The sequence below is a fragment of the Ruegeria sp. CDSB136 genome (genome assembly GCF_059610965.1).
In genome coordinates this window covers 1-110516 of the sequence record NZ_JBXWOP010000021.1, presented here as the reverse complement: position 1 = coordinate 110516, position 110516 = coordinate 1, and the positions used below count along the sequence as shown (strand labels likewise).

Below are 110516 nucleotides of genomic sequence, written 5' to 3'. Positions count from 1 at the left end.
TGGTACTTGGGCTTAAGCCCCGGGAGAGTAGGTCACCGCCAAACCTAGCAAAATCCCCCTTCTCTCTGACGATGAAAAAACACTACCCGGTCTCAAGTAGCCGAATAGGCGGTAGGCCAACACAAGACCTCAAGTAGCGTAAGCGCTAGGTCATCAAAAGTGTCGCGGGATGGAGCAGCCCGGTAGCTCGTCAGGCTCATAACCTGAAGGTCGCAGGTTCAAATCCTGCTCCCGCAACCAACGATATTTGCGAAACCGCCTCAGCCATGTCGACTTGGGCGGTTTTAGCTTTTTTATCAGTTGCTAAGGCGAGAATGCCGGCAAGATCTCCATGCAGATCAATGTCATATCCATCTTCAGACGGTGTCAGCACCACCTTGTCGATCAGAGTGAACGCGCGAGACGATTGGGACGTGGTTCGGTTCTGAAGTAGGTGCTCATTAAGGTAAAAGCGAACGCTGCCCCGTTGCCAGACATGTCGGCACTTAAGGATCGAGGAAGCCAGTGATTTATTCGGAATTCGCTACGCAGTCTGCAAGGGCATCGGTCGCATGGTGTTCCCTTCAGAACCTTTCCAAACAGATTCAGGCTATTGGAGGTCTTCTTCGTTCAGCTCTCGAACCTCGTCATCGGAGCGTTCCGCGCCGAGCCACCAAAGAATCAACTCGAGACACAGTGCAAGAATGACAGGACCGAGGAATACCCCAACGACTCCCCAAAAAAGTAGCCCGCCGATAGCGCCAAGAAAAACCAGAATTGCCGGCAAGTCCGCTCCGCGCGATACAACAAGTGCTTTTACGAGGTTGTCGGAAAGCCCAACCGCGACAAGCCCCCAGAGAACCATAAAGGTCGCCATGACCGACTGATCATTCATCCAAAGCCAGATCGAAAGTGGTGCCCAAATCAGGATCGGGCCGACTTGCAGAAGGCCAAGCATAAAGGTTGCGAACGCCAGGAGTGGCCAATGTGGCGCGCCGACGAGCCAGTATGCGAAAGCAGCTACACAGGCCTGTACAGCCGCTGATCCAAGAACACCAAGCACGGTATAGCGGATCGTTAGGATCGAGCGAGCACCAAGGTCGGCGACCCGCGTTCCTCCAAGTTTTAGTGCCGCCTTGCCTGCGAGCAGGCTGAGATACTGCGAGTTATGTAGAATTACTCCCGCAAGGATCAGGCCCAGCAAAAACTCTAAAACAAAATAACCGATTAACCGACCTTCGAACACAATTGTCGAGAGAAGCAAACGCAGATCGTCGCCAATCAAAGTGCGCAACGCCTCCAAGTCATCTCGTATTCCTATCCAAAGATCGCGCCAAGTTGCGGAGATACCGGCGGGAAGATCAACGCCAATCCATTCAAGGCTGTCTCTGTTTGCGGCGGCAATCGCTAATTCTGGCAAAATCCCTACAACGGAGCGAAAAAGTAACAACATCGGGACAAGTACGATGAGTATCAACCCGACGACAGTAAGGCCAGTCGCCAGTACACGTCTTTGTCCAAGTTGGTTTGTAAGCTGCGCATGAAAGGGCAAAATGGCGACCGAAATAAAAAGGGCCCATAACAATGCAGGAAGGAATGGGCTGAGCGTCAGCACCCCTAACAGGAATATTAGCGCAAGCCCCCCAAGTGGGAGAGCCTTTTGAACTATATCTCGCATGTCTGCGAGCATTTCGACCTCACTACGACCAATGAAACGCGCAGTACACTATGGCCATCATTTGGCTAGTGGCCACTATTTTTTTGAAGGAAGTAACTTGCGTGAAGATGCTATCAGAGTCTCAGAATTTGCGAAAGCGCAGAGCGGAGACAAAGGCATCATTGTCATTTCCCGCATGGCAGCCGTTCTTCAGATCTGATCGAATGATTGCGTCGAGCCCAAATCGGAGGTCCATCTTCAACTCTGGCTCTTCGGAGAAGCGCAGAACCGCGAGTATCCCAAGGAACAGGTTAGTTATCCGAGCAGTGCCCTGCCTGCCCTTCAGTATGCATTCTTCAGTTACAAACCGATTGACCTGCATACATTCCAAGCCCAGCGCCGGCTGCCGTAGCCAAGGCATTGCCTGTCCCGCCGCCGAAGCGATTTCCAACTATTCCACCAATAGCAGCACCACCTAAAACACCTCCGGCGCAACGAGCATCATGTTGGACTTGTGCCTGAGTTGGCGTTGCCGGTACTCCGCATGCGGTCAAGAAAATTGAGCTTCCGAGCAAGCTGGCTATCAGTGCCTTCTTCATCAGGATTTCCTCGTGATTTACCAAGTCTATTAGCTTTTTAGGTGGTCCGTGGCTGGCTATTACACAAGGCATAAACCGCTGTATGGACAAACGTTAACCTAATCTCAATAAAGGCTGCTAAAGACAAAGCTTCTGACGACCTGTGATAAAACTCAATTCGTTTATTCGCTTTGGCTTGTCAAATTGTAGCATTTTGTTTCGCTTTACCCTGCGCAAATGCCTTGCACTGCCCAAGCATAGTTATTCTGTCTGTGAACACTGCGGTGTTCAATGCAAAGGGCTGGTTTGTCCGCAGAGCGGTCGCTCGCGACATTTCGGCGATTGAACGCGCCGAGCCCTTTTCAGACTTTGGGTCAGGCGCAGCATCCGTTTCGAAGGGGGGTAGCAGCTTTTCGCTTCATCTGAATAAGCAATACTCTTACCGGCTTTCACTTCGCTAAAATAAAGTAATCGGCTTCACTGATGCGCCATAATACGGATGCTAAAATCCTGCGCAGAGAATGTTGGTTCATGCGAGGTGCGCGTTTTTTTGCGCACGGTGAAGGATTTGAAACATGGAGCTTCTGGCGTTGAAACCACTGACCTTGGCCGTCTTGGCGGCAGGGGGGTATGGCGTTGCAACCATCGGAATGAAACTGGCCTCAGCCGAATGGACGGCGGTGGCGCTCGCTCTGATTATTCTGGGTTTACTTGCCGCCACCCAGTCCGAGGTGGTGCTGATGCGTACAGTTCCACTTTCCGAGCTGTATCTAATAATAATTGCGCTTGAGACACTGATCGTACTGACCTACGCCTACAGTATCGGCGAAGGGCTAGAGCCGCGCGATTGGACAGGCGGCGCGCTCATATTCGCGGGGCTCGCGATCGTCTCGCACTGATCGGACATGGGGTGGCCGGCGCGATACGCTACGCTCGGGCCAACGATGACTTGTTTGCCCAATGGGGGCGGGAGCAATCTCTAAGTGTTCTGACGGCAACGGCGGGTATGTCCGCACAGCAGACCTTGAGCGTTCTTCGCCAAATGTCCGCTATGCGGACAAAGTGGACATTGCCATCTAGTAGACCCGGACGGAAGTCGAATGGTTCTTCGGGTCACATAAAACCTCTTCAGTGACTTTCACGGTTCGTTGTACCGGAGCGTGCATCTATAGGTTGCGCGCGCTTCGTTTTATTTGCAGACACGCTCGATGCCTCCCAAGATGTCTGCCTTATGCCAACAACCAGTCTTTAAGTTAAGCTGACCCAAGCCGCATTCCTTGAAGAGCTTTGCACGCATGCAGCTACAAACTTTACACCATTGAGTCCATCATGGACCGTTGGATAAACAACCGAAGTGTCAGGTGAAATCCCGTTTCGGAAAGCTTGGATCACCTCAGCAGCCTCTCCATATATATTGGCGAAACCTTCAAGATATCCCTCGGGATGTCCAGGTGGAACTCTACTTAGCCGGTTGGCAGCATCACCGGCCCCAGCTCCATTTCGGGTGATCAGCCGCTTTGGTTCGTTGTAAGGTGTAAACCACAGGTAGTTAGGATCTTCCTGAGTCCACTCCAGCCCACCTTTTTCGCCATAGACCCGCAATCGGAGTGCGTTTTCGTTGCCGGGAGCGACCTGAGAAGACCACAGCATACCACGCGCTCCGCCTTCGAAGCGAAGCAAGACGTGCGCGTTGTCATCGACTTTGCGTCCGGGCACAAAGGCCTGCAAGTCCGCCGCCAGGCTTTCCGCCTTCAGCCCGGTTACAAAGCAAGCGAGGTTGTAAGCGTGGGTTCCGATGTCGCCGGTTGATCCACCAGCGCCAGAGCGTTCAGGATCGGTTCGCCATTCCGCCTGTTTGAAATCCTGGTGCTCGGTAAGCCAGTCCTGTGGGTATTCAACCTGAACCACGCGGATCTTGCCGATATCTCCGTTAGCGACCATTTCACGCGCCTGCCGAACCATCGGATAGCCCGTGTAATTGTGGGTCAAAATGAATAGGGCATTCGCGCTTTCTGCTGCTTTGACCAGTTTTTTTGCATCGGCGAGAGTCGAGGTGAGTGGCTTGTCACAAATGACATGAATACCGCGTTTCAGGAACTCACGTGCGGCTGCATAGTGAACGTGATTTGGCGTGACAATTGAGACCGCCTCGATTCCAGATTTCAACCGAGCTTCCCTGATCGCCATTTGTTTGAAGTCTTCATAGACCCGTTCGAGCCCCAATGCCTGACCACTTTCAAGAGATTTCTCTGGCGTCGAAGACAAAGCACCGGCAACCAGCTCGAACTTGTCGTCCAGTCGTGCAGCTATGCGATGAACACCCCCTATGAAGGCGTCGTTTCCGCCGCCAACCATGCCAAGGCGAATGCGACCTGAAGCTTCCTCACTGCGTCCTGTGACCATCACTCAATCCCCAGCATTTTACGATTGGCCGCTTCGTCCGCGCCACCGTCAGCGAAATCATCAAAGGCTTTCTCGGTTACACGGATGATATGATCGGACACGAACTGAGCGCCTTCACGCGCTCCGTCCTCGGGGTGTTTGAGGCAGCATTCCCATTCGACCACAGCCCAGCCATCAAAGTCATTCGCGGCCATTTTTGAGAAGACCGCGCTGAAATCCACTTGGCCATCACCAAGCGACCGGAACCGCCCGGCACGATCGACCCAGCTTTGATATCCTGAGTAAACACCTTGCCGCCCAGTTGGGTTGAACTCGGCATCTTTCACATGGAACATGCGGATTCTATCTTTGTAGATGTCGATATTGTCCAGGTAATCGAGGCATTGCAGCACGTAGTGCGACGGGTCGTATAGCATGCAGGCCCGTGGGTGATTTCCCGTCCGATCCAGAAACATCTCATACGTCACACCATCGTGGAGGTCCTCTCCGGGGTGAATTTCGTAGCAGACATCGACACCGCAGTCTTCGGCGTGATTCAGGATCGGCACCCAACGGCGCGCCAGCTCATCAAACGCCGTTTCAATCAAGCCGGCAGGGCGTTGCGGCCAAGGATAGACATAGGGCCATGCCAGCGCGCCAGAGAATGTTGCATGTTCGGAAATGCCCAAGTTCTTTGATGCTGACAGTGCCTTTTTGACCTGGTCTACTGCCCATTCTTGTCGGGCTTTCGGGTTCCCCCGAACACTTGCGGCTGCAAAGCCATCAAACGCGCTGTCATAGGCTGGGTGAACGGCCACAAGCTGGCCCTGAAGATGCGTAGAAAGTTCGGTGACTTCGACGCCGTTTTCTTGGGCTTTTCCTTTGAAGTCATCGCAATAACCGGTGCTGGACGCGGCCTGTTCGAGGTCGAATAACCGGCCATCCCAACTGGGAACTTGAACTCCCTTGTATCCACAATCCGCCGCCCATTTGGTGATCGCATCCCACGAATTGAACGGTGCTTCGTCTCCCGCAAATTGTGCCAGAAACAACGCTGGACCTTTGATCGTCTTCATAAAATTTCCTCCCCAAACCCTAAGCCTCTATGGCGGTAAATTTTCCTTCAGATAGATGTCGATACGGATGCGTTCCTGCGCTTTGTTGAATGGAACCTTGTCCTTAGTAGCGCGCAATAGACGGACGGCAGACCGAACAATATGCCCGGTGTCTTGCGAGATTAAGGCGTCAAATGTGCCAAGCCTAAGCGCCTCACGACTGAGTGGAGTAAGCTCATGTGCTATGATCACCAGATCTTTGCTGAACCTGTTCTCTGAAAGAAATTGTATCAGGCCCGCATTGCCCGCTGCTGACGAGTATATTCCGACCAGATCTGGATAGGTTTCAAAGATTTCGGGCATCATCCTGTAAATCAGATCCGGGTCATCCCGACCCTCGACAGACGCTACGACTTGGAGGTGCGGAAATTCCTCGGCCACAACAATATCAAAGCCTTGACGACGCTCGAGGTGGTCACGCGCCAAACGAGAGCCTGTAAGAACCAAGACCTTGCCGTCGCGATGCACAAATCGTCCCATCAGCTGAGCGGCGGTTCGTCCTGCCGAAACGTTATCGATTCCCACAAAGTGGTCTCGCTCAGAACTGGGCAAGTCAGACACCAAGGCGACCACTGGAACGCCTTTGTCCCTGAGCCTTTTTACAGCATCCCGGACAGAAGGCGTTTCGGGCCCAAAAACTGCGACTCCGTCTACATCCAAACTGTCGACAGCATCCAGAATGTTGACGATATCTTGCGGCTCAAACGGAGCGACCTTCCTTATCGCAATGCGGGTCCGCTCGATAAATTGGTCAGGGGATTGTTCTGCGATCTGACTGCTGATTGCCTCCACAAACTCGTTGTCAGTATCCGGCAGAACAAAGAGGAAGTTGTAGACTCGGTTTCTCGCAAGGTTGGCCGCAGCGGTGTCGCGCACATAGCCCAGCTCATCAATTGCCCTTTGTACTTTCTGTACAGTTACGGCCCGCACGCCGGGGCGTCTGTTCAAGACTCGGTCAACAGTTGCGAGACTGACACCCGCGACGCGCGCCAGGTCGTTTACGGTTGGCTTTTTCACCAATTCTAGTTTTTGTTTTTGGTCTTCCACGTGTTCTTCAGCCCTCAATCTCCCGCGCCAAGCCTTCAAACAATAAAGCAACAGCCTCAGCGCCGGGATCGTTATGTCCAACTAGGTTTTCTTCGGGAACATAGGCTGCCCGGCCCGCCTTCGCACGACGAATATTCGCGGTGTTGTTCGCGCCTTCGCGGGCAGCCTCGGCCGCATGCGTCAGACCAGATGGCAGTGCGGCAAGCGCCGGCGCCAGGGCGTCAATCATTGTCCTGTCACCGACCTTGGCACCCCCAACCTGGCTGACGCGATTCAAACCTTCGACCAGAGACTTCGGTACCGAAGCCCCGCTCGCACAGGCATCTCCAGCTGCATTGAAGAAGATTGCGAGTATCACACCAGAAGAACCACCCATTGTCTGGCTTAACTCATTGCCCAACGCTGGAAACAATTGCGTCAGATCAGCAAGCGGCATGCGATCAAGGCTACCTTGCAATGCTCTTGCGGCAGTCGCCAATGTGCTTCCTGTATCGCCATCTCCGGATTTCGCGTCCAGCTCGTTCAGGGTTTTCTCGGCGTTGATCAGCGACTCAGACAGCCGGGTGATCGTTTCCTTTGTTGCGGGATTGTTCGAAGGAATTGGATCGATTGGGGTCAGGCCATCAGGCAATGGTACAACTTTTATCGGGTCGACGGAATTGACGCCGGGCCAAGCCGCCAGGTCAACAGGAGCTTCAAGCGCAGATAAATCGTCTTGATCTACAGGCAGAATAGAAACAGAAAACCCGTGCATATCCAGCGATGTCATCATTGGTGCCGGGCCAATTATATGATGGGCAATACCAGTCTCGGACAACGCATGCGTGAGGACAGCCATTTCCAGCGGAGTTGTAGATCCGAGGTTGTTGACCAACGCTACACAATCCCCAGACTCAACCCTTAGCTTCAGCTTCTCCACCACCGTGGACATGGCCGAAACAGCATTTGAGAATTCGACTTGCTGTACGCCGGGCTCGCCGTGGATGCCCAAGCCGAGCTCCGCTTTGCCGGGTGCGATCCGGTCTTCTTTCGGAGACCCGGGAACGGTGCAGGTGTCCAAGCTCATACCAATGCTGACGACCTTTGCTATGGTGCGTCTTGCTGCGGCGGTGACCGTGTCTAGATCAGCACCGCTTTCAGCAAGCGCTCCGGCTATTTTGTGAACGAACAACGTACCCGCCACGCCACGTGGTTGCGGAAGGTCGGGCAGGGCGATGTCATCGTCGACGACGACCATTTCAACCTTGCGGCCCAATGCACGGGCCCGTTCCGCTGCCAGTCCAAAGTTCAACCGATCTCCGGTGTAATTCTTGACGATCAGCAGGCATCCAACCTCACCCGTGACAGCAAGAATGCCCGCCAGAACCGCCTCCACCGATGGCGAGGCGAACACTTCACCGCAAACCGCAGCTGTCAGCATACCAGCGCCAACAAAACCTGCATGGGCGGGTTCGTGACCAGACCCTCCGCCAGAAACCAAGGCGACTTTCGACTTGTCCCAGTCCGATCTGTAAACAACCTTGATGTGCGGGTAGCCGTCCAACCGAGTAAGTCGTCCCCCGGAGGAGGCCAAAAGGCCGTCTATGGCCTCTGTCACCAAGGTTTCTTTAGTATTGAGGAACTGGGCCATGCTTTTGCTCCTTAATTCACTCGCGCGCCGGACGCGTCAAAATACAATGGGTTGTGTGGGCGGATTTTTATGATTTTTCCTGAGGGATAGTCCTGATGGACATCAATCAAAGTCACAACAGGGTGACCATTCAAGTCCAGGTGCAGCCGCGTTTGATCCCCCAGATGCTCAGCACGTATCACACGCGCTTCACGGCCTTCGCCTTCAATTATGTTTTCCGGGCGAAGACCAATCTGTGGGCCTTTGTGATCGCCTCCGAACAACTCGGACGGCAGGATGTTTATCCGTGGCAGGCCCAACCTGCTGGCTACGTAAACACTGCCCGGATTTTCATAAATGTCGCGAGGGGTACCGTACTGGACTAGCCTACCGTTTTCCAAAACGCCGATATGCGTCGCCATTGTCATGGCTTCGACCTGATCATGGGTCACGTAGAGTAAGGTTGATCCCAGATCTGCCTGAATTCTCTTCAGCTCTACCCGCAAATCCGCCCGAAGCTTGGCGTCCAAAGAGCTGAGGGGTTCATCCATCAGGAATATCTGGGGGTCGCGCACAAGCGCCCGTCCAATTGAAACGCGCTGCATTTCGCCGCCAGACAGTTCAGTGGCTTTGTTGTCCAGTTTGTGCGGGATCTGGAGGATCTCCGAGACTTCGTTAACCTTCCTGGCGATCTCATCCTCTGGTGTCTTCAGGATCGGCGAACGCAAAGGGAAAGACAGGTTTTCACGCACTGTCATATGCGGGTACAGCGAGTATTGCTGGAAGACCATGGCTATATCGCGCTGGGCTGGCGTTTCTATTCCAACATCTCGCCCGGCTATACGCACCGTTCCTGAATCCAGTTTCTCAAGTCCGGATATCAATCTCAGCGTCGTTGTTTTTCCCGCACCAGTTGGACCCAACAACACCACAAAGGCACCGTTGGGGATCGTCATTGAAATATCATCCACCGCTTTAAGATTGCCGAATGACTTCGAGATATTCTCCAAAACGACTTCAGCCATTGCTTAGTACCTCGTCGTTCAGAGCGGATCTCAAAGCGCGCCCGGTAGATTTTTCAAATAGGGTTACTGCGGGAGAGCGGAACTCCAATCCTACTGTTTCACCGGGACTGACGACTTCGCGTGCATCAATCCGGGCTTTCAGTTCTCCGTTCGGGCTTTGCAGCGTCACGATCTGAGTGGTTCCCAGATATTCCGCTGCCAGAACCTTGGCCCGGTAGGCGCTCGCATCCGACAGAAAAACATGTTCGGGACGGACACCAAAAACCAATTCACCTTCGGCCCCTTCCATCAGCTTGGGCACGGCTTCGTCATGGCCATTCAGTCGGACCATTTCCGAGCCGGGTTCGACCTTTCCCTGAAACGGCAGGAAGTTCATCGAAGGAGACCCAATAAAATCCGCCACGAACATCGTAGCCGGCTTGTCGTAGATTTCCTGAGGTGTGCCGAATTGCTCGATCACAGCGTTGTTCATCACTACGATCTTGTCCCCCATTTGCATGGCTTCCAACTGATCGTGTGTAACGTAAACGGTGGTTGCGCCCATGCGATCATGAAGCGCGCGCAGTTCTTCGGCCATGTGCTCACGAAATTCGGCATCCAGGGCACCAAGAGGTTCGTCCATCATGAACGCCTTGGGTTCGCGAACAATCGCGCGTCCAAGCGCTACACGCTGCCTGTCGCCGCCTGAAAGCCCACCTACTGGGCTATCCAGTATGTCGTTTATCCCTAAAATTCCGGCGACTTCCTCGACTTTGGCTTTTACGGCGGGGCGCGGCATACCCTGCGATATTAGCGGGTAGCTGATGTTCTTGCGCACGTTCATGTGAGGATACAGCGCGAACATCTGGAACACGAAGGCAATGTCTCGCTCCGACGGTGGCCGCTGGCTGATTTCTTCTCCGTCCAGATAGATTTCACCCGATGTTGGAAGTTCCAATCCCGCGATCATCCGTAGAGTCGTCGTCTTTCCGCAACCGGATGGCCCCAGCAGCATGAAAAACTCACCGTCTTCAATCGTGAACGAGCTTTCGCGGACAGCCGTGAAATTGCCGAACATCTTTTTTACGTTTTGGACTACGATCTGGGCCATTTCTACTCCGGGAAATGGCTGACGATGATAAACATGACGGTTCCGATCAACGTGACGATGAAAGAATAGGTGAAGGCCCACAGGACAAAGGGCTGCATCAGCATGAAGACACCCAGTGCGATAAGGATAGTTGCGACCATCTCCCATGGGCCGCGGCGGAGCCGCATCAATCCGGTTAGAAAATCACTCATTTGCGCACGGCTCCGAATGTGATCCCACGCAGCAAATGTTTGCGCATCAGGATGGTGAAAATCATGACCGGGATTAGGAATATGGTGGCGCCAGCCGCCACGGCAGGCCAGTCCAGGCCACCGATACCGATAATGGTCGGGATGAAGGGCGGTGCAGTCTGAGCATTCGCAGATGTCAGCAGCACAGCAAACGCATACTCATTCCAGGCGAAGATCAGGCAAAAGATAGCTGTCGAAGCGATGCCCGTTGCGGCTTGTGGCAGCACGACTTTGTAGAAAGCCTGAAAGCGTGTGTAGCCATCTATTAGAGCCGCTTCTTCGTACTCTCTTGGGATTTCGTCGATGAACCCTTTTAGCAACCAGACCGCCAAGGAAATATTCACGCCCGTATACAACAGGATCATTCCCAGATGCGTATCGCTCAATCCAAGGTTTCTGAACATCAGGAAAATTGGGATGGCAACGGCGACCGGGGGCATCATCCTCGTACTGAGGATGAAGAACAGTAGATCGTCCTTAAGCGGGACTTTAAACCTGCTGAACGCATAGGCGGCCAGTGTGCCAAGGAAGATACTCAAGAAAGTTGAACCAAATCCGATGATAACCGAATTCATAAAACGCTCACCGAACTTTGATGGCCCAACAATCACCATGTCGTATTGGCGCACGATCTCATCGGCCCAGTTCTGCGGTGGGTTGGCTTCTAGAAATTCATGCGTCTGCCGCGTGCGAGTGGTGAAGAGATTGACGTAGCCTTCAAGCGTTGGGTCAAAGACAACCTTTGGCGGGTAGCTAATCGCATCGGCCGGGGACTTGAAGCCGGTCAGCAAGATCCACACCAGCGGGATCATCGTGATCAGCGCATAGGTGATGACCAGAAAACCGGCGATCCACTTGGAACGGTTCGAGGGTTCGGTGACGGAAAAACTGCTCATCTCTGTTTCACCTTGTTCAGGGCTTTGACGTAGATCGACGCAAGGCCGAACACGGTGACGAAAAGGATGATCGCATAGGCTGACGCATAGCCCGTACGCCATTTCTCAAAGGCTTCGCGTTTCAGGTTGATCGAAGTGAGTTCCGTTACAGAACCGGGTCCTCCGCCGGTTAGCTGAACCACGAGGTCGAACATCTTGAAGTTCTCGATGCCTCGAAACAGCACAGCAAGCATCAGGAACGGCAAGACCATCGGGATGGTAATCGTGAAGAACTGTCGCAGCTTGCTGGCCCTGTCGATCTCAGCCGCCTCGTAGATGTAGTCGGGAATACTACGCAGCCCGGCCAGACAGATCAGCATCACGAATGGGGTCCACATCCAAGTGTCGACAATCACAATCGCCCATGGGGCCAACGTGACTGATCCCAGCATTTCAAAGCTCGACGGATCCTTGCCGGTGAACCAGGACACGATGTAATTGAACAAGCCGATTTGAGGTTGATACAGGAACTTCCAGAAGTTACCGACAACGGCCGGGGACAACATCATTGGCAACACGATAATCGTGGTCCAAAGATCGTTGCCCTTGAATTTCTTGTTGATCAACCACGCCAGAGTAAACCCGATCAGGACCTGGAAAAAGATCGTCCAGAACAGGAAATGCGCGGTGGCCTGCATGTTCAGCCAGGTGTCCGAGTCTGTCAGGATACGCTCGTAATTCCTGAAACCGACATCTTTGACTTCACGCCCGATCCGGTTGGCCTTGTAGTTGGTAAAGCTCAGTTGGATAGTCCAGATCAACGGAAAGATGTTGATCGCCAGCAATAGAAAGATCGTCGGCGAGATGAATATCCAGGCGATCGCACGGTCGGACAATCCTCGGATTTTTCGCGCAACTCGCTCTGGCGTTGCCCGCGCAACGCGATCTACGGTCCTGTCAGACATCTCTTTGCCAGTTCTTCTTGTTGGTTTAGGACTCACGGGTGAAGGTGGAGCGGGATTGCGCCCGCTCCTGCCTGTGTCCGGATTACAGCTTGCCTTCGTCTTCGAAGACTTCCGTCCAATCTTCGATCAGAAGATCCAACGCTTCCTGAGCTGTACCTTGGTCAGCTACAACGTAGTCGTGGATGCGTTTCTGCATTGCCAGCAGAAGTTCCGCATAGGCAGGCTCTTGCCAGAAATCCTGCACACCGCCCATTGCTTCCAGGAAGTCACCGGCGAAAGGCTGGCTGTCTACGAAACCGGGATCTTCCAGCACCGAGTTATGTGCGGAGTAGCCGCCCAGCTCCCACCATTTGGCCTGCACTTCTGGCTGCGCGAACCACTTAATGTACTCAAGAGCGGCGTCCTGTTTGTCAGAGTAGCTGACAACCGAGATACCTTGTCCGCCCAGCGTCGAACCTGCCTGATTTTGGGGTGGGTTCACGAAGAAGTCGATTTTGTCACCGCCGGTATTGGGGTCGGCATAAAGACCTGGGAAGAACGCGAACCAGTTCATTGCCATGGCGACCTGACCGGATTTAAAGGCGTCCAAGCTCTCACCCATGTAAGAGTTTGTATACCCCGGAGGCGTCGCCGTTTCGTAGAATTCCTTGTAGAACTCCAGAGCTTCAACCGCTTGGGGTGAGTTTACCGCGCCTTCCATGTCATATGAGCCCGGGGTGTTTTCGTATTTGAAGCCCCAGGGATAAAGCGCTCCGGTCACACCCATGGTGATCCCTTCAGAGCCACGCTCGGTAAAGATCGCTGCCCCGTACACCGTCTTGCCGTCGATCTCACGTCCTTGGAAGAACTGTGCGATCTGCAATAGTTCTTTCTGAGATTGAGGTTCGCGCAAATCTTGTCCAGTCGCCTCTTTGTATGCGGCTTGGATTTCAGGGTTTTCGAACCAGTCCTTACGATAGAACCAACCATTCGCATCGCCCATCGCAGGCAGGGCATAGTAGTTTGGTGTGCCCTTGGGCCAAGTTGAATAAGCGTAGACAGTGGCTGGCGCAAAATCGTCCATGCTGATGCCTTCAGCATCGAAGAATTCGTTTAGTTGAACATAGTGACCGTTTTCAGCGCCACCGCCGATCCATTGGCTATCACCAATCAGCAGGTCGCAGAGCTTACCCCCAGAGTTCAACTCATTCAGCATCCGGTCCGCAAAATTTGGCCAGGGAACAAATTCGAAGTTCATCGAGTGGCCGGATTCTGCTTCGAATTCCTTAGATAGCTCGACAAGCGCGTTGGCCGGGTCCCATGCAGCCCAACAGAGCGTCAGATCTTCAGCATTTGCCTTGGTAGAAAGAGTAGTAGCGGCAAGGACTATTGCGCTGGCAGAGGCCAGTTTTGTGTAAGTCATCCATTCCTCCCTTTTTGCGCCGTCAATCGAGGATGTGCGAATCGCGGCATACCTCCAAGGCTATTTGAGGTACGCACCTCAAGTCCAGAATTTTTTGAGGTTCGTACCTCAGGTAGCCTAGTAAGGTTGTTAACGCCGCTTTTTAGTCATTGATTTTATTTAGTTTACTTATTTGCGTTGATGCGCATGTATATTTGGCAGTTAGGATTTATGAGGCCCTATTGACCAAAATTGGTTCAGCCCGCAATCGCGGCAATAATGTGTCCAGCAGGTTTAGCGAACACGCTTTTGAAGCACTCACAGATTATTTGGTCGATACCTTGGAGAATTGGAGATAGCGTCAAACAGCACGGGCCACGCAGGATCGTGTATAACTCGTTTGGTCAGGTGCAGACGTATGAACACGCTCTCTATCGTCAGATTGAACCGGTACCCAATAAAAGGCTTGAGTGCTGAGCCCATGCAAAGCGTGACGCTACGAGCGGGAGAGGGGATTCCTGGTGATCGCCTGTTCGGATTCGCGCGCTACAACTCCGGTTTCGACGCGCAAAACCCTCAGCCACTGCCGAAAGATCGCTTTGTTGTTTTGTTGAATGAAGCTGCGCTTGCAGGCGTTAAGGCAAATTTTGATATTGAGACCCAATATCTTGAGATCAAAGCGAGCGGCAAAACACAAAGCTTTAATATGCAAGCACCAGAAGATCGGATGAATGCGGTAAGTTTCCTGTCTTCAGAGATCGACCTAAAAGACCTCGAACCACCAAATTTCGTTTCGTCTGCTCCGCATCGGTTTACAGATGTATCTGTCGTGTCACCTAAAATGATGAACGCGATATCCGTTCTAAATCTGGCGTCTGTGGAAAAGTTAGGTGAAAAACTGAACGCGGAAGTCCACCCAGCGCGCTTCCGGGCGAATATCGAGATGGACGGTATGCCCCCATTTTCTGAGTTGGATGAAGCTGGATCAGTTTTTAGATTTGGCGATGTTGAGTTAAATATACTCTCACGTACGAAAAGGTTTGCAGCCACTGAAGTGAACCCGGAAACGGCTAAGCGGGACCTGAAGATACCCTATCTAATTCGGAAGTTGATGGGTCATACGGACATGGGTGTCTATGTTGAGGTTGCTAAAGGCGGAGCGTTGAGAGTCGGCCAAATTGGGGAGATGTTGAATTGAGTTTTACTCACCCCGCCAGAGTGGCAGTCACAGGCGGTTTGTCCCGCGTTCTCTCAAATAATTTGTGTCTACGCTTTCGCCAGTCGTTTTCTTGCTCGCCCAGCCTAGTGAATGTGACTCCCTGAAAAAACGATGCTCCAGATGAAGCATGTAATTGACCGAACCTGGAAAGTTTACCAAGATCGTTTTTTGCGGATTTCTCTGACCTCTTCCCAGGCTTGGGAGGAAAGATGGGCTTCGACCGGCTACCGATTGCGCTAATTGCAGCCATCGAATTCGTCGGTACCATCGTTATTGCTCTTTTGGGCATACGCACTGGGCGCAACTATCTTGCCTTTGCCTTCGCAATCATCGGCGCAACCCTCCTAATTGACATGCCGTCGCTACTGGCAGCAGATGGACCTGATCTCATTTCTGATCTTCGTAGCCTGTTCTGGGCGTTGCTGAACGGCTCGCTTTTCGTTCTCTACATCATCTTCGGCCACACGATTTCCGTAGGTGGCGCGCCGGGCGGTGTGGAGCGCCTTGGCGCTGTCATGACAGCGGCCTTGATATTCGTGATGCCCATCGGTTTCCCGCAAGCCCTCGACGATTTTGGTGCGCCTTCGCTTGTACTGGCCGGGATCGGCGTCGGCATCTGTTCCTCGTTCATCTCCTATGTCTGCGATCAGCTCGCGATGGCCCGCTTGCCACGTGCCAGCTTCGCGTTACTTCTAGCTCATCTGCCAGCGACCGCCACGATCATAGTCGCGACGGTCCTGCGTCAGGTTCCGAGCGCTGTGGATGTCCTCGGCGTGCTCCTCGTCATGATTGGCGTAGCCGTTCACAAATCCGCGTCGATGCGGTCTGCAGGTGTCGACGGCGACTAGAATCTGCCATTCGCTGCAACCTGACGAACGAGCAGGTTGCGCTCAGCGCAGTTGTTGGCGGCAACGTGTCAGAATGGCGGTTTCGGACCGTCGTACAAGGGAGAGTGGTGCTGGGGAATGGATTTTTGCCGCGGATCTGGAGGTATTAGGCAACGCAAGGACCGTGCCAACGGATCGAATACAAATGTTCTAATAGCACGACATGCTTCACGCCTGTCCTAAGCGGCGCTAGTCTCCCGTCATAGCAACGCTGAAAGGAGCCGCCCAATGTCCCTCTTCTCTAAACTCTTCGGTGGTGGCGAAAAATCGGAGCCGGAGCCGGTCTATTACAGAGGGTTCGAAATCTTTCCGGACCTGATGCACGAAGGTGGCAAATACCGTCTTTTGGCCCGTATAGAAAAGACCATCGATGGAGATCGCAAGACCCATACAGTGATCCGGGCGGATGTCTTTGAAACCCGGGATCAGGGCGAAAGCTTCAGTATCGCAAAGGCGAAACAGGTGATTGACGAGCAGGGCGAACGCATTTTCGATTAAGTAAACAGATAGCCCAATGTAAGCGATGCAATCGACGGATGTACCGCAAAGTAGACATCTCCCTGATTTGGCGAACGAACGCTAAGCAGGCCAAGCAGTCATTAGAAGTCTTAGTTACCCGATCCATGCTGCTGCAATCTGGGTTCCAATTTCGATTTTTTTTACAGCCTGTGCTACTCTGTTGCATTTATTGTATGCAATTTGGGGCTGAAGATATGTGGAACATGGAACAGTTTGTAGCGGACTGCCGAACCGCAGTGGATCAGGACGCGTCTCACAAATCGGTGGCTGAGGTGGTGGACCGGGCGATGCGCGATCCCTCGGGCGTGACGCAAGCCTTGGGAGAGCCGACCGACAGCGGTATCTTTCCCATTTACAAATCAAGTGATCTGACAATCGTCAACGTCGTCTGGAAGCCGGGAATGACCATAATGCCCCATAATCACGAAATGTGGGCCGTGATCGGTATTTATGGTGGTAGAGAAGATAACATTTTTTGGCGGCGCGTAGCAGATGACCCTAACGGACGCATCGAAGCGGCGGGGGCTCGAGTATTGTCGACTGGTGAATATGCTCCGCTTGGTAAGGACCTCATTCACTCGTTTACAAACCCTATCCCCAAGTTGACTTGAGCAATCCACGTATACGGCGGGGACTTTTTTGAAGCTGAGCGAAGCGAATGGGATCCTGAAAACCTGACGGAACATGCGTATGACATGTCGAAGGTTCGCGCATTATTCGAGGACTAGTTTGCGTTTTGACAATCTGCGCTGACAATGTCTGAGGCATGTTCGGTAAACGGCAGGCTTCGCTGATTGCCGGTTACTATCACGTTGAATTGACAAGGTGTGATGATCTAGGATTATGGACAGATGAGCAAATCACAACGCCCCCCAAAGCCTCGGCCGCGCCCATTTCTTCCCAATCCGGACCGCTACGAGCAAATGGTCTATCGCCGTTGCGGTCAGTCCGGCATAAAGCTATCCGCGATAAGCCTTGGGCTGTGGCACAATTTCGGTGGGGATACGCCGCAACTGACAAAGCGCGAGCTTTGCCGGACTGCCTTTGATTTGGGTATTACACACTTTGATTTGGCAAATAATTATGGCCCGCCGCCGGGATCGGCGGAAGAAGCATTCGGTGAAATTTTGAAAACTGATTTCGCAGGCTATCGGGATGAACTCATCATATCAACCAAGGCTGGCTATGACATGTGGCCAGGTCCTTATGGGGAGTGGGGATCACGGAAATATCTCGTGGCCTCATGTGATCAGTCGCTCAAGCGGATGGGGCTCGACTACGCAGATATTTTTTATTCCCACCGGTTTGATCCGGATACCCCACTGGAAGAGACTATGGGCGCTCTGGACTATATCGTGCGCTCCGGGCGCGCACTCTATGTGGGGATTTCAAGCTACAACTCGCAAAGAACGCGCGAAGCGCTTGCCATCTTGAAAGACCTTGGAACACCGTGCCTGATCCATCAGCCTTCCTACAACCTGCTTAACCGATGGGTTGAACACGACGGGCTATTGGACACGCTTGACGAAATGGGCGTCGGATCGATTGCGTTCACGCCTCTTGCACAGGGCATTTTGACATCGAAGTATCTGAACGAAATTCCTGCGGATAGTCGGGCGACCCAAGGCAAGTCGCTCTTGGACGGTATGATCAATGAACGTTCACTGACGAGTGTCAAGGCTCTAAACGACATAGCGGCGTCACGCGGTCAATCATTAGCTCAGATGGCGCTTGCTTGGGTGCTGAGAGGTGACCGGATTACGACAGCCCTTATTGGCGCTTCGCGACCCGAGCAGATCGTGGATTGCGCCGGTGCGGTCGAAAATATGGATTTTACCGAAGCGGAACTCTTCAGGATTGATGAGGTCAGTGCGGAAGAGGACATCAATTTATGGGCGCTATCCTCGGAAACTGCGTAGGATTACTGACAACTGTTTTTTTGGTGCGATTAGGTTTTTCTGCGTACTCACTTGGCGTTTCTGCCTTGGGCTAGAAGCGGTCATCTGACTGTTTCTGTCGGATGTCCGTTTGCCAGCGCGAAGCGGACGATAGAGCATAAGTGCAATAGCCTCGACACATGTCACGCGACTCAGAAGAACCTGAACGAGTATGTGAATTGCGCCTATGCGGTACTAAAGAGCAGAGACTGCAAACATCGTTGGTATCCTGCTCCCGCAACCACCATGGTCGAACAGAGTCTCGAACACGCCGCCTCAGGGCGGCTTTGTTCATTCTGGGTCAACCCTATCAGCGCCGCTAGTGCACCCTCCAACTCAATCTGCACGCTTTCCCGTTCATGTTGGACCGTGACACGTTCGATAAGGCCTGCGCCATATCTGCGACCTTGGAGTGATAGAGTTCCGACAGATTCTTGGCGTCTATCAGGTCAGCAAAGGCACGTGTCGCCGACCGTGCCTCAAGACCGGAATACATGTTGATGGTGTGGCTGACCTCCGAATGCCCGAGCAACCGGCGCGCAACCTCGTAGCCGCCGGGATTGGCGTCGAGCCAGTTCATCACCGCGAAATGTCGAAACAGGTGGGCGTTCATCTCCAACCCCGTTTCCTTCCGGATCCGTTTGGAGATGCGCGCAGCCAGAGCGCCGGGATCAACCGAATGCTGACCATCCCTGCGGGGAAACAGCCAAGGCGTTCCAGCGGGGCAGAGTTCCGGACAGCGAGATTTGAGATGAACGTCGATCATGCGCAATACATCCCGCGGGATCTCGAACTCGACAGGCCGTTCATTTTTGGTCTCGCCGTCTTCCAGAACCAGGTAGGTTCGGCCATCACCGGGACAGTGCAGGTGGCGTTCCAGGTGGATGTCAGCCAGGTTCGCCAAATACAGCCCAGGCAGTAGCTAGGGTGAACACCGGATAGGTCATGTAAAGCACACCCACTGTCGATGTGGGCAACTTCTCCAGCGCCGCTACATATCCGATCCAACCAAGCCCCACTACCGCTCCGGCTGAAAGGCCCCAAGTGATCTCTCGCCATTCTTTTCGGTGCAAGATGAGAACTGGGAGCAAAAGAACGGCCGCAACAATGTAGCGATAGAATGCGACCGCATAGGGTGCGACGCCTTGCTCGGTCAGGCTGCGGCTGAAATAGGGAACCAGTCCGAAACAGATTGAAGCAAAAAGGACACCAACAACCGCAAATGCGTAAGGTATGGGCGGTCGATTTCGCGCAGATGTCGTTGCCATAATCTGGAGCTACCACGCATTTGCATTTTCGTCCTTAAAGAATCTTCGAACGACAGCTTTGCCCACATAAATGCAGTAGAAAAGCGCATTGTGCCCAACGCACCCGTCAGGTCGTTTGCAACAGTTGCTATCGCAGTAAAAAAAGTTGGAACACGAAACGCCGAACTTAGAGATGGCGATCACTTCCAAAAGGTGTTGTCTACTTTGTCGTGCTACCCAGAGTGTGCTACTTAGGTTATTTAGCGCGGCTGACCCCAAGGTGTGACTCTTGCCCTTAGAAGTGAGTAGAGAAGAGGTCCTGGAAGAGCTGGAACGTATTGTTGGTTCGAGTGACTTCGCGGTCAGCGAACGCAACAGATTTTTTTTTGAACACCTCGTCAGAAGTGAAATCGACGGCAGGGGTAAAGAACTTCATGGCACTGCGTTGGCAATGGATGTGTTTGGACGAGGCGCAGACTTTGATCCCAACACTGATCCCGTTGTGCGAACTGAAGCGGTAAAACTGCGAAAGGCATTAAATTTTTATTATTTGACCTCTGGTCGAAAAAACAGGGTAGAAATATCGGTTCCAAAAGGTCGGTATCGACCCACCTTTCGCATTCGAGAATTTCAGGCAAATAACGCGAGTTTGACTGATGAGCAAACGCCATGGTTGCCCACGCTAGGCATTAGATCGTTCTCAGGGTCAGAGACTGCGCGTGCAATTTTTTTCCGCGATGGTTTGCCAGAAGAGATTGCATTGGAACTCGCCCGTTTCGGTTATGTCCGGGTACTTACAGGTTTTAGGGCCGAAAACTCTAAATCACAAACCCAGGAAGAACATAACTCGCTTGAGCGCTGCGATTATGTTCTGGGAGGAACGGTTCGCGAAGATGGCGAGTGTTTGCGCATAGTTGTTCAATTGAAACGTAGAGACACCGGTGACCTAGTTTGGTCGGAGCGCAAAGACATCTTTTTGAGCAACGCCAATATTTTCGAAGCTCAAGAAGACGTCGCACAGCGCTGCGCCGTCTGCATTGCGGATGCATATGGGTTTGTTGCAACCGACGCTGCGAGAAACGCTCAAACGCGACCAGCTTCGGACTCAAACGTGTATGAAGCTCTGTTGGCGTTCCACACCCACCTTCGCGCAAATAAAGTCAGCAGCTTGGCGCGAATGTTGGAACTGTCGCAAGCCGCTGTCAGGGAGAACCCAACCAGTGGCTTGGCGCATGCACTTTTGGCGTTTGGATATGTTGAACAGGTAGGTGTCGGACAAAAACGACTGAAGTCCGTTGTCGAAGATGGCCGAACTCACGCAGATAAAGCACTGGCTTTTGAGCCAAATTGCCAGGAGGCTCTGATCGCAGCAGCCGTCTATGCCCAATTGGATGGAGATAAACCTAGTTTTCTGCAATTAATTGATGCCGCAATTCGCGCCAATCCGAATGGCAATCTTCTGCTCGCTGTGGCTGGAGGATGGATTGCATTTGTCGGCGACCCCAATAAAGGCGCAGAATTGGTACGACAAGCGACGGATGCGAATCCCATGTTGCCAACTTGGACCCAGATTACACTTTGCTTGGAAGACGTTGAGAAAGGAGACTTCAAGGCCGCTGTCGAAAAAGTACGCCAAATAGATGTGCGAGACTATTTAATTGATCGTTTGATTATTTCCGCGGTGCATAGCCTCGCCGGTGAAACAGGGCTGGCCAGAGCACAATTGCCTCAAGTAAACGGCGATTTCACAATTGACGAATACATAAACGATCTACCCTTCGCGCGCGGCCTGGTTGAAATGATCCGTGCAGGGTTGGAGCGCCTTTGAATCGGTAGATTCTGGCAAGTGATGGAAGGAGACAAAACTGCTGTTTTGATTTTCGCAAAGTCGCAGGCAAATGAAAAATTCGTTGTTCTTACTCGTACACAGCACGATTTTCGAAGGTTCAACCGTTTTTTTCTTCCTGAATCGTCCAACAATCTGCAGCCAATCGTGATATTTTTGGCGTCTCTTGCGTCCGGTTGAAGACCAGTCTCGTGTTACCTGGTAGAACCTTCGCAATCCTTTGAATCACCGCCGAAAAGAGTCCGGTTGGGTCCCAGTGAGTCTTTGAACACGCAGTACATAGGCTTGCTGCTCAGCTGCATCTGAGTAAAAGAAAAACTCATGGTGCACGCAAGCAAACCGACCGTTGACCAGAAACTCTTCATAAATTTTTTGGTGTAGATCACTTAGGTCGTCAGTCTTTTGGTAGAACTTCAATATGTCTTTGGGCGTTATCGAAAGAACTATGTCCCAAGCTTGTGAATCAAGGTCTTTCATTTTCTTCTCCATTCAATGTGTTTACTGTCGCTACCCTAAAACACCGGGTGCCTCTTCTTGCGGCGACCCAGTTAAAGTCGAAAGCGGCTCACTGTTGTTTGCTCGTCCGGTTCGATGGGTTCTCGCGCCCGATGCCAATCATTATGGATTGTTCTCTTTTGACCTGGTCGACAGCGTCAGTAAGCAGGGACTTTTCTGCGCTGCTTGCTGCAATCAAGTAATCTGTGACTTCGGGCAGGACGTTATTCCACGTTGGACATGCCAATGCGAACTGAGCGAAGAAGTTTGCTGTGAATTTGAACAGCCGCTCTGCGCTTGTCGCATTGGATTCTCGGGCAGCCCAAAGTAAGGTTTCCCAAAGGCCGTTTTCGAAGGCGATCAGCGCCCGAGGAGTCTTGTCAACGTAAATCTGAACTTTGTGCTTTCTGGCAACTGAAAGCTCAGACGTACGTAAGACCAAATTGTGTGCCGCAGCCGTAGTCGCCGGGTATTGGTTTCGCAGCGTCGGTAGCAAATCAAATTGTGACATCTTTTCTCTCCACCTTTCCAGTTTGTGCAAAACGAAAATGTGAAGAGTTCACCGTTCTTTGGAGGTGTCCTACAGTAGTGCAACTGTTGTTGGATGGACGTCCGACTTCGTTGCGCGTTGCCTGACAGAAAAAAAGGATTTCGCACAAAACGTGGACTTGCGCATTTTGGGCTCGAAGTAGACGCTCGAAAAATTTGACTGAACAGTTGCTGACCTATCTTTGAGGAACAAAGGAGTTGCGTATGAAAAAATGGGCGTGTTTCGGGTTTGCGGTGTTGGCTTCGGCTTGCGCCACTACTACCCAGGCTCCTTTGGTCACCAATGCAATTGGTCAAACCGCTATTCAAATCAACACAAATGGGCTGACTTGCTACAACTCTGCCTGCTTGGAAATCACAAGAAGCAGTGTTCGAGTAGTCGGACACAAACGAGCGCGGATTCCCAAGGGCATTGATGTCAGCGATGGAACCGTCACACCTGACGAGTTCCAGCGAATGCGCCAAGCCGCAATGCTGGCAGGCGGACCTGGTTCTGGCAATCGGTAAGCAGAGAACAGGTTGAAGTGTGTTCAACGCTGAGTTCCAGGCATGATGCCCAGAACGCGGATCGACAGATATAGCTATCCTGGCTGAGAGGCCAGATGCAACGCTTGTGGTTCCCCGGATTTCTTAGCCATAACGGCAGACCATTTCAATCGAGGAGGATCTCCAAAGCGGTTTCCATAGGAAACTGCGCGGTCCGATTGGTGAGTAAGTTTCCCTGCTTAGATATTCAGCGCTTTGGCCAAGACAGCGCATTAGATCGGCGATGCACAAGTTCGCGACAGCGGGCCCTCCCGTCCTCAAGACGAGAGGCCGACGTCATGGGGAAGCGATAGCGCATGCGCCAGATGAGCAACCCTGGAACTATAGAGTTCGGACAGTTTGGCATTGATCTGTGGCATCGTGGTGCGCCTCCTTTTGGTTAGAGGCGTTCCGACCCATTTACAGAAGCACAGAAAATGGGTTCAGGGTCTCTACTTGCCAAGCTGAAGTGTGCTCTGAGGTCGCCAGGACAAATTTCCATCGTCTCCACGAAAGCAACGCAGCAACCGTTCTTCTTTTTGAGGAGCTGTAGAAGTTACGGTGTTGGTACCGACCAATAGTATGAAGGCGTTCTCAGAATACACGAGACCCTGATAGTAGCAGAACCGTTTTTCCGCACCATCAGGAATGGGCGACGCGGTCGTCAATTGCGATTGCGCCGCCAGTTCGCCTGCGAGAAATGACATTGATATGCTCAGTAAAAACTTCTTCATTTAGACGCTCCTAAGTCATCGTTGGGATAAAGTGAGTTGGGTCTTCATGTCGCTCGCCCAGATCCAATTGGTCGAACAAAAGCCAAAGTCCGAGAACGGTATCGAATAGGTGATTGAGTTGTACCAAAATGGCAGAATCTCAAAAGATTATTCATCTGACGCAGCCCCTAAAACACGACGACCGATCTCAGAAACCACAACCAGTACTTCGGTTCGTGCGAATTGCGTACTCAGTTTCGCGTTCAATGAAGCAGATAAATTGTCAGCCTGCTTCCCTGAGATCGTGTCTCGCGGGTTCACAAACACAATGACCGAGTAGGTTCGGCCCGCTTTCAAAACAACAACGTCAACCAACGCGATATCTTCTGAGGCGAAGTGTTCTTCAGCAATTGCACGCGCATTTTCGACGATCTCTGCTCCGGCCGAGGCACCCACAAGTTCACCCAAACTGCTTTTGAAGTCGGACCAGTATGTGCCCGATGCGATGAGGCACAAACCGATAACAATGATTGAGTCCCCGACCGGTGCAATGAACGCCAATGGGCCAGATTGAAAAAGATAAACAAGCCCGAAGCCCAAGCCAGCAGTCCCGGTGATAACACCGTCAAAGGCCGCTGCCCGGGCTTCGAGCTTCAGTATGTCGCTATTTTTTCCTGTTTTTTTCCAACAGCGTAGGTGATTTAGCCAAAGCCCGACGCAGATCAGACAAATGGCAACCGTGTAAACACCAACGACCTCGTACTTCACCGGCGCAGGTACAGTACCACCGATATATGCCGCAATTTTGGCAACAGCATTAATGAGAGCGAATGCGACGAGGCCCAGAAGGGACAAGGACCTGAACGTGGTAAAAACTGCTTCATCGGCAGCATAGCCAAGCGGTCTTGCATCATCGGGTTGCGCAAATGACTGTTTACCTACGCGAACAGCTATAATAGCAGCAAAAAAGCCAACAAGAGAGAAAAGCCCATCAACAAGAAGCGCTTGTGAGTTCGACAGAACTGAAGCTACGACACCAGCGAAACCCATTGCAAGGTTGCCCACCATGCCAACTCGCAGGGCGGAGCTTTCGAAACTCATTGCCGTAGCCGACATTCTAGTTGCTTCCACTGGCTTGACTTGCTTTTTCCATCTTTGAATGAGCCAAGCCTTTATGTCCAGTTTCTGAAGGTCTGGCGAGATACCCCTCAGCAGCACGTAGTCCTGTGATACAGGTTGAGAATTTTGGCGGATAGACAGGTGCTTTTTTGTTGCCAGTTCCAACGAAGTTTAGAAGATCTGTTCCGATAGGTAACTTGTCCGATTCAGCCGATGGACTCAAAACTACATTCTGATGTAACTCAGAAATTGCACTAGGGTGGGCTTTAGCAGGGGCGTCTGAAACCGCCGATGTGAGTTTTGGTAAACTTGTCATACATTGGTCCTGATGCACGAAACGCAGAAAACCCTCCGCAGCGAGCTCAATTTAGCAAGAGAAAAGCGATGAGGCGTTTTGCAAAAAACGGGCATTAACTATCAGTCGCCACTTGGCTCTGGCGCATTGCCGCGCCACCATTCTTTTTGAAGGGATCCCTAGGCCTTTTCGGGCAATGCGCACCGCTGATCGCCAGAACCAGACTGTTCTTACGGTTCTCCGGAGATGCGCGGGTGAATATAGTCCGGTTCGATCCCGTCTTTTTTCATCGCAATGCCGGTTAGAAACTGAAACATGGTTCGCCGAACAAGCCGCGCGGTTTGTTGGCCGCGGTTATCGTAGAAGGGGTTGAACTCAACGAAATCAACGCCGACGATGGTTTTTGTTGCCGCAAATTGGCGCAACATGGGGAAAAGGTCTTCGGGATGCGAACCGATGGGCGATGAGGAGCCTGTTCCGGGTGCATAGCTCATGTCAAAGGTGTCAATGTCGAAGGAAACGTAAACAAGATCTATGTCTTCTAAGTCTTTGTATATTTTTTTAAAAGTCTCTTCGACGCCGTCTCTCCTGATCTCGTGGATGTGATAAACCTTCCCGCCTTCAGAGGCCACCTGATCCCACTCCTCTGGACCAAAGACCGGCGTAGACATGCCATACTGAATGACATGGCGCCCTTCGACCATACCTTCCTGAACAGCGCGATTCATAAAACTGCCTGAATGGTAATAGGCACCAAACTTGCCCATGCCAGCGTCTCGGTCGAGATGGACATCAAAATGCACGAAAGCAACGTTGTTCTTTCCGTAGACATCAACGATACCGCGGAAAGTGCCGTTGGGAACCGAGTGGTCCCCACCAACGATGAAGGGAATTGCGCCGACGGAAGCAATCTCCCGTGTCATACGACGTATTTCCTCTAAAGTCGCAGCTTGATTGTACGCATTTAGTCCGGCATCGCCGTAGTCAACCGCATTTAAGATTGTGAATGGAGCGAGAAGGGTCTCGTATTCAACCCAGCTTAAAGGGAATTTGGGGTCACCGTAGCCGCCATAGTCGCGTGTAGTCCGCACCTCGGCCGGCGCCCACATATTGCCTGCGGAGTGCGGAAGCGCTCCAGTTGGTGCGCCGAATATCGCAACATCGATTTCGCCGGCCTGTAAGTCTTCGGGTGTAAGAGCAACGGGCAGCTTAAAGAACGTTTGGATACCCACAGGTTCCATTTGCAGCTGGTATCGTTGTACGTCCATTGGTCCTGCAGGACGTCCGGATGGTTCACGTTCTGCTCGCCAGATGTCCGTAGACTTGTCCTGTTTGATATTCATCTTTGTCGGGTCGTCAGGGACCTGGTGAGGCATCGGACCGATGTTTTCATTTGGCGAAGCTGCAGCAATGTCCTTGAGCATTTGCGCTGAAGTTTCAAAAGGAATGGCTCCAAGTACCGCGGTGAACACAGCTGTGGACAACAACTTGCAGTAATGCATCGTCTTTCCTTTCAAATTCAAAGCAGTCCGGTTCTGTCATTGGATTGCGTGTGATTTTGGCGGACAGGTAGCAAGGGTGCTACGTAATTAGTGCATTTGGAATCCATCTTTGCGGAATTAATCCTTGCCGAACACAGTGCCGCGCGTACAGATTAACTGCATGGGTATACAGCGTATTCTTCTGCATGAAGCCGAAGATATTTCGGAGTTTCTGTTCCAAGCCACTGGGATGATGCCTGGCTATACTCAATTCTCGGCAGGCCCTGCAAAACTTGAATACAAGGTTGTGGATCTAAACGGCGTCACTCTGCTTTGGGCTTCAGGGATTGCTCATTGCAGGTGGCAAGACCAAATGTCTGATGATGGTCGAGTGCATTTTGGGATAGTGCTGAACGCAAAAGACGGCGTCAGATCGCTTGGTCACGAACTTGGTCCTAAAGACGCGATGCTGTTTCGCCCCGGCAAGGAAATGGACTATGTGTTTCTGGGGCCGGTTGAAACATTGGAAATAGGTGTATCCAAAGAAATTGCGGACAGTCTTGGCTGGACTTTTTCAGGAGCACCTTTGGCACGCATCCGTGGAACGCGATTGCAACAACTCGAGGCTGTGTGTCGCCAAGCAAGAAAGATCACTGTGTCCAACGGTGAATACTTGAGGCCTGAACTAACGGCAGAATTGCGTGGGATGGTTTTGGATGCTCTGGAGCTGGCGTTGTGCCCTTGGTTACCTAAAGGTACCAATTCGAACTCGGAACTTAATGAATGCACGAAGCGATATTCGGTATTGAAGAACTTTGATCGCCTTCTTTTAGAGTTAGGCGATGGGTTGCCAGGCTTAAGCTCCATTTCAAGGGAATTGGGCGTTGGGAGGCGCACGTTGTTCTATTCGCTACGTCAGTCGTTAGGTATTACGCCAAGGCGGTACATAGAAATACGACGCCTCGCAGAATTGCGAACCCGGTTGAAAAATACCGGCCCTGAAGAAAATACAGTTACTGAACTGGCAACCGAACTTGGGTTTGGGGATCTTGGGCGCATGGCCGGAAAGTATCGTCGACAGTTTGGAGAGAGCCCGAGCCAGACGTTGCGCTCCTAGTTTAACCAGCTCTGCCTAGGTCGCTTAAGCGTTTCGCTTGGAAGTTCTCCGAACAATGACCGGTATTTGCCTGCCATACGCCCCAATTCTGAAAAGCCATGATCGTTCGCCAGGTGGGTCACAGACGAGTTGTCCGGCTCGCTACGATACAAGCTTGCGCGAAGACCGTTCAAACGTACGACTTCTCGGAATCTCCTCGGTCCAATCCCATAAGCTTTTTGGAAAGCTTGAAAAATACTGCGCTTGGACACGCCAATTTCTTCAGCCAAAGCGTCAACACTGACACATAGGTTGTTGTCTTTGTCCTGCAGTAGTCTACGGGCATCGCGGAGCAAATCAGCCCGTGCTCCACGCGACAGAACATCACTGTCATGGTGTTTGGGCGACGCCCAAGGTTGAAGGGCAACTTCTAAAGCATCGATGAGTTTAGACCGAGTGTCCGCGAGAGAGCTAAAACACCAATCTCCAGAGTCGTCATTGAGAGCCGCAGAAAAGCCTTCCTGCGCAATCGACGCCAGGCTTCTTGCGACGTCTTCAGGCACATCAGTAATTTGACCACCACGGCAATTCCACCCGAGCTTTTTGGGAAGTTCTTCCGTGAACGTAATCTCCAGAGTTTTGTATCTGCCGTTTGTGAACAACTCCGCCGTTTCACCTGGCCTCAGTAGATGGGCGGTGGTGTTAGAAATGCCAGACTGGCCTATCCGAGGGCTGCCATTTGCTGAAACCATGATCGCAAATCGCCACTCACGCGCCAACATAGTGTCGGTCCAGAGATGTTTGCCTTCCCCTGATACTTGCAGGAGCCTGATGTCGCCAAAATCGATGCTACGGGCGCTCAGGATCGCGGGGCCAGAAGTGAATTGCATAAAGCGGGTGTCTGTATTGGTTTGCTCAAGATAGAAGTTTTCCAGTGTATCCTCATCTGCGAGATCAATTGAAAAACGATCGAATGCCAAAGCAGTTACCCCTCTATCAACAAACCCAAAGTCTCGGGGATGGGTATACAGGTCGAATGCCAATACCCGATCACGTAACTCATGCCGGGCGATTGCAAAGATGTGTGCTACTTGCACTTTTTGCACAGTCATCAATAGCCTGAGAAAATATCCTCTCCGTAGTCAAGTTAAATTTGGTCTTAAAATGAGAGGATTAGAAAGTGGCGCGTCGCTTACCAGTATTGTTCAAATGGTCCGCTCTGCTCGCAGCAACACTAGCTGGAGTGGGATACGCACAAGACAATCCCGCACCAGATTTTTCCGCTGATCCTTTAGTTGATGGGTTCCCATCTTCGATGCAGCCGTGGAGAGATCCAAGCAATCCAAATGTTCAAATCCTCGATCCTGGCTGGAACAAATACTATCTGCGCAAGGATATGGTAGGTGATAACCCTCCGCGGGAACCCGGTCCAATTGATTTACAGCGCTACTACGTCGTGCCGACAAAGCACGCATTTCCCACGTATTTCGGTTTGCCGATCGCTTTGACAACTGAAGATCTGATTGCCGGAGAGGTCGACGTGGCTATTGTTGGGGCGCCGAGCCAGTTTAATCCCGCTGACGGCAACGGCTGGGCGGCAAATTATATGCGCGTAAACCACAACTATGATTTTGCCCAGTCGGGGCATGATATGTGGTTCAACAACCAGTACTTCGATATCCTGAACGTTGTGGACTATGGAAACGCCAACGCCCACCCATCTTTAATGATGCAGAACTTTGCGGATCAGGCTGGTGTGTTTAAGGAAATCCTCGATGGCGGTGCGATACCCTTCGTAATAGGTGGAGACCATGGCACCCAGGTCGCGTCACTAATGGCGCTGATTGATCACTACGGTCCGCAGAGTTTCACAACAGTCCATTTTGACGCCCATACCGACCTTGCACCGCCTGATGGGCGACTTGGAATGTTCACCCATGGGGGTGCAGCCCTCCGTTTCGCGCACGAGCAAGGGTGGACCACCGGAGATCAGATTTTCCACATCGGCCTTCGCGGTGCATACGAGAGCGTCGAGAGAATGGACTGGATGTTCAACAATCAGACCAACTACTACTTCATGCCGAAGTTTGAAAAAAATGGATTTGATGCAACTGTCGACGAACTGATCTCAGAACTCGAAGGACGCCGGCTGTATATCTCAATCGATATGGATGTTCTGGACGGCTCGTTGGCGCCGGGTGTATCAAACCCTGAAATAGGTGGCTTTACCACGCTACAATTCATGCAGATTCTTCGAAAGCTGGCTCTTCAAAACGAGATACTGTTGATCGATTGGGTCGAGTATTCTCCGCTTTTGGACGACCGCCGTCGCTCCACGGGCAACGTTATAAGCCGTTTGCAGCGACATACCCTGGCCGCGATGGCCGCTCGCAAAGAGGGTATCACTGATCCAAACTATGTTCATCCTGCAATGCTCGAGGATAACAGCAAGTAAGGTAATGAACTGGGCGAATGATGCGTTGCATTCCAAAGAGTTGCCTTTTTCGGAAAAGGCGCCTTGAATTGAGGCGTCTTTTTTCGGTGCGGTAACATAGGTTCAGAAATGTCCATCAGTACTTCAGACCGTCCCTCGGGAAGACCTGCCGGTAACGACAGTGGTACGCCGCACTCATTTCTCTTTCATCTCGTCAGAGAGCCGTTGTTTCAGTTTCTCGTCCTCGCAGCACTTTTGTTCATCGCGCAGGCGCTTTTTGCAAAGGACGATCGAGATCTGATCGTGGTGGATGCAGTGACGCAGGAATACCTTTTCGACCAAGAGTCGGAATTGCTTTTGCGCCCGCTAAGTGAAGCAGAAAAACAGGACCTAGTCAGAAACTTCGTTGAGGAAGAGATCTTGGTCCGAGAGGCAGTGAAGCGAGGTTTTTCTGACGGATCCCGTATTCGTGCATTACTTCTTCAAAACAAGCGGTTTTTCATTGCCGGAGACTTGGCAGAGCCGACAGAAGCGGAACTCAAAGAATACTTTGACAGCAACCAAGAGAAATTTCTGAGCCCTCCCAGTTATGACCTTGAACATGTGATGTTTAATTCGATCAGCGAAGTTCCACCTAACCTTCTGGAAGAGTTGAACGAAGGCGCAGATCCCACATCCCTCGGTGACGTCGACATCACCTTTGGAAATACACTGAGATACATGGACCAGAAACGCCTTGTGCAGGCGTTCGGCGGCGAAACGGCAAAAGAGGTTTTGGCGGCCATTGACAAGAACGACGATTGGCAAGGACCGTTCCCATCCCAGACTGGGACGATTCACTTCCTCAGGGTTCTCAAGGAAAACCCCGCTCAGTTGCCTGAGTTTGGGCAGGCTCAAGATTGGGTTGCCACCCGGTGGATGACGGACAAATCCCGTGAGATGATGGAGAAAGAACTGGAATCTGTAGAAGGCGACTACAAGATCGAGATAGCGCCGCTGCAAAAGGCCAAAGACGATGATTAGGTTATTCCTCATCTCTGCGTGGGCTGCGACGCTAATAGCGCTACAAGGGATCGGTTCTCATGCGCATACACTCGGCTTGGATCGCGCGGAACTGATTGAAACGGCTCCCGGCGAATACAGACTAGTCTCAAAAGTACCTAGTAGATTGTCAGCTGCGATATTGTCACCTGATTTGCCTGAGCAGTGTGAGTTTGGGGGGAGCCCGAATGGTGAAAGGGGATCTTATTCGGTCACATTTACCTTCACCTGTGCCACCCCCATGACATCCGAAGATCGCCTGGTGCTTCCGTGGAACCGCGAAGGGGCTCTGTTGACGGTTCGTTGGTTCGGTCAGGAACCCGTCACGCGTTTGGTTAAACGAGAGGGGACGACTATCGAAGTCAACCTGGACGAATGGCTGGCTGGTTCGGGATCTGCTTCACGCGCGGCTAAGCGCTATACCGTTCTGGGAATTGAACACATTTTGGAGGGTTTGGATCACTTGCTGTTCGTGCTGGCTTTGCTGTTTCTTGTAGAAGGCTGGTGGATGCTGATCAAAACAATAACTGCGTTTACAGTAGCTCATTCGATAACACTGGGTTTGGCCACGCTGGGAATTGTTTCGCTACCGTCTGCGCCTGTAGAGGCGGCAATCGCTCTTTCGATCGTTTTCCTGGCGTCCGAGATCGTCTGGAAGTCCCGCGGCCGTTCTTCTTTGGCGGCAAGAGCGCCTTGGGTTGTGGCATTTGCGTTTGGACTATTGCATGGGCTCGGATTCGCTGGTGCCTTGGCCGAAATCGGACTGCCGCCATCAGAGATTCCGATTGCGCTTCTTTTCTTCAACGTTGGCGTCGAGCTTGGTCAGTTAATCTTTGTTGCTGCAGCATTGGTCGTAGGATGGGCGTTCTTGCAAATACCAGCTGCACAACGATGGGAGACAAGCGCTCAATTGATCCTCGTCTATGGCATTGGAACAATCGCAACATACTGGATGATAGAGCGGACTTACTCAATTTTTGTTTAGGCAGTTTGAAGGCGTCTACTTGGCTTAAAAAACTCACGGAGGGCCCGGTATTACTTCTTCCTCTTGTAATACGCGTAGTATTCCGATGATTGTTGCGGTGCTGGTGTCAATTGATCCTCTTAGGAAAGCGCCCAGTCCACCATCTCCTATTTCACGTGGTCCGCCGGTTTCATAAACTGGGTTCAAAGGTTCAAATTCTTCAGGAAATGCAGGGCAAAACGGCCGTTCGCTCAAAAAGCGTCCAGCGACTTCCAGCAGGATGGAACGCAGCGCTTCGACATCTTCAACGAACCCCTCAATATCCCGCAAATGCTCAAGGGGTTGAACGGCTGCGTCTACTATTTCGTAGGTTACGCACTTTTCGCTAAACCGGGCCGTAGCTGAAGCTGAAAAGTCGAAAATCCATCTGTCCATCGGTTTGCCGCGGACAAAGACGTTTTCGTTTGTCTTGGTGCATTCAAAGAACTGAGTATCCAGTTTTCCACTGAGAGAGACAATTTCACCTTGTGCCTCAACAACAAACTCACTGAGATCGGTACGGGTTCCACATGTGTCTGAAATTGGTTCGTCAGCAAGCAGGTCGGGTAAACGAGCCTGCAAATCACTAAAGTCAAGCACGGCTTCAATGCCAACTCGTGTTGGCGAAACCGCAGTCATAATGACATTGAGACCGTAATCAATTTCCGTTGTGCCGACGACCAGAGTGTCCTCTATGTCGAATTCGGCAACTTGTGCCGTTGAAGGGGATGCGAGACCGATGCCGCCGATCAGAAACATCGTAAAATACACGTGCCTCATTGTTGCCCCTCGATAATGTCGCTCAATTCCATCACGTTGAGCAGTTTGACAAGTGTCGTCGCGTCTGTATCGATCAATCCCTGAATTTCAGCGCCGATGCCGCCTTCGCCAATTTCGAGCGCTTTGACGAGTGTGACCTGCGGTGATACCGGCTCCAATTCCTTCGGGACTGTTAGGCAGATTGGGTTGCCGTCAAAATAGATCTCTGCCCGTTTGATGATTTCGGCGCGTGCAGTCTCAATGACACCGAATAATCTTGCGACAACCCCAGTAATCCCACGCGGGTCGAGTTCAAGCTCAACTACGGAAAATCTTACACATTGGTCTTCGACGAAGGCTTCCACTTTTGCTTTTGCATCAATTTCTTGTGTCAACCAAGGATTGCCCCGCTCTTGGCCCGGGGAGTTCTGATCGCAGGAAAAGAATCGTACAAACAGAGTTCCACGCAATTCGACGTGATCTTCAATCGCCTCTGTTTCTAAAATATTAACTAATACTTCTCGTGAGCAGCTATCGTCATAAACCCCCGATGCTAACTCTGGGAATCGTGCTTGGATCGCCCTCAAGTCCGCCACGACGTTCGCCCGCAATCGGGTTTCTGTCGCCGGGCTCAAACCTGCGAAAAACACAATATCAAACGATTCCTCGCCTATGGGCACCTTGCTAGATAGAAGGAGTTCGATGTCGCCTTTGTATTTGGTGGGATCAATTCCTTTACGATTTTCGGCGGCTGCAAGCAGTGCTTGAGGGGTCAATTCACTTGTTGGTTTTGGTCGGTCGCGCTCGCATGCGGCAAGAATGCCAAACAGCAGAGATATGGACAAAACTATCCGAAGGGAGCGCTTCGCTCTGGCAAACATGAGCAAATATGACAATCGAAGACGTCCGATATTGTATGCAAAAATCTGATATTAGAAAAATAGTGTAAATCCTATACGCAGTCGAGGAATTTCGAAGCTTTAGCAAATACTTGGGTCTGAAAAACAAAGGCTATCAGAGCGACTTCATAGACCAGGTGACAGCGTGGCATGCCAACTTAAAAGCAAAAAACTGTTCAGAATAGGATGCCTGTAAAGATCACGGAACCCAGGCTTATTGCCCGGCACACTGCCGGTGCGGCGATTGACAAGCCGATTTCTTAGCTTATCCTTAATCAGTTGATTAGCTTAAAGAACCTAGGGTGCTGGACTTAGAGTTCAGTTACGTTCGAAGAATGGCATATTCAAATTGGACGGGCGACGGGATCAGCTTTTGCCGAACCGGAGCGCCAGTGAGGACCATTGAAAAGCTTATTTTGGTATGTGGTTTTCTTCTGTTCATTAACGGCTGCACCCACGTGCCATTTGATTCTCCTAAGGAAAGCTCACGGGCTATCTCCGCCGATGGGGCTCGTGCCGGACGTGTAGTGTCTGACCTTACAGGCCACGATGGCCAACTATTGGCAATGTTGCCCTTGTTCGACGGCAATGACGCGCTCGCGGCGCGACTGAGAATGATCGAAACGGCGGACAGTTCAATTGACATACAGACGTTTCTGATCAAACCGGACTTGGCCGGTTCGCTGATGTGGCTCGCCCTGTATTCCGCAGCGGAGCGAGGCGTGAAAATCAGGCTGTTGTTCGACGACGTTTTTACGACGGCACGTGATGATCAGATCGCGACATTGAATGCCCACCCGAACGTGGAAATTCGCGTTTTCAACCCGCTATCCCGAAATAGCACTGTAGCTGTCAATTTCCTGTTGGATTTTTCCCGAGTGAATCGCCGCATGCACAACAAAGTCACGATCACAGACGGCAGCTATGCAATTTTAGGCGGCAGAAACATTGCTGATGAATACTTTAGTATTGGAACAAATTACGACTTTGCCGACTTCGATCTCTTTGTGGCCGGAATGCCTGTTCATGTCTTGTCAAACACCTTTGATGCGTATTGGAATGATGCTTGGTCCCTGCCTTTTGACGCCATAGACGATGGCGACATTGTTCCTTTGAGCGAGGCGTATGAACAGTTTCGGAAGCGCGCTCTCGACGAGGAAGTCGCGATTTACGACCGGGCCCTGGCATCTGACTACATAAGATGGCTCGAGGGTGGTCAAGTTCCTGTTTACTATGGCCGCGCAAATATCGTGGTGGATGACATTGAGAAGCTTCGCACTCCTGCTGGCACCGGACCATTTGCTGTAGGAAACGCATTTTATAGTAGTCTCGGACGCGCTAAAAAAAGCGTAATTGTTGTTACGCCGTACTTTATTCCAGAAGACTACGGCGCGGCGTATTTTGAGCAACTGGTCAAAAAAGGAATTGACGTTTCGGTCGTGACCAACTCTCTTGCCTCGACCAATCATCCGTACACTCACGGTCACTATGCGCGCTATCGTAAGCGACTGTTGCGCGCCGGAGTTAACTTTTTTGAAGTACGCGCCAGCGTACCGCCTTCGAAGGAAGGCGTCGAAACGCCTTTGACCCTACACACCAAAATTGCCTTGATTGATGACGCTTTTGTTTTTGTGGGTTCTGCAAATGTCGACCCTAGGTCCATCCGACAGAACTCTGAAATCGCAATGTTGGTGCGTAGCTCTAGTCTGGCGAAGCAGATCAAAGCGCAATTGGATGCGGCATTACCACTATACTCTTATTCGGTAACGCTCAACGACTCAGGAAAACTCCAATGGGTATATGGGAACACTGAAACGAACGCGCCGATATCGAAAGAGCCATCAGCTGGGTTTTGGCGCAAACTGATCGCCAAGATTTCCGGTTGGCTGCCAATTGAACGCCAGTTGTGAAGTGGGTTTTCACAGACCTTCAGCGCTAAGAAACCTCAAGACTTCGCGATGCAAGACGTAGCACCACTAACATCTTTTGGTTGGATAAAGCGTGGTTATCGGTGCCATGAGACTATGACAATTGCCAGCGGGCACAGACCCAGCCAAAAAGGCCTATAACAACACCAAAATAAGTCCCTTTGTGTCGTAAATTACTGTCCGTAACTCGCATTTGGTAGCAAATCATATCGGCAAAGAGGCTCTAGTCGCTTCATCGCTTCCAACGGTTTCAAGGTGTCATGTGTGCCTCATATTTCGTAGGTGCGCCCCTTAACCTAAACCCATTGTGCTTGAAGCAGATAATACCGCTCCAAGCACGTTGATCATCAACGTGACGCTTGCAATGGGATTTCGGGTATTAGGGTTCGAGCGAGCCATTTTCTCTTCGATCAAACAAAACTCAAGCATCGCCACGGCTTGTAATTACTGACATGAATCGTGCTAGCCGAGGGCAACAACAACTCCTGAGCCATTTTAAATTCCGCTTTACGCAAGGTTTGTCTGATCAGATTGCTTTTGCCAACTTTGGCAACTGGTTTGACGGGGCACTTTCAATATTTCAGTTGTTCGGTAAAGGCCAAATCCTGCTTTGGCAACCAGCGTTAGAAAATCCAAAGCAGCCCGTTCAGACTGCAATTGATCCCCAGGATCAATCGCTCAACGTCGTCACCTCGTCAGGCTCATACCTGAAGGTCAGAGGTTCAATCCTACGCCCCAAAGCAGCGTCACAAAACCGCCCGTAGCAACAACGCTGCGGGCGTTCTACTTTGTACCAAGGGCCAAAAGAATCGCCAACTGCCCAAAGAGTTCTATGATACCAGACCGTTTGATAGATAATCTCACCTCGTCGGTATCTTAACCTGAAAGTCAGAGGTTTTGCGGCTAGCACCAATTGATTGTCCTGAACCTATCACGGCGATACAGCGGAAGACGGCTGCCTCCGCTTAGCCAGCATTCGTTTCATGCTTTGGCTTTTGACCGCCCGCTTTGATCCAATAACGGTCATCCACTTACGGTTTGATAGTGTTCTATGACGCTTCAACTCTCGCCAGCGGTCCGGGTTCTTCCCGTATTGGAAGATGAATGAGCCCTGCTAGCAACCCAAGCGCGACTGCCGACCACCACATTGGCGTGTAGTCCTGGTTGAGGTCATAAATGCGGCCACCGAGCCACGCCCCCACGAAGCTGCCGGTCTGGTGGCTCAGGAAAACAAGACCAGCCAACGTTGACAAAAATTTCAACCCTTGTGTTTGTGCGACCAGCCCCATGGTCAGCGGAACTGTAGACAACCAGAGCAGGCCCATCAGCGCAGAAAAGACCAGAACGCTTGTCTCGCTAATTGGAAACAGAACGAAAAGGGTGATGACCAGGGATCGCGCAAAATAAATACCGCTGAGGACCTTCTTCTTTGAATATACTTGGCCAGACCAGCCCGAGAGAAACGACCCGGCGATATTGAACAATCCAATAAGTGCCAGCGACCACGCACCAACCCAAGACGCAAGGCCGAGATCCACGACATAGGCTGGCAAGTGCGTTTGAATAAAAGCCACGTGAAATCCGCAAACAAAGAACCCGAAAAAAAGACAAATATAACTGCGGTCGGAAAAGGCCATTGATATGGCGGTTCCAAAATCGCCTGCACTGCTGCCGGCGGCGCTGGGAACGGAGACGCGAGAAATGAAAACGAGAAATGGCAGGATCAGTGCAAAGCTGAAAGCGATCAAAATCAGCGCGGTTTGCCATCCGACCCCGCCAATCATGGCGGTGGCTGATGGCGCGGCCACGAACATCCCCAGAGAGGCAGCGGCGGTGCCCAGACCAAGAATGAAGCTTCGCCGCTCTGGTGTTACGACTTTTCCCAGTGCCCCGATGACAATCGGAAAGGATGCCGCGCCCGTTCCAATCCCGACAAGGACACCCGTAAGGATAAACGGAATCGGATCAGTAACGAGGCCCCTCAAAAGGAAACCGATCCCAGCGAAAACAGCTCCGAAACCAATTACGCGCGCTGTTCCATAGCGATCTGCAAAAGCGCCTGCGACAGGTTGAGCGATCCCCCACATCAAAGCCTGAACAGCAACCGACAACGAAAAAACTTCGCGACCCCACCCAAGTTCGGAAGACATAGGTGCCAAGAACACACCAAATGTCGCGGAGAACCCGAAGCCAAGAAAGGCAACCATGCATCCTGCAAAAACTGCGGCGTTCAACTGGCTTTTTGTAGGGGAAGTGCTTTCCACGTCGGCTCCTGGCGAGCAGTAAGAGATCTCAACTGCGAAGCTGGCACGATCCGTGCTCGCAATCAATTGCGAGCCGTCAACGTGAACAGAGTTTTCGGATCTCTAAAGCTGTCGACGCGCGGCGAAAGACGGCTTTGTGCGCAGGGATTACACTGCACCTACGAGTTGCTAAACTCCGCGTTACGGACAAAGTTGTTACTTAGTCGAAACTCGCTAAATGGAACTAAAGTTACAAAGCCGCTTTTTTTCCACGTTTCGATATTTTAAGTCGCCCAAACAGAGCCGGAGTCAGAGTAACGCCTCTGCCCGTTCGACCACCCAAACCATCGCGACCAGACTTGCACATGCCGCGACGGCGGCGCGGGAGCCAACCCAGATCCGCCCCGGCTGTTTGCGCAGAAACAGCACCAGCGGCCAGACCAATAGAACGATCATAACTTGCCCGGCCTCCACACCAACATTGAAGGCCAGCAAGCTGTGCCAAACGTTCGGTGCGTCGACGCGCAGGATCTGGTGCAGCATGAAGGAAAACCCAAATCCGTGCAACAAACCGATCCCTGTCGTGATTGCAAAGGCCTTCAGGTCACCGTGTCCCTTTTCCGGTGGCCAGACCGCCATCATGGCAGCGTAAATTATGGAAAGCGCAATCGCCAATTCAACAGTTGGGATGAACCATGCGCCACTGGGTGCGAAACCAAAAAAGCCAAGGATCAGCGTTACTGTATGGCCGAGGGTAAACCCCGTGACGCGCGCCAGCAGGCTATGAAGATTCAGAGCCCCGATGATCATGCAAAGCACGAATAGCACGTGATCGGGCCCTTCCAGAATGTGCCGAATACCTTCGACAAAGAAAGTCGAAGCCGCTGAGGTCGCTGATCCCGATATCTCGACCGGGTTATGCATCAGGCCCCTGGCACGGTAAGTCCGAACCTCCTGCCTGTTGTAGTCGAGGATCAGGTTCGCGGTGTCCTTCTGTCCCTCAAGTCCCGGATCAGAGGCATAGGACAGACTGTAGGTTCCCACTTGTCCTGTATTGAAGCGCAGATGCACGTCCACCATCACGGCACCCACATACGTCTCGTCGGTCGTGGGGAAAACATCGCCGGGTGCAAGTGCAGCCCGGGCTTCATCCAGCGTAGCAAATCCGGGCTCCTGCCCCAGCGGGTGCAACCTGATAGAAACGACATTTGCCTTTTGTTGCTGACCTTCGATTGACAACAACAGGCTGTCGGCAGCGATACGGGCCAAACCGCTTGAGTCACGACGCAAGGCGACCTGATCCACGTAATGCATCAGCACGCCGTCTTCGATCTGATTGTATGTATAAGGTGCCGGAGCGGGCAGCCCATCGGCGCCTGTCGGTCCGACGAGTTCCGCGACCAGATATGGCATCGGCAAGCGCACGTAGACATCAAGACCATCTTCCGAGTGGGCAACATGATGAATACGGACATTCTGGTTCAGATTGAAATGCGCCTTGGCGCTTTCTGCACACAATGAGATCAAGGCTGACAGCAACGCAAAAATGAACAGCCGCACAGGTTTCACTATGTTAACCCCCTGCCTTTGCACTGATTATTGTCAACCCATCAAGCATCCATTGGTTGCCATGCCGCGAGACGTCGAGCACTCCGCGATAAAGGACCGCCTGCCTGTGAAAATGCCCCCAATGGCCGCCGCTGACACGGGCTGTCCAATTGGCGAGCGCCTGGTGTCGGTTCCTTGCATCACCGACCGCAAAGCTTTCGACGTTCAAATCAACAATTTCCTCTACGCGCGCCAGTGCGCCGGATGGTAACGTAACCGACAAACCTCGCTTCATCTCGGCTTGTACGTCATCGCGATTGCCCGCCTCAACGAATGGCTCAAGCGCTGCCGCAGTCTTGTCACTTTGCGTCTCAAGCATCGCAGTGCCAATGTTGCTCAGCAGTCCTTCCACAACCTGATGCGTGGCGATCTCATCCGGTTCCGTCGTCATCGCGAAGGGCATCGGGCTTTTTACGGGGTAGGCGACAATTGCGGCGGCCCCGAATGCACCGGTCAGGCTGATCAAAATTAAGCGCTGGCCCCCGGTACGTTTAGACGAAACCCAAGCACAAATGATACCCAGCAGCCCCAGGCCAATGGCAAACAACGGCACCTGTGTCAGGCTCGCAGTTTTGACAACTACAGCGCTCGTTTTCGGGTCTGCCCAGGTCGTCAGGTGGTTATTCCAACTAACAACAGGATCGGACGCGTAAATCTGTGATGGTACCGCCCCGGCCGGATCGGTGAGGGTGATTGGTATGACGTCCAGATTGTCCGGGAACAATTCCCACGCCACATCAACACGATTGGGTAATGTCATGACCGGGTAGGACAGCACAACGCCCAGCAGCATCGTATTTCGGTTGGCTTCCGCCTCATCCGGAAGGACGCGCAAACCTTCGGCCCCAATCTGGATACGTGAGACCTGCACAGTATCAGGGTTTACTTGCTTGCCATCGATGGCGATCGGGTTTCTGTTCGCAAAAAACTGCGAAACCTCAGACTTAATGCCCGCCACCTGATCCGCCGTCAGTCGTTCTGTGTTTCCAAGGTTCAGATCTGCCCAACCTTCGAAGTCTTTCAAACGCAAGATGATCTCGTGCCGGACGACCCGCGGTTCCATGGCCAGAAACGACATCATCGGGGATTTGTGGTGACGGGTCAGATTGGGGTTTTCAAATGTGGTGAACCACGGGTCACTCCAATCCGGGATCATCGTCTCGGGCTGCGAAAGATAGCGATAGTCTGTAACCGGAACGCCCATATGTTCGGCCACCACGCCAATAGAAGCCAAAGGAATACCGTCAGCACTCAGCGGAGGGACAAACCTGATCCGTTCGGGCTTACCATTAAACGGATACTCCATATCCACGTAGATGACGTTGTCACTGCGCGGTCGCGGTCGATATTGCGCGCTGGCGGCTTTTTGCCGGGGTGTCCTGGGTCGCACATCGATCGTATTTGTTGAGCTGGTCAGTTCTTCTCCGTCCGCCCAAACCTGAAGGTTTTGCCCCGTCCGCTCGGCCAAAGACAAACCCGAGCCGTCATCTGGGACGACAAAGACCGGATAGTCACTCAGATCTATCTCGAGGATGACCCGCACATGGTCGGGCTCTACCGAAAGCTCGACAAAGTTTGGCGCGGTTTCGCCGCCGTAGGGTGAAACAAGATCAGCAACCGACTGGTTTGCGCTGAACATAAGGCCCGCGAGCATCGAGCTCAAAAAGACCCCAATGTTGCAAGCAGCGCCAGACTTAGAAATGAAACGCGACGGCAGCATAAATGCCATTCTGATCCACGTCATAGGCAAACTCCCCACCCGAACGGTTTGTGGAATAGTCAATTCCGTAGAATTGATAGCCAAACCGCAGGGACGTGTTCTCCCAACCTTTCCAGTCGAAGCCTGCAAGAAGCAGGTATTGCAGGTCATCACCATTCACACCAAATCCGCTTAGTTCGGCGCGGCTGGCAAAGCTCCATTTGTCGTTGATTTCCACCGCATAGCGCAGCGCGATCATTGGCTCGAACCAGTCTTCGGTTCCGCCCAGCGTCATGCCCGGGCCAAGGCCGGAAATGTCGATCTCTTGCTTTAACCGGTTCCACTGAACACCGATTGCGGCGTCTGCCGCGTAGCGCCTGCCAGAGGCATTGACCCCGTTCGCAAATCGGTAAGCACCCTGAACATTGGCGAAGGTTTGCCGGACATCAACATCGACACCCACCCTTCCGCCGGGCAGGGTACCGTCGCCGCCAAGCCTCACATAGTAGACCTCGGAGATGATCCCGAAATCTCCGTTCCAGCCTTCATAGCGCACCGAAGCGGCCCCTTGCAGCACATCCAGAACCTCACTCAGGCTCAAGTCCAGATCGACGCTTGTACCATCAATGGTCGAGGTGCCCGTGGTGCTGAGCGGGAGGAACAGATAAGGCGTGATCGAGTGCCGCCAACCACCTTCATCATTCTCTGATCTGGCAAGGGACTGAGCGCTTGCGGTTTCCACAAAACCTACGATCAGCGCGACAGTCAAGATCAGTTTATTCGTGATATTTCGCATCGCAACGCCCCTTGCATTATTCAAAAAAACCGGCACGTGCTGCTCAGCACGTACCGGTCAAATTTGATTTTAGTTGTCGCCGGGATACGGGAACTCCTGCCCCAAGGCTTCCGAAGCTTCTTCGTAGATTGGTCTCAAGACGTCGTCGACATCATCAAAACCACCCTTTGTGAAATCGGAAAATTCCATAACCTCCGGGGCCAATCCCACCTGCTCGGCGTAAGCTGTTTTGTCTGCCGGGTCCGGCGCGATCGCTGGAGCGGCAAGGGGCGGCGACCATGTGCGTTCTTCAGTGGCCGCCATTCGAACGGTGATGTCGTCTTTAGTCACATTCCAGACCATGAAATCATCCGCCATGCTCAAGGGGCCGTCGTACGTGGATCGAATTCTCTCATACACGCCATTAGCCGTGTCGAAGTCGTTAAAGAAATGGTACGCGACAGCCATGCGAGGCTGGATATCGCTCATCACTTTGCCGAATGCCTCGGGCGCGGTGTGAACTTGTGTCCCGACCAACAAAGCCGACTCGGGCGTAAACTTCATCTTGGCGACGAGTTCTGGCACCGCAATGAAACACTCGTGGATCGCTAGATCGGCATTCTTTGCGTATTCCTTGAACCATGTGTTGGGATAGGTGTCCGAGCTGAATACGAATTTCAGGCCGTTCCATTCGAGCGCGTAACTGACTGCACCGTCGATCGAGTGAATGGCCGGGAACGTGCGTATCTGGACTCCATTCTCGTCGTAGATAACCTCGTTTACCAGTTGGTAGTCGAATTCGTTAACTTCCATCGAATACCCACGAAAATCAATGTTACCAGCGCGACCGGCCAAATCCCAGGTCAGCATCTTCTGCATATGATCCAACGCATAGGCGGTGCCAAGTTCCTCGGCTGGCCCGCTCGGACCCCAGACGCGCAACGGCACATTTCGCCCCATCAATGCGCCGCCGATGAACAGGTCATGCAGCGCACCAAAGTGGTCGGTGTGCAGATGTCCGATAAACACTTTGTTGAGGTAGTTGTAGGGGATTTGCAGCGACGAAATCCGCTCGGCCGACCCCGAACCGATATCGAACAGGAACTTGTCTCCGTTTCCCAGTTCCACAAGGAAACACGCGGCAGCCTGCGCTGCCCGTGTTGTGGGCATTCCGGTCCCGCACGCAATAACCCGCATCTCATCTTCGGCCAGGTCTTCGGTGTTTGGGTAGTACACATCCCTCGGACGATCACGCACCATCGTCGGAGAAACGTCTTCCGTTTCCTGCGCATATGCTGCCGATGGTGTAACAGCATCCATTACGGCATCTGTAAACGCTTGCGGAGAAACGGCCCAGGCGCCGAAAAGCAAACCAATTGCGAAATGCTTACTCAATCTTCTGTAGTTCGAATGATAGGCCATATACCGTCCTCCAATCGCTTAGCAGCGAGGTAGGCGGGCGTAGCGCAATGGCGCACATCATCCCGCTGTTATGCTTATCAAACTGACACTTAGTGACTACGAATGTAAGTGACTCACGGTGAGTATTGGCGTGACTCACGCTCTGATAGCTGCATAAATAAGAATATGGTAAGACGTTCCGAAGACATCCCGGATAATGACAAGCGTGCCGCCCTAAGCAGATTGCTTGCGGACGCGCACATGGATGGGTCCGAAAGACTTCAGGCCTTTTTGACCTACATTGTTGACGAAGAGCTCACCGGACGAGGCGAAAAAATTCGTGGGAAAACAATAGCGCAAGACGTCTATGGCCGCGACACCTCAGAAGGGACCGATCCGGAAAACGTTGTTCGCGTGGACGCCAGACGGCTTCGTCAATTTTTGGAACTGCATTACGAGGGCATTGGAAAAGAAGACCCGGTACGCCTGCATATCGACAGCGGCGGGTACAGACCACGTTTCGAAGCGGCCACCAGAGTGAGTTCGGCATCACCTTCGACTGACGCCAAACGTTTTGGCCTTCCCATCGGCGCGTTCGCTTTTGGGGCTGTTGTTGGCGCATTGATCGCAGTCAGTCTTGTTCCGGACAGAAACGACTCGGCTTCGGCAGACTTAAGCAACCCACCTGTGACGGACACGAACGCGTATTTACAGCGCGCCGCAATTTACGAAAAATCCCCGGCCGCATTGCAAGCCTTCAATCTGGCGCAACAAGCACGGACAATGATTTTTCCGATCTTCGACCGGCAGCGCCAGTTACTGGTTCTTTCTGTGTTTGAAGGCGTGTTTGAGATGGACCCTGATTACTTCGGTGGCTACGCGGGTGCAGCACAGGCATTAGCGTCGCTTTCAGTGATTTCTCCTCCATCAGACGCAAAAGCGGAATATGCCGATGCAGCCATGAAATTGGCAAACCAGGCCGTTAGCCTTGCGCCAGACCAAGCCTGGAGCCAGTCCGCCAAAAGCTGGGCCTATTTCGCCAATCGCGATTACGATGCTGCGTTACAGCTCGGCAGGCGCGCTTCACAACTTGACCCGAATGATGGCGCAGTCCTCGACTTTTCTGGGGCTGTCGCTTTGTTTTCGGGCGAGTTTAAGGAAGCAATCGCGACAGCTGACCGGCTTTCCCTTATGAATTCCAGCAACCAAAGGTTTGCCTATCGCAACATTTCAGGCGCGACCTACTTTCATCTGGGTGAGTATGAAAAAACGGTTCAGCGCTTTGAAGAGGCAAAGCAACTTGGGGATCCGCTGAGCGCACCTTCGCTGGCTTATGTCACGGCTGCCTTGTCTGCGATGGGACGCGATCAAGCTGCTCAGGCAAAGTTGGCAGAGCTTGAGCGCGCCTGGCCAAGCGCACCAATTGGTGCGATGCTGAAAAGTATTCATAGAGACGACAAAAACGCCGAAGCCGTGTTGCATGAACTGCGAAAGCAGGGCTGGGTCAGTCCCGCCGGACAGGAAGATGTTCAGCAATGAGTTGTCTCATTGCGCGTGTGGCAGACTATACTAGCGCAAGCCTTCTGAGCAAAAGTCAGTCATCATATTGTTCGGTGCGGACGGCAGGCTGGAAGTGATCAATTAACAGACAGTCAAAGGAGGGTCTGTCGCGTTTACCGTTCGAATTTGAAAGGGTGTGTTGAATGTTCAGTTTTAGTAGCCCGCGCGCCTTTCAGGACCGCTTTGCGCGTTCCATTGGCATCCCCCTATTGGTCGTTGCTGTATTGATTGCCACTGTATCTCAACCCCGCCTTACAAGCGCATGCACGGTGTGCATAACACTGCCGGACGCATCACTTGCTGATCATCTGATTTCGGCCGAAATCATTGTTCTGGCCGGACCTGCACAGGACAACCCATTCAGATTTGCTCCGAAAAAGCTGATCAAAGGCACATCTGAGGATCTTGCAGGATTGCCTGAGATTCCGTTTCTCGTCGACAGCGCCACCCGGGCAACATTTCGCAATTACCCGGACAAGAGCATTCTCTTTACCTATGGAGCGGTGGACAAGGACGCGGCCGGGCGCGGTTTCTCGCGCAGTTGGAAAAGGATATTCACTCTGAACCCGGACCGGGAACAGTTTCTGGCAAGTCTCGAGGACGCGGCAAAACACTGGTCTTTCGGCAGCAAAAACGTTGCGGAGCGTGTTGAGTTCTTCGGCGGGTATCTAAACTCTGCGGATCCCGTCCTGCGTGACACGGCGTTGATCGAACTGGATCGCGCGCCGTATCCAGCGGTTCAAGCCCTACGCCCAAAGGTTCAAACCAGCCAGTTGATGGAGGAGCTTCGTAACATCAACCGCATAAGCTTTGTTCCGATTGCTATTCGTCTCTTAGGTTTGCAAAAGGACGATGCGGAGGCGGTCGGGATCGTACGGGCACGTTACCCGCGCGCCGTAAGCAGCCGCAGCGGTTACCTTTACGATTGGGCTCTGGCCGGTTTGGAGGTGGACGGATCGGTTGCGGTGCAAACCATCGACAATGCGCTTCAAAAGTCAGGACGGAAATTGCAAGACAGGCAGAGCCTGGTACGCGCGTTGACTGACGCTGGCACGGCGTCTCCGAACCTCAGAGATCCGATCATCGACGTTTTTTCCAGAGCCCTGACCGACGACAGCGCGTTGGCATTGAACATCGCGATTGCGGCGCGTGACTGGCAGGAAAACCGTTTGGATCGCCAACTTAAGGCAGTATTGGAAAATGAAGAACCTGATCCCCTGACGCGGTTCGTCATTCAAACCAAGATTGCACCAACCGAGTGAAAATAGACGTCTTCAGTATCCAAACGAAGACGGCGTGCATGATGTCTCGGCAAAACTCATCCCTTCAAGTTTCACTTTGGTGCTTCACCAAAGTAGCCTCCAAAGAATGCAACCATTGCAAGCAATACGCCGACCAGTATTGCGATTACCCAAGGTGCTCCGCTGCCCTTGGCAAAATATCCCATCGAAAGCAGGCCAACTACGAATATTCCCACCAAGAAATACAGTATGGTATTGTCCACCTTATCCTCCCAAACGCTAAATCAATCTCGCAAATATCTATCTCGCTCGGAAGAAACTGATCCGACTGCGGTTCGAAAGGCCATGTCAAACGGCCCGCGGTGATTGTCGGATACCATTCAGCGTGGCGAACAAAACCGGGACGAGGATCATTGTGAGCATCGTGCCCACCGTCAATCCGCCCATGATCGTGACAGCAAGACCCACCCAAAACACGTCCGGCAGCTGCGGTATGACACCCAGAACCGTGGTTGCCGCGGCCAATACGACGGGGCGCAGTCTTGAGGCGCCGGCATTCAAACCTCGGTTCGGTGAAAGTAAGTCAGACGAGGGCAACACTGCTTCAGGCATGTTAAGTTCGCGCTGGCCTTGAGGTGGCGCTAAGACGGCTTAATACAATATGACGGTATGCTTCTATAATTGCGCTTTGGCTTTTTCGCAAATGCAGAAAATGACATTTTTCTGAAGGTTTTTCGCTGCGGGCAGAGGTACAAGTTTGCCGTTGGGCGCCGATGGCGGCCTGCGTTGACAAACTTCGTAAGGAGGAAACCGCGGGGTTCAGGATCAGGTCATGAGGATAGAGTGCGGACCTTAGGCAATTGGTGAGCGCAGAGTTTGCTGTCAGTCCAACTTCGTTTTCATACCTCTGTGCTCATCGACTGACCTTCTCTGCCTTATACGGGTCTAGGCTTTCCCTAAACTGTTCGATGAATTCCAAAGTCACCAGTGACGGTTGCTTTAAAATCGGGCGCACCAGCGAAAGGGTGTGCGGCAACAGTGGTTTGAATGGCCGATAGCTTAAGCCCCGAGATGTGTATTGGACGGCGTCAAGTTCACTTACGACAGATACGCCAACGCCTTTGACGGCCAACTCGCAGGCCGCCGTGAACTGCCTGACTTCAATATGGGAACTCAATTCGACATTGGCATTTTGAAACGCTTTCGAAAGCCGACCGAAAAAGTCGCTGTCGCGTCGCGTGTGGATGATTTTGCTATCTTCAAGGTCCGCAGGCGTAACTTCGGAGAGGTTTTCCAGGTCATGTCCGGTCGGGAATACGCAAACTGTCCGGACGTCGATATTTGTGCTTTCGACCGCCGGGTGACCATTAAAGCTGTCTGTGATTCCGAAATCATACTGCTCGCCGATCATCCATTCGAGAATGCGTTCTGGTCTGTCTGGTTCGATTGTCAGGGTGACACCAGGCCGATTTTCCAGAAATCTGGAGACGACATCGGGTAGGTGGCTGGTGGCAAATCCGGGCAGGCAAGCGACTCGGATGTGCCCTGCTTTGCGTTTTGTGATGTCCTGACTGACATCCGAGATTTGCCTCATAAGCTCGAGAACACGTTCGACGCTGGGCAAGAGGTAACGAACCTCCTGTGTTGGCACCAATCTACCTTCCCGGCGATCAAAAAGCTGGAACCCAAGTGACTTTTCAAGATCCGACAGCAATCTGCTGACAGCAGGCTGGCTTACCCCTAAATCGTTTGCGGCCGCTGTGACAGAGCCATTGGTGGTCACTGCCATAAGGGCTTCCATTTGCCGGACTCTCAGAATTTGACTCATTTCCGATCCTAGTCTGCTGTCCTTGTGCATAACATTATGTTATTTTTTTATCCAGCAGTTAAAGCTTGAATTATATTTCTGTAACGCTAACGTCGTGAAATCGTCATGTGTGCCGTTTACGCGTAGCGGTCGGTATTCAACGAAGCATCGAACCTGATGCATGGGAGGAATCATGAATAAGAATCTGCTAGGCGCTCTTGCCTTAACAACTGCCTTGTCCCCGGTGGCGGCAATGGCGCAAACCGAAGTTCAGTTCTGGCATGCCTTCACCGGTCGACTGGGTGAACTTGTGAAAGCGCAGGTCGAGGAGTTCAACGCCAGCCAGGATGAGTTTGTCGTGGTCGAAAGCCACAAGGGCAACTACTCGGAAACCTTGAATGCGGGGATCGCCGCATTCCGTGCCGGTGAACAGCCGCATATCCTGATGGTGTTTGAAGTGGGCACGGCAACGATGATGTCGGCCGAAGGTGCAATCAAACCTGTCTATGAAGTTATGGCTGAAAGCGGTGCTTCCTTCGATCCCGACGCATATATTGGCGCGGTCAAAGGATATTACACGACAACTGACGGTGACATGCTGTCGTTGCCCTTCAACTCTTCCACGCCGGTTCTGTGGGTCAATCGCGACGCCATGGAAGCGGCCGGTGTCGACCCGGATACGGATCTGTCGACCTGGGAAAAAGTTGGCGACGTTCTCGAGCAGCTCAAGGCTGGTGGTGAAGACTGCCCGCTGGTGACAGCATGGCAAAGCTGGATCCATCTCGAGAATCTGTCGGCTTATCACGACGTTCCGTTCGCCTCGAGGGACAACGGTTTTGCCGGCCTGGATACCGAGCTGATGCTGAACGGTCCGGCGCAGGTCGCACACCTGGCGGCGATGGGTGACTGGGCCAAGGATGGCAAGTTCATCTACACCGGGCGCAGGAACGAAGGTGGGGCAAACTTCCGGGCTGGCGAATGCGCGTTGTTCACGGAAAGCTCGGCCGGTTACGCTGGCATAAAGGCAGAGGCTGAATTCGATTTCGATGTGCGCCCGCTGCCCTATTGGGAAGCCGTCACAAGCGAGCCGCAGAACACCATTATCGGCGGCGCATCGCTTTGGGTGATGGAAGGTCATGACCCTGAAGAATACAAAGGCGTCGGCGAATTCCTGAGCTTCTTGTCGTCGTCCGACGTGCAGGCCGCCTGGCACCAGAACACCGGCTATCTTCCGATCACAGCTGAAGCTGGCGAAGCCACCCGCGCTGCGGGTTTCTATGATGAAAACCCGGGGACCGACATCGCGGTGATCCAGATGACTGCGAAGGAGCCGACCGCAAATTCGAAAGGTCTGCGTCTGGGGTCGTTCGACCAGATCCGCGGCATCATCGACGAAGAGCTTGAGGCCGTCTGGTCCGGTGAAAAGACCGCTCAGGAAGCGATGGATAGTGCAAAAGAACGCGGTGACGCGCTACTGCGCCGGTTCGAATCCGCCAATCAATAAACAACAACCCGATGCGGGCTCTACAGAGCCCGCATTCTTTTTCTTCGGTGGACCATCAGGATGGAAAAACGCGTCACCTTTCGCGGCTGGCTGTTGCCATTGGCGCTGATCGCCCCTCAGGTCATCATTTCCGCTGTATTCTTTTTCTACCCTGCCGGTCAGGCCGTTTGGCAATCTCTGTTCATACCTGATCCGTTTGGGCTGTCGTCCCAGTTCGTGGGGCTCGGCAATTTTGAATTCCTGCTGAGCGATAAGTTCTACCGCGCCTCTTTCGTGACAACAGCAGTGTTTTCGACGCTTGTCACGCTGTGTTCGATGATCCCGGCCTTGTTTCTGGCGGTCATCGCGGACCGCCTTATCAAGGGATCGGGTGTCTATCGGACGCTGCTGATCTGGCCCTATGCGGTCGCGCCTGCGGTGGCAGGTGTACTGTGGCTGTTTATGTTCAACACGCGCGTAGGTGTCGTATCGTGGTACCTCGGCCAGCTTGGTTATGACTGGAACCACGTTCTGAATGGCACCGAGGCTATGGGGCTTGTGGTTGTCGCCTCGGCCTGGGGGCGCATTAGCTACAACTTCCTGTTCTTTTTCGCGGCACTGCAGTCGGTCCCAAGGTCGGTGATCGAGGCTGCGGCAATTGACGGTGCGCGCTTCTGGCGCCGGTTTTTCACCATTGTTCTGCCGTTGCTTTCGCCGACGGCGTTCTTCCTGCTGGTCGTGAATGTCGTCTATGCCTTCTTTGAAACATTCGGCGTCATTCACACAATCACTGGCGGCGGGCCACAGCAGTCGACGACTATTCTGGTCTACAAAGTCTTCTCAGACGGGTTCGTCGGACAGGATCTTGGTTCGTCTTCGGCACAATCTGTCATTCTGCTGATCGTCGTTGGCCTGCTGACCGTCATCCAGTTCAAATACGTGGAAAAAAGGGTGCACTACTGATGGCAACCCAACAACACGGAATGGTCGAAAATCGCGGCATGGGGATCTGGTTGACTCATGCCATGATGATCCTTGGCGTCTTGATCATCTTCTTCCCGATCTGGCTGGCATTTGTCGCCTCTACTGTCACCCAGCCTGAGATCGTGTCACCGCCCATGCCGTTGGTGCCGGGTGATCAGTTCTGGGAGAACTACAAAGCCGCGCTGTTTTCCGGCGTGAATGTCCCGGTTGCGACGATGCTGTTCAACAGCCTCGTGATGGCCATTGGGATCGCAGTGGGCAAAATCGTGATTTCACTGCTCTCTGCATTTGCGATTGTATATTTCCGCTTTCCCGGACGGACGACTTTCTTTTGGCTGATTTTCCTGACGCTTATGCTTCCGGTCGAAGTCCGTATTGTTCCGACGTTTGAAGTTGTCGCCGGGTTCGGCATGCTCAACAGCTACTATGGGTTGATCTTCCCCCTGATCGCCTCGGCGACAGCAACCTTCCTGTTCCGCCAGTTCTTTCTGACGATTCCAGATGAACTTGCCGAAGCAGCCCGCGTAGATGGGGCCCGCCCGATGCGGTTCTTCATTGATATCGTTGTTCCGATGAGCCGGACCAACATCGCGGCGCTGTTCGTGATCCTGTTTATCTATGGCTGGAACCAATACCTGTGGCCGCTGCTGATCACGACTGATCCAGAGATGAATACCATCGTGATGGGCATCAAGCAGATGTTCCCGTCCGGCGATGATGTGGCCGAATGGCCGGTCATCATGGCGACGTCCATTCTGGCGATGATCCCGCCGGTCATCGTGGTGGTGTCGATGCAAAAGCTCTTTGTCCGCGGCCTTGTCGATAGCGAGAAGTAAGAAATGGCAACATTATCCCTAGAGAATGTCAAAAAGAGCTTTGGCCCGACGGATGTGATTCACGGTATTGATGTCGATATCGCCGATGGTGAGTTCATTGTGATCGTCGGCCCCTCTGGCTGTGGTAAATCCACACTGTTGCGGATGGTGGCGGGGCTGGAAACTGTCACGTCAGGAGAAATCCGGATCGGTGATGAACGGGCCAACGAAAAAGAGCCTATGGACCGGGACATTGCCATGGTGTTCCAGAACTATGCGCTCTATCCGCATATGTCGGTGCGTCAGAACATGGGTTATGGCCTGAAAATTGCCGGGTTGCCCAAAGATCAGATCGATCAAAAAGTGACTGACGCCGCAAAGCTGCTGCAGTTGGAACCCTTGCTGGACCGTAAGCCCAGACAGTTGTCAGGCGGACAGCGTCAGAGGGTGGCGATGGGGCGGGCCATCGTCCGCGAGCCAGCGGTTTTCCTGTTTGATGAGCCGCTCTCGAACCTTGACGCCAAGCTTCGCGTTCAGATGCGTCTTGAAATCCGCGAACTTCAGGAAAAACTCGGTATTACCTCACTTTACGTTACACATGACCAGGTCGAAGCCATGACAATGGCGGACAGAATGATCGTAATGAATGGAGGCATCGCCGAGCAAATTGGAACGCCGCTGGAGGTCTACGAGACCCCTAAGACGCTGTTCGCGGCGCAATTCATCGGCAGCCCGGCGATGAATATTTTTGAAGCGCGGCGCGAAAACGGGACAATCCGAATCGGCGACATCGCGGTTGGCCCGTCTGCAGGTTCAGATGCCGCCATTAAGCTGGGCATAAGGCCAGAGCACCTGCTGCTGGACGAAAGCGGTCCGCTGGAAGCTGCGATTCAGATGGCGGAACCGCTTGGAGCAAATACGCTGTTGCACGGCCACCTTACGGGTTCTGGCGACACGATCACGATCAGCCTTCCGGGTGTTCACCCGATCGAGGGTCGTCATCCGAATATGCGGTTCTCGGTTGCACCAGAGAATATGCATTTGTTTGACCACGCAACGGGCAAAAGACTGGAAAACTAATGGTGTTCCCTCAGGTCGAAGCATTTCGCGGCGGCAAGGATTTGATCCGGGTCGTAGGTCATCGGGGTGCGCGGGGCGTTTTGCCTGAAAACAGCATGATCGGTTTTGACTTCACACTTTCCATTGGCGTCCCGCTTCTTGAGTTTGATGTCGTTCTTACGGCTGACTATGTCCCCGTCATCACACATAACCACCGGCTTCACGCGCCGACTTTTAGGGACGTCAGTGGCCGTTTCTTGGTAGGAGAAGAGCCAAAGGTTTCTTCGCTGACTGTCGAGCAGATCCAGCAATTCGACGTCGGACGGTTGAACGGGCAATCGGCTTATGGTCGTCGGTTCCCTGATCAGGCCCAACTGGACGGCATTCGCGTTCCCACGCTTTCGGACTTGCTGAAACTTGTTGGTGAACCGAGATACGGTGATGCCAATCTTATGCTGGAACTGAAATCTGACCCGGATTTGGCCCACGATTCATCTTACCGGCGGAAATTCGTAAAACGTGTGCTGCAGGAGCTTCGTACCATAGGCTTGGCATCGCGGGCTGTTTTGCACAGTTTCGATTGGAACTTGTTGGAAGAATGTCAGCGTCAGGCGCCTGATCTGCCGTCTTCCTACCTGACTCAGCTCCCGGAAAATGCCGACGATGTCGGTGAGGATTCCTCGAAAGCTGTTTGCCCGGATTTTCGGGGCCGTCGGGATGAAATTCCAAAACTGGTCAAACAGGCCGGGGGTGCGCTTTGGTGCCCCTATTTTGCGGATGTGACCGCAGAAAATGTGTCACTTGCGAAAGAACTGGGCCTTTGTGTTGCTGTGTGGACAGTCAATGACCCTGAAGAAATAAGCAGAATGATCGATCTGCAGGTGGACGCAATTGTGTCTGATTATCCGGGCCGGGTTCAAAGGCATCTTTCGGATTTAGGCATGAGATGGCATGACGATACACCGGCACAACTTCACCGGACACAGGCGCCATAGACACCTGGCAATTCTTGGATTCCAGAGAAACATGATCTGAATGGATTGGTTAGATCACCAGTTAAAGTCGCCTTAGGGGCGAAACCCATATTGGCTGGGCAAACGAAACGAGCCTCAGCTTTGACCGTGCAACTTTTTTGTGAAGGCCTCGAAGTCCCCCTCACCGCGTCTCGTGCTACGGAGCGCTGGATCATACCCTGGGCTTGCCCATCATTGGGTGGAAAAGGGGCATCTTTCTCGCATTTTCAGATGATTAAGATGGACCCAAAGCAGAAAACCCTGCCGGAAAAAGACGTAAATACAGCGCTCTAGATCAGCCTCTGAATGCGACATTCCGCCGCGCCCTTTGATTCAAGCAGGTTTATCTATGGTAGTAACATTGCCGTGAGCATTTTCATCTTAGGCGAGCGAGATAGATATGACAGATCAATCCATCAGCAGCTCGAAAGACGCAGCCAAGCGTGAATGGCTGTCCTTCTTGTTTATTACGTTGGTGTTTCTGCCCGGAATTACAGTCCTTGGGGTCGGGGCTTACGGTTTCACCGTATGGATACTCCAAATCATCTACGGCCCGCCAGCTGGATCTCTCTAAACCCAGAAAATGAACCGAGGAGCACGTTCTTATGTCTCTGAAGTCTACATTGTCATCCTTCTGGAATACGGTATCCCGACCTGCCACAACGATCAGTCTGGGCGTGATCAGTCTGGGTGGCTTTATTACCGGGATAATTTTCTGGGGCGGCTTCAATACCGCGATGGAGTTTACCAACACGGAAAAGTTCTGCGTTTCCTGCCACGAGATGCGTGACAATGTCTACGTAGAGCTTCAGTCCACGGTCCATTGGGAAAACCGAACCGGGGTCCGTGCCACATGTCCGGATTGTCATGTACCGCATGAGTGGACCAACAAGGTTGCCAGAAAAATGCAAGCGTCGAAGGAAGTCTGGGCGGCTGTATTCGGCACCATAAACACCCGCGAAAAGTTCGAGGCACGCCGCGCGGACTTGGCAAGACACGAATGGGCCCGGCTGGAGGCAAACAACTCGCTCGAATGTCGGAACTGTCATGATTACGACAGCATGGATTGGGACGCGATGTCAGCCGAAGCGCGGTTCTATATGAAACCGGCGGCCGCGCTGAATACAGGCTGCATCGAGTGTCACAAGGGCATAGCTCATCACCTGCCTGACAATGTGGCCGTGGGCAGCCCGGCCATGGCCAAGCTTGAAAACAAAGCCAATTCAGGCAGCGTCTCGGTCGGCGAAGACTACTTCGCCATTCGTGACATCCCTGTTTATGACAGCGCCGAGGGTTCGGAGCCGGTGGGTAACCTGACACTCGGTGCTGCCGTCGAAGTTTTGGATGAAAGTGGGGACCGTGTTCAAGTCGCACTTAAGGCGTGGCGCAAGGATAAAGGGTTTGGGCGCGTCATATTTGATGAATTCGGGCACAATATTCGGGTTGCCGTTTTGTCGAAGGACACGGCTCAGAACGCCGAACTGGTCGAAGCTTCCGCACCTCAGACGGATGATGCGACGGGGCTCGATTGGGCGCCTGTCACGGTAACGCTTTGGTCGGACAAACAGGGATATGTGGATGAGATTGACGAGCTTTGGACGGTGGCTGAGGAAAGCTACACCGCCAACTGCTCCACTTGCCACGCACAGCCGGACCCGGATCACTTCGGGACCAACTCCTGGCCTGCGCAGTTTAACGGTATGGTCGGGTTTACCAACATGGACGAAGCCCAGGCCAATTTGGTGCTGACCTACCTGCAAAAACATTCCGCTGACTATGGCGGCTCTCACTGAGGAGAAAACCATGTCAACGCGTCGTGATTTTCTGAAAGGCACAGGAGCAACAGGGTTGTCCGCACTATTGGGGCCCAGCCTGCTTCAACCTGCGACCGCTCGTGCCGAGCAACTGACATCTGCCGGTATCTGGAAAACATCAGGCTCACACTGGGGTGCGATCGAGGCCCTTGTCAAAGGTGGTCAGGTGACAGAGGTTCGCCCGCTTGCCGACGATCCGCACCCGACCGATATGGTGAACGGCATCCAGGGCCTGATTTATTCACCGTCGCGCGTCCGCTACCCGATGGCCCGTGCAGAATGGCTGGATAACCGAAAAGACGCGGACCGGACCACACGGGGCGACAATCGCTTTGTTCGTCTGACCTGGGATGAGGCTTTGGACCTGTTCTTCGAGGAAATGGAGCGTGTTCAAACTACGCACGGACCTTCGGGGCTTTACGCTGGGGCGACGGGCTGGCGGCAGACCGGCCAGTTCCATTCCTGCATCAATCACATGAACCGTGCCGTTTCGATGTACGGCGGCTATGTGAAAAAGGCGGGCGACTATTCAACTGGCGCAGGCCAAACCATCCTTCCTTACGTGCTTGGGTCCACCGAAGTTTATTCGCAGGGAACCAGTTGGCCACTGATCCTGGATAACGCCAAGACCATCGTTTTCTGGGCGAATGACCCGCTGAAAAACCTGCAAGTCGGCTGGACCTGCGAAACACACGAACCATTTGAGTATTTTGACCAGTTGCGGGACAAAATCGCGGCAGGCGACATCCGGGCCATCAGCGTGGACCCGGTGCGAACCAAAACCCAAAAGCACATTGGGGCCGAGCAACTCTACATCAACCCGATGACAGATGTGGCTTTCATGCTGGCATTGGCGCACACGCTCTATACCGAAGGTTTGCACGACGAAGAGTTTCTGAATGTCTACACGCTCGGGTTCGAGCCTTTCATGGCCTACGTCATGGGCGAGGCTGAAGATGGTGTCGAAAAGACGCCCGATTGGGCAGCGCCGATTTGCGGTGTCCCGGTCGATACGATCAAAGAATTTGCCCGATTGCTTGCATCGGACCGAACGCAGCTCGTCTTCGGTTGGTCCGTGCAGCGGCAACAGCATGGCGAACAGCCGTATTGGATGGGTGCGATCATCGCGGCCATGTTGGGCCAAATCGGACTGCCCGGGGGCGGCATCAGCTACTCTCATCACTATAGCGGTATTGGCGTGGCGCCATCGGGCGCCAGCATGCCCGGGGCTTTTCCTCTGAATTTGGATATTGGCGTTGATCCTGTGCGGTCCGACGACAATTTCCTGGGTGCCAGCAGTACAATTCCTGTCGCCAGATGGATCGACTGCCTGATGAACCCTGGTGGAACAGTCGAACACAACGGGCACACAGTTACGTATCCGGACATCCGAATGGCAGTTTTCACCGGATGCAATCCATTCCACCATCATCAAGACCACAACAAGATGCGCGTGGCCATCCAAAAGCTGGAGACCATTGTTGCGATTGACTATGCGTGGACTGCTACGTGCAGACACGCCGACTTGGTCCTGCCAGCCTGCACCCAATTTGAGCGGAACGATATAGACAGTTACGGCTCATATTCTCGTTCCGGCGTAATCGCCATGAAGAAGCTGGTCGATCCGCTGTTCCATTCCAAAACCGACTTTGAGATTTTTTCGCTGTTCTGCCAACGCTTCGGTCGCGAGCAAGAATACACCCGCGGCTGGGACGAAATGGAGTGGGTTGAGAGCCTTTATGAGACGACCCGTAGCGCAAACGAGGGTAGCTATGAGATGCCACCTTTCGAAGAGTTCTGGGAAAAGGGCATGGTTCGGTTTGAACGGGGCGAACCTTGGGTCAGGCACGCCGATTTCCGCGAAGACCCTGAAATAAATGCGCTCGGAACGCCTTCAGGATTTATCGAAATCTCCAGCCGGACGATCGGCAACTATGGCTATGACGATTGCGGAGAACACCCCAAGTGGATGGAAAAAGTCGAACGGTCTCATGGTGGGCCGGGGTCCGACAAGTTTCCGCTATGGCTGCAATCCTGTCACCCGGATCAGCGCCTTCATTCGCAAATGTGCGAGAGCGACCCGTACCGCGCGACATATGCGGTAAAGGATCGCGAGCCTGTGTACGTAAACCCCGAAGACGCGGCCGATCGAGGAATTGAAGACGGCGATATCGTGCGGGTTTTCAATGATCGCGGTCAATTGTTGGCCGGCGCGGTTCTGAGCGATGACTATCCAAGAGGCGTAATCCGCATTCATGAAGGTGCCTGGTATGGGCCGGTCGATGCCGCGCCCAACGCTCTCGACACGTATGGCGACCCAAACACGGTCACTTTGGATGTGGGCGCCTCGAAACTGTCACAGGCGACATCCGCAAATACCTGCATCGTCGAGATGGAGAAGTTTGAAGGAGAAGTTCCACCGGTAACAGCCTTTGGCGGACCCATCACCGTATGAAGGAAGTTTCTCCGGATCTGATGCGCTTTCTGTCGACGGGCTTCGCGCGCGAACTTGACGTGGCAACCATCAAAGCATGCCATGGCGGGGTCGCTGACGAGCTTTTGAGTGATGTCGCTGGATCAGATCAACTGATCCGGGAAATGAAAAAGTGGTCTGACCCGCAGACCACCCAAAAAGAACTCGCAATCAGTTACGGAAGCGTATTTCTGGCCGGTGGCAGGGAAGCCGCCCCACTATATGCCTCTGCTTGGCAAGGGTCGGGGAACCTCATGTCTGCCCCACATTGCAGAATGCAATCATTGCTAAAGCAAGCCGGAACAGAAGTGGCCAATGGCTTCTCTGAACCGGCCGATCACCTGGCCATAATGCTCGAATATCTGGCGATGTGTTTGGAAGGACGCCCCGGCGCAATAGACGCCGCGCGATTTGCTGCTGAAGACATACTGCCCTGGTACAATGGCTTCGCGACAAGGGTCCAAGGGCATCATTTGTCGGCACCGTTTTACGTGTCGCTCGTTAGCCTCACCGAAGCGGTGGTTGAGGACTGCGCTTCATAGTCCATCCAGTAATTCGACGGACTGCGTAGACCTCAAGGGCTTGGTCCAGGGGGCCACTTCCGTGAGGGCAGCAGAGTTGAAAAACCAAGAATTGGAATTTGAATATACATTATATTGTAGTATCCTTCTCCTCAATGGGCAAATATTGATGGGCGCCACGGGAGGGGATGGTGAAGTATTTTAAGTCGATGCTCGCAACGACGCTAACTGCAATGCTGTTGGTATGTCCTAACCTGAGTGTTGCAAATCAAGTCTCGAAACAGATTGAAGCGTTGCTGGTGTCAAGCGACAACGCTGGTAGCGCACTTTCCAACAGCAAAAGCCTGAATGCGAAAATCCTGGTGCCGCGTTTTTACGAAGAACGGGGCTTTGCACCGGTATGGACACGCAATGAACTGGTTGACGAACTTTTTGAAGAGTTGGATGGGGCCATTGATCAGGGGTTCAGACCCGATGACTTCAAACTAGAGGAACTTCTAGCCGCTTTGAAAGCCTCACAGGGTAGGGATGCTTCGGATCAAGCTTACTTCGACATTCTGGCGACCGATGCCGCCGTGAAGCTTGTGCACCATCTGGTGTTTGGGAAAGTTGACCCAAACGCACTGGACGACGATTGGAACTTCTCAAAGCCGGTTATTCAACAAGATCCAGCCAAGGTGTTGAACCAGTTTCTTCAAGGGGAAGGCTTTAGCGCATTAATTGAACGCATCGACATCGACAACGCCCAATATGCGATGCTTGTCGAAGCACTGAGCAAATACAGAGCCATCGCATCGCAAGGGGGCTGGAACAAAGTTCCCGAAGACACTGTTCTGAAGCCGGAAATGGTGGATCCGGCCGTTGCAAAACTGCGCGAAAGGCTTGTGGCAGAGGGTTATGCAGGAGCTGGCGCATCGTCGAAAACCAGTCAAGATGGTGAAAACCCGGCTTGGGTTTACGATGATAACCTGGTCGAGTTGGTCAAGAACTTTCAAAGTCGTCATGGGTTGGAAGCAGACGGGGTTATTGGCGGCAAGACGTTCGGTTCACTCAATAAACCCGTAGAAGACCGTGTGAACAAGCTGCGTCTCAGTCTTGAACGAGGCCGTTGGCTGATGCGGGAAATCGACGACGAGTTCGTGCTGGTGAACATTGCCGGCGCCCGCACATATATGGTCAAATCGGATGGTACGCTTTGGACCACCAGGTCGATTACGGGGTCAGCCTACAGAAAGACCCCGGTGTTCCGGGATGAAATCGAATACATGGAGTTCAACCCGACCTGGACCGTTCCCGCTTCGATTTTTCGTAAAGACAAGCTGTCTCGCATCCGCCAGGATCCAACCTATCTGGAGCGCAATAATTACGTGGTGCGGAACAAAGACGGGCAGACGATTCCTGCCAATCTTGTGAATTGGGGGGCAAAGAACCCCGGCGTCACGCTGGTTCAGCAACCGGGCCCGGACAATGCGCTGGGTTTGGTCAAGTTCATGTTTCCCAACAAGTACGCGGTGTACTTGCATGACACCAACGACCCCAGTCTTTTTGACCAAAACGAAAGGAACCTCAGTTCCGGCTGCGTTCGCCTTGAGTATCCGTTCGAATTCGCAAGCCTTCTGATGGAAGGGGAGCCAGACTGGAGCCGACAAAAAATGCAATCCATTCTGGATAGCGGAAAGACAACCCGCATCAACCTGCCCGAGCCGATGCCGGTTCTCCTGACTTATTGGACAGCGTGGGTTGAGGACGGGGTCGTTCACTTCCGCGAAGACCCGTACGAACGGGATGCGCGCATCCTTGCGGCTTTGGACCGCTGAGTGCGCAAAGCGCGGCACAAGGAAATCTTGTTTTCGGGCCAAACTGCCAGAATGGTTGGAGATTTCCGAATTCGAGGTAAACTGGCCAGTGTGAGCGGCGACAAGGGAACGCATGAGGACTTGGCTATTTAGAATATTCGGCATTGTCGCGTTTCTCGTTTTCGCAGCAATCGCCTTTGTCTGGTTGTTGCTGGCTGCGCCGTTGTTTTCAGACATGCGGCGCGGCCTTGTCGAACAAGTTCTTTCGGAACAAATCGGGCGACCACTTTTGGTCAACGACGATGTGAGCGTCGCGCTTGGACGTATCACGCACATCTATGTCGGCGGCGTGGTAATCCCGAGCCTGACAATGGCACATACATCGCTTGCCGAGTTAAGTCGCCTGGAACTGGAACTGGATATTGCGGCTTTGGCCAACGGGCGAATTCAGTTTGACAATCTCGCGGTGGACGGCCTTCAGGCCAATTTTCTTACGTCGTCTGACGGCACGACAAGCTGGCAAAAGGGTCGAACGCCACCAAAGCCAAAACCCGCAAGCGCTCAGTCAGAGGACAATCAAGACGCTTTGGCCGAAGTCGAGGAGCCCGCCGAGAGTGACGCGGAAGGCAGCGGAATCCTCGCATTTCTCAGCGACAAGAACGTGAGTTTCAGTTCGATAGGGCTGACCATTGATGACCAAGTCTCGGGCTTTTCGTTTGTGTTTGACCTTCAGTCGCTCGGCCTCGAACAGGTGGATGACGGACAAAGAACAAAGGTCTCAGGGGCAGGTGCCGTCAATGGCCAAAGCTTCCAGATAGAGGGCGACTATCCGCACGGCGCGCCGTTTACGACCCGTGCCAATTTCGGGGAGATGACGGTCAACTACGATGGCGAGCCATTGTCAGAGGGCGCAGGCGGAGGCTATCGCGCTGTTCTGCAGATGGACACTGGTGAATTCGGTGATTTTCTTGAAGTCATCGGGTTGGAACGCGTTCTAGAGGGGAATGGCAGGCTTGAAGCCGAGCTTGTGTCACAGGACACTCTGAAAATCGAGAGTTTCGCAACCACGATAAGCCTTGCGGAAGGACAGCAGCTTTCGGCTGAGGGGTCCATTGAAGACCTCTACGCAGCCCAAGGCGTCGACCTGCTTTTTGACGCGCGGCTTCACCCCGAAGGACAGCCACCGCAAGCAGCCAAGAGTATCCGGGAACTGAAGTTCACGGCGTTTGAAATGCACATGGTTGGATCACTGGCGTCATTCGAGTTCGAGGAGCTTCTGTTTCAAACCAACGCATTTGATCAAGGACTGGACGTTATCGGGCCAGCCTCCATCGAACGTATTCGCCGTATGCCAGATGGTCGGCTTGCGATGTTGGGCATTACCTTGCAAGCCGGGCCAGTCGAGGATCCGGTCCTCAAGGCGGAAGGTGAAATCCTGGACTTGCTTCAGCTTCAGGATGTGACATTTGAGGGAACCCTGAACGGACCTGCCAGATTGATTCTGCCAAATCTGGATGAAGATTTCGTCGACCAGTTTGGTGGTATCAACGCCGACTTCAGCCTGTCCAACAAGGGTGGGCCGGTTTCTCTCGACAAGTTCAACGCAACCACCTACGGCACTGATCTCTGGGCGCTCGATCTAACACTGTCTGTGAACGAGATCAAAGGGTTGGCAGACCTTGATTTCGACGTTGAACTGGATGTGGGTGACGGGGCCGAGTTTCTGACCGCGCTCAATCTGGAACCTGTCCCAGTTGGTGCGTTGGCCATTGATGCAGAAACCTCGAAACAGGGCGACGAATTCGATGCCTCGATCGTGTTTGAAGCCGGGTCTTCACACCTTATGGCCGCATTGGGCGCAAAGTTCCCCGAGGGCGCTTCTGTTGTTCGTGGCAACGTTACAAGCGAAAGGCTCGATCTTGGCGACCTGAAGAACCTGACTGCGACGCTGAACCAACTTAAGAGCCTGGTGGGCGAGGCCGCGAAAGAAGTTGAAACCGACGTACAGCCCCTGGTTCTGCCGAAGGAAACGGATGTCCAGCCGTTGGTCTTGCCCAAGGAGAAAGGCAAGCCTGCCGATCTTCTGGATGTGCAGCGGGTGCTGCAAGAGGCTGATCTTGAGGTGCAGATCGAATTCAAAGAGATTGTAGGCCAAAAAGGGGTAACATCTGTTTCAAGCCAGTTGTCCGCAAAGGAAGGGACGGTCGATTTTGGCCCGCTCCAGATGGCCTATGGTGGTGGAAACTTCAGCCTGCGGGCGGTGATGGACCTGATTGACTCACCTGATTGGCTTTCCCTGTCCGGTTCCACGTCAGGATGGGAATTCGGTGAGATCCTTGACGAACTGGGTATCGGAATCGATGCCTATGGGCGTTTGAGCGGTGAGTTCAACGTTTCGGGCAGTACGGCGTCCGGCAAAGCCTTCATCAATTCCATGCGCGGCGACGCCTCTTTGTCGATGTCGCAAGGCTATGTCAGCACCAGCCTGCTGGAACTGGCAGGGCTTGGTATTTTCCCGTGGCTGTTCTCCGAGGAGTTTCGTCAAGGGTACACCGACATCACCTGCGTGGTGGCACCGGTACGCATTGAAGCCGGGCAGGTAAGCTCGAACTCCATAGTGGTTGAGACGGGCTCGGTCCAATTGGTGGCCAGGGGGCAGGTAGACTGGTTGAACGATACAATCGCGATCAGGGCGGAGCCGCGCCGGGTTGGCAAACCTTTGTCCCGAAGCGCATGGCCGTTCGACGTGACCGGTCAGCTTTCGTCGCCAAAATTCAAACTGGATGTGGGTGGATCAAGAAGTGAAGCACCTGATGGTGCAGACGAAATGCCGGCGGACAGGCAACCTTGCGTTCCGGATATTTCCCAATTGGAATAGCTTGGCGTGGTCTTATTCGTTTAGCGGTTGCGGCTGTTCGGCCTGACACGCCAGAACGACCTCAATGGCTTTGGCGGACCCACTCAAATCGAGTTCTACCTCGGCTCCGCTTTCACCAATGATCGTGACGCTTTGGCGCTTTCCGAATTCACCTACAAATGCGGGGTTATCGAAATAGGCGTAACCTCCGGGGACGCCATTCTTGAAAACACCGACCGCTTCGCCTTCGAACTTCGCGTCACCAAAATCGAACTTAACAATCCCCGTCGCCCCATCCTCGATCTGATCCCAGGCCGGATTGTAGGCAGCGAAAAAGCCACCACCCTGCTTGGGGGCGGCCCCTATTTCGACCGTCATATCGTTTTCAAAGGGTTTCCAGGCGAGACACCCGTTGCCTTTCTCAGGATCAATCAGGATTTTCCAGTCTCCGGACTCACCCCATTGTTCCATACCGGCAGCGAAAGCATAGCTCCCACCAAGCACGAAAGCTGCGGACAGTGCCCATTTGATCATCTGAAACCTCAAATCGTTCTGAAGACTACATCTGTAACTCTACCTGTAGCGCGGCACCGATCCAACTGTTCCCAGAGGAGGCAAGGTCACTTGGTATGTTCGGCTGTACTCGCGAGCTTTCCGTCCCATTCCTCTGTCGGAACTTTCGGTTCTGGTGGGTCCGCAATGTAGGACGGTGTCATTATCTGTGTTCCGTTTTCATTGAACACGTCGACAATGTTCTCATGAAGATCGGACAGTATCTTGGGCAGGCTCGATCCACGAGACGTGTACGCATTGATTTCATAGTTGATTGCGTAGTCGGCCAACTGGGTCCAAAGCACAAATGGTTCAGGGTTCTTTTTCAATCCTTGCGTGCGATGGGCTGCTTCCACGAGCATCGCCTTGATCTTCTTTGGTGGCTCTTCGTATCCAATTCCCACCGTCGTATGCACCAATATCCCGCGACCATCCACTTTTCGCGAGTAATTTATGACTTCGGAATTGAGAAGCTGCGCGTTTGGAATACTTATCATTTCGTTTTTGATGGATTTGATAAGAGTTTCCATCAGCTTTATTTCGGTGACGTCCCCGATCTTGTCGCCGACCTTAATGCGATCACCTACGTTTGTACTGCGCCTGTAGATAACGAACAGACCAGCCATCATGTTTGAAACAACGGTGTTCGAGCCAAGCGAAACCATGATGCCGGCCAGAATTGTCAGACCCTGAAAGGCACGGGAGTCAGATCCCGGTATATAGGGGTACGCAAACACCAGCGCGATCACGATGATCAAAGCCCTGACCAACATGTTCGTGGGTGCAATCCAGTGATCTTCAAAGTCCTTGAGTTCGAACGCGCCGCTCTCAAGGTTTTCAAAGAACAGATCGATGCCGCGAATTGCCATCCGCGTCACAGCGGCAATGATCACAAGCATGATCAGGTTTGGGATGTACCCCACGATAGCCAACACGACACTGATGAGCGGCTCGCTGACGTATTTCAAAAGGATCTGGGCGATGTCCTGTGTTTCCGCGAAAGACAGCAGCACCAATGAAAGGTAATAGTAAAAGAAGAACAGAAACAGGACCCACATCAATATGTGGATCGAGTAAACGATGATCGAGGCAATTGCCCTGCTTCTCAAGATCGACTTGGTGGCTTCCTCGACGCCTTCTGCTCTCTTCTCCAGGTTATTTCTGATATATCTCAACAGCTTTCGCCGCTTTGCAAAAAACCCATAAGACGCAAGGGCAAAGATCACCGTCCAAGCAAATGCAGCCATCGCGCTGTCGACTCTGCCCTCATTGGACCTGGCATCCCGGTATTGCAGGATCGCAGCCTCGATCGCCTCTGCTTGCAGCCCGGCCAGGACTTCAATCGCCATCTGTTCATGCTCGGCATCCGCTTGGGTGGTTATCGTAACCATTTGCCCGTCGGCGCGGATCAGCTTCCCGAATTCAGCGTCCGAAATCAACAATTGGACAGTTGATTTGTTGGAAGCATCAGCAACCTGGGCTATCCGTTCTTCGATTTTTCTGGCTCGTTCCGTGGCAGGCAAAGCGCTTGAGCCTCGAACCACGAACAACTCCTCACCGTCGACAACGACCGGAGCTACGAATTCAGGATCTTCTCTTTCTTCCTGTGAAGTAAGTGCTTCTTCTGACTGGGCAAATGCGACACCGCACACAAGTAGAAAGGACGCGAACCAAAGCGATACAGCTCTCATGACTTTGCTCCCTCTACGGGTATCAGATGAACATCCCGTTGTGGGAAGGGGATCGAAATGCCCTCTTGGTCGAACTTCTCTTTCGCTTGCCCAGTGAGGTCCCAATAGACTGTCCAATAGTCTTCGGACTTGGACCATGGGCGACAGAAGATATTGACCGAACTGTCTCCCAGCTCTCCTACAAAAACCTCGGGTTCTGGCGTCTTCAGACATAGCTTGTGCTGCGCCACCAGATCTTTGAGAACCTCAATTGCCCGGGCCGCGTTGTCCGAATACGCGATGCCGAAAACCAGATCGACGCGACGTTCTTCCGACGCGCTTACGTTGGTTATCACGTCACCCCAAATCTTGCTGTTCGGAACCACGATAATCTGGTTGTCGAATGTTCTGATTTTTGTTGAAACCACGGACATCTCGTCCACAAAGCCCGATGAACCGCCGACCTGTATATAGTCGCCAGTGTCGAACGGTTTGAGGACCATGATCATCAGGCCGCTTGCCAGGTTGCCTAACGTTTCTTGCAACGCAAAGCCCAGGATGAAGGACAAACCGCCCAGTATGGCAAACAGGGGTGTAACGTTTACGCCGAACAGCGCCAAAACGACCAATATGCCAAGGACAAAAACAGCCCAATAAACGGTTGTGGCCACAAACCTTTTCAGCATCCTCGAAATCGTCGGAATTTTGTTTAGCCCACGTTCGGTTACCCGTCGCACCATTCGGGCGACGAACATCATGGCCCAGACGGCCAGCAAGACGCCCAGACCAGCCATCAGCAGACCGATGCCCCCGTCCCAGGAAATCAGCCAGGCCCAGGCGTTCTGGAAAAGCGTTTGAAGATCAGTTGTTTTTAGCGCGCCGGCTTTCAGAGCGAGAATATAGTCGGTGTGCGGCGTCAGATCTTCGGCCTTCGCACCTTTCAATGTCCATGCCTCGAGCACCACGCGATAGTTGTCCAAAATATCGGATCCGGTGTCATTCAAGGATGACAACTGCGATCTCAAGCCATCCTCCTGAGCTTCGCTTGCTGACCGGAGTTTCAGATTAACCTGAGCGATGTCTTCGAGCTGAGAGCGCACATATCCCTGCCAAGTGGTTGCGACCTCGCTAAGCTCCTCAGCGGTCAAGGGGACAAGCAGGACTTCCAAGTCATCCGCCGATATTGCCTGATCGACGACCTCATCCAGAAGACTACTATCTTCCACTTCAACGGTTTCCTGCTCGGCCGTCGTTTCTTGCGCGCTGGCAGGAAACGTAGTTGAAATCGCTGCGAACCAAAGGAATAGCCAAATAAGCCCGGCTCCGAGTGGTCGTCTCATTTATCTGTCCCCTCCCTCTTTAACGGTTAAAAAGAGCACACAGAGACGCAACAAATCTACACTCATGTTCGAAATCGAATATTGTGGTGTGATGAACTTGTTGCACGAGGGCCCTGTCGAACCAAAACGATGCAGCTCTGGAAAGCTCCACAAGATAGCACCATGTGACTTCAGTAGTGCTAGTTTTGGATGAGCTTCCTAGAAAGGCGTATCCGTTTGCTTTCAAACAGTAAAATTAACTGAAGATGAACGGGGCGTTTTCAGTGCGTTCAAAGCTGGTCAAGCATAGTCACCTTGAGGCTGTGAAGCTAAGTGAAATGCACGTGTTTTGAGGGGAGAAACAAAACGTTCGAAGAAGGCTGGGTTGTTGGTAAGATACGGTCTTCGACCTCTACCTCGAACTTCCAGGGGGCTAACTACAGGTTTGAACGTCAGAAGTTTCTCCGGGCCTCAATGGAAGCGAGTTCAACTGGCTAACAGAACGTTGGGCTACGAATCTGAGCCGCGTGTCCGGTGCCATGTTTGAGTATTGAGTTTGTTGATAATGAGTAAAGTGGGCAATAAGAAACCTAAGTTCGAAAAGCTGCCCGAACGGATGTTCTGGGCTTGTCTGTTCATCACCGTTGTTTTTTCTTCGGTGCTTTTCGGGATAGTCGCGCAAAGAAAGAGCTGGCCGCCTGTTCCACAGCTCCGCTCAGTTTACAAAGTCCTGTTCGTGGACAAATCGCTGACACGAGAGGCGCGGGCATACCATAAACATCTTCAGCCGACGCGCAAACAAGGCAGCGGTGTTGTAATCAATCGTCAGCCGGGCCGTCAGGACACCATTCTGCTGATGGGTTTCTTTGACGGTGAGAACCAGGCCAGGCTTGTGAACCGTGACGGCAGCGTCATCCGCAAGTGGTCGTTGAGTTACACTGAGCATTTTCCCGATGCCGACACACGCCCTTGCGGTCATCTCAACAACCCTTTGATGACGGACGTTCATGGCGCATTGCTGACCGAGAAAGGCGAGCTTGTCTTCAGTTATGAGTATTGCGGGGCTGTCAAGCTGGACCGATGTTCCGGGGTTCTCTGGACGCTCAACGAAAAAACCCACCACTCGATAGTTACATCGGAAAACGGAGGATACCTGACGCTTGGCCGGGACGAATGGATGGCATCTGAAGTCGTTGATCGCTTTCCACCCTTTTCGACCCCCGCAACAAACGAGATGATACTGGAAGACACCATCCTGAGACTCGATCAACAGGGTCAGGTCCTTGAGCGCATTTCGATACCCGGCATCATTATCGACAGCGGGCTGTCCGCGTTGCTGACTGCCAACGGACGTGAGATTAAGCCATCGCATGTGGCGCGTAATGAGTTGGTTCATGCCAACAAAATTGACGAGCTGCCTTTGGAATTGGCGGACAAGTTTCCATCGTTCAGCGCAGGAGATTGGGTGGTCTCTATGCGGGGGCTCAATCTTGTGATGGTGGTTGATGCGACCACCCGGAAAGTAAAGTGGCACCAGACGGGTCCCTGGGTCCGGCAGCACGATCCCGAGTTTCGCTCGGACGGGAAAATTTCCATCTTCAACAACAACGCTTACCTGACGTCCTACACGCCAACCGAGAAAACCCGGCTGGATGCGCCCCGCGACACCAATATCATGGCGATTGATCCGGTAAGCCGCGAAACGGAAGTCGTATTCGGAAGCAAACCGGGGCAGGAGATGTTGTCGGTCGTACGCGGGCAGCATGAAATTCTGGAAAACGGCGGTATACTGATCACCGAGTTTGACGCCGGGCGCGTTCTGGAAGTGGACAGAACAGGCAAGGTGATCTGGGAATATGTAAATGAATATGATGACGAATTTGTTGGTGAGATCACCAATTCGAAACTCTATCCACCGGACTATTTTGAAGTCGATTGGAAGGAATGCACATAATGAACCGGCTTAGCAAACACACGCTCGTAGGCCGCATCGCCCAGCCTATGTTGGTTATCTGCACCGTCTTTTTACTGCTGCCGAGCCCGGCACAAGCCTATATCGGCCCCGGAGCAGGGTTGGGCGCGATAGCCGTTACGGTTGCTGTCATTCTGGGTGTGATTTTTCTGATCGTCGGTCTGGTCTGGTTCCCGCTCAAGCGGTGGGTCGGGGGGCGGAAGAAAAGGGCCGGTTCCGAAAACGACTCCACACCATGACGTCAGCGTTAGCTGTTTCTCTTTTGGCGGTTGCAGGGTTCATTCTGGCCCTGTGGCTAACAAACATTGCAGGGACGGCCCAAAACGTTGTGAGCACCTGCATGGCGGGTGTCACTGCACTGTTTGACAATCAGCTTTCGGACGACGCCAAGGAAAAGGCTGCAAGGCAGGCGGGGTTGAAGCTGTTGGCGGGCGGTCTGAATCTGACATGGCGCATCGCGCTGGCCCTGACTGCGGCGGGTTTGCCGATTGCATTGGCGGATTGGGCGGGCGTTGTGGCAGGTGAAACGGTACTTGGGCTCATGCTTCGCCTGGATTACATCGTTGTGGTATCGGTTGTTGCCTTTGCGGGCGTCAAGATTGTCAGCTGGCTACGTCGTGCCGATGCTTCGGAAGATACTGAAGGGGGTCAGTACTCGTCGATTGACCAGTTTGTGCATAATCTTGCATTTTCAGGCCCGGCGGTGCTGAAACTGGGCGCGCGGCTAGAAGATCGCCTGGTAAGGCAATCTTCCACGTCGGATGCACAACAACCCGTGTTCGTAACCTCTCTCGCTCGCGGCGGCACAACGGCGGTCCTTAACGCACTGCACGATGCGCCCGAAGTGGCTACGCATATGTACCGGGATATGCCATTTATTACGGCTCCTGTTATGTGGAACAAAATAGCCGGCGGTCAGCATCGCGGCGTCCGGCGGCGGCAACGCGCCCACGGCGACGGGATGGAGATCGACCTTGATAGCCCGGAAGCGTTCGAGGAAGTGCTTTGGAAAGCGTTCTGGCCAGAGCGCTACCGGGGGGCTTCGATTCCACTTTGGGACGTTGGCGACACAGACCCTCTGGCAGACCAGTTTTTGCGACAGCACATGAACTGCATCATCAGAGCGCGAAACTGTCAGGCGGGTCCAAATGACGTGCCGAAAACACGCTATTGCTCGAAGAATAACGCGAACATTGCCCGAATTCCCTATCTGCTCAAATCCTTCCCGGATTGCCGGATCGTGGTTCCGGTTCGGCGACCGGAATGCCATGCCGAGTCTCTGCTTCGCCAGCACAACAATTTCAGCAAGCTTCAGGCTCGGGACAGTTTCGTTACTGGATACATGGCCGATATCGGACATTTCGAGTTCGGAGATCTGCATAAACCCTTCCTGTTTACGGACTTCGATCCGGTCGGCAAAGACACACATAGTCTGGACTATTGGCTGGACTACTGGATCTGCGCCTTCAAGGCGCTTCTGAAGCATAAGGATCAGTGCATTTTGCTGTTTCAAGACGACCTGCGCAGCGCCCCACAGGCAACCATGGAAACCTTGTATGACTTGCTTGGGCTGTCACCCGCCACCCAAAGCTTTGAACAGTATTTTCATTCAAAACCCGACCTGGTCAGGACCGAGAACTTTGAACTTTCGCGACTGCGAGATGCCCATGAAATCTATGCTGCTCTTAGGGATCATTCCATCGCCACCGGATCGGTAGTTGCATCCAATCGAGCTTGAAACAACTGATCTAAGCACCAGTGGATAAATAAGAAAATTCGAGTTTTACCCATTCCCGTAAGCTGGACCGCCATGCTTCAACTGGCGCCAGCATGAGAACCCAATGGGATCACGATACTGCACCTCAGACCACCGAGTTCTTCCGACCTGCCCAGATCAAGACTGGCACCATATGCCGTGAGCAGATCCACTGCGATTGCCAGCCCCAAGCCGCTGCCGGTGACGGATGTGTCGAGCCTGCCCCCGGAACGAAGCGCTTCGCGTCGGTCATTTTCGGGAATTCCCGGTCCGTCGTCTTCGATCCGAATTTCGATAAACTGGTCCTGCCGCGTCGTTGTCACCTGCACAATCTGCCGGCACCATTTCATTGAATTGTCCAGAAGGTTTCCTAGAACCTCTTCGATGTCCTGCTTGTCCATTCGAACCCACAGGCCGGGAATGGTCGCCACCTTTAATGTCTTCTGTTCACGCTCGGCCATCAGGGAAAACAGCTTTGCAAGCCGGTCGATGGAATTTGACAGGTCTGTACGGGAATGGGTCAGTTCGGCAGTGTTCATCGCGCGCATTCGCGCCAGAGAGCGGCCAAGTTGCGCATCGATCCGATCCAGAGATTCCTGTGCGGTTTTGATGTCCACCCCGGCCTCGGACAAACTATCCAGTTCATTCTGCAAAATCGCGGCCGGTGTCTTCAGCGCATGTGCAAGATCAGCCGCCTGCCTGCGGGACCCGGAGACGATGTCGCGGTTGCGTTGCAATAGCTGGTTGAGGTCCTGGACAAGCGGCGACACTTCCTCGGGGTAGTCTTCCGGTCTGAGGTCTTCGTCCACGTCCCAACGCTGGGCCACATCTGACCGCAGTTTGCGAAGCGGCCCAAGAATGGCCGACATCAGCAACAGCGAACCAGCGATGCCTATCAGGCCAACCAGCCCAAAAACCGGGATTAGGCTGCGTTGTGCGGCCCGGCGTTCCGCGATGAGCTTGTCGCGGTTTTCAGCGACGCTGATGCCCCAGATCGTGCCATCTTCATAGGTGATCTTCTGGTATATGCCGCGGACCGCTTCATTCTCCGGACCATCGGTGTTCCACAGCATAACTGTGTCGGGTGCATCTTGCGGCTCCGCGAGGGTTTCATCGAAAAGGGAAGCCGAAGAGTAAACTTCGCCAGCCTCACTTGTCACCTGCCAGTATCGCCCGGAATATGGAGTACTGTATGCCGGATCGAAAATCAGATCACGCAGTGCTTCGGGATTGTCGGTGGTGACACTCAGTCCAACGATCAGTTGTGTGTGCCGGTCCCGAAGCGTTGTATCGAACTGCTGGGAAACCCGGGAATCGATGTAGGAAAAAACCGCCAGCGTGCCCACACCCACAGACATCGCTCCGGACAATATTCCGCCCAGCAGTGCCCGTTGTCGCAGCGAAAGCATCAGGCAGAATCGATCATGTATCCGCGACCCCGAACCGTTGTGATCAGGTCCGGTCCCAGCTTCTTGCGCAGGCGCGTAATAAATACGGCAATTGTGTTGGAATCCCGATCCTTGTCATACTCATAGATATGTTCCGACAATTCAGTGCGCGAGATCAGGCGCCCGGGGTTATGGGCCAGATAGGTGAGGACGGCGATTTCCTGTGCGGTCAGATCAACCGGAATTCCGTCCACGGAGACACGCCCGTTTCTTGTGTCCAAAAGGACGCTTCCCATTTCGATGACCGGGTTCAGCTGTCCGCTCTGTCGCCGTAAAATCGCACGGACGCGGGCCGCCAGCTCGGGCATGTGAAAAGGCTTGGTCATATAGTCATCCGCACCTGCATCCAGACCGTCCACCCGCTCGCTCCAGCCGTCTCGGGCGGTCAGGATCAGAACAGGCGTCTTTATTCCGGCACTGCGCCAATCTCGCAAAACGGAAATCCCGTCACGTTCCGGAAGGCCGATGTCCAAAATGATCATGTCGTAGGGTTCAGTCGACCCCATATGCAGAGCATCAACCCCGCTATGGACTACATCGACGATCCGACCTTCGGCGCTCAGTAGTTTTTTGATCTGCTCGCACAGGCGCGGTTCATCTTCTGCAAGTAGGATTCTCATGATTTGAAACTACAGGCGAATTGATGACGGATCATCAGTTATTTCTTGCCACCGCCATTGCCGTTGCCGCCGCCATTACCGCCGCCGTTGCCGCCGCCATTACCGCCGCCGTTGCCGCCGCCATTACCGCCGCCGTTGCCGCCGCCATTACCGCCACCGTTGCCGCCGCCATTGCCGCCACCGTTGCCGCCGCCATTACCGCCACTGTTGCCACCGGCGTTTCCATTCCCGTTGCCACCAGCGTTTCCATTGCCGCCGCGATTGTTGCCGGAATTACCTCTGCTGTCGCTGTTGGCACTTTTGCTATTGGTATTCTGCACGCTTCCGCTACCGGAATTGGCCGAATTGCCGGGTTTCGCCCGCGCTGCATTTGTAATCTCGCGGCTGACGCGAGACCGGTTGGACACGACGACACCCGTCTGGGCGTCCACGATGACGCTGATGATCTTCCCGTCAGGTTTCTTGACCAGGATACGATAGTAAACCTTATCGGATTCAAAGGCGCGGGCGTCGACGGGGGTTCCGCCGAAAACCTTTTCAACGCCTCTGATAACCCTCTTCAGGCGAATGGCACCACCTGATGTTGTGGCGTGCCGCAATTCGGATTGTTTAAGCTCGCGCACAGCAGCGTTGCCATCACCTGTCAAAAACCAGGTAATCAATCCCGCAGTTGCAAGCAGGTTCCCCAATCCTGAAAGTCTTAGCCGCACAAACATACTCAAACTCTACCGGCTTCAATGTGAACTGGTGATGAACCAGCAGTTAGGCGTGAGTTCAACCATAATATGGTCAAATGGGGTCAAATACATTTGCGTCCAACATGAAATGTTGACGCCTGAAGCAACACTGAGCCCGTGAGGTCCGTTATGAAAACCAAATTTTCCGGTCTGCTTAAAGCCTCCGCAGTCGCGATCTCCCTGATTGGGTCAACCGCGATCGTCGCGGCGTTCACGTTTCCCGACATTGCTTATGCGAAAGAAGGAAAAGGTGGCGGGAATGGCGGCGGCAAAGGAGGAGGTAAAGGCGGCGGAAACGACAGCGGCAAAGGTGGTGGTAAAGGTGGCGGCAAGGGCAACGATAACGCCGGAAAGGGGAACAAAGGTGCCGGAAAGGGTCAAAACGCCAAAGGCAAAGTGACTTCCAAAGGCGGCAGCAAGAAGTCTGCCGGGAAGACAGGTGGCAGAAAGTCCGCTTCCGGAAGCGGGAAATCGAACACGTCAAAGAGCGGCAATTTCTCTCTGAAAGATTTGTTTACGGGCAAGAAATCCAGCGACCGAACAGAAAAACCCAAGCGGAAATCGCAGCGCGTGACGCGGAGCACCGAGTCTACCGTGCAGGTTGCAAAATCCGTTCGGCCTCTGTCCCGTAAAAAAGACGAATCATGGGCTGAAATTCTGGGCGCACACCCCTCTGAACTGGGTGCGTTGAATGCCGCTCACGCCAGTGAGACCGCTCTGAAAAACGCCGCGCCCAACTCGCGTGTCGGTCGTATTGCAACATACCGCGATACGGTTCTGGAAGGAGACGAACTGCGCGACGACCTGCAAGACGCCCAAGATCTTCTGGACGGGCTGGAACCACCTTCACGTCCCATAGGTGAAATCGAAGATGATCTCGAAGCGGCCGAAGCTGATGTGCGCGCGGATGAAGAGCGCGTGGCGGAATTGGAACAGGAACTTGCCGACGCCGGGGGTACAGACCCCCATATCGAAGCGCAGTTGGACGAGGCGAATGACGAACTGCAGGAATCCAGGGACACCGCTGCCGAGCTAGCTGCCGAACAGGAAGCTGCAAGCAATTACGACGACGCTGTTTCTGAAGTTGAAGACCTGCAGGGCCAGCTGGAGGATCAGGCGCTTAGGGAACGTGAGGCGTTGGAGAATGCGGCCAACAAGCCGGTCACAGATGAAGTCGAAGCGGCGGTCAAGGCGTTGCTGGGGTTGTAAGTCAGGAGTTTCGCGCCTTTCCGAATTCGGAGGCGCGAGAGGTCGGGCCAGCCAAATCATTTCCAACCCCTTGGCTGGCCCATCACCTACTGAACACCAAGACATAACTCGGATCACATCTGAATACGCAAAGAAAAAGCCCGCTCTGGCGCAGAGCGGGCTTTAGCTTCGTATTGTTCCCGGGGAAGACGACACCCAAGGGAACCGAGAGATCGTCTGCGGTAACTCAGACGTCCCTCATCGCCTCAATCAGTCGCTTGTTATTCACAATATTAATGAGTGCGTTTTCAATAGGAGGGAAGCGACCGCTGCTCGAATCTTTGTTTTTCGACACGCCGCTGCAGACGACAGCGCTGGATGATTGCTTTGCCGCGGGGGGGGTGTGCATCGCAATCGCTGTGGTAGTTTTTTCCATGCATGTTCCCTTCCATCAAACCGGACGCATTTCGTTCCGCCCGACTTAGTGAACCCACTATGGTCGAAAACGGTTGAACACATAGAGAATACATTGTTCACTTTCAGTTAATGTTGTTGTCAGGTTGTAAACAAAGAACCTGAGGTAGTCCTTTTCGCTCGCAATTTTGTTGTGCGCAGACGGTTTTTTTTGAGAAACTGAGTTCCATTACGACTGTTACAACTCGCCCGTTAATTACTCGTGAGGGTAATTGAAACACAGTTCAGCGGGAGGTTGCCTATGGTGAAGCTATCATCTCCGACCGTGTAGTCTCCGTTTCGATAGGGGTCCGACACAGGCGGAAAGTTCCGCCAGTGCTATTGCCAGAACCGTGCCTTGGACCGAGACTCTATTCTTGACGCGTTGCCCGACTGATCAAAACCGCAGGGACAGGCAAGACATGCCGCCGTCCAGCTTGGCGCAATCGGTGTTGTCGATCTGGATAACCTCATATCCCGCTCTGTCCAACATCTCTGCCGTGCGTGGAAAACCAGCGGCCATAAGAACAAGGTTGTTGAAGCGGATAGCATTTGCGGCGGCTTCTTCACCATCGGCCACATGCAGGACTCTGTAGCCTTCGAAACAGCCTGACGCATCAAGGCGCCTGGTCGACAGGATCGTCTCGGCATCCATCAACGAACAATCCGTTTTGAAATGCAAGACGCCGTCCGGCGTGAAGACTTCGCGCAGGACGTGGCCCCATTCACTGGCGATCTCGGCCAGTTCTGCCACGCCAGCAGCATCTGTGCGGTCAGAGCGGCCGACAAGGATTTCCTGTCCGGTCACCAGAATATCGCCACCCTCGACATGACCGGGGCCTTTGATTTCGCGGACATCGTCATAGCAGGCGCGGATTGCCGGTGCCATTTCAGCCACCTCGCCCAGCCGCGAGGGCGCGCCGGGTCGCATCAGGATAGCACCTTGCGGCAGGCACAGCGCAGTGTCTTCGACAAACTGGGCATCCGGGAATGCGTCGAGCGGCTCAAGCTCAATCACCTCGGCCCCGGTGCTGCGCAGGGCTTCGACATAGGCTGAATGGGCAGCCCGCATACCGTCAAGGCTGGGATTTCCGATGTCTTCAGCGCGCAGACCGTCAGCAATGGTCGAGGCGGGCCTACGGGTGATGGCCCGGGTAAATTCAAAGGTCGGATTTCGCATTGGTCACTCCTGATCCGGATTGCTTCCGGCAATGTCAATTTCCAGAATGGAGGGGCAATTCTGTGCGCTGGCTACTGCCAGAGCAGTCGCAATGGCACTTGGGTCTGGTGATACGCGTGTGTAGGGTATGCCGAACGAGGCAGCCGCGGCGGAAAATTCAGGCGGGGTCGGGTCGCACCCGATCACCTTCACATCCACGGCTTCCATCGAGGTCGCGATTTCGCCGTAACCGTGATTGTTCCAAAGAACAAAGGTGATGCGCAGGTTTTCGTCCACTGCGGCCATGATCTCGGGCAGCGAAAACTGAGCGCCGCCATCGCCAGCGATACAAATGACATGGGCGTCCGGGGCGGCGATCGCAGCGCCGATGGCGGCAGGTATACCGTAGCCCAGCGCGCCATATCCGGTGGCCGCATTGAACCAGCCGCCGGGGCGGTCGTGGTCGTAGTAGAGGTTGCCCGCATAGATCGGCTGAGTGGAATCTCCAATCATAAGCGCGCCCGGCACCGCATTGCGCATTTCGTTCAGAATTTGGACCTGAGCACGATAGTTCGGACCGATCTCTTCATACGCGGCGGTGCGGGTCTTTTCAGCGCGGGCCACCCCTGCGTTTTGGTTTGATTTGCCGGGTAGAGCTTTCAACAACACGGTCATAGCTTCGTCAGCTCGGCCTTCTATAGCAATCGCGACATCGTGGCGAGCCAACTGGTGCGGACAAATGTCAACGCGTATAAGCCGGGACATGGCCGCCGTTTTCCCAGTTGCATACATATCATAGTCGGTGGGGCCCAGTTCGGTCCCCAGAGCGAGGACGCAATCGGCATCTTCGATCAGTGCTTGGACGGACTTCAGGCTGGGGCTTGCTGGTACGGTAAGCGGATGGCCATGCATCAACCCGCGGGCATTCACGGTTTGCACGACCGGCGCATCGAGGCGTTCTGCCAGAGCTTGCAACTGCGTTCCGGCCGATTTTGCTCCGCCGCCAGCAAGGATGACCACTTTCTTCGCCGCCGATAATTGGTCTGCCGCGTCTTGAATCCGTGTTGGGTTCAATGCCGGGTGGGCCTTGGCACTCGGGGCCACGGCGCTCTGCGCAGCGAGGCCTGCGACATCCAGCGGGATCTGGATGTGAGTTGGGCCGGGTCGACCTGTGGAGTAGGGGGCAAAAGTGCGGTCCAGAGCGGTGCCCAGGTCGTGAGCCTGCTCGACATGCTCGGAAACCAGCGCAACAGTTTTGGCCAGCGCGTGCTGATCGGGCAGTTCGTGCAGATGGCCAAGTCCCCGATTCAAGGTGCTGCGTTCGTTAACGCCTGAAACCACCAGCATTGGGACTGAGTCCGCCCGGGCCTGGGCCATTGGCGTCAGCGTTTTTGTCAGGCCAGGACCCGTGATCACAAAGGCAACGCCCGGTTTCCCCGAGACACGGGCATAGCCGTCAGCCATGAAGCCAGCGCCCTGTTCGTGTCGTGGTGTCACGTGACGGATGCCAGAGGCTGCAAGACCGCGATAAAGCTCGACCGTATGCACGCCGGGAATGCCAAAAACACAGGAGACACCCCTTTGCTTCAACTCGGCGACCAGCGCTTCGCCGACAGTTTGGTTGTTCATGCAACGCTCCGTTTCTTGCGGTTTGCGTGGGCGACGATGCGGTCCAGTGCGGTGACAAAACTGTCGTCGTCAATGGTGAGAGCAACCCGAACCCAGTCCCTGAGGCTTTCGCCAAAGGCAGAGCCGGGCATGACCGAAACACCATGCTCCAGCAGGTCCCAGGCATAAGCGTCGCCGTCCAATCCGCTGGCCGAGACGTTGACCAAGGCAAACATGCCGGCATCGGGCCGGTGGACGGTCAGCCCGGTTTCGGTGTGCAGACGGCTTTCCAGCAGTGCAGCACGCGCCGCGAAGCGCGACGCCATACCGGCAGCCACCGATGACCCCTTGCGCACGGCTCTTTCTGTCATGTCAGCAATGAAGGGTTGGTTGCCAAACAGCATAGTTTCCGAGACTGGCAGCAGCGCGGTGCAGAACTCGGCCGGGCCCACACACCAGCCGCTGCGAAAACCGGGGGCGGCGTGTGATTTGGAGATCGAAGAGACTGCAATGACCCGGTCTGCCAGCGCCGGATCAGAGAGGGGAGAAGCAAACTCTGCACCCTCAAAGATCAGATGCTCATAGACTTCGTCGGATATTATCCAGAGATCGTGTTCTATCGCGAGTTCACCAATCTTCCGAACGTCCTCGGGCGTCAGGATAGCGCCTGTCGGGTTGTGCGGAGTCGTGAGAAGAATGGCGCTGCTGCGGGGCGTAATGTGCGCGGCAATGTCTTCTGCCTGCAACCGAAATCCGTTTTCGGGGCGTAGCGGCACCGGCACCGGCTCGGCACCTGACGCTCGGATCACGCCCTCATAGGTGGCATACATTGGATCGCCTACCAGAACCTCGGTGCCAACTTCTGCGACGCCCTGCATGACAGTGAATAGGGCAGTCTGGGTGCCGGGAAAGCAAAGGATGTTCTCTGGCAGAAAGCGGCGTCCGCGGGTTACGGTGTAGGCCTCGGCCAGGGCTGCGCAAAGTCCGGCTTCGCCGCGTCCGTTGGAATACCCTGTGCGACCCGATTGCAGCGCGGCCGCTGCCGCGTCGCACAGTTCAGTTGGGGTTGGAACATCTGGTTCGCCAATGGTCATTTCCACGATATCGGCCCCGGCGTCGACCATAGCGCGTGCTTTCAGATGCACTTCCCATTTCCCGCCGCCCAAACCGGCCAGCCGTTCGGTAATTGCTGTCAGCCTCATTGGCGCTCAATCTCCTGCGTTAGATCCAAATCAATGATGGCGGAAACGGATTGCAGCCCGATTTCGACCAGTTCGCCCGGCGCAAAAGCATCGGGAAGCGCGCCGCCCTCAAGCCAGAGGCCGTCAATAACCGCGTTGCAGGCGATGGCCAGTTGACGCAGGTGGGCGGGAGAGGGGGCGCGGCCCGCTTCTTTCATCGAAGCGGCGATCAGCCCCTCCAGTTGGTCGCGAAAATAGGCGTATGTGCGTTCGTGCGTCGCCTTCATCTGTGGGTCGCGCTGCACCTTGTTCAGAAAGCTGGCCCACAGCGCGATTGCCCTTGAGTCGACAACCGGGGCTGTCAAAGACGCCGTCACAAAAGCAATCAACCGGGCGCGTGCGCTGGCCGCCGCGCCGTTTGCCGGGGCAAAGGTTTGATCCGTCATTGTGTTCATGTGGTGCTCGTAAGCGGCGACGATCAGTTCCTCTTTGGAACTGAAGTAATGCCGGATCAGTCCCTGGGTGACATCTGCGCGCTCGGCGATTCCCCGCACCGTCGCCCCGCGCACGCCTTGTTCGGCCACCAGCTCAAGCGTGGCCAGAATCAGCGCCTCCTGCCGGGATTCAGCCGATTCCCGCCTGAATTTTTTGCGCTCTTCGCTCACGACAGTTCCTTTTTTCTGGCGGTTGTAATTATACACTTGCATAATTACTAGGTTCACGGCTTACTGCAATCAGAATTTTGGGGTCACGGAAAATGGACACTGCCACTGCATCAGTTCAGCTGACGGACACGCGCCGCGAGGCGATCCGGGTCGAGGATTTGCACAAGTCCTTTGGAAATCTGGAGGTGCTGAAAGGCGTGGATCTGACCGCGCATCAAGGTGACGTCGTGGCGATCATCGGCGGCTCGGGGTCGGGCAAGTCGACCATGCTGCGCTGTATCAATTTTCTTGAGACGCCAAGCTCAGGCAAGATCGTGATTGGCGGTGAGGAAGTGGCGATGCGGGCTGATGGCAGCCCGGCCAGCCAGAAGCAAATTGAACGGATCCGAACCAAGCTGGCGATGGTGTTTCAACAGTTCAACCTGTGGACACATCGAACCCTTCTGGAAAACGTGATCGAGGTGCCGGTGCATGTCCTGAAGGTTCCGAAATCCGAGGCGATCGAACGCGCACACGAATTGTTGCGTCGGGTAGGGCTGGGCGGCAAGGAAGACACGTTTCCCGCCTACCTTTCTGGCGGGCAGCAGCAGAGGGCTGCAATTGCCCGGGCATTGGCGGTGGACCCTTCCGCCATGCTGTTTGATGAACCGACATCAGCGCTGGACCCTGAACTTGTGGGCGAAGTTCTGACAGTGATCCGCGACCTTGCCGCCGAAGGGCGCACCATGCTGCTGGTCACTCACGAAATGAAGTTCGCGCGCGAAGTCGCGAACCATGTCGTCTACCTTTATCAGGGCCGTATTGAAGAGCAGGGGAAGCCTGCCGAGATCTTTGGAAACCCGCAATCCGAACGACTGAAACAGTTCCTCAGTTCTGTCGGGTAGCACACAAAAAACCGAATAATATCAACAGGGAGAAACCTATGAAACTCAAAGCACTTCTGACCGCGGCCTCTGCCGTGGCCGTTCTGACTTCAGGCGCCGCTGCCGCTGAACAGGTCAAGATCGGCATCGCAGCCGAGCCTTATCCTCCGTTTGCCTCACCCGACAGTTCGGGCAATTGGGTCGGCTGGGAAATTGAGGTGATCGGTGCCGTCTGCGCTGCGGCGGAACTGGACTGCGTGATCACGCCTGTTGCGTGGGATGGCATCATCCCGTCGCTGACCGGCCAGCAGATCGACGCCATCATGGCTTCGATGTCGATCACCGAAGAGCGCCTTAAAACCATCGATTTCAGCGACCCCTACTACAACACCCCGGCGGTGATCGTGGCGGACAAGTCGATGGACATTGAACCGACCCCGGAGTCGCTGGCGGGCAAGATTGTCGGCATCCAGGCCTCGACCATTCATCAGGCTTACGCGCAGGAATACTTCAAGGACGCAGAGCTGAAGGTCTACCAAACGCAGGACGAGGCCAATCAGGACCTGTTCGCGGGCCGCATCGACGCGACCCAGGCGGACAGCATTGCCATGGCCGACTTCGTGAACTCGGACAATGGCAGCTGTTGCGAGATCAAGGGTGCCGTTGCGGATGACCCGGCGATCCTGGGCCGTGGTGTTGGTGCCGGTGTGCGCAAAGGCGATACCGAGCTATTGGAGGCGCTCAACAAAGGGATCGCGGCGATCCTGGCAGATGGAACCCACGAGAAAATCACCGCGGGCTATTTCACGACCAGCATCTACTAAGGCGCTGTTGTGACCGGACTGTTCGAGACACTGGGCCTCGGCGCCAGCGCCGAGTTGCTGTCGCTGTCAAGCTGGGGAGGCAACCTGCTGCGCGGGCTTGCCAATTCGCTGCAGATCGCCTTCGGCGCATTTGGGATGGGGCTGGTAATCGGGCTGTTCGGAGCCTATGGAAAGCTATACGGCGGGAAGGTCACACGCGACCTTCTCGCTATCTACACGACTGTGATCCGGGCGGTACCTGAGCTGGTGCTGATCCTGATCCTCTATTACGTCGGCAGTGATATCATCAACAAGATTTCTGAGGCGGTCGGCGGAGGCCGGGTTGAAATCAACGGTATCGCGGCAGGCATCTGGGTGTTGGGCGTGGTGCAGGGGGCCTATGCCACCGAAGTTCTGCGCGGTGCCATCAAGGCTGTTCCGGTGGGACAGATCGAAGCGGCAAAGTCTTACGGAATGCCAGCTTTCATGATCATGCGTCGGGTAACGATACCCGCGATGATGGGGTTTGCGGTGCCGGGGCTTGCCAATTTGTGGCTCATCGCGACCAAGGACACGGCGTTGCTGGCCGTTGTCGGATTTAGTGAATTGACCCTGGAAACAAGGCAGGCGGCAAGCAGCACCCGGGCCTATTTCACTTTCTTTCTGGCGGCGGGCTTCCTCTATCTTATGGTGACCCTGTTTTCGGGTGTGGTTTTTGCCCGAATTGAGAAATGGGCACGGCGCGGTCAACCTTCGCTGAAAGGGGACGCCGCATGACAACATTCAAAGCCCTGATGCAACCGCACCGCATCGTTATGATGCTTCTGTTTGCGGCATTGGTGATCTGGTGCGCGTTATCGCTGCGCTGGGACTGGATCCCAAAATATGCGCCCTTGGCACTGCAAGGTCTTTGGACCACGGTTTGGCTTCTGGTTGTTACAACTGTTCTGGGCTTTCTTTTGGCTGTGCCGCTTGGATTGGCGCAGGCGGTCGGGCCTTGGTATCTGGCCACTCCAGCTCGGGTATTCTGCACCATAATTCGCGGCACGCCGCTGCTGCTGCAGATTTGGTTGCTGTATTATGGGCTGGGCTCTCTGTTTCCCCAGTTTCCCTGGATCCGCGCATCGGAACTATGGCCGTACCTGCGCCAGGCGTGGCCCTATGCAGTGCTCGCGCTGACCTTGTCATTCGCGGGCTATGAGGGCGAAGTAATGCGCGGCGCGTTTTCCGGGGTGGCGAAAGGGCAGCTTGAGGCCGCAAAGTCATTTGGCATGCCACGTTTCACCATGTTCCGCCGGATCTGGTTGCCGCAGGCAGTCCGCAACGTGCTGCCGACTTTGGGTGGCGAAACAATTTTGCAACTCAAGGCAACCCCGCTGGTGGCGACCATAACAGTGGTCGAGATCTATGCAGTTTCTTCCCGGGTTCGGGCAGACACCTTTATCGTCTACGAACCACTGCTGCTGCTTGCGCTCGTTTATATGGCGATTGCGGGCCTGATTGCTCTGGCATTCCGGCGGTTCGAAGGGGTTTGAATCGCTTTGACGCTTTTCAGATAAACTCGACTTTAGGTTAGGTAAGTGTTTTGCCTGCTTCAGTTTTCTTGCCAAGACTTTTCCGTCAAAGATCTGCCAAAGAAAACAACCGCTCACCTCCAGGCAGCTGGAAAGAACCGAAGAATGGTCAACTCTTTGAAGAATGACGGTTGCTGACCCAGCGGCAACACGACATTCGAGTGAGCGTTTGGACGCAGAGCGTATCAGGGGCTTTTGTGTTTCGCGACCATTGCTGTATTGACGCAACAGCCATGGCAAATTTTCTGGATTTCAGGGTCCCACATGGAACATTACGTGGCATCTGCGCTAAAGTAAGGTGTTAATTCAGTTGCTATGGATATGATCAAAATGACTATTCGCACCAAAGCCGTCGCCCTTGTCCTTGCTGCGATGTACCCGGCAGCTTCAATGGCGAGTGATTCAGAAGTTTCCCGTGTCATGGCGCCGTTCCAAAAGCCAGCTGTACTCCCTGCATCAGGCGTCGACTGGACAGGTTTTTCCGTTGGTTTGGAACTTGGTTATGCCCCCGACGTGGAAGGCTCCAGCGGTCCGATCTACGGCGCGAAATTCGGCTGGGACTACGATTTCGGCAAGGTCATAATCGGGTATTTTCTGCAATACACCCGGACGAATCTGGACATTGACCCTGGTTTCGAACTGGGTTCGTACAAGCGTTTTGGCGCGCGCGGCGGCATCGACAGCGGCTTAAACATGTACTACGCCAGCGCCGGTTATGCTGAGCTCGACACGCACGCCAGTGGCAATATCAATCCAGGCGAAGGCGATGGTTATTTCGTGTCTCTTGGTTATGAACGTTTCATCCGCGAGGAGGTCACGCTCGGCGCCGAGTTGGTCTATTCTGAGTACTCGGATTTTGAACGTGACTTTAAAGACTTGGGTGTAACCACACTCTCGTTTTCCTTGAACTACAGGTTCTGAATCGGAACAGGCCACTGACCCGTATTCAATTATGCGGCCCGGGCAGCGCGGCAAGGGCGTCGCGTGGATTTCCCATTAGTTAGGCGCGGCACATGGTATCTGCATGATACCGATATGCTTTTCTTGCCACCCGTCGGAGTGTACCATTGGTCTTGCGCATGTTGCGTGAGTCCTTCGGAGCACTTGCGCCCCACGCGTTGTCTGCAAGGAGGCGTAGCAATTCGGTGCCAATCTATCCCACGCTAAAGACCGTATTCATTCATATTCCAAAAACTGCGGGATCGACGGTTTCAACAATTTTGCGCCGCCCGAACCTCCTGAATTTTACGAAACATGATCCTTCTCCTGCGATCGACAAGCACTCGTCTTTATTTGTGCATCTCGAGCAGTTGGGGCCGGAGGCGGCAGACTATTTCAAGTTCAGTTTTGTTCGGAATCCTTGGGACAGGTTGGTCTCGGCCTATCACTATATCATCGCGCGGCGTCAGGAACTGGAACTGGTGGCCAGTCACCCCGATTTCGAGAGCTTCCTGTCTTCATTCACGGAAGAACCTTCAAAGTACCTCGACATACCCTACTTCAAACCCCAATCCAGTTTTCTCGTAAATGACGACGGTGAAATGCCGTTGGATTTCCTGGGCCGCTTCGAAACCCTCGATAAAGACTTAAAAGTCGTGCTTCGGGAAATTGGCAGCAGGCGTATGTTCTTCAAGCATCGAAAGAAATCGAAAAGGCGAGATTACCGGGAATACTATTCCGATGAAAGCAGTAAAGCGGTTGGTGAGGTTTACATCCGCGACATTGAGAATTTCGGGTATGATTTCAACGACGGCCTGGTTCGCAAGAAGAACTTCTCTCTTCGAAAGTTGTAGCCCCAAGGGGTGACTGATGGTAAAATAGAGTTGGTTTCTACCCGGGCATTGAGTTCGCGCAAAGCGCACGAATCCTCCGCCTCGATGCCTTAATTTAGGCAGGTTCAAACCCGACCGTAGTCAACACGATCAAACAAATGGCTCGCGAGAGCCTTGCGTCTGGATCCCGCCGTCATGGGAGTGCCACGAGACCAAGATGGGTCCAAACTGGTGCCATTAATTCGCTAAGCCCTGGAAATTGGTTGGCTTCAAACGACCCTCTGCAAATCACTTTTGAAACAAATCCTTGCGCAACGTCGTAAGGGCTTCGGCGTCGATCTTGGCGTGAATAACAGTTGTTGCCCCGCTGGAAAATGCGCTGGTCAGGGCTGGCCCCAGATCCTCCGGCGACTCTATCCAGATTCCTTTGCCGCCACACAACTCAGCGAACCGGTCGAACCCGGGCGAGGCGATTTCGGCACCAAGCAGACGGCCTTCGAAAAACTCCTGTTGATAAGCTTTTTCCGCTCCCCATGCCTCGTTATCCAGGACCACGATCACTATCGGCAATCCATATGAGATTGCTGTCTGAATTTCGATCATAGTGTATCCGATCGCGCCGTCGCCCATGATTGCCACGACCGGTCGATCCGGGGCGGCGGCCTTGGCGCCAATTGCCGCCGGAAGACCAAAACCGACCAATCCGAAGTCCAGCGGTGTGATCAGGGACCTGGGTGCATAGTGGGCTAGCCTGTCTGCTGCCTGAAGACACGTGTTGCCGGTATCCAGCGTTACAATTGCATTCTCGGGCAGTACTTTCCGAATTTCCGCCAAGGCGCGTCTGGGGTGCATAGGCCGCGTGGCGATCCTGGCCTCTTCGTCACGTTCGGCACGTAAGGTTTTCATGTTGTCTTGAAAAGAAATACGCCATGGATCAGCGGCGGGCTTTGAACATTTTTCGATCAACGCGAAGGCCGTTTGGCAGGCGTCTGCCTGAACTGCGATCTCAGCCGGAAAATAGCGACCAACGGCGGACCCTTCGATATCCACTTGGGCAATTCGGGTATCGGCTCCGACATAGTCATTGCTGTGAAAGGTCGAGTTGAACCCCAACCGCGCGCCCAGAACGACCATAACGTCTGCCTCTTTGGTCAGGCGCGAGGCAACGCGATTGCCACGTGGCCCCGCCTGTCCTGCGAACCAGGGATGACCATGCCGCATGACATCCGCATGACCCGTCGACGCGACCACCGGAATCTCGAGCGTTTCGGCAAGCCTTGTCAGCGTGTCACACCCGGCACTCCACTTAAACCCGGCACCTGCGAAAATCACCGGGCGCTTTGCGCCGGACAGCAGTCTGGCTATCGCGGTCACATCCTCGGGTGCAGGCGGGCCGGGGCGGGCTATTTTGACGGGCTCCGGCGCAATGGGCGGAACCTGGGCCGCGAAAAGATCGCGCGGGACATGCAATACCACCGGCCCGCGTCTACCCGAAATTGCAAAGCGGATCGCATCTTCGAGCATTGGCGCCAGTCGGCTAGGATCGGTCACAATCACCGAACGCTTGCAGATCGGAGCAAACAACGCGACCTGGTCGACTTCCTGAAACGTATCCTTGGCCTGATCGGATCGGCTGATCGCCCCTGCTATGACGACAAGCGGCGAATAGGCCAGATGGGCCTCGGCCACTGCAGTTACAATATTGACCACGCCGGGGCCGGCCTGCGCGCCAAGGACAACCCCGGGTTTGCCCGTCATGCGCGCCCAGGCATCCGCCATGTGCCCAGCTGCGCGTTCATCGCGGGCGCCGACATAGGCGATATCGCCGCCGCGATACATTGCGTCGTAAAGTTCCAGCATCGAGCCGCCGAGTAATCCGAATACCGTGTCGATCCGGTTGGCCTTCAAAACGCGATAGACGGCCTCACCGCCATTGATCGTGGTCATCATTTACTCCTCGGATCGGGGGCGCAGGTTCTTTGGGTCGAAAAGCGCTTCGTCATGGACTGTAACGGGTATGTCTTGATTCAGAATCTGCACCGAAAGCCCACTTCGCGCCGTACCCCTGCGCACGAACAGCCAGCCCAGAGATTTTCCGATCGTGTAACCATATCCACCCGACGTTGTCAGGCCGACAACAACGCTGTTATGCAGGACGGGTTCTCCGCCATGAATGTCGATACGATCTGAGTGCAGTTCGCAATAAAGCAGTTCCCATTCCGGTACGCGTGCCAACAAGGCATTCCGCCCAATGAAATCGCGCCCTTCTGCACGAACGAAACGGTCCAAACCGACATCCAGCGGACCGACATCGGTGGTCAGTTCGCCCGACGCGCGATAGGCCTTCTCCATTCGCATGCCGTTGAAGGCGTAACTGCCAAGATCAATCAGGCCGTGCCCGGCACCTGCCGCGTGGAGCGCATAATAGATTTCCGCGATCCGGTGCAGCGGCGCGTGAATCTCCCAACCCAACTCTCCAACAAAAGATACTCGCAGGGCATAGACTGGCACATCCGCGGCGGTGATTTCCTGCCCCGACAACCAGGGGAAGGCGGCATTCGACAGATCCGCGTCGGTAAGTTCACGCAGGATTTTGCGCGAGTTCGGACCGGACAGGGCCAGCATCCCCCAGTCCGAAGTTCGGTTGATCATTCGCACGTCCTCGCCTGGCCGAATGTGCGATCGGATCCAATCAAAGTCCGGTTTGGAGCGGGCTATTGCGGAGCCTGTGAAATACCGATCCCGGGCAATGCGCCAGATCGTCATCTCGGTTTCGAACCGTCCATTGGGCGTTAACAGGTGGTTCAGGCTTATGCCTCCGTCGCGGGAGGGGATTGTGTTTGCAGACAACCTGTCCAGCAGATTGTAGGCATCCGGGCCGGTAATTTCGAACTGAGAAAATGCGCATAGATCAATTACGCCAGCAGACGCACGGGTTGCTTGCGCCTCGGCCATCGCGTTGGTGTGCCATGGCTGGTGCCCCCAGCCTATCTGCTCGACCTCACCCGGCATGCCAAAATACCGTGGGCGTTCCCACCCTGCGGTCTCGCCGAAAACCGCTCCTTTGGCGGCCAACCGATCATACAGCGGATGTCGCTTGATCGGGCGAAGGGACGTGAACTGCTTGCCAGGGCAGGGCGTGTCATGGCGGCGCATGAATTCATCTTTGGTGCGTTCGACGATAAAGGTGTCACTGGCAAAATCGCCGTAACGGCGCGGGTCCATCGTCCTTGTGTTGATCTGCGTTTCGCCGTGAACCATCCAGTCGGCCAGCACCTTGCCCGCACCGCCGCCCCACGCGAGGCCGATAGACGACCCACAGGACAGCCAGACATTCGGCGCACCCGAGGGCCCAACCAGCATCCCCCCGTCGGGTGTGTGTGTGATTGCACCCCGTACCACTCGCTTGATGCCCAGATCAGCAAGGACAGGCATTTTTTCAAAGGCGATCATCAAGAAGTCGCCAATCGAGTCGTAATCGGCCTCGAACAGTTCATTTTCGGCCTTCCAGGTCGCACCCTGCGGCATTGTCCAGACGGTCGGGCAAACATGGCCTTCGTATATTCCGATCAGGCCGGACTTCTGTTCCTGTCTGATATACCCGCCAAAGGCGTTGTCGCGCATAACCGGCAGTTCCGGGCGGTTTTCGAATTCAGGCACGGCATCAGTGACCAGATAGTGATGCAGGCACGAGACCGAGGGGATTTTCAAACCAAACCACTCGCCAACCTGATTGGCATAGCTGCCTGCGGCGATCACCACGTGTTCGGCCAGTACTTCACCATTTTCCGTGCGCAGCAGCCAAATGTCCCCTCGTCGGCTTGCGCCCAGAACCTGATTGCGGCGGTCAATTTTGGCCCCACGCGCGCGGGAAGCCGCTGCCAGCGCCTGGGTCACGCCGGACGGGTCGATATGTCCGTCTTCGAACGTCCGGACTGCCGCCTTGACGTTGTCGACCTTATAAAACGGATTGCCTTTTGCAACCTCATCCGGCCCGACCAGTTCCATCGGCAGATCGAGCATCTTGCCCACACCCATGATGGATTTCATCCAGTCAACCTCATCATCGGTTGTGGCAATGCGAAAACCGCCGACTTCATGCCAGCCGATGCTTTGGCCCGTCTCTTTTTCAACCTGCTTGTAGGTTGCGATCGAGGTCTTGTTGATCCATCCCGCGATACGGCTGCTCACGGCGTGAGCGATCTGCCCCGCGGCGTGCCAGGTCGAGCCACTTGTCAATTCCGCTTTCTCGAACAGAATCGTATCTGTCCAGCCGTTTTCGGCCAACTGAAATTGCGCAGCGACCCCCATGATACCGCCGCCAATGATGGCGACACGGGTGGTGCGCGTCACGTCCGTCACGAAAATGCTTCCTTCGCGGGTTTCAAAGTGGCCTGCGCCGAAAACCGCACACAGGCGATTTCAACTTCAACAGGCAGCGTGCCATCCGCAGTCCAGGATTTCTCTTCGAAAGACCGCTGGATATCGTGCACAACTGCCAAGGCCACAGATCGGTTGAACCGATAACTCCAGGCCGACGACGTTATCTGCCCGATGGCGCGCCCGTTCAGATAGATCGGCTCATCGTGGATCGGTATCGCGGCCGGATCATCAAACAGCAGCGAAACAATCCGTTTTGTCGTTTCCAGTTCGAGCAGCGCATCTTCACCAACAAAACCAGAGCCAAATGCGCAGAAGGCCGCAAGCCCGGCTTCAGCGGGTGTGGTGCCGGGGGTCAGTTCGTGGCCAAAGGCCCGAAAGCCGCTTTCAATCCGCAAAGAACCACTAGCAAAGAGACCAGCATGGGTCGCCCCGGCCCTCACCAGCGCCTCATGCGCGGCCATCGCCATTTCTGCTGGGATATAGAGTTCGAACCCTTCTTCGCCGGTAAAGCTCAGGCGGCCGACCCAGCTACGGGCGAGGCCGATTTCAGCGGGCCTGAATTGAAATCTCTTGAGATCGGGCAGGGGAGTGTTTGTGGTCGCTTGAAGAACATCGCAGGCCCTTTGTCCGGCGAGACCCAGGATGGCATATCCGCTTGTTACATCAGTAAACTCAACACGATATACGCCCCGCGTTTCACGCATCCTTTTCAGGTTACGCACAACTTCACTTGCACCCGTGATCATCAGGAAGGTTTGCGGGCCGTGCCGCTGAACCGTCACGTCGCTCTCGATCCCGCCACGTTTGTTCAGGATTTGCGAGTACACAATCCGACCCTCGGCAACATCTATCTGCGCCGCACACAGCCGGTTCAGAAAGGCGCAGGCATCGGGGCCTTGGATCATGATCTTGCCGAACGCACTCTGGTCCAGAATGGCGGCACCCTGGCGGCAGGCGGCCACTTCGCGGCCGACCTGCTCGCGCCATGTGGGCACACTGAAGGTCAGCGGCAAGTGGGCGGCTTCACCGCCGAAATGCACTGCACGTTCCCATCCGCCGCGGTATTCAAATCGTGCCCCTGCGGCCACCAGCCCCTCGTGAACAGGCGAGCGACGCTGCCCCCGCGCAGTCTCCATCGAGCGCCCGGGGTAGGGATTGTCGTAGTGGCGTCCCAGAACTTCGGGAATGCGTGCCTCCAGCGCGCCCAGAACGTTCATCTCCGGGCTGAACCGCCGGATATCGGCTTCGGCAAGTTCCATCGTCGGCTCGCCGGCAATGATCCACTCGGCCATTGCCATGCCCGCGCCCCCGGCCAGCGCGATACCGGTGGAGTTCATCCCACCGATCAGAAACAGTCCAGGAACATCCGGGCTTTCGCCCAACATGAACTGGCTGTCGAGGGTGAAGCTTTCGGGGCCGTTCAGCAGCATCCGCACTTCGGCACGCTCCAGCGCGGGAATGCGTCGCAGCGCGTTTTCCATCATTGGCGTGAAATGATCCCAGTCTTCGTCCAGCAGGTCGAAGCTGAAATCAGCAGGCAGGCGATCCAGCGGCAGGCCCTTTGCATGGGGTTCGAATGAACCCACCAGAAGCCCTTCGACATCGTCGCGGGCGTACAGGAACGCATCCTGATCGTTGAGTGTCGGCAGATGTGCGCCCGGCCCAAGCGCCTGCACTTCGGGCAGCGGCTTGGTCAGCATGTAGAAGTGCTCGCAGGCGTAAAGGGGCATGTGCGCGCCGGCCATGGCCGCCACTTCGCGGGACCACAGTCCACATGCGATCACCACCTCTTCAGCTTCGATCAGGTGGTCACCGACTTCGACGGCTGCAATCCGACCGCCTTTTTTTTGCAGACCCGTTAACTTGGTGTCCTCGAATATTTGCACACCGCGCGTCCGGGCCCCTTTCGACAGCGCCAGCGCAACATCGGATGGGTTGACCCTGCCGTCGGCGGGTGACCAGACTGCCCCCAGGACGTCGTCCACAGTGATCAGAGGCCATAGGTCCTGCGCGCGGGCCGCATCGACCACTTCGGCCTCAAGCCCGAACGCACGGCCCAGCGAAACCTGACGTTTGATGTTGGTCAGGCGATCACCGTTCGTGGCCAGCGTAAGCGACCCGGTTTGAACCCAGCCCGTCGCTTGCCCGGTCTCACGTTCGAGTGCGCCATATAGGTCAATCGAATAGTTGATCAGCTTTGTCAGAGTGGCCGACGGGCGCAAGCGACGCACCAGACCCGCCGCATGCCACGTGGTGCCCGAGGTCAGTTTGGAACGTTCGAGCACGATGATGTCATTGCGACCCTCAAGGGCCAGATGGTAGGCGACCGAGCACCCGATCACGCCTCCGCCTATCACGATGGTGCGTGCATGGTGGGGCAGAGTCATGCAGTATCCCCATGGAATGTTCTTGTTTCGAGCGCGCTGAAAGCGCTGTCAGTGCGATCGGTCATGGCTCTCTCCCGATCCGGCGGCGGCTCAGGCGAATGTCGAATTGCTGTCGCACATCGCGATCGACCGCATCCGGAATGTGTGAGGGGAAATGATTTGCAAGCAACTCACGCGCCTTGGCTTTCGCAACTTCACCGACTGGACATGCGCCATCTTCCTGCCAGTCAACCGGTGTGCGCCTGTCGCCAACATGAGGATAGAAATAGTCCGATTTCATTCGGTCGTAGGTATGAACCTCACCCAGGTAGTGACCTGGACCCCGACACACATCGGCGATCACCTGCGCTGCAATGTTGTCATGCGATACCTCGATCCCACGTATTGTCCGAAGCACATTGCCCAAAAGGTCGTTGTCGCTGACATAGCCTTCCAATGAAACGCCCAGAAGGCTGGCATGACTGCCGGCGGCCTGCGTGACGATGTTCGATCCCGCATGCGCCGCCATGGCGACTGCCAGGCATTTCTCGGCCCCGTATTGGGAATCCAGTGTCTTGGCGTCGGTAATCCCGGCAATGGACGAAGTCGGCAGGTTGAAATGCCGCCCCATCTGCGCCGCACCGGCCATCAGGATCGCCTGTTCCCCTCCGCCACCAGACATCGACCCGGTGCGCAGGTCGGCGACCAAAGGTTTGGGGGCAAAAATCGCACGAACCTGCGGATCGACGAGGCGGGCAAAAACCAATCCGGCGAGCGTTTCAGCCACGGCCTGTACAAGTGACCCGGCCAAGGTGGCCGGGCTTGTGGCCCCGGCCTGTCCCGCGCTGATCAATTGTACCGGAAAACCCGCAAGAATAGCGGCCTCGAGCACTTCACAAGCCTCTTCCGCGAAGCGCATGGGCGGCACAACATGACAGACCATGACAGTCAGGAACGGTCGCGCGCGAAAGGCGGCCTCGTCACCTGCGATCCTGTAACAAAGGCGGGCAATGGCGGGGACGTATTCGGGTCCGGTGATCGAGACGGAAACATGCTTGGACGTGCCCATCAGGCAGGCATAGGCAGTGTTGAGGTCCATTGCCGCAGCAGGGTCAACGTCGCGCGCAACGACCGGACGGCTGAAATGATGGATGTTCTCCATCCTGTCGACCAGTCGGGCGGCATCATACAGGTCGGTCAGGGTTGAAGGGCGGTAGTGGCCCGTATCGATGTCGAAGACACCCGGCGCGGCGCCGCCGGTGGACATATGGACCCGCGTGCCTTCTATCCGCAGATCGTTTTCAGGAACCTGCCCGCAAAGGACAAAGTTCCGCCTTGCCTGCTTGATCGACTTGCGCACAAGGGCGCGCGGAAACAACAATCGTCCGTCATCGCCCAGCGTCCCGCCCGCTGCCGTTACTTTGTCGACCATGGATGGGGTCGGCTGACTTAGTCCGAGAGTCTCAAGCAGCAGTAATGCGGCTTCCTCGGTCTGAGCGACTTCATTAGGGGACAGCGGTTTCAGGCACCCGCCAACCACACCCGGCCATACCGCAGGGCTGGCCTCGTCGCTGTTATCTTGTGTCAGACGGTCCTTGCGACCGCGCCGGCGCGTAGACATCGGCCTATTGTCATGAGCTCAGCTTCATTCAAAGTCAGCCTACACAGCCATAGGGCTTGTTTACAAAAGCCGTTTTCTCAGCAATTGATGAGTAAAACTTACATTAGGGAAATTCGTGACCGCCTCTCTTCCCGCCCTTCGCGCCTTCGATGCAGCCGCCCGCCAGGGCAGTTTTCGAATTGCGGCCGAGAAACTGTCAGTCACACCCACGGCGATCAGCCATCACATTCGAGGGCTGGAAGAGCAGCTGGGTGTCAAGCTGTTTGAACGGGCCGGGCGCGAGGTCGCGTTGACGGAAGATGGCAAGCGTCTGGCGGCAGCAACGGCTCAGGCATTTGAAGTTCTGAATGACGCGGTGCGTTCGGTTCGCCGCAGCTCCCGCAAGGTGGTCCGACTTGCTGCGGGGCCGATTTTCACTGCCCGCTGGCTGATGCCCCGGATCGGTGATTTTTGGGACGACCACCCCGAGATCGAGCTGGAGGTGGTTCCTTCTTATCAACCCGGCACGCTGAACAGGGCAAACATCGACATCGTGATCCGCTGGGAACGAATGGCCGAGATGCCCGAAAATGCGATCAAGCTGATCGAGCTTGCCCCCGTTGCCATAGCGTCGGAGGCATTTGTCATGAAGCACGGCCCGGTGAATGAGCCCCAAGACCTGTTGCACTGTCCGCTGTTGCATCAAAGGAACCACTGGGGTTGGCTCGACTGGTTCCGGGCGATGAATGTCCCGGTTGATGGCCCTTTGCGTGGTCCGATCTTTGAAGATGCCAATGTTCTGCTGCGGGGTGCCGCAGAAGGGCAGGGCGCGATTGTCGGCTGGCTGCCCTTGATCGATCAGGATCTGGCCGAAGGTCGCGTCGTGCGTCTGTTTGATGAAAAAATAACACCCACTCATGGTTACTTCGTCGAGAGCACAGGACTTGGCCGATCGCGACGCGAGACCCGGGCCGCGATTGAATGGCTGCAGGTTCAAAGCCTGGGCTCGCAGGCTGATCTGCCCTGATCCCGCCAGTTGAGAAGCATCCTTCATGCCAGTGAAGCGTGAAGGGCGAATTTGGTTGAAATTGTTTCGACATCACCCTAATCACGGCCTCACCTCGGGGTGCGCGGAATGCCGCGCTGAGACGCCCATAGCGAACCCGTTGAACCTGAACCGGCTAGAACCGGCGGAGGGAAAGGTGACGGTTTCATCCACCCTTGCCCTCTCGCCGCAATGGAGGATGACATGAAACATCTGCTGATTGCTGCGGGAATTCTGAGCGCGACTTCGGCTATCGCCGCCGACAAACCTCAGCTGACCGTTTTTACTTATGACAGCTTCGTCTCGGATTGGGGTCCGGGTCCGCAGGTCAAGGAAGCATTCGAAGCGGTCTGCGACTGCGAACTGAACCTTGTTGGAGTGGAAGACGGTGCCGCCCTGTTGTCGCGCATCCGTCTGGAAGGTGAAAACTCGGATGCAGACGTCGTCTTGGGTCTGGACACAAACCTGATTGCGGCAGCAAAGGAAACCGGCCTGTTTGCGCCCAGTTCGGTCAGCGCCGAATACACTTTGCCCGTAGAATGGAACGATGACGTATTCGCGCCTTACGACTGGGGGTATTTCGCGTTTGTCCATAATGCCGACGCAGCAGCACCGGCCAATTTCCGTGAGCTGGCCGACGGTGATACCAAAATCATCATTCAGGATCCGCGTTCATCCACACCAGGGCTTGGCCTGTTGCTGTGGGTCAAAGCCGCCTATGGTGACGAAGCCCCCGAAATCTGGGCAGGACTGGCTGATAATATCGTGACCGTCACCAAGGGCTGGTCCGAGGCGTATGGACTGTTTCTTGAGGGTGAGGCTGACATGGTTCTCAGTTACACCACATCACCTGCCTATCACCTGATCGCTGAAGAAGATGCAAGCAAGGCGGCGGCGGCATTTGACGAAGGTCACTATATGCAGGTCGAAGTAGCCGGGAAACTGGCCGGAACCAATCAGCCTGAACTGGCGGACCAGTTTTTGCAGTTCATGGTTTCGGACGCTTTTCAGCAGATCATTCCGACAACCAACTGGATGTATCCGGCGGTAACGCCTGCGGCGGGCCTGCCCGAAGGGTTTGATACACTGACCGTACCGGAAAAATCTTTGCTGCTGGATTCTGATCAGGCGGCAGCCGTGCGGGACGAGGCGTTGGCGGAATGGCTGGGCGCGCTCAGCCAGTAAATCCGACGCCGGGTATTGGCGCGGCGACACTGATTGCCGTGCTTATTCTTGGTACGTTCGCCGCAGTTGCCCTGCGCGCCGACTCCGCAAGTGGGTTCGGACCGGCCGATTGGTCAGCCCTTCGGTTCACGCTGGTTCAGGCGGTGTTGTCCGCCATTTTCAGTGCAGGGCTTGCCGTTCCTGTCGCCCGCGCGCTGGCCCGGCGGCGTTTTCGCGGGCGGGCGGTTCTGATCGCGCTGCTGGGGGCGCCGTTCATTTTGCCGGTCATTGTCGCCATCATCGGCTTGCTGCAGGTTTTCGGCCGAGCGGGCTGGATTTCAGACGTTCTAGCGGTTTTTGGGCTACCGCCGATCCGTATCTACGGGCTGCATGGCGTGGTTCTGGCGCATGTCTTTTTCAATCTCCCCTTGGCCACGCGTCTGATCTTGCAGGGGTGGCAGGAGATTCCGTCCGAAAGGTTTCGATTGGCCGCCCAGTTGGGTTGCAACGGATGGGCCATGTTCCGGCTGATCGAAATGCCTATGCTGGCGCGTATCCTGCCCGGTGTTCTGGCCGTTGTTTTTGCCATTTGCCTGACCAGTTTTGCAGTTGCCCTGACTTTGGGTGGTGGACCACGCGCGACCACGATAGAACTCGCGATTTACCAGGCCTTTACCTATGATTTCAACTTGGGTCGCGCCGCGCTTCTGTCCGGGGTGCAGCTGGTTCTGACCGCGACTGCGGCCCTGGCAGCGCTCAGGTTCTCCAGGGGTGACGGGTTTGGTGCCGGGCTGGATCGTTCCATCCGACGCTGGGATGAAGGGACGCGGGCGTTTGATGCCTTCTGGATCAGCGCAGCGGCGGTCTTTCTCCTGCTGCCGTTGACCTCGGTCGTGATCTCCGGACTTTCGGGAGTGTTCGAGATATCGGTGCTGGTGTACCGGGCGGCCTTGATATCCGTTTTGGTCGCGGCAGCCAGCACCGTCGTTCTGCTGCTTCTGGCCTTGCCGATGGCGATGACGGTTGCAACCGGGCGATACGGGATCGTCGAACTCTGCGGTATTCTTGGATTGGCAGCGTCACCTCTGGTCATCGGCACCGGGCTGTTCATCCTGATCCGCCCACTTGCCAACCCTACTGTTCTGGCCCTGCCTGTAACGGCTCTGGTGAATGCCGTCATGGCGTTGCCCTTTGCCCTGAGGATACTTGTTCCATCGACGCGCGAGGTTGTTGCGCAATACGGTCGTCTGGCACTGTCACTGGATATGAGCAGATGGAGTTTTGTGACACGCATTCTGCTGCCCCGCCTGCGACCGCAAATCGGATTTGCCGCGGGTCTGGCGGCGGCACTGTCCATGGGGGATCTGGGGGTCATCGCGCTATTTGCCGATGCACAAATTGCTACGCTTCCGCTTCAGGTTTACCGGCTGATGGGAGCCTATCAGATGGAGGCAGCGGCCGGTGGCGCCCTGTTGCTGCTGGCGCTTTCGATGGGGGCATTCTGGCTTTTGGATCGAGGAGGGCGCTGGCATGCTGAAGCTTGATGGCTGTGCGATTTCAAATGGCGATTTCGTATTACGCGCGAACCTGCAAATCGAAACCGGATCACGGGTTGCGATCATTGGTCCTTCCGGTGCGGGAAAGTCGACCCTTTTAGAAGCGATCGCTGGGTTTCGCGATCTGGCCGCGGGGCAAATTTACTGGCGCGGCGGCGATATTACCGGATTACCGCCGGGGCAGCGCCCGCTGGCGATGCTGTTTCAGGATGGGAACTTGTTTCCTCATCTGACCGCTGGCCAGAACATCGCCCTGGGTTTGCATCCGAACGGCCGGTTGTCAGCCGATGAGCAGGCACAGGTGCATTCCGCGTTGGATCGTGTTGGCTTGCCCGATATGGCGGACCGGCGACCGGCACAATTGTCGGGCGGTCAACAAAGCCGTGTTGCCCTTGCCCGCGTGCTGGTACAACAGCGGCCTTTGCTTTTGCTGGACGAGCCGTTTGCCGCTCTGGGGCCGGCGCTCAAGGCGGAAATGCTGGATCTTGTCTCCGCCCTGACGACCGAGGCCGGAACGACAATGATGATGGTCAGCCATGATCCACAGGATGCAAGACGAATCGCAAGTCATTCGGTTCTGGTGGCGGATGGGCTGGCGCACCCGGTCACCGAGACATCCACACTTTTTGATAACCCGCCGCCTGCGCTGCGAGACTATCTTGGGTGACACGTCCGCCGTCAGTTGGCCCCGGCGACCAGATTCCACAGGAACAGATCCAAGGAGCGTGAAATCTTGTTGCGGTCAAAATTATCCGAAAAACTTCGCACAAGGATTGAATCGTGACCCTTGTGGATCTCGATCGTGAGCTGCTGCAGAAACGCCAAGGTGAGTTGGTCCGAACTGTTCATCTGATCTGACAAGTGGACGAAAATGCCATAGCGCTCTTCAGAATAGACCTGAGCGTCCGCACGGGCCTGACAATCCGGGTTTCTTTCAATGTAGGATTTCAATGCCAGCGTCACGATCTCAAGATCGCCAACCGAGTAATAGATTTGCCCGTCGCACAGCGCTTGCGCCAGTTTTTCATGGTTTGGGTAACTGCGGACAACATAGGCAGCGTCAGGATCTGTATCGGCCGCATCGGCGCTGACATATTTAGCAAGCGAACCCACATCCCACGTCAACCCAGCCACGGCATCCGGGCAATCGGTCAGGCGTTTTTTCTCATCGTCGCTGAGAACAACCTTGTCTACATCCGGATGCATTCTAACGATTTCCGAGAATGTCTCGCCGAAACCGTATTTTTCTGCAATCAGCCTAATAGAGCGCGGTGCCGTGGTGCCTTCCACGATCCCTGCGACCGGGCCGATACAGGGCCAGTGACCAGCCCACTGGTCACGCGTCGTCTCCGCCCTTCCGACACCAGACAGATAGACCGGCGGGGAAACAAGCACGCCGGGATAGGACAAACGCTCTTGGGTAATGGTGGCCGGATCGCAGAGAATGTTGATTTTGCCGCTTTGTAGGTCGGTGAACCGGTCCCGCGCCTCGACAGCCTTCCATTCAACGGTGAAATCGCGGGACTTCTGCAGTTCTTCAAGGACCGTGGCGCAGATATTGACCATGTAGCCGGTGAACACCTCACCCGACGCAAGAGGCGGCGTATCGCTGGTCAAACGTCCTTCGCGATCACGCACCGCGAGATACGAAAAAGGCGGGGCGTCCGTTCGCACGCCAACGATCAGGTCCGCTTCGGCCGTGACAGAAGAGGCAGTGCCTTGCCAGGCCAAAGCCGCCAAGGCGAACGCCAAAACAGCAGGGCGTGTCATGAGCGGCCATCCGATCTCTGGGGCTCGCGGATGCGGGTGCCGACAACTGACAGGATTTTCTTCATCGACCCGGTTTCAGCCAGTTCGGCGGCAATTGCGTAAAAGACCAGAAAAATGGAATAGGGAAGCGTTACCATGATTGCGATGTCCAGCAGGCCAAGGCCCGTCGCCGGGGGGACTATATTGAACAGGCTTGCGGCCAGATTTGCCACCATCAGAAGGAATGCCGATACCACCAGGGCGATACCAACTGTCACGAACCAGCGCATCCGGTCATGCTGATCCGCAACGAACAATAGGGCGCAGGCCGTCACGTAAGACAGCAAAAAGATGCGCGGCAACTGTTCGATTTCATCCTTCAGGAAATTCAGGCCTGTTGTGATCATCGCGCTGCCGTCACCGTCCAGCGCGTGTCGAACGACACCATCCGCGCCGATGCAGGTTATCGCACCATAGAGAACCGTGGCCAGGAAGGCGGGCCAGAAAGCAAGCTTGGCATAGTCCCAGAACGGAATCTGTATATCGTCACTGCGGGGCCAGCTGCCCTGATCCATCCTGAGATGCCGCAGCAGTATGGTAAGAAACGCCAGCAGGATAAGTGACGGGATCAGGGGGATCAGCATGGCGGCGCAGATTTCGCGCAATTCGGTCGCATCGTTAACGTTACTGCTGAACATGGCCACCTGTTCAACCAGGACATAGCTGAAAACCGCCCCGAAAATACTTGCAAGCGTGATGTCGTGCAGGGATTGCGCGGTGTCTTCACCAGTCACTTTTTCGATGATCTGTGCCGTTGGCGTGTTCATCAGCGCTTCGGGCACTTTGCGCGACCTGATCGAATAAAGCGCAAACAGACACTGCATCGAGTCCGCCAGTTTTGCGGTTTCATCCTGCAGGCTCTGCAAGGTGTCTTTTTCCAGCTTGAAGTTGGCAATGCGGCCCAGAATGCTGGCGTACCGTGATCGCAGGTCGTCGATCCGCGCCAGAGGGGTATCTTCGTTGAACAATTGCCGGAAGGCCGAGCTTTGCGGCCCGATGATTGGCGGTTGCAGCAAATCGATACAGCGCAACGAGCTTTCGATGCTTTGCACCATTCCATCCATGATCGGGTCAACCTTGCTTGCCGCGATCTTCTCACGAAAAGCTTTCCACAGCGGCAGGGTCTCGCCATCTCCATAGCTTCCGTAATTCAGATCTTCGAGAGATTGCAGCACCCGAAAAATGTTTCTGGGTACACCGGCAAAGAAATAGGCGATGGCGCGGATTTTGCGCTCGATGACCTGAAAGGTGGGTGAAGCGGCCCCAAAGGTGATGGCGATGGCCAGCCAGAACGGCAGAGTACGCGGATCAACGGCAGGCCCCGCACCAGCCTCCGGGTTAACGATGGATCGGGCCACAACGTTGGACCCGCCTGTCGCGGCCGTCGCTTCCTTGCTGCCCATCACAAAGGTCGCGATCAGTTCCGGCGACATCAGCATCACGAAGTAGATGCCGACAAAGAACACCATATATATCGCCAGACCACGGCGGTTTTCGGCCTTGGTGGTCAGTGCCGACATTCGGACGTTTTCAAGTTCTTTACGAGATGCCTGGTTGTTGGATTTCAAATTGTCCACGGCGTCAGAGGTTGTGTATTCCTTGTACGCCTCGAACAGCAGTATCAGCCCACCCAGGCCGATGGCCCAAACAGCATAGTTGCCCATGTTTTCGGTTCCCCGACTCTGTTGCGTCAATCAAAGAGTTTCGCGTAACCGCACTACCAGCCGCATTTTTCATATTTGGGATTGCAGGAAGTATTGGCGTAGGCCGCAGACTCTTTGATCACCGCGTTCGCGGCAACCAATATCAAAATGATAACAACAAGATACCGCATCAGTCACTCCATAAAAAACTAAAAAACGGCTGCGCCGATCAAATGTTCATACTAAATATCTAAAAACGTAACATAAAACTTGCAATTACGCAACCTGAGGGGGAGCGTCCCGCCTGATTACACCGATGCCGTCACAAGCCGCTATGGTTGTCCGCGTTCAATGGCACAGGTTGTGGAAGTGCCAAAAAAGTTATCCAGGTAGCCGGGTGGCGAATCCGGCGTGATCCCATATGGCCATTAAAATGGTCAGGAAGTACCCGGAAACCAAACAATATCAACTGCCTTGGCCGGGCGCAGGCTTCCACTGAAAACCCACGCGAATAATCCCATGATCCGTGGTTCCGCTTTCTTTATGATCGTCATGGTTCAGGTGGTCATTCTGCACCAGCATCTCGTCAAAAGCCCAAAGGCGCTTCTTCGAGTTATCGTAAAACTCCTGACTGAACATGATGTGGTCCAAGCTTTCGCGCTGTCCTTTGAACACATGCGTGTAATATACGTCGCGCGTCGAACGGTATTCCTGCATGGTTTGCGCGGTATAAAGCGCGTTGTCGGCTCCTCCCGAAGACAGAGGCGACAGGTAGGTTGGCTGTTCTGACAGAATATTGAGCGTGTTGCTTTCCTTGCCGTCATTCATATCGCCGATCAGAACCACAGGGGTATCCGTTTTCTTTGTCAGGTTGGTTATGATCACGCGCAAAGCGGCCGCTTCGGCGGTCCTGCGCACGGTTGAGATAGCATAGCCCAGTGACGTGATATGCGGGCCGTGAACGTCCCTGTCATACCAACCCCGCTCGCGCCAGATCTGGGCCGGGCGGCGAGATTTGAAATGGCAGACGAACACATGAATAACCGGTGTCCGAGGATCGGGGCGGACCTGAAAATGCATGACAGGGCGGGAAAAGCCATCCAGCGCCACGGAAATATCAGGTTGCTGCGGATCATCGCCTGTCGACTGCAAAACGCATTCCTCGGGAAAATCTTCGATCCATTCTGGTTGATCCACCAGAATGTCCGAACGCACAGCGGCGGCGCATACGATCTTCTTGTCATTGTGATCCTCGGGCACCAACAGTGTATGGGTTCCCGTCAAGGACGAGTTGTCCAGCGCCGCTTGCAGCGCGTCCTCGGCCCAAAGCTCCTGCACGCCGACCACGTCCGCATCAATTCTGCTCAGCGCCTTCGCGGTGAACGCTATCTTCTTTTCATAGGTGGCCTGATCCCATCCATCTGAGTCGCCATAGATGGCCTGACCAGGCAGGTGAAGGTTCAACAAATTGAAACTGGCAAATGAAATATCTCGCGCGGTCATTATTCCCTCCAAGGTATTTAGATAGAAATTTCTTTGGAACAGATCCCTCTCGAATACTCTTATTCCCGGGCAGTCGGGTCCTGGTGTCAACTCTGCGGCCAGCCGTCCGAAATTCGCAGGCTTCGGGTCAGTTGCACGGTTACATAGTATCAGAAGTTCTCCAATATTTTGCCAGAAACGCTTTTCTGTGGCAGATTTTATGGATTGGTTAAAAGGAGTTCACAGGATGGCTTTGTTTTTCTCCCGGCGCACTTACAACGCTTCAAAAAAGAAGTTCACGATAAAACCTGCCGCGAAAACCCGGTACGTCTCGATCTCACATACAAGTTCCGACGGGCGTATCCGGAAAGGAGGCATCATCAAGCAAAAGAAGTGGCTTGAGATGGTGCAGAAGGCAGGAGGTGACAAAGACGTCCTGATTTACGTTCACGGTTTCAACACGTCCCAGAAGGAAATGCTGGACCGGCTGGCCAAGATCGAAAAGGGTGTGAGATCACAAGGATACAAGGGTGCGGTCGTTGCGTTCGACTGGCCAAGCGACGGTTCTGTTCTCAGCTATGACAAGGATCGTTCCGACGCCAAGGCAGTGGCCCCTCATCTTGTGGGCGACGGAATACTGCCGTTGCTGGCCATGTCGCCGCGCCCAAAAGTTCATCTTATCGCGCATTCCATGGGGGCATTTGTTGTTTTGCGCGCCTTCTCTGATTTTGGTGACTCGGCGGGTTCTGGAAGCGGCAACTGGGGCGTCGATCAGGTCATGTTTGCATCGGCCGATGTGGATTCCGCCTGGCTGGAGAAAGGCGCGTGGGGGGGGCTGGTTCTTGGCAATCGCAGTAAACGCTTCACGAATTACTACAGCGGTCGGGACAAGGTGTTGGCACTGGCCGGCGGGCTAGTCCACGGCGGACGCGACCGCGCAGGCCATGTTGGGATGCCAACGCTCACTACCAAAGGCCATTGGGACATTTACTGCAATGAACAATACAAGCGCGACGTTCCGAAGCCAAAACGAACCAAAGTCTATTCCCATCGCTGGTGGTTCGACAGTAAGGGGTTTTTCAAAGACCTCACCCTGACCATTGGTGGCAAGGACGCCAAGTCCATGGCCACGCGCAAAAAAACCACCGGCCATGACCTGGCGTTACTGGCTTGAGTGAGCAGGGCATGCCAAATAGGCACATTCGCGATACAGTTTCTGCCGTCGCTGGTCGATAGAATGATGAACGACTCCTTACCAGTCCCCCGCTCATAACGTGAGTCTGTGCATCTGAATTTGTCAGTCATCAGTTTTGGGAAGGCGATCAAACCGGAGTACTTGATTGAGGCAAGCAACACCCTTGGATTTGCAGGAAGGTTCTGGAAACCTCCCTAGACCAATGTAGCCTGACCAATGCGGGCAAGATCGCGCAAAACGCCTAGTTCCGGTCTTCGTTTTCGTGAACGCGAGTCGGCAGTTCCTTGCTACTGATCACCGACTTGGCTTCCTTTCTGCTTGATCCTTTACCTTGTGGAATGCGGTACTTGGCTTTCGTGTTGAGTGTTTTTTCAAGGGGCGATCGAAATCCCACGACCGACACAGTCTGCCGCCTTGCCCAGAGTGCTCTTGAGAATTACGGCCCGCTTTCGACAGGCTTTCGTACGGTATTGCTTCGGATTTGAGACAACCAGATGTCGGGGAACGCGACGCAGACGCGCTTCGCAACCACGAATACGGTTATGTTGAGCAAACATGGCAGCTTCCATGCGCTTGGCAGTCCTTTGTCAGTTGTGAAGTCCCCAACTTTTTTCCTCCCATACCGGCGTATCTCGTTTCCTTTGTTAATCGGGATTGCACAGGTTTGCTGTCAAGCGAATGGCTGGAGATGGGGCAAAATAAGTCGCACCTCCTGCGAGTGTCAGTGTCAGGTTCGATTTGATCCTTTTTAGGAAATTTCCAAGCACCCCTATTTCCTGCTCGTCCAGCCCCGACAGAAAACAATCGCGAATGCTTTCGCCCGACGATTTCAATTCTGGCAAAAGCGCAAAGAATTTGTCGGTCGCAAGGAGGCGGTGCGCTCTCCGGTCGCCGGGGTCGGGTCGACGTTCGATCAGCCTATCAACAAGCTTTCCAGTTGCGGCTGTCTATAGTTCGAGCCTTTTTTCCAATCCCGTCTGGGTCAGTCCTTCATTCTGAGACAGTATCCTGATCGCGAACCATTTCAGGCGGGTCAAGTCATATGGTTTCAGTGTCTCATCAATCCGGAGCTGGATGAGATGAGCGATGTTGGAAAACATGGACCCGACAATATCGTCTTTCTTTCGTATCATGGGTGACATGTCAGCACGCAGGCATAATATCTGCTGGCAAATATTATGTGCTAACTTCTTATAGGGAATATGCGCCGTGCGGAGCTCGCTGCCGGTTTTTGAATGGCGTATGGTGGCTGGTTTACCAAAGTGAACTAAATTACAGGTTGTTGGCGCAATATCTTTGAGCATGGGATATTAGGTGCCATTGTCGGTGCCGCAGCATTGCTCGCCCGGCCGCGTCGTTCACGCCCTTAGAATCGATTATCGGCAACGGTTTTCTTGTGATAGGCCCAAAACCAGATTTACCGATTTGAATGCGGGCACCTTTGGCTCTGGTGGGGCTCTGTGTCACCGCGTTTTTTTTTCGCTGTACATAGCGAATGGCGCAAAAGACCTAGCATCCGCTTCGCCACGGATAGAAAACACAGTCTGGGAACTCGGCGATTTCAGGATTTACCCTCAAAATTGTTGCGGGCATAAAAGGCGGCATTGCCGAAGGACCGGGGGAGCGCCTTCGACGATCCGGCTGATTTGCTCCGCCTCAACACGCATTTGGCTACCGAGGTAAATTCGCTCGCGCAAATGCTCAGAACTTGGGTCGCAAAAACTGGAAGTTTTCAGGATCCGAGGCCGGCGGCCAAAACAAGGCCATCGCATAAAACGTGATCAAACCCGCCAAGATGAACTCCGTCGGTTCACAAGCCCGGTTCACCTGGGTTCTGGCCCGAAAGGTCAAACACAAAATCACATGCCTCGGCAAACTCATGACGTGGAGTTGTGGTGTTCAACCCGTGCAGTCAGAACTCAGGTTTTCTGCGCGACATAGCTATAGTAGTTGCACGCTCCGAAGAATGTCTCCTCGTTACTGGCCCGGTGCTGCGCGGACAACCAGTCGGCGGCCTCACCTTCGCTCATATCTCCATTTCGCACGACCAGCGGAATATAGCTATCGGCCAGGTTCAGAAAGAATGAACCATTCCGGGCTTCAGCGAAAACCTCGGGCAGGAAATGCGTCAGTTTCAAGCCATGCCGTGCAAGGACTGCGGGCATCCTGCGCAGGACCAGAGGATTGGCAACCACGGCATTAAGTATCATGTTGACGACTTCACTATTGCGCGCCGCATTTCCGGCTCCGAAGGTCAAGGAGGCGTAGTCGCCGTCGAAGACAGCGACCGCGCCGCCAGGGCGCACAACCCGGGCAGCTTCTGCGATCACCGCATCCGGATCGCTGACATGGCTGACAAGTGTGTGGGCGAGCACCACGTCATAACTGTTATCAGGATCGGGCAGGGCATGGGAATCGCCGGTCCGGAAATTGACCCGCCCTGCAAGGCCTTCTTCGGCGGCAAGGCGAGTCGCAGCCTCGACCAATTCCGGGCTGTAATCTATTCCAGTGATCTCAGTTACGAGCCCTTCACGTGCTGCCAACGCGCGGGCGACTACCCCGGTGCCGCAGCCAAGATCAAGCAACGTCTTAAAGAACCCGAGGTCGATGTGTTGTAGATATGCTTCGCGCATTCTGACAAAGACCGGGTCGCGGCCGCGAAATTCCAGCCGGTCGACAATTTTTTGGACCCCTACAGGGCCGAGACTTCCGATCGACTGGAAGATATCGTTGCCGCTCATATTGCTTTTTTCATAGTCGATTTCTCCAAAAATGCACCCCAAGGCTGATTTTGGCAGGCTTGGAAAAGACCGATTTCCCAACGCCAGCCATGCCGGATCAAGGCGTTCGGTTGGCCCGGATTAAGACAGCGCCTTAACAGGTATGCGGCTTTGGGCTTCTGTACTGCTTGCCGCAGTGTTGACGGCCAATCACGTTACAGTCGAGTAGGGCCAAATTGTCCTGCCAAAAAGGTGCCTTTCGTGAAGCCCGGAAGCTGAACGGAAATTGTGGGGTTTGCCTGCGTACAGTTCGACCGGTGCATAAGATGCGAGCCGGGATGATGGGTGCAAACTAACTTGTTCAGATACGCAATATCCATTACTTGGCCAAACCAACACTCGACGAGCGCCACTCACCAGGCTTTCACATATGCGCGATCAAAAAGGGAACACCCAGCATGACAGAGTCAATCAAACTACTTCTTGAAGGCAACAAAGACTGGGTGAATCGCATCAAAGATGAAGACCCTGGCTTTTTTGAGCGATTGGCCGAAGGTCAGTCACCGGAATATTTGTGGATCGGATGTTCCGACAGCAGAGTGCCCGCTACAGAGATTACAAATTCTCTTCCCGGATCAATTTTTGTTCAGCGCAACATTGCGAATCTTGTGGTTCACACCGACTCCAACCTGCTGAGCGTTGCCTATTTTGCGGTTCACTATCTGAAAGTGAAACACATTATTGTCTGCGGGCACTACGGATGCGGCGGAATCAAAGCAGCAATGAGCAATGAATCGTATGGTTACTTGGACAATTGGCTTTTGCATCTAAAGGATGTCTATTCGCGCAATCGATCTATTCTGGATGGGATTGAATCGGAAGAAGAACGCTTGGACCGTTTCACCGAACTCAACGTCAAAGAACAGGTTTCGAATCTGGCAAAGCTGTCATTCATTCAAAAGGCGCGGGAAGGTGGTGAGTACCCCCGGCTGCATGGATGGGTTTATTCGGTTGGTGATGGACTTATCAAAGACTTGAAGGTTAGCCCTGGAGCAATCGAAAGTCTCGAGCCAATTTACAAGTACAACAGAGACGCCTGATTTTAGACACCCGCAACGTCAACGTTCACGCTGCAACAGCGGCGACTGATAGCCTGATCCTCGGCAATCAGGGTTTCACCGATCAGTATCATGACTTCGAAATCAAGGCGGGCACCGCAGGTCGCACCGCCATGCACGGATCTCGCGTCGGCCAGCGCGAAGACGGTTGGGGCGCAGCCTGTTTGACGCCCCCGCCCGAGCTACCTGGGCGGCAAAACAGGTGCGGTCTCAACCCCCACGCTTCCAGTAGGATAGGTTGCCGCAGCCGTTACTGTGCCTTAAAGCGCCGAAAACCCAACAACCCCATAAGCCCGCCGATCAGCAACAACCCGCTGGCGGGCAGGGGTACGGCGGATAAGCTGACATTCAGATTGTCTACCCAGAACTCAGAACACCATTCCTCACACCAGACCGTATCAGGCCCAACTTGGTCATAGTCGGTAAATCGAAGGGCGCTCGGAATGTTCAGCGACAGCTTCAGGCTGTCAATGTTCGCAAATGAGCTTGTGAAATTCAACACGCTCCACAGGGTAGGTCCGACCGACTGAGTAGCCACTACCGCGCCGTTTCTGATCCCGTCAAATGTTAGGTACGGAAGTGGGGCTGTGCCAGCATAAGCCCAGGCTGTGTGGGCTCGGTAGTCATCTACAGGGGCAGGTCCAGAGCCGGACTTGTTCAGCAGCGACCAGCCGCGAACGTCAATCTGATTGGGCGTAAAGGACGCGCCGTTAAGAGCGCTGATCGATGACGATAGAATCCCGCTGTCATCGTGCAAGGCGAGATGATTTCCGGTCAGGTAAACGGTGCTGTAATCATAGATGAACCCGTTTGAAGTTGCTTTGCTTCCGCCCGCACTTGGATAAGGCGGGTTATGGTCGAATGTGACGGTTAAAGCACTAGCCGCGTTTGCAAGGCACACGGCGGCAGCCGCAAATATCATTTTCATGAAATTTCCCCCCTAATAATGCAATTAGCCTAGCCGGGTTTTCTCATTTCGCAACTTCTTGGGTGTGCAGTCTGAATCCGGGGGTTTTCGTTACTTGTAACAGAAACTCTGGATTTTCGAGAGGCGCAAAATCAACGCAAGTGTTTGATTTTATTGGTCGGAGTGAGAGGATTCGAACCTCCGACCCCTGCCTCCCGAAGGATCAGGCCGGAGCCTAACCCCCTGTATTTATTATGATGCGTTGTCATTTGACTGCTCCTTTGTTAACGTTTGTGATGGTCTATTTCCGGAAATGATCCGGATGTCAGATGGCATCCGCCGCCCCGCGCTGATGGTCTGGGTGGTGGTGCCCGTAGTTCTTTTCGAGCGTCTCGAGGGTCATCCCCAGAAAGCCGCAGGCGTCCCACTTTGGCGCAACCTTCTGCATGAGCCAGGTTGCGCAAGTGTGCCTCAGAGTGTGCGGCACGACTTTCCGGTCTCCCTGACCTTCGAGGCCAGCCGCTACAACGGCGGATCGAAACGCACGCTTGATATTCTGCAGGGACTTGCCGCGATGGGTGACAACGAATTCGTCTTCCGGAAATCGCTTCCGCCTGCGCAACAAGTGTTTCTTCAGGCGCGCGGGCAACCTTGAGCTCGGGCGCTCCTTCTTGGTCCGTCGACGCCCGACCGGATTCCAGTAGATGATGTTGCTGTTGAAATCGATATCGGACCAACGCAAGGACAGGATCGCTTCCTTCCGCTGGCCCGTCAGTAAACCGATACGGAGAAACAGGGTCAGGTGTTCGGTTTTTGACTCCGTCGGCACACCATCTTCCAAAGGGGTATCGAAGCTTCGCGAGGCTTTTATAAGTTTTATCGCTTCATCGCACGTCAGGAACCGGATTCGACCTTCGGGCTTCGGTGGAAGTCGAACGGCTATCCTGCGCGTGATCAGCTGATCTTCTTCGGCGCGCCTGATAGCGGTCGACAACAGGCTGAGTTCTCGTCTGAGCGTGCCGTCCTTGAGACCCTTTTCACCCCGGCCCTTTCGTCGCTTCTGGCAATACTCCTTGATGAGCGCATCATTGATGTCACCAACGGCGTAGCCGTCGAAAAATCGGATGATCGGCTTGGCCGCATTGGCCAAGCGCTCCGGATCGGAGACGTCATCAAGCCGTTTTGCCAGGTAGTGCGAAATTGCGTCGGCCACATAGAATTCGTAAGGCTCGACTGCTCGATCTGGCCTAAAGCGCCTTAGCTTCCACTCTGCGAAGTAGAGTTCAGCCTGGTCGCGATCCCCAGTGCCAGTCGAGTGCTCGCGGCTGCGTCCCCCCTCGGTCCAGTAGATGTACCAGTTGCCCTCGGACGGACGCTTGCGGTCGCGCTCGAGGCGCGGCGGGGATGGCTTTCTGGGCATGTTTTCACCGTGAAATTGTCGACGTACCGCTCCCACGCGCCGGAAGGGATTTTCGGATTTCTACGCCCAGGGGCCGTATAGATGTGGTCCAGCATGTCTTCGCGGATCAGGTAGCGAATATTGGACACAGGAATGCCAACGCGCTCGGCCAGTTCTTTCGGGGTTTCCAAGAGCTTTTCCACGCTTCACCTCCTCAAACTCTTTGCTCACAAATCGAGGCAGTTAATTTCATTTTGCGTTCAGAATGAAACAAACATACGCTGATCTTACGTGAATCGAGCGTGTTGATACGATTTATGGTCATATGTGATTCATATAACCAGTATCGTGGTCAATGCAACCATTAAGAAGGTTTTCTATGACAGTTCCCGGTTTGGGACATCGCCTTGCGGCTGTGCGAAACATGGCAAGCCTCTCCCAAGAGGAGATGGCGCAGCGCCTTGGCGCCAGTCGGAGCGCATACCAGTACTATGAACGCAGCCAGCGGGATTTGACGGCTTCACTACTGTTGAAAGTCTACGAGGAATTCGACGTTGATCCGCTCTGGATGCTCGAAGGCGACTCGGAAGATGGCAAGAGCCGAAGGCACGAAGAGATCGCCGCCGCCTATCGTAAGATCGGCATCGCAGTCGAGCGCCGGATCAATGAACGCGGGCTGACTGTGACCCCTGAAAAGAAGTGGGATGCCATCGATTTTCTCTTCGATGAGTTCCTGAACACCGATGCCCTGACGATTGAAGGCGGGGAACCGGACACAACAAGGATCGACAGCGTATTGAGGCTTGTAAGCTGATGTTGAATGAAGAATTTCCCGATGAAGTGCTGAAACTACGCCCGCGAAAGCTGCGGCTTGGTCAGGATATAGAGCGCCTGCTCGAAGGCGTCTGCGGGGCTGAAGAAGTCCCCGATCGCGAAGGTCAGAAGAAACACCTGCGCCCGAAAGCGGATAGTATCAATGCGGTCCGCTGCGCAGCCTGCGGACAGGTTGAGTACATCACACGCGATTATTGCCGTTGTGACCACTACATCGCTGGCCAAGTCATGGACGAATTCCTAGCATGGGAGCGCGATTTGGTCGAGATTCATGCCCGGTTGGCTGCGGAAGCCGAGGAAAAGATGAAACCAGTCAAGTGGTCAGCCTTGGCTGCCATGCCATTCTTGATTTGGCCTCTTCTCCAAACTTTGCTCTACAGTGAGCAAATGCCATTGGCGACGGGGCTTTGGTTCTTCCCGGGCATGGTAATTCTTGGCCTGTGTGCCGTGATCGAAAAGGTTATTACCCGGAAGCGCGATACCAGCGCATATGCGGTCGAAACCGCCACCTTCGAACAATTTCTAACTGAGCGCATTCCCGTTTCGAACAACTAACTTCACATGAGCAAAGCCCCACAGATCGACGAGTTCGTCGCGCACTGGAAATACACCGGTGGGAGCGAACATGCCAGACTCGAAGAATTTTGGTCAGTGCTCACCGAGTCGTCACACTATCATGTTCAGGATTTGACGGGCACGAATGCAGACTTCGGCGGTGCTCTTTTTCCTTCTGACCACAGATTTTATCCTCAGACGCGTATCATTTAGCTGGTACGGGGACTTTAACAGAGCGAGGGCCATAATCGTACACCTGCCGTTCGCTTCAACAGGAGCGAACTGGTAAGATGCGGATGGGGTGGATGGCGTCTGCAGCCAACCGT

The 110516-nt window shown here is 54.2% G+C and carries 96 protein-coding genes, 1 tRNA gene and 1 riboswitch; of the genes, 46 read left to right on the top strand and 51 right to left on the bottom strand.

Annotated elements, in window-relative coordinates; genetic code table 11:
- Positions 1 to 163 precede the first annotated feature (163 nt).
- A tRNA-Met gene (locus tag AC2FIR_RS20310) sits at positions 164 to 240 on the top strand.
- Between the two features lie 349 nt (positions 241 to 589).
- Here the strand turns inward: AC2FIR_RS20310 and AC2FIR_RS20305 are convergent.
- Entirely contained in the window at positions 590 to 1669 is a 1080-nt protein-coding gene (locus tag AC2FIR_RS20305) for an AI-2E family transporter (RefSeq protein ID WP_170615126.1), read from the bottom strand.
- A 323-nt stretch (positions 1670 to 1992) separates the two neighbouring features.
- Entirely contained in the window at positions 1993 to 2091 is a 99-nt protein-coding gene (locus AC2FIR_RS20300) for a hypothetical protein (RefSeq protein WP_480491811.1), read from the bottom strand.
- Positions 2092 to 2789: 698 nt separating this feature from the next.
- Here AC2FIR_RS20300 and AC2FIR_RS20295 point away from each other — a divergent pair.
- Positions 2790 to 3113: a 5-aminolevulinate synthase gene (locus tag AC2FIR_RS20295; RefSeq protein ID WP_170615128.1), complete on the top strand. Its 324-nt coding sequence runs from the start codon at positions 2790 to 2792 to the stop codon at positions 3111 to 3113.
- A 349-nt stretch (positions 3114 to 3462) separates the two neighbouring features.
- Here the strand turns inward: AC2FIR_RS20295 and AC2FIR_RS20290 are convergent, their stop codons facing one another.
- The 10 genes from AC2FIR_RS20290 to AC2FIR_RS20245 all read right to left on the bottom strand — a co-directional run bounded on the left by AC2FIR_RS20290 (position 3463) and on the right by AC2FIR_RS20245 (position 13954).
- Positions 3463 to 4617, bottom strand: a complete 1155-nt coding sequence (locus AC2FIR_RS20290) for a Gfo/Idh/MocA family protein (protein WP_496762988.1) — start codon at positions 4615 to 4617, stop codon at positions 3463 to 3465.
- Positions 4617 to 5672, bottom strand: coding sequence for a sugar phosphate isomerase/epimerase family protein (locus AC2FIR_RS20285; RefSeq protein ID WP_496747691.1), 1056 nt, complete (start codon positions 5670 to 5672; stop codon positions 4617 to 4619). The genes AC2FIR_RS20290 and AC2FIR_RS20285 overlap by 1 nt, the downstream gene beginning before the upstream one ends.
- 27 nt (positions 5673 to 5699) lie before the next feature.
- Positions 5700 to 6758 (bottom strand): LacI family DNA-binding transcriptional regulator, encoded by a 1059-nt coding sequence (locus AC2FIR_RS20280; RefSeq protein WP_480915418.1) that lies wholly within the window; start codon positions 6756 to 6758, stop codon positions 5700 to 5702.
- 7 nt (positions 6759 to 6765) lie between these two features.
- A complete protein-coding gene (locus AC2FIR_RS20275) occupies positions 6766 to 8388 on the bottom strand; it encodes a dihydroxyacetone kinase subunit DhaK (RefSeq protein WP_496747692.1) in 1623 nt (540 codons plus the stop codon).
- An 11-nt stretch (positions 8389 to 8399) separates the two neighbouring features.
- Positions 8400 to 9392, bottom strand: coding sequence for an ABC transporter ATP-binding protein (locus AC2FIR_RS20270; protein ID WP_170681415.1), 993 nt, complete (start codon positions 9390 to 9392; stop codon positions 8400 to 8402).
- Positions 9385 to 10482: an ABC transporter ATP-binding protein gene (locus AC2FIR_RS20265; protein WP_480527090.1), complete on the bottom strand. Its 1098-nt coding sequence runs from the start codon at positions 10480 to 10482 to the stop codon at positions 9385 to 9387. Before AC2FIR_RS20265 ends, AC2FIR_RS20270 begins: the two co-directional genes overlap by 8 nt.
- A 2-nt stretch (positions 10483 to 10484) precedes the next feature.
- On the bottom strand, positions 10485 to 10673 hold the full coding sequence (locus AC2FIR_RS20260; RefSeq protein ID WP_010442360.1) for a hypothetical protein: 189 nt from the start codon (positions 10671 to 10673) through the stop codon (positions 10485 to 10487).
- Positions 10670 to 11608 (bottom strand): carbohydrate ABC transporter permease, encoded by a 939-nt coding sequence (locus AC2FIR_RS20255; protein WP_480915412.1) that lies wholly within the window; start codon positions 11606 to 11608, stop codon positions 10670 to 10672. Before AC2FIR_RS20255 ends, AC2FIR_RS20260 begins: the two co-directional genes overlap by 4 nt.
- The gene (locus tag AC2FIR_RS20250) at positions 11605 to 12552 is read right to left on the bottom strand and encodes a carbohydrate ABC transporter permease (RefSeq protein WP_480915410.1); all 948 of its coding nucleotides are present in this window, start codon (positions 12550 to 12552) and stop codon (positions 11605 to 11607) included. Before AC2FIR_RS20250 ends, AC2FIR_RS20255 begins: the two co-directional genes overlap by 4 nt.
- A gap of 82 nt (positions 12553 to 12634) precedes the next feature.
- On the bottom strand, positions 12635 to 13954 hold the full coding sequence (locus tag AC2FIR_RS20245) for an ABC transporter substrate-binding protein (protein ID WP_480915407.1): 1320 nt from the start codon (positions 13952 to 13954) through the stop codon (positions 12635 to 12637).
- 397 nt (positions 13955 to 14351) lie between these two features.
- On the opposite strand from AC2FIR_RS20245, the gene AC2FIR_RS20240 reads away from it, so the two are divergent.
- The 5 genes from AC2FIR_RS20240 (at position 14352) to mgrA (ending at position 18477) form a co-directional block, all read left to right on the top strand.
- On the top strand, positions 14352 to 15131 hold the full coding sequence (locus AC2FIR_RS20240; protein WP_496747694.1) for an MOSC domain-containing protein: 780 nt from the start codon (positions 14352 to 14354) through the stop codon (positions 15129 to 15131).
- A 230-nt stretch (positions 15132 to 15361) separates the two neighbouring features.
- Positions 15362 to 16000, top strand: a complete 639-nt coding sequence (locus tag AC2FIR_RS20235) for an EamA family transporter (protein WP_496747695.1) — start codon at positions 15362 to 15364, stop codon at positions 15998 to 16000.
- Positions 16001 to 16267: 267 nt separating this feature from the next.
- Positions 16268 to 16537 (top strand): HlyU family transcriptional regulator, encoded by a 270-nt coding sequence (locus AC2FIR_RS20230; protein WP_170825407.1) that lies wholly within the window; start codon positions 16268 to 16270, stop codon positions 16535 to 16537.
- A gap of 224 nt (positions 16538 to 16761) precedes the next feature.
- Positions 16762 to 17169: a hypothetical protein gene (locus AC2FIR_RS20225; protein WP_496747697.1), complete on the top strand. Its 408-nt coding sequence runs from the start codon at positions 16762 to 16764 to the stop codon at positions 17167 to 17169.
- 240 nt (positions 17170 to 17409) lie between these two features.
- Positions 17410 to 18477, top strand: a complete 1068-nt coding sequence (gene mgrA / locus AC2FIR_RS20220) for an L-glyceraldehyde 3-phosphate reductase (protein ID WP_496747698.1) — start codon at positions 17410 to 17412, stop codon at positions 18475 to 18477.
- A 337-nt stretch (positions 18478 to 18814) separates the two neighbouring features.
- On the opposite strand, the gene AC2FIR_RS20215 is transcribed toward mgrA, so the two are convergent.
- Both AC2FIR_RS20215 and AC2FIR_RS20210 read right to left on the bottom strand, forming a co-directional pair.
- On the bottom strand, positions 18815 to 19399 hold the full coding sequence (locus tag AC2FIR_RS20215; RefSeq protein ID WP_496747699.1) for a site-specific integrase: 585 nt from the start codon (positions 19397 to 19399) through the stop codon (positions 18815 to 18817).
- Positions 19383 to 19763 carry an EamA family transporter gene (locus AC2FIR_RS20210; RefSeq protein WP_496747701.1) on the bottom strand — a complete coding sequence of 127 codons (381 nt, stop codon included), beginning with the start codon at positions 19761 to 19763 and terminating at the stop codon, positions 19383 to 19385. The genes AC2FIR_RS20215 and AC2FIR_RS20210 overlap by 17 nt, the downstream gene beginning before the upstream one ends.
- A gap of 268 nt (positions 19764 to 20031) precedes the next feature.
- Between AC2FIR_RS20210 and AC2FIR_RS20205 the strand changes: the two genes are divergently transcribed.
- A complete protein-coding gene (locus AC2FIR_RS20205; protein ID WP_496762985.1) occupies positions 20032 to 21570 on the top strand; it encodes a hypothetical protein in 1539 nt (512 codons plus the stop codon).
- Positions 21571 to 21813: 243 nt separating this feature from the next.
- On the opposite strand, the gene AC2FIR_RS20200 is transcribed toward AC2FIR_RS20205, so the two are convergent.
- Positions 21814 to 22065 carry a hypothetical protein gene (locus AC2FIR_RS20200; RefSeq protein WP_170617602.1) on the bottom strand — a complete coding sequence of 84 codons (252 nt, stop codon included), beginning with the start codon at positions 22063 to 22065 and terminating at the stop codon, positions 21814 to 21816.
- An 88-nt stretch (positions 22066 to 22153) separates the two neighbouring features.
- A complete protein-coding gene (locus AC2FIR_RS20195; protein WP_496762983.1) occupies positions 22154 to 22594 on the bottom strand; it encodes a hypothetical protein in 441 nt (146 codons plus the stop codon).
- A 242-nt stretch (positions 22595 to 22836) separates the two neighbouring features.
- Here AC2FIR_RS20195 and AC2FIR_RS20190 point away from each other — a divergent pair, with 242 nt between their 5' ends.
- On the top strand, positions 22837 to 23139 hold the full coding sequence (locus tag AC2FIR_RS20190) for a hypothetical protein (protein WP_170617598.1): 303 nt from the start codon (positions 22837 to 22839) through the stop codon (positions 23137 to 23139).
- Between the two features lie 470 nt (positions 23140 to 23609).
- On the opposite strand, the gene AC2FIR_RS20185 is transcribed toward AC2FIR_RS20190, so the two are convergent.
- From AC2FIR_RS20185 to AC2FIR_RS20170, 4 genes are all read right to left on the bottom strand, one after another.
- On the bottom strand, positions 23610 to 23891 hold the full coding sequence (locus AC2FIR_RS20185; protein WP_170617596.1) for a hypothetical protein: 282 nt from the start codon (positions 23889 to 23891) through the stop codon (positions 23610 to 23612).
- Between the two features lie 147 nt (positions 23892 to 24038).
- The gene (locus AC2FIR_RS20180) at positions 24039 to 24986 is read right to left on the bottom strand and encodes a cation efflux transmembrane domain-containing protein (RefSeq protein ID WP_170824686.1); all 948 of its coding nucleotides are present in this window, start codon (positions 24984 to 24986) and stop codon (positions 24039 to 24041) included.
- A gap of 1 nt (position 24987) precedes the next feature.
- Positions 24988 to 25305, bottom strand: a complete 318-nt coding sequence (locus AC2FIR_RS20175; RefSeq protein ID WP_496747706.1) for a hypothetical protein — start codon at positions 25303 to 25305, stop codon at positions 24988 to 24990.
- Between the two features lie 209 nt (positions 25306 to 25514).
- Positions 25515 to 26786: an arginase family protein gene (locus tag AC2FIR_RS20170; RefSeq protein WP_496747708.1), complete on the bottom strand. Its 1272-nt coding sequence runs from the start codon at positions 26784 to 26786 to the stop codon at positions 25515 to 25517.
- A gap of 160 nt (positions 26787 to 26946) precedes the next feature.
- On the opposite strand from AC2FIR_RS20170, the gene AC2FIR_RS20165 reads away from it, so the two are divergent.
- Entirely contained in the window at positions 26947 to 27882 is a 936-nt protein-coding gene (locus tag AC2FIR_RS20165; RefSeq protein WP_496747709.1) for a helix-turn-helix domain-containing protein, read from the top strand.
- Here the strand turns inward: AC2FIR_RS20165 and AC2FIR_RS20160 are convergent.
- On the bottom strand, positions 27879 to 28973 hold the full coding sequence (locus tag AC2FIR_RS20160) for a helix-turn-helix domain-containing protein (RefSeq protein ID WP_480527417.1): 1095 nt from the start codon (positions 28971 to 28973) through the stop codon (positions 27879 to 27881). The two genes, AC2FIR_RS20165 and AC2FIR_RS20160, sit on opposite strands and share 4 nt — an antisense overlap.
- Before the next feature lie 68 nt (positions 28974 to 29041).
- Between AC2FIR_RS20160 and AC2FIR_RS20155 the strand changes: the two genes are divergently transcribed.
- The 3 genes from AC2FIR_RS20155 (at position 29042) to AC2FIR_RS20145 (ending at position 32321) form a co-directional block, all read left to right on the top strand.
- The gene (locus AC2FIR_RS20155; protein ID WP_480441630.1) at positions 29042 to 30316 is read left to right on the top strand and encodes an arginase family protein; all 1275 of its coding nucleotides are present in this window, start codon (positions 29042 to 29044) and stop codon (positions 30314 to 30316) included.
- A 108-nt stretch (positions 30317 to 30424) separates the two neighbouring features.
- Positions 30425 to 31318 carry a peptidyl-prolyl cis-trans isomerase gene (locus tag AC2FIR_RS20150; protein ID WP_496762981.1) on the top strand — a complete coding sequence of 298 codons (894 nt, stop codon included), beginning with the start codon at positions 30425 to 30427 and terminating at the stop codon, positions 31316 to 31318.
- Positions 31319 to 31577: 259 nt separating this feature from the next.
- The gene (locus AC2FIR_RS20145) at positions 31578 to 32321 is read left to right on the top strand and encodes a HupE/UreJ family protein (RefSeq protein ID WP_496762979.1); all 744 of its coding nucleotides are present in this window, start codon (positions 31578 to 31580) and stop codon (positions 32319 to 32321) included.
- 33 nt (positions 32322 to 32354) lie between these two features.
- Here the strand turns inward: AC2FIR_RS20145 and AC2FIR_RS20140 are convergent, their stop codons facing one another.
- A complete protein-coding gene (locus AC2FIR_RS20140) occupies positions 32355 to 33119 on the bottom strand; it encodes a hypothetical protein (protein WP_496762977.1) in 765 nt (254 codons plus the stop codon).
- Positions 33116 to 33943, bottom strand: coding sequence for a hypothetical protein (locus AC2FIR_RS20135; protein ID WP_496762975.1), 828 nt, complete (start codon positions 33941 to 33943; stop codon positions 33116 to 33118). Before AC2FIR_RS20135 ends, AC2FIR_RS20140 begins: the two co-directional genes overlap by 4 nt.
- 446 nt (positions 33944 to 34389) lie before the next feature.
- Here AC2FIR_RS20135 and AC2FIR_RS20130 point away from each other — a divergent pair, with 446 nt between their 5' ends.
- Entirely contained in the window at positions 34390 to 35907 is a 1518-nt protein-coding gene (locus AC2FIR_RS20130) for a phospholipase D family protein (protein WP_496762973.1), read from the top strand.
- A 1067-nt stretch (positions 35908 to 36974) separates the two neighbouring features.
- Here AC2FIR_RS20130 and AC2FIR_RS20125 read toward each other — a convergent pair.
- From AC2FIR_RS20125 to gntH, 5 genes are all read right to left on the bottom strand, one after another.
- The gene (locus AC2FIR_RS20125) at positions 36975 to 38255 is read right to left on the bottom strand and encodes an MFS transporter (protein WP_496762971.1); all 1281 of its coding nucleotides are present in this window, start codon (positions 38253 to 38255) and stop codon (positions 36975 to 36977) included.
- 222 nt (positions 38256 to 38477) lie between these two features.
- Positions 38478 to 39737 (bottom strand): HupE/UreJ family protein, encoded by a 1260-nt coding sequence (locus AC2FIR_RS20120; protein ID WP_496762966.1) that lies wholly within the window; start codon positions 39735 to 39737, stop codon positions 38478 to 38480.
- A 4-nt stretch (positions 39738 to 39741) separates the two neighbouring features.
- A complete protein-coding gene (locus AC2FIR_RS20115; RefSeq protein WP_496762964.1) occupies positions 39742 to 41415 on the bottom strand; it encodes a hypothetical protein in 1674 nt (557 codons plus the stop codon).
- A gap of 55 nt (positions 41416 to 41470) precedes the next feature.
- Complete coding sequence (locus tag AC2FIR_RS20110) at positions 41471 to 42271, bottom strand: hypothetical protein (protein WP_496745519.1); 801 nt, start codon at positions 42269 to 42271, stop codon at positions 41471 to 41473.
- Positions 42272 to 42340: 69 nt separating this feature from the next.
- Positions 42341 to 43570: a guanitoxin biosynthesis MBL fold metallo-hydrolase GntH gene (gene gntH, locus AC2FIR_RS20105; RefSeq protein WP_496745517.1), complete on the bottom strand. Its 1230-nt coding sequence runs from the start codon at positions 43568 to 43570 to the stop codon at positions 42341 to 42343.
- 342 nt (positions 43571 to 43912) lie between these two features.
- Between gntH and AC2FIR_RS20100 the strand changes: the two genes are divergently transcribed.
- Together AC2FIR_RS20100 and AC2FIR_RS20095 are read left to right on the top strand one after the other, a co-directional pair.
- Positions 43913 to 45190, top strand: a complete 1278-nt coding sequence (locus AC2FIR_RS20100; protein ID WP_496762961.1) for a tetratricopeptide repeat protein — start codon at positions 43913 to 43915, stop codon at positions 45188 to 45190.
- 164 nt (positions 45191 to 45354) lie between these two features.
- The gene (locus tag AC2FIR_RS20095) at positions 45355 to 46473 is read left to right on the top strand and encodes a hypothetical protein (protein ID WP_480913027.1); all 1119 of its coding nucleotides are present in this window, start codon (positions 45355 to 45357) and stop codon (positions 46471 to 46473) included.
- A gap of 71 nt (positions 46474 to 46544) precedes the next feature.
- On the opposite strand, the gene AC2FIR_RS20090 is transcribed toward AC2FIR_RS20095, so the two are convergent.
- From AC2FIR_RS20090 to AC2FIR_RS20080, 3 genes are all read right to left on the bottom strand, one after another.
- Complete coding sequence (locus AC2FIR_RS20090; RefSeq protein ID WP_480913029.1) at positions 46545 to 46715, bottom strand: hypothetical protein; 171 nt, start codon at positions 46713 to 46715, stop codon at positions 46545 to 46547.
- An 85-nt stretch (positions 46716 to 46800) separates the two neighbouring features.
- Entirely contained in the window at positions 46801 to 47064 is a 264-nt protein-coding gene (locus tag AC2FIR_RS20085) for a hypothetical protein (protein ID WP_496762959.1), read from the bottom strand.
- A 301-nt stretch (positions 47065 to 47365) separates the two neighbouring features.
- Positions 47366 to 48280 (bottom strand): LysR substrate-binding domain-containing protein, encoded by a 915-nt coding sequence (locus AC2FIR_RS20080; protein WP_170617196.1) that lies wholly within the window; start codon positions 48278 to 48280, stop codon positions 47366 to 47368.
- A 172-nt stretch (positions 48281 to 48452) separates the two neighbouring features.
- On the opposite strand from AC2FIR_RS20080, the gene ugpB reads away from it, so the two are divergent.
- The 11 genes from ugpB (at position 48453) to AC2FIR_RS20025 (ending at position 63095) form a co-directional block, all read left to right on the top strand.
- On the top strand, positions 48453 to 49763 hold the full coding sequence (gene ugpB / locus AC2FIR_RS20075) for a sn-glycerol-3-phosphate ABC transporter substrate-binding protein UgpB (protein WP_496745510.1): 1311 nt from the start codon (positions 48453 to 48455) through the stop codon (positions 49761 to 49763).
- A gap of 60 nt (positions 49764 to 49823) precedes the next feature.
- Positions 49824 to 50705, top strand: coding sequence for a sn-glycerol-3-phosphate ABC transporter permease UgpA (gene ugpA, locus AC2FIR_RS20070; RefSeq protein ID WP_170617192.1), 882 nt, complete (start codon positions 49824 to 49826; stop codon positions 50703 to 50705).
- 20 nt (positions 50706 to 50725) lie between these two features.
- Positions 50726 to 51562, top strand: a complete 837-nt coding sequence (gene ugpE / locus AC2FIR_RS20065; protein ID WP_170808319.1) for a sn-glycerol-3-phosphate ABC transporter permease UgpE — start codon at positions 50726 to 50728, stop codon at positions 51560 to 51562.
- Positions 51563 to 51565: 3 nt separating this feature from the next.
- Entirely contained in the window at positions 51566 to 52621 is a 1056-nt protein-coding gene (locus tag AC2FIR_RS20060) for a sn-glycerol-3-phosphate import ATP-binding protein UgpC (protein ID WP_496745508.1), read from the top strand.
- Positions 52621 to 53595, top strand: a complete 975-nt coding sequence (locus AC2FIR_RS20055) for a glycerophosphodiester phosphodiesterase family protein (protein ID WP_496762957.1) — start codon at positions 52621 to 52623, stop codon at positions 53593 to 53595. The genes AC2FIR_RS20060 and AC2FIR_RS20055 overlap by 1 nt, the downstream gene beginning before the upstream one ends.
- A 418-nt stretch (positions 53596 to 54013) precedes the next feature.
- Positions 54014 to 54187, top strand: coding sequence for a periplasmic nitrate reductase, NapE protein (locus AC2FIR_RS20050; RefSeq protein WP_480908856.1), 174 nt, complete (start codon positions 54014 to 54016; stop codon positions 54185 to 54187).
- Positions 54188 to 54218: 31 nt separating this feature from the next.
- Positions 54219 to 55406: a pentaheme c-type cytochrome TorC gene (gene torC / locus AC2FIR_RS20045; protein WP_496745503.1), complete on the top strand. Its 1188-nt coding sequence runs from the start codon at positions 54219 to 54221 to the stop codon at positions 55404 to 55406.
- Between the two features lie 10 nt (positions 55407 to 55416).
- Complete coding sequence (gene torA, locus AC2FIR_RS20040) at positions 55417 to 57882, top strand: trimethylamine-N-oxide reductase TorA (protein ID WP_496745501.1); 2466 nt, start codon at positions 55417 to 55419, stop codon at positions 57880 to 57882.
- On the top strand, positions 57879 to 58442 hold the full coding sequence (locus AC2FIR_RS20035) for a molecular chaperone TorD family protein (protein WP_496745500.1): 564 nt from the start codon (positions 57879 to 57881) through the stop codon (positions 58440 to 58442). The genes torA and AC2FIR_RS20035 overlap by 4 nt, the downstream gene beginning before the upstream one ends.
- A 167-nt stretch (positions 58443 to 58609) precedes the next feature.
- A complete protein-coding gene (locus AC2FIR_RS20030) occupies positions 58610 to 60238 on the top strand; it encodes a L,D-transpeptidase family protein (protein WP_496762955.1) in 1629 nt (542 codons plus the stop codon).
- Positions 60239 to 60350: 112 nt separating this feature from the next.
- The gene (locus AC2FIR_RS20025; RefSeq protein WP_496762953.1) at positions 60351 to 63095 is read left to right on the top strand and encodes an AsmA family protein; all 2745 of its coding nucleotides are present in this window, start codon (positions 60351 to 60353) and stop codon (positions 63093 to 63095) included.
- Between the two features lie 12 nt (positions 63096 to 63107).
- On the opposite strand, the gene AC2FIR_RS20020 is transcribed toward AC2FIR_RS20025, so the two are convergent.
- The 3 genes from AC2FIR_RS20020 to AC2FIR_RS20010 all read right to left on the bottom strand — a co-directional run bounded on the left by AC2FIR_RS20020 (position 63108) and on the right by AC2FIR_RS20010 (position 66636).
- Entirely contained in the window at positions 63108 to 63608 is a 501-nt protein-coding gene (locus AC2FIR_RS20020) for a hypothetical protein (RefSeq protein ID WP_496745494.1), read from the bottom strand.
- An 86-nt stretch (positions 63609 to 63694) separates the two neighbouring features.
- Positions 63695 to 65422, bottom strand: coding sequence for a mechanosensitive ion channel family protein (locus AC2FIR_RS20015; RefSeq protein ID WP_496762951.1), 1728 nt, complete (start codon positions 65420 to 65422; stop codon positions 63695 to 63697).
- Positions 65314 to 66636: a mechanosensitive ion channel family protein gene (locus AC2FIR_RS20010; RefSeq protein ID WP_496745492.1), complete on the bottom strand. Its 1323-nt coding sequence runs from the start codon at positions 66634 to 66636 to the stop codon at positions 65314 to 65316. The genes AC2FIR_RS20015 and AC2FIR_RS20010 overlap by 109 nt, the downstream gene beginning before the upstream one ends.
- Before the next feature lie 553 nt (positions 66637 to 67189).
- Here AC2FIR_RS20010 and AC2FIR_RS20005 point away from each other — a divergent pair.
- From AC2FIR_RS20005 to AC2FIR_RS19995, 3 genes are read left to right on the top strand one after another with little or no spacing between them, the layout of a single operon-like run.
- The gene (locus AC2FIR_RS20005; RefSeq protein WP_496762949.1) at positions 67190 to 68569 is read left to right on the top strand and encodes an arylsulfotransferase family protein; all 1380 of its coding nucleotides are present in this window, start codon (positions 67190 to 67192) and stop codon (positions 68567 to 68569) included.
- The gene (locus tag AC2FIR_RS20000) at positions 68569 to 68826 is read left to right on the top strand and encodes a hypothetical protein (protein ID WP_496745488.1); all 258 of its coding nucleotides are present in this window, start codon (positions 68569 to 68571) and stop codon (positions 68824 to 68826) included. Before AC2FIR_RS20005 ends, AC2FIR_RS20000 begins: the two co-directional genes overlap by 1 nt.
- Positions 68823 to 70325, top strand: coding sequence for a sulfotransferase (locus AC2FIR_RS19995; protein ID WP_496745486.1), 1503 nt, complete (start codon positions 68823 to 68825; stop codon positions 70323 to 70325). Before AC2FIR_RS20000 ends, AC2FIR_RS19995 begins: the two co-directional genes overlap by 4 nt.
- A gap of 77 nt (positions 70326 to 70402) precedes the next feature.
- On the opposite strand, the gene AC2FIR_RS19990 is transcribed toward AC2FIR_RS19995, so the two are convergent.
- Positions 70403 to 71752 carry an ATP-binding protein gene (locus AC2FIR_RS19990; protein WP_480908847.1) on the bottom strand — a complete coding sequence of 450 codons (1350 nt, stop codon included), beginning with the start codon at positions 71750 to 71752 and terminating at the stop codon, positions 70403 to 70405.
- The gene (locus tag AC2FIR_RS19985) at positions 71752 to 72411 is read right to left on the bottom strand and encodes a response regulator transcription factor (protein WP_170808303.1); all 660 of its coding nucleotides are present in this window, start codon (positions 72409 to 72411) and stop codon (positions 71752 to 71754) included. The genes AC2FIR_RS19990 and AC2FIR_RS19985 overlap by 1 nt, the downstream gene beginning before the upstream one ends.
- A gap of 20 nt (positions 72412 to 72431) precedes the next feature.
- Here AC2FIR_RS19985 and AC2FIR_RS19980 point away from each other — a divergent pair, with 20 nt between their 5' ends.
- Together AC2FIR_RS19980 and AC2FIR_RS19975 are read left to right on the top strand one after the other, a co-directional pair.
- Positions 72432 to 72992: a hypothetical protein gene (locus tag AC2FIR_RS19980; RefSeq protein WP_496762945.1), complete on the top strand. Its 561-nt coding sequence runs from the start codon at positions 72432 to 72434 to the stop codon at positions 72990 to 72992.
- 285 nt (positions 72993 to 73277) lie between these two features.
- On the top strand, positions 73278 to 74357 hold the full coding sequence (locus tag AC2FIR_RS19975; RefSeq protein ID WP_496745482.1) for a hypothetical protein: 1080 nt from the start codon (positions 73278 to 73280) through the stop codon (positions 74355 to 74357).
- A 226-nt stretch (positions 74358 to 74583) separates the two neighbouring features.
- Here the strand turns inward: AC2FIR_RS19975 and AC2FIR_RS19970 are convergent, their stop codons facing one another.
- From AC2FIR_RS19970 to AC2FIR_RS19950, 5 genes are all read right to left on the bottom strand, one after another.
- Positions 74584 to 74772, bottom strand: a complete 189-nt coding sequence (locus tag AC2FIR_RS19970; protein WP_170617162.1) for a hypothetical protein — start codon at positions 74770 to 74772, stop codon at positions 74584 to 74586.
- Positions 74773 to 75186: 414 nt separating this feature from the next.
- Positions 75187 to 75969 carry a dimethylarginine dimethylaminohydrolase family protein gene (locus tag AC2FIR_RS19965; protein ID WP_496745481.1) on the bottom strand — a complete coding sequence of 261 codons (783 nt, stop codon included), beginning with the start codon at positions 75967 to 75969 and terminating at the stop codon, positions 75187 to 75189.
- A gap of 3 nt (positions 75970 to 75972) precedes the next feature.
- Positions 75973 to 77577, bottom strand: a complete 1605-nt coding sequence (locus tag AC2FIR_RS19960; RefSeq protein ID WP_496762941.1) for a 5-guanidino-2-oxopentanoate decarboxylase — start codon at positions 77575 to 77577, stop codon at positions 75973 to 75975.
- Positions 77574 to 78758 carry a pyridoxal phosphate-dependent aminotransferase gene (locus AC2FIR_RS19955; protein ID WP_496762939.1) on the bottom strand — a complete coding sequence of 395 codons (1185 nt, stop codon included), beginning with the start codon at positions 78756 to 78758 and terminating at the stop codon, positions 77574 to 77576. The genes AC2FIR_RS19960 and AC2FIR_RS19955 overlap by 4 nt, the downstream gene beginning before the upstream one ends.
- On the bottom strand, positions 78755 to 79402 hold the full coding sequence (locus AC2FIR_RS19950; protein ID WP_496762937.1) for a TetR/AcrR family transcriptional regulator: 648 nt from the start codon (positions 79400 to 79402) through the stop codon (positions 78755 to 78757). The genes AC2FIR_RS19955 and AC2FIR_RS19950 overlap by 4 nt, the downstream gene beginning before the upstream one ends.
- 92 nt (positions 79403 to 79494) lie before the next feature.
- Between AC2FIR_RS19950 and AC2FIR_RS19945 the strand changes: the two genes are divergently transcribed.
- From AC2FIR_RS19945 to AC2FIR_RS19920, 6 genes are all read left to right on the top strand, one after another.
- A complete protein-coding gene (locus AC2FIR_RS19945) occupies positions 79495 to 80286 on the top strand; it encodes an ABC transporter ATP-binding protein (RefSeq protein ID WP_170617154.1) in 792 nt (263 codons plus the stop codon).
- 38 nt (positions 80287 to 80324) lie between these two features.
- Positions 80325 to 81089 (top strand): transporter substrate-binding domain-containing protein, encoded by a 765-nt coding sequence (locus AC2FIR_RS19940; protein WP_170617152.1) that lies wholly within the window; start codon positions 80325 to 80327, stop codon positions 81087 to 81089.
- Positions 81090 to 81098: 9 nt separating this feature from the next.
- Positions 81099 to 81845: an ABC transporter permease gene (locus AC2FIR_RS19935; protein ID WP_170617150.1), complete on the top strand. Its 747-nt coding sequence runs from the start codon at positions 81099 to 81101 to the stop codon at positions 81843 to 81845.
- Positions 81842 to 82603, top strand: a complete 762-nt coding sequence (locus tag AC2FIR_RS19930) for an ABC transporter permease (RefSeq protein ID WP_170617148.1) — start codon at positions 81842 to 81844, stop codon at positions 82601 to 82603. The genes AC2FIR_RS19935 and AC2FIR_RS19930 overlap by 4 nt, the downstream gene beginning before the upstream one ends.
- 369 nt (positions 82604 to 82972) lie before the next feature.
- Positions 82973 to 83563: a putative outer membrane beta-barrel protein gene (locus AC2FIR_RS19925; RefSeq protein ID WP_496745471.1), complete on the top strand. Its 591-nt coding sequence runs from the start codon at positions 82973 to 82975 to the stop codon at positions 83561 to 83563.
- Between the two features lie 224 nt (positions 83564 to 83787).
- The gene (locus tag AC2FIR_RS19920; RefSeq protein ID WP_496762935.1) at positions 83788 to 84435 is read left to right on the top strand and encodes a sulfotransferase family 2 domain-containing protein; all 648 of its coding nucleotides are present in this window, start codon (positions 83788 to 83790) and stop codon (positions 84433 to 84435) included.
- A gap of 267 nt (positions 84436 to 84702) precedes the next feature.
- Here the strand turns inward: AC2FIR_RS19920 and AC2FIR_RS19915 are convergent, their stop codons facing one another.
- From AC2FIR_RS19915 to AC2FIR_RS19900, 4 genes are all read right to left on the bottom strand, one after another.
- Positions 84703 to 86361: a thiamine pyrophosphate-binding protein gene (locus AC2FIR_RS19915; RefSeq protein WP_496745467.1), complete on the bottom strand. Its 1659-nt coding sequence runs from the start codon at positions 86359 to 86361 to the stop codon at positions 84703 to 84705.
- A 3-nt stretch (positions 86362 to 86364) separates the two neighbouring features.
- Positions 86365 to 88776 (bottom strand): FAD-dependent oxidoreductase, encoded by a 2412-nt coding sequence (locus AC2FIR_RS19910; RefSeq protein WP_496745466.1) that lies wholly within the window; start codon positions 88774 to 88776, stop codon positions 86365 to 86367.
- Positions 88773 to 91184 carry a GcvT family protein gene (locus AC2FIR_RS19905; RefSeq protein WP_496762933.1) on the bottom strand — a complete coding sequence of 804 codons (2412 nt, stop codon included), beginning with the start codon at positions 91182 to 91184 and terminating at the stop codon, positions 88773 to 88775. Before AC2FIR_RS19905 ends, AC2FIR_RS19910 begins: the two co-directional genes overlap by 4 nt.
- 61 nt (positions 91185 to 91245) lie before the next feature.
- On the bottom strand, positions 91246 to 92784 hold the full coding sequence (locus AC2FIR_RS19900) for a trimethylamine methyltransferase family protein (RefSeq protein WP_496745462.1): 1539 nt from the start codon (positions 92782 to 92784) through the stop codon (positions 91246 to 91248).
- A gap of 115 nt (positions 92785 to 92899) precedes the next feature.
- Between AC2FIR_RS19900 and AC2FIR_RS19895 the strand changes: the two genes are divergently transcribed.
- The 4 genes from AC2FIR_RS19895 to AC2FIR_RS19880 all read left to right on the top strand — a co-directional run bounded on the left by AC2FIR_RS19895 (position 92900) and on the right by AC2FIR_RS19880 (position 97195).
- On the top strand, positions 92900 to 93790 hold the full coding sequence (locus AC2FIR_RS19895; RefSeq protein ID WP_496745460.1) for a LysR family transcriptional regulator: 891 nt from the start codon (positions 92900 to 92902) through the stop codon (positions 93788 to 93790).
- Positions 93791 to 93875: 85 nt separating this feature from the next.
- A riboswitch (TPP riboswitch) is annotated at positions 93876 to 93980 on the top strand.
- Positions 93981 to 94012: 32 nt separating this feature from the next.
- A complete protein-coding gene (gene thiB, locus AC2FIR_RS19890; RefSeq protein WP_170619319.1) occupies positions 94013 to 94993 on the top strand; it encodes a thiamine ABC transporter substrate binding subunit in 981 nt (326 codons plus the stop codon).
- The gene (locus AC2FIR_RS19885; RefSeq protein WP_496745458.1) at positions 94969 to 96516 is read left to right on the top strand and encodes a thiamine/thiamine pyrophosphate ABC transporter permease ThiP; all 1548 of its coding nucleotides are present in this window, start codon (positions 94969 to 94971) and stop codon (positions 96514 to 96516) included. The genes thiB and AC2FIR_RS19885 overlap by 25 nt, the downstream gene beginning before the upstream one ends.
- A complete protein-coding gene (locus tag AC2FIR_RS19880; protein WP_480913096.1) occupies positions 96503 to 97195 on the top strand; it encodes a thiamine ABC transporter ATP-binding protein in 693 nt (230 codons plus the stop codon). Before AC2FIR_RS19885 ends, AC2FIR_RS19880 begins: the two co-directional genes overlap by 14 nt.
- An 11-nt stretch (positions 97196 to 97206) precedes the next feature.
- Here AC2FIR_RS19880 and AC2FIR_RS19875 read toward each other — a convergent pair whose 3' ends face one another.
- From AC2FIR_RS19875 to AC2FIR_RS19865, 3 genes are all read right to left on the bottom strand, one after another.
- On the bottom strand, positions 97207 to 98298 hold the full coding sequence (locus AC2FIR_RS19875) for a transporter substrate-binding domain-containing protein (protein WP_480913098.1): 1092 nt from the start codon (positions 98296 to 98298) through the stop codon (positions 97207 to 97209).
- A complete protein-coding gene (locus tag AC2FIR_RS19870; RefSeq protein ID WP_480913100.1) occupies positions 98295 to 100001 on the bottom strand; it encodes a hypothetical protein in 1707 nt (568 codons plus the stop codon). Before AC2FIR_RS19870 ends, AC2FIR_RS19875 begins: the two co-directional genes overlap by 4 nt.
- A 444-nt stretch (positions 100002 to 100445) precedes the next feature.
- The gene (locus AC2FIR_RS19865; protein ID WP_496745454.1) at positions 100446 to 101483 is read right to left on the bottom strand and encodes an endonuclease/exonuclease/phosphatase family protein; all 1038 of its coding nucleotides are present in this window, start codon (positions 101481 to 101483) and stop codon (positions 100446 to 100448) included.
- Positions 101484 to 101709: 226 nt separating this feature from the next.
- On the opposite strand from AC2FIR_RS19865, the gene AC2FIR_RS19860 reads away from it, so the two are divergent.
- Entirely contained in the window at positions 101710 to 102636 is a 927-nt protein-coding gene (locus AC2FIR_RS19860; protein ID WP_170617119.1) for an alpha/beta hydrolase, read from the top strand.
- A gap of 1940 nt (positions 102637 to 104576) precedes the next feature.
- On the opposite strand, the gene AC2FIR_RS19855 is transcribed toward AC2FIR_RS19860, so the two are convergent.
- On the bottom strand, positions 104577 to 105398 hold the full coding sequence (locus AC2FIR_RS19855) for a methyltransferase domain-containing protein (RefSeq protein WP_496745453.1): 822 nt from the start codon (positions 105396 to 105398) through the stop codon (positions 104577 to 104579).
- A 437-nt stretch (positions 105399 to 105835) separates the two neighbouring features.
- Here AC2FIR_RS19855 and AC2FIR_RS19850 point away from each other — a divergent pair, with 437 nt between their 5' ends.
- On the top strand, positions 105836 to 106477 hold the full coding sequence (locus tag AC2FIR_RS19850) for a carbonic anhydrase (RefSeq protein WP_170808283.1): 642 nt from the start codon (positions 105836 to 105838) through the stop codon (positions 106475 to 106477).
- 268 nt (positions 106478 to 106745) lie between these two features.
- On the opposite strand, the gene AC2FIR_RS19845 is transcribed toward AC2FIR_RS19850, so the two are convergent.
- The gene (locus AC2FIR_RS19845) at positions 106746 to 107423 is read right to left on the bottom strand and encodes a hypothetical protein (protein ID WP_496745451.1); all 678 of its coding nucleotides are present in this window, start codon (positions 107421 to 107423) and stop codon (positions 106746 to 106748) included.
- Positions 107424 to 107727: 304 nt separating this feature from the next.
- A complete protein-coding gene (locus AC2FIR_RS19840) occupies positions 107728 to 108822 on the bottom strand; it encodes a tyrosine-type recombinase/integrase (RefSeq protein ID WP_496762931.1) in 1095 nt (364 codons plus the stop codon).
- A 358-nt stretch (positions 108823 to 109180) separates the two neighbouring features.
- Between AC2FIR_RS19840 and AC2FIR_RS19835 the strand changes: the two genes are divergently transcribed.
- Both AC2FIR_RS19835 and AC2FIR_RS19830 read left to right on the top strand, forming a co-directional pair.
- Positions 109181 to 109615, top strand: coding sequence for a helix-turn-helix domain-containing protein (locus tag AC2FIR_RS19835; RefSeq protein WP_170417167.1), 435 nt, complete (start codon positions 109181 to 109183; stop codon positions 109613 to 109615).
- Entirely contained in the window at positions 109615 to 110190 is a 576-nt protein-coding gene (locus AC2FIR_RS19830; protein ID WP_170417165.1) for a hypothetical protein, read from the top strand. The genes AC2FIR_RS19835 and AC2FIR_RS19830 overlap by 1 nt, the downstream gene beginning before the upstream one ends.
- The last annotated feature ends 326 nt before the right edge of the window (positions 110191 to 110516 follow it).

Bases quoted from the DNA above. Each gene is read 5' to 3' on its own strand.
- AC2FIR_RS20270 (WP_170681415.1), bottom strand. From the start codon at position 9,392: ATGGCTGAAGTCGTTTTGGAGAATATCTCGAAGTCATTCGGCAATCTT.
- thiB (WP_170619319.1), top strand. From the start codon at position 94,013: ATGAAACATCTGCTGATTGCTGCGGGAATTCTGAGCGCGACTTCGGCT.
- AC2FIR_RS19925 (WP_496745471.1), top strand. From the start codon at position 82,973: ATGACTATTCGCACCAAAGCCGTCGCCCTTGTCCTTGCTGCGATGTAC.
- AC2FIR_RS20095 (WP_480913027.1), top strand. From the start codon at position 45,355: ATGTTCAGTTTTAGTAGCCCGCGCGCCTTTCAGGACCGCTTTGCGCGT.
- AC2FIR_RS19990 (WP_480908847.1), bottom strand. From the start codon at position 71,752: ATGCTTTCGCTGCGACAACGGGCACTGCTGGGCGGAATATTGTCCGGA.
- ugpB (WP_496745510.1), top strand. From the start codon at position 48,453: ATGAATAAGAATCTGCTAGGCGCTCTTGCCTTAACAACTGCCTTGTCC.
- AC2FIR_RS20150 (WP_496762981.1), top strand. From the start codon at position 30,425: ATGTCCATCAGTACTTCAGACCGTCCCTCGGGAAGACCTGCCGGTAAC.
- AC2FIR_RS20060 (WP_496745508.1), top strand. From the start codon at position 51,566: ATGGCAACATTATCCCTAGAGAATGTCAAAAAGAGCTTTGGCCCGACG.
- AC2FIR_RS20145 (WP_496762979.1), top strand. From the start codon at position 31,578: ATGACATCCGAAGATCGCCTGGTGCTTCCGTGGAACCGCGAAGGGGCT.
- AC2FIR_RS20115 (WP_496762964.1), bottom strand. From the start codon at position 41,415: ATGTTCAGCGCAAACCAGTCGGTTGCTGATCTTGTTTCACCCTACGGC.
- AC2FIR_RS19970 (WP_170617162.1), bottom strand. From the start codon at position 74,772: ATGGAAAAAACTACCACAGCGATTGCGATGCACACCCCCCCCGCGGCA.
- AC2FIR_RS20175 (WP_496747706.1), bottom strand. From the start codon at position 25,305: ATGACAAGTTTACCAAAACTCACATCGGCGGTTTCAGACGCCCCTGCT.
- AC2FIR_RS20185 (WP_170617596.1), bottom strand. From the start codon at position 23,891: ATGAAGAAGTTTTTACTGAGCATATCAATGTCATTTCTCGCAGGCGAA.
- AC2FIR_RS19880 (WP_480913096.1), top strand. From the start codon at position 96,503: ATGCTGAAGCTTGATGGCTGTGCGATTTCAAATGGCGATTTCGTATTA.
- AC2FIR_RS20165 (WP_496747709.1), top strand. From the start codon at position 26,947: ATGGGTATACAGCGTATTCTTCTGCATGAAGCCGAAGATATTTCGGAG.
- AC2FIR_RS20050 (WP_480908856.1), top strand. From the start codon at position 54,014: ATGACAGATCAATCCATCAGCAGCTCGAAAGACGCAGCCAAGCGTGAA.
- AC2FIR_RS20235 (WP_496747695.1), top strand. From the start codon at position 15,362: ATGGGCTTCGACCGGCTACCGATTGCGCTAATTGCAGCCATCGAATTC.
- torA (WP_496745501.1), top strand. From the start codon at position 55,417: ATGTCAACGCGTCGTGATTTTCTGAAAGGCACAGGAGCAACAGGGTTG.
- AC2FIR_RS20285 (WP_496747691.1), bottom strand. From the start codon at position 5,672: ATGAAGACGATCAAAGGTCCAGCGTTGTTTCTGGCACAATTTGCGGGA.
- AC2FIR_RS20020 (WP_496745494.1), bottom strand. From the start codon at position 63,608: ATGATCAAATGGGCACTGTCCGCAGCTTTCGTGCTTGGTGGGAGCTAT.
- AC2FIR_RS19960 (WP_496762941.1), bottom strand. From the start codon at position 77,577: ATGAACAACCAAACTGTCGGCGAAGCGCTGGTCGCCGAGTTGAAGCAA.
- AC2FIR_RS19870 (WP_480913100.1), bottom strand. From the start codon at position 100,001: ATGGGCAACTATGCTGTTTGGGCCATCGGCCTGGGTGGGCTGATACTG.
- AC2FIR_RS19830 (WP_170417165.1), top strand. From the start codon at position 109,615: ATGTTGAATGAAGAATTTCCCGATGAAGTGCTGAAACTACGCCCGCGA.
- AC2FIR_RS19940 (WP_170617152.1), top strand. From the start codon at position 80,325: ATGAAACTCAAAGCACTTCTGACCGCGGCCTCTGCCGTGGCCGTTCTG.
- AC2FIR_RS19915 (WP_496745467.1), bottom strand. From the start codon at position 86,361: ATGACCACGATCAATGGCGGTGAGGCCGTCTATCGCGTTTTGAAGGCC.
- AC2FIR_RS20080 (WP_170617196.1), bottom strand. From the start codon at position 48,280: ATGAGTCAAATTCTGAGAGTCCGGCAAATGGAAGCCCTTATGGCAGTG.
- AC2FIR_RS20010 (WP_496745492.1), bottom strand. From the start codon at position 66,636: ATGAGACGACCACTCGGAGCCGGGCTTATTTGGCTATTCCTTTGGTTC.
- AC2FIR_RS20295 (WP_170615128.1), top strand. From the start codon at position 2,790: ATGGAGCTTCTGGCGTTGAAACCACTGACCTTGGCCGTCTTGGCGGCA.
- AC2FIR_RS19905 (WP_496762933.1), bottom strand. From the start codon at position 91,184: ATGACTCTGCCCCACCATGCACGCACCATCGTGATAGGCGGAGGCGTG.
- AC2FIR_RS20180 (WP_170824686.1), bottom strand. From the start codon at position 24,986: ATGTCGGCTACGGCAATGAGTTTCGAAAGCTCCGCCCTGCGAGTTGGC.
- AC2FIR_RS20245 (WP_480915407.1), bottom strand. From the start codon at position 13,954: ATGACTTACACAAAACTGGCCTCTGCCAGCGCAATAGTCCTTGCCGCT.
- AC2FIR_RS20250 (WP_480915410.1), bottom strand. From the start codon at position 12,552: ATGTCTGACAGGACCGTAGATCGCGTTGCGCGGGCAACGCCAGAGCGA.
- AC2FIR_RS19885 (WP_496745458.1), top strand. From the start codon at position 94,969: ATGGCTGGGCGCGCTCAGCCAGTAAATCCGACGCCGGGTATTGGCGCG.
- AC2FIR_RS20265 (WP_480527090.1), bottom strand. From the start codon at position 10,482: ATGGCCCAGATCGTAGTCCAAAACGTAAAAAAGATGTTCGGCAATTTC.
- AC2FIR_RS19855 (WP_496745453.1), bottom strand. From the start codon at position 105,398: ATGAGCGGCAACGATATCTTCCAGTCGATCGGAAGTCTCGGCCCTGTA.
- AC2FIR_RS19965 (WP_496745481.1), bottom strand. From the start codon at position 75,969: ATGCGAAATCCGACCTTTGAATTTACCCGGGCCATCACCCGTAGGCCC.
- AC2FIR_RS20275 (WP_496747692.1), bottom strand. From the start codon at position 8,388: ATGGCCCAGTTCCTCAATACTAAAGAAACCTTGGTGACAGAGGCCATA.
- ugpE (WP_170808319.1), top strand. From the start codon at position 50,726: ATGGTCGAAAATCGCGGCATGGGGATCTGGTTGACTCATGCCATGATG.
- AC2FIR_RS20230 (WP_170825407.1), top strand. From the start codon at position 16,268: ATGTCCCTCTTCTCTAAACTCTTCGGTGGTGGCGAAAAATCGGAGCCG.
- AC2FIR_RS19930 (WP_170617148.1), top strand. From the start codon at position 81,842: ATGACAACATTCAAAGCCCTGATGCAACCGCACCGCATCGTTATGATG.
- AC2FIR_RS19860 (WP_170617119.1), top strand. From the start codon at position 101,710: ATGGCTTTGTTTTTCTCCCGGCGCACTTACAACGCTTCAAAAAAGAAG.
- gntH (WP_496745517.1), bottom strand. From the start codon at position 43,570: ATGGATGCTGTTACACCATCGGCAGCATATGCGCAGGAAACGGAAGAC.
- AC2FIR_RS19955 (WP_496762939.1), bottom strand. From the start codon at position 78,758: ATGAGGCTGACAGCAATTACCGAACGGCTGGCCGGTTTGGGCGGCGGG.
- AC2FIR_RS20260 (WP_010442360.1), bottom strand. From the start codon at position 10,673: ATGAGTGATTTTCTAACCGGATTGATGCGGCTCCGCCGCGGCCCATGG.
- AC2FIR_RS19900 (WP_496745462.1), bottom strand. From the start codon at position 92,784: ATGTCTACGCGCCGGCGCGGTCGCAAGGACCGTCTGACACAAGATAAC.
- AC2FIR_RS20000 (WP_496745488.1), top strand. From the start codon at position 68,569: ATGAACCGGCTTAGCAAACACACGCTCGTAGGCCGCATCGCCCAGCCT.
- AC2FIR_RS19875 (WP_480913098.1), bottom strand. From the start codon at position 98,298: ATGACACGCCCTGCTGTTTTGGCGTTCGCCTTGGCGGCTTTGGCCTGG.
- AC2FIR_RS20055 (WP_496762957.1), top strand. From the start codon at position 52,621: ATGGTGTTCCCTCAGGTCGAAGCATTTCGCGGCGGCAAGGATTTGATC.
- AC2FIR_RS20100 (WP_496762961.1), top strand. From the start codon at position 43,913: ATGGATGGGTCCGAAAGACTTCAGGCCTTTTTGACCTACATTGTTGAC.
- AC2FIR_RS20225 (WP_496747697.1), top strand. From the start codon at position 16,762: ATGGAACAGTTTGTAGCGGACTGCCGAACCGCAGTGGATCAGGACGCG.
- AC2FIR_RS20240 (WP_496747694.1), top strand. From the start codon at position 14,352: ATGAACACGCTCTCTATCGTCAGATTGAACCGGTACCCAATAAAAGGC.
- AC2FIR_RS19840 (WP_496762931.1), bottom strand. From the start codon at position 108,822: ATGCCCAGAAAGCCATCCCCGCCGCGCCTCGAGCGCGACCGCAAGCGT.
- AC2FIR_RS19975 (WP_496745482.1), top strand. From the start codon at position 73,278: ATGAAAACCAAATTTTCCGGTCTGCTTAAAGCCTCCGCAGTCGCGATC.
- AC2FIR_RS20200 (WP_170617602.1), bottom strand. From the start codon at position 22,065: ATGAAAGACCTTGATTCACAAGCTTGGGACATAGTTCTTTCGATAACG.
- AC2FIR_RS20030 (WP_496762955.1), top strand. From the start codon at position 58,610: ATGGTGAAGTATTTTAAGTCGATGCTCGCAACGACGCTAACTGCAATG.
- AC2FIR_RS20190 (WP_170617598.1), top strand. From the start codon at position 22,837: ATGAAAAAATGGGCGTGTTTCGGGTTTGCGGTGTTGGCTTCGGCTTGC.
- AC2FIR_RS19850 (WP_170808283.1), top strand. From the start codon at position 105,836: ATGACAGAGTCAATCAAACTACTTCTTGAAGGCAACAAAGACTGGGTG.
- AC2FIR_RS20170 (WP_496747708.1), bottom strand. From the start codon at position 26,786: ATGCATTACTGCAAGTTGTTGTCCACAGCTGTGTTCACCGCGGTACTT.
- torC (WP_496745503.1), top strand. From the start codon at position 54,219: ATGTCTCTGAAGTCTACATTGTCATCCTTCTGGAATACGGTATCCCGA.
- AC2FIR_RS20160 (WP_480527417.1), bottom strand. From the start codon at position 28,973: ATGACTGTGCAAAAAGTGCAAGTAGCACACATCTTTGCAATCGCCCGG.
- AC2FIR_RS20025 (WP_496762953.1), top strand. From the start codon at position 60,351: ATGAGGACTTGGCTATTTAGAATATTCGGCATTGTCGCGTTTCTCGTT.
- AC2FIR_RS19865 (WP_496745454.1), bottom strand. From the start codon at position 101,483: ATGACCGCGCGAGATATTTCATTTGCCAGTTTCAATTTGTTGAACCTT.
- AC2FIR_RS19845 (WP_496745451.1), bottom strand. From the start codon at position 107,423: ATGAAAATGATATTTGCGGCTGCCGCCGTGTGCCTTGCAAACGCGGCT.
- AC2FIR_RS19945 (WP_170617154.1), top strand. From the start codon at position 79,495: ATGGACACTGCCACTGCATCAGTTCAGCTGACGGACACGCGCCGCGAG.
- AC2FIR_RS19995 (WP_496745486.1), top strand. From the start codon at position 68,823: ATGACGTCAGCGTTAGCTGTTTCTCTTTTGGCGGTTGCAGGGTTCATT.
- AC2FIR_RS20210 (WP_496747701.1), bottom strand. From the start codon at position 19,763: ATGGCAACGACATCTGCGCGAAATCGACCGCCCATACCTTACGCATTT.
- AC2FIR_RS20035 (WP_496745500.1), top strand. From the start codon at position 57,879: ATGAAGGAAGTTTCTCCGGATCTGATGCGCTTTCTGTCGACGGGCTTC.
- ugpA (WP_170617192.1), top strand. From the start codon at position 49,824: ATGGAAAAACGCGTCACCTTTCGCGGCTGGCTGTTGCCATTGGCGCTG.
- AC2FIR_RS20110 (WP_496745519.1), bottom strand. From the start codon at position 42,271: ATGCGAAATATCACGAATAAACTGATCTTGACTGTCGCGCTGATCGTA.
- AC2FIR_RS20195 (WP_496762983.1), bottom strand. From the start codon at position 22,594: ATGTCACAATTTGATTTGCTACCGACGCTGCGAAACCAATACCCGGCG.
- mgrA (WP_496747698.1), top strand. From the start codon at position 17,410: ATGAGCAAATCACAACGCCCCCCAAAGCCTCGGCCGCGCCCATTTCTT.
- AC2FIR_RS20140 (WP_496762977.1), bottom strand. From the start codon at position 33,119: ATGAGGCACGTGTATTTTACGATGTTTCTGATCGGCGGCATCGGTCTC.
- AC2FIR_RS20305 (WP_170615126.1), bottom strand. From the start codon at position 1,669: ATGCTCGCAGACATGCGAGATATAGTTCAAAAGGCTCTCCCACTTGGG.
- AC2FIR_RS20085 (WP_496762959.1), bottom strand. From the start codon at position 47,064: ATGCCTGAAGCAGTGTTGCCCTCGTCTGACTTACTTTCACCGAACCGA.
- AC2FIR_RS20255 (WP_480915412.1), bottom strand. From the start codon at position 11,608: ATGAGCAGTTTTTCCGTCACCGAACCCTCGAACCGTTCCAAGTGGATC.
- AC2FIR_RS19985 (WP_170808303.1), bottom strand. From the start codon at position 72,411: ATGAGAATCCTACTTGCAGAAGATGAACCGCGCCTGTGCGAGCAGATC.
- AC2FIR_RS19835 (WP_170417167.1), top strand. From the start codon at position 109,181: ATGACAGTTCCCGGTTTGGGACATCGCCTTGCGGCTGTGCGAAACATG.
- AC2FIR_RS20290 (WP_496762988.1), bottom strand. From the start codon at position 4,617: ATGGTCACAGGACGCAGTGAGGAAGCTTCAGGTCGCATTCGCCTTGGC.